This is a genomic window from Pseudomonas koreensis (assembly GCF_012986595.1).
Taxonomy (GTDB): Bacteria; Pseudomonadota; Gammaproteobacteria; order Pseudomonadales; family Pseudomonadaceae; genus Aquipseudomonas; species Aquipseudomonas koreensis.
In genome coordinates this window covers 452924-567604 of sequence record NZ_JAAQYM010000002.1, presented here as the reverse complement: position 1 = coordinate 567604, position 114681 = coordinate 452924, and the positions used below count along the sequence as shown (strand labels likewise).

Annotated in this window: 105 protein-coding genes, 1 tRNA gene and 5 pseudogenes (2 of these 111 only partly in view); 64 read left to right on the top strand and 47 right to left on the bottom strand. The window is 60.2% G+C overall.

The features are described 5' to 3' along the window. Positions 1–106: the beginning of an RDD family protein gene (locus HBN98_RS07780; protein ID WP_083368084.1), read on the bottom strand. Its footprint begins 620 nt before the window's first position; the window shows 106 of its 726 coding nt (coding positions 1–106); its start codon is at positions 104–106; its stop codon lies beyond the left edge, outside the window. 181 nt (positions 107–287) lie between these two features. On the opposite strand from HBN98_RS07780, the gene sbcB reads away from it, so the two are divergent. After that, the gene (sbcB, locus tag HBN98_RS07775; protein ID WP_083368085.1) at positions 288–1718 is read left to right on the top strand and encodes an exodeoxyribonuclease I; all 1431 of its coding nucleotides are present in this window, start codon (positions 288–290) and stop codon (positions 1716–1718) included. A gap of 103 nt (positions 1719–1821) precedes the next feature. Here the strand turns inward: sbcB and mvaT are convergent, their stop codons facing one another. Then, positions 1822–2199, bottom strand: coding sequence for a histone-like nucleoid-structuring protein MvaT (mvaT, locus tag HBN98_RS07770; protein ID WP_003227581.1), 378 nt, complete (start codon positions 2197–2199; stop codon positions 1822–1824). A 340-nt stretch (positions 2200–2539) separates the two neighbouring features. Between mvaT and purU the strand changes: the two genes are divergently transcribed. Continuing rightward, on the top strand, positions 2540–3388 hold the full coding sequence (gene purU, locus HBN98_RS07765; RefSeq protein ID WP_025112763.1) for a formyltetrahydrofolate deformylase: 849 nt from the start codon (positions 2540–2542) through the stop codon (positions 3386–3388). Between the two features lie 87 nt (positions 3389–3475). Then, positions 3476–3643, top strand: a complete 168-nt coding sequence (locus HBN98_RS07760) for a hypothetical protein (protein ID WP_169842282.1) — start codon at positions 3476–3478, stop codon at positions 3641–3643. 71 nt (positions 3644–3714) lie between these two features. Here the strand turns inward: HBN98_RS07760 and HBN98_RS07755 are convergent, their stop codons facing one another. From HBN98_RS07755 to HBN98_RS28220, 5 genes and pseudogenes are all read right to left on the bottom strand, one after another. Continuing rightward, a complete protein-coding gene (locus HBN98_RS07755; protein WP_064588930.1) occupies positions 3715–4710 on the bottom strand; it encodes a glucosaminyl phosphatidylglycerol flippase in 996 nt (331 codons plus the stop codon). Next, positions 4707–5483, bottom strand: a complete 777-nt coding sequence (locus HBN98_RS07750; protein WP_083368086.1) for an N-acetylglucosaminyl phosphatidylglycerol deacetylase — start codon at positions 5481–5483, stop codon at positions 4707–4709. Before HBN98_RS07750 ends, HBN98_RS07755 begins: the two co-directional genes overlap by 4 nt. Next, a pseudogene (locus HBN98_RS07745) lies at positions 5476–6589 on the bottom strand (glycosyltransferase family 4 protein). Before HBN98_RS07745 ends, HBN98_RS07750 begins: the two are co-directional and overlap by 8 nt. Positions 6590–6763: 174 nt before the next feature. Further along, the gene (locus HBN98_RS28225; RefSeq protein WP_371917795.1) at positions 6764–7528 is read right to left on the bottom strand and encodes a methyl-accepting chemotaxis protein; all 765 of its coding nucleotides are present in this window, start codon (positions 7526–7528) and stop codon (positions 6764–6766) included. Between the two features lie 93 nt (positions 7529–7621). Then, positions 7622–8653 (bottom strand): annotated as a pseudogene (locus HBN98_RS28220) (cache domain-containing protein); the annotation flags it as partial. Positions 8654–8839: 186 nt separating this feature from the next. Between HBN98_RS28220 and HBN98_RS07735 the strand changes: the two are divergent. Next, entirely contained in the window at positions 8840–10327 is a 1488-nt protein-coding gene (locus HBN98_RS07735) for a helicase HerA-like domain-containing protein (RefSeq protein WP_083368088.1), read from the top strand. Positions 10328–10418: 91 nt separating this feature from the next. Here HBN98_RS07735 and HBN98_RS07730 read toward each other — a convergent pair whose 3' ends face one another. Beyond that, positions 10419–10874 carry a DUF721 domain-containing protein gene (locus HBN98_RS07730; RefSeq protein WP_064588926.1) on the bottom strand — a complete coding sequence of 152 codons (456 nt, stop codon included), beginning with the start codon at positions 10872–10874 and terminating at the stop codon, positions 10419–10421. Positions 10875–11181: 307 nt separating this feature from the next. Between HBN98_RS07730 and secA the strand changes: the two genes are divergently transcribed. The 4 genes from secA to HBN98_RS07710 all read left to right on the top strand — a co-directional run bounded on the left by secA (position 11182) and on the right by HBN98_RS07710 (position 17003). Beyond that, positions 11182–13917: a preprotein translocase subunit SecA gene (secA, locus tag HBN98_RS07725; protein ID WP_064588925.1), complete on the top strand. Its 2736-nt coding sequence runs from the start codon at positions 11182–11184 to the stop codon at positions 13915–13917. Between the two features lie 122 nt (positions 13918–14039). Further along, positions 14040–15257, top strand: coding sequence for a bifunctional glutamate N-acetyltransferase/amino-acid acetyltransferase ArgJ (gene argJ, locus HBN98_RS07720; RefSeq protein ID WP_047296069.1), 1218 nt, complete (start codon positions 14040–14042; stop codon positions 15255–15257). Between the two features lie 172 nt (positions 15258–15429). Beyond that, positions 15430–16062, top strand: coding sequence for a glutathione S-transferase family protein (locus tag HBN98_RS07715; RefSeq protein WP_064588924.1), 633 nt, complete (start codon positions 15430–15432; stop codon positions 16060–16062). Beyond that, positions 16059–17003, top strand: a complete 945-nt coding sequence (locus HBN98_RS07710; protein WP_064588923.1) for a Nudix family hydrolase — start codon at positions 16059–16061, stop codon at positions 17001–17003. Before HBN98_RS07715 ends, HBN98_RS07710 begins: the two co-directional genes overlap by 4 nt. Positions 17004–17126: 123 nt before the next feature. Here HBN98_RS07710 and HBN98_RS07705 read toward each other — a convergent pair whose 3' ends face one another. Genes HBN98_RS07705 through HBN98_RS07695 form a run of 3 tightly spaced genes read right to left on the bottom strand, consistent with a single transcriptional unit; the run spans position 17127 to position 20714 of the window. Then, positions 17127–17711: a cob(I)yrinic acid a,c-diamide adenosyltransferase gene (locus HBN98_RS07705; protein WP_064588922.1), complete on the bottom strand. Its 585-nt coding sequence runs from the start codon at positions 17709–17711 to the stop codon at positions 17127–17129. 3 nt (positions 17712–17714) lie between these two features. Further along, positions 17715–19751, bottom strand: a complete 2037-nt coding sequence (locus HBN98_RS07700) for a sensor histidine kinase (protein ID WP_064588921.1) — start codon at positions 19749–19751, stop codon at positions 17715–17717. A gap of 45 nt (positions 19752–19796) precedes the next feature. After that, a complete protein-coding gene (locus tag HBN98_RS07695) occupies positions 19797–20714 on the bottom strand; it encodes a putative 2-dehydropantoate 2-reductase (protein ID WP_064588920.1) in 918 nt (305 codons plus the stop codon). Positions 20715–20853: 139 nt separating this feature from the next. Between HBN98_RS07695 and HBN98_RS07690 the strand changes: the two genes are divergently transcribed. Together HBN98_RS07690 and HBN98_RS07685 are read left to right on the top strand one after the other, a co-directional pair. Further along, complete coding sequence (locus HBN98_RS07690) at positions 20854–21339, top strand: YajQ family cyclic di-GMP-binding protein (RefSeq protein WP_003227548.1); 486 nt, start codon at positions 20854–20856, stop codon at positions 21337–21339. A 139-nt stretch (positions 21340–21478) separates the two neighbouring features. Further along, positions 21479–22321, top strand: a complete 843-nt coding sequence (locus tag HBN98_RS07685; protein ID WP_064588919.1) for a mechanosensitive ion channel family protein — start codon at positions 21479–21481, stop codon at positions 22319–22321. Between the two features lie 244 nt (positions 22322–22565). On the opposite strand, the gene HBN98_RS07680 is transcribed toward HBN98_RS07685, so the two are convergent. Next, positions 22566–23924 carry an OprD family porin gene (locus tag HBN98_RS07680; protein WP_083368089.1) on the bottom strand — a complete coding sequence of 453 codons (1359 nt, stop codon included), beginning with the start codon at positions 23922–23924 and terminating at the stop codon, positions 22566–22568. A gap of 896 nt (positions 23925–24820) precedes the next feature. On the opposite strand from HBN98_RS07680, the gene HBN98_RS07675 reads away from it, so the two are divergent. Together HBN98_RS07675 and HBN98_RS07670 are read left to right on the top strand one after the other, a co-directional pair. Next, positions 24821–25246, top strand: a complete 426-nt coding sequence (locus HBN98_RS07675; protein WP_064588917.1) for an HIT domain-containing protein — start codon at positions 24821–24823, stop codon at positions 25244–25246. A gap of 3 nt (positions 25247–25249) precedes the next feature. Then, positions 25250–25456 carry a SlyX family protein gene (locus HBN98_RS07670; RefSeq protein WP_064588916.1) on the top strand — a complete coding sequence of 69 codons (207 nt, stop codon included), beginning with the start codon at positions 25250–25252 and terminating at the stop codon, positions 25454–25456. A 72-nt stretch (positions 25457–25528) separates the two neighbouring features. Here the strand turns inward: HBN98_RS07670 and HBN98_RS28055 are convergent, their stop codons facing one another. After that, on the bottom strand, positions 25529–26131 hold the full coding sequence (locus tag HBN98_RS28055) for a cold-shock protein (RefSeq protein ID WP_064588915.1): 603 nt from the start codon (positions 26129–26131) through the stop codon (positions 25529–25531). A gap of 311 nt (positions 26132–26442) precedes the next feature. Between HBN98_RS28055 and HBN98_RS07660 the strand changes: the two genes are divergently transcribed. The 19 genes from HBN98_RS07660 (at position 26443) to nadA (ending at position 41506) form a co-directional block, all read left to right on the top strand. After that, a complete protein-coding gene (locus HBN98_RS07660; RefSeq protein WP_064588914.1) occupies positions 26443–26913 on the top strand; it encodes a Dps family protein in 471 nt (156 codons plus the stop codon). A 182-nt stretch (positions 26914–27095) separates the two neighbouring features. Continuing rightward, entirely contained in the window at positions 27096–27431 is a 336-nt protein-coding gene (locus tag HBN98_RS07655) for a ribbon-helix-helix domain-containing protein (RefSeq protein ID WP_083368090.1), read from the top strand. Between the two features lie 133 nt (positions 27432–27564). Then, positions 27565–27786 carry an FmdB family zinc ribbon protein gene (locus HBN98_RS07650; RefSeq protein WP_003227532.1) on the top strand — a complete coding sequence of 74 codons (222 nt, stop codon included), beginning with the start codon at positions 27565–27567 and terminating at the stop codon, positions 27784–27786. A gap of 100 nt (positions 27787–27886) precedes the next feature. Continuing rightward, positions 27887–29662 (top strand): aspartate--tRNA ligase, encoded by a 1776-nt coding sequence (gene aspS, locus HBN98_RS07645; RefSeq protein ID WP_064588912.1) that lies wholly within the window; start codon positions 27887–27889, stop codon positions 29660–29662. Positions 29663–29790: 128 nt separating this feature from the next. Further along, on the top strand, positions 29791–30537 hold the full coding sequence (locus tag HBN98_RS07640) for a YebC/PmpR family DNA-binding transcriptional regulator (RefSeq protein ID WP_064588911.1): 747 nt from the start codon (positions 29791–29793) through the stop codon (positions 30535–30537). 156 nt (positions 30538–30693) lie between these two features. Continuing rightward, positions 30694–31221: a crossover junction endodeoxyribonuclease RuvC gene (gene ruvC, locus HBN98_RS07635; RefSeq protein WP_025112787.1), complete on the top strand. Its 528-nt coding sequence runs from the start codon at positions 30694–30696 to the stop codon at positions 31219–31221. Between the two features lie 114 nt (positions 31222–31335). Continuing rightward, complete coding sequence (gene ruvA / locus HBN98_RS07630) at positions 31336–31944, top strand: Holliday junction branch migration protein RuvA (protein WP_025112788.1); 609 nt, start codon at positions 31336–31338, stop codon at positions 31942–31944. Beyond that, positions 31945–33006: a Holliday junction branch migration DNA helicase RuvB gene (ruvB, locus tag HBN98_RS07625; protein ID WP_064588910.1), complete on the top strand. Its 1062-nt coding sequence runs from the start codon at positions 31945–31947 to the stop codon at positions 33004–33006. A 127-nt stretch (positions 33007–33133) separates the two neighbouring features. After that, on the top strand, positions 33134–33601 hold the full coding sequence (gene ybgC, locus HBN98_RS07620; protein WP_047599520.1) for a tol-pal system-associated acyl-CoA thioesterase: 468 nt from the start codon (positions 33134–33136) through the stop codon (positions 33599–33601). Then, entirely contained in the window at positions 33591–34286 is a 696-nt protein-coding gene (gene tolQ, locus HBN98_RS07615) for a protein TolQ (RefSeq protein ID WP_003227517.1), read from the top strand. Before ybgC ends, tolQ begins: the two co-directional genes overlap by 11 nt. 23 nt (positions 34287–34309) lie before the next feature. Then, the gene (gene tolR, locus HBN98_RS07610) at positions 34310–34762 is read left to right on the top strand and encodes a protein TolR (RefSeq protein WP_162276309.1); all 453 of its coding nucleotides are present in this window, start codon (positions 34310–34312) and stop codon (positions 34760–34762) included. Then, positions 34762–35838 (top strand): cell envelope integrity protein TolA, encoded by a 1077-nt coding sequence (gene tolA, locus HBN98_RS07605; RefSeq protein WP_064588908.1) that lies wholly within the window; start codon positions 34762–34764, stop codon positions 35836–35838. Before tolR ends, tolA begins: the two co-directional genes overlap by 1 nt. Positions 35839–35855: 17 nt before the next feature. Then, positions 35856–37136, top strand: a complete 1281-nt coding sequence (gene tolB / locus HBN98_RS07600) for a Tol-Pal system beta propeller repeat protein TolB (protein ID WP_164747834.1) — start codon at positions 35856–35858, stop codon at positions 37134–37136. Between the two features lie 52 nt (positions 37137–37188). Next, positions 37189–37686 (top strand): peptidoglycan-associated lipoprotein Pal, encoded by a 498-nt coding sequence (gene pal, locus HBN98_RS07595; protein ID WP_003178634.1) that lies wholly within the window; start codon positions 37189–37191, stop codon positions 37684–37686. Between the two features lie 6 nt (positions 37687–37692). Then, complete coding sequence (gene ybgF / locus HBN98_RS07590) at positions 37693–38529, top strand: tol-pal system protein YbgF (RefSeq protein ID WP_083368091.1); 837 nt, start codon at positions 37693–37695, stop codon at positions 38527–38529. A 167-nt stretch (positions 38530–38696) separates the two neighbouring features. Next, positions 38697–39344, top strand: coding sequence for a 7-carboxy-7-deazaguanine synthase QueE (gene queE, locus HBN98_RS07585; protein ID WP_064588906.1), 648 nt, complete (start codon positions 38697–38699; stop codon positions 39342–39344). Between the two features lies 1 nt (position 39345). Further along, entirely contained in the window at positions 39346–40038 is a 693-nt protein-coding gene (gene queC / locus HBN98_RS07580; protein WP_083368092.1) for a 7-cyano-7-deazaguanine synthase QueC, read from the top strand. A 62-nt stretch (positions 40039–40100) separates the two neighbouring features. Beyond that, positions 40101–40176 (top strand) — tRNA-Lys (locus tag HBN98_RS07575). A gap of 271 nt (positions 40177–40447) precedes the next feature. Then, on the top strand, positions 40448–41506 hold the full coding sequence (nadA, locus tag HBN98_RS07570) for a quinolinate synthase NadA (protein WP_025112797.1): 1059 nt from the start codon (positions 40448–40450) through the stop codon (positions 41504–41506). Between the two features lie 122 nt (positions 41507–41628). Here nadA and HBN98_RS07565 read toward each other — a convergent pair whose 3' ends face one another. From HBN98_RS07565 to arcD (HBN98_RS07510), 12 genes are all read right to left on the bottom strand, one after another. Continuing rightward, entirely contained in the window at positions 41629–42117 is a 489-nt protein-coding gene (locus tag HBN98_RS07565; RefSeq protein ID WP_083368093.1) for an RDD family protein, read from the bottom strand. Positions 42118–42214: 97 nt separating this feature from the next. Then, positions 42215–42427: a cold-shock protein gene (locus HBN98_RS07560; protein ID WP_003175786.1), complete on the bottom strand. Its 213-nt coding sequence runs from the start codon at positions 42425–42427 to the stop codon at positions 42215–42217. Between the two features lie 404 nt (positions 42428–42831). Continuing rightward, complete coding sequence (gcvT, locus tag HBN98_RS07555) at positions 42832–43956, bottom strand: glycine cleavage system aminomethyltransferase GcvT (protein WP_083368094.1); 1125 nt, start codon at positions 43954–43956, stop codon at positions 42832–42834. 131 nt (positions 43957–44087) lie between these two features. Next, positions 44088–45464 carry an L-serine ammonia-lyase gene (locus HBN98_RS07550; RefSeq protein ID WP_083368095.1) on the bottom strand — a complete coding sequence of 459 codons (1377 nt, stop codon included), beginning with the start codon at positions 45462–45464 and terminating at the stop codon, positions 44088–44090. A gap of 207 nt (positions 45465–45671) precedes the next feature. Next, positions 45672–48524: an aminomethyl-transferring glycine dehydrogenase gene (gene gcvP, locus HBN98_RS07545; protein WP_083368096.1), complete on the bottom strand. Its 2853-nt coding sequence runs from the start codon at positions 48522–48524 to the stop codon at positions 45672–45674. An 11-nt stretch (positions 48525–48535) separates the two neighbouring features. Continuing rightward, positions 48536–48919 carry a glycine cleavage system protein GcvH gene (gene gcvH / locus HBN98_RS07540; protein ID WP_007962059.1) on the bottom strand — a complete coding sequence of 128 codons (384 nt, stop codon included), beginning with the start codon at positions 48917–48919 and terminating at the stop codon, positions 48536–48538. A gap of 451 nt (positions 48920–49370) precedes the next feature. Then, positions 49371–50879 carry a sigma-54-dependent transcriptional regulator gene (locus HBN98_RS07535; protein WP_083368097.1) on the bottom strand — a complete coding sequence of 503 codons (1509 nt, stop codon included), beginning with the start codon at positions 50877–50879 and terminating at the stop codon, positions 49371–49373. 158 nt (positions 50880–51037) lie between these two features. Then, on the bottom strand, positions 51038–51400 hold the full coding sequence (locus tag HBN98_RS07530) for a DUF5064 family protein (RefSeq protein ID WP_083368098.1): 363 nt from the start codon (positions 51398–51400) through the stop codon (positions 51038–51040). A gap of 62 nt (positions 51401–51462) precedes the next feature. Next, on the bottom strand, positions 51463–52392 hold the full coding sequence (gene arcC / locus HBN98_RS07525) for a carbamate kinase (RefSeq protein ID WP_064588897.1): 930 nt from the start codon (positions 52390–52392) through the stop codon (positions 51463–51465). A gap of 149 nt (positions 52393–52541) precedes the next feature. Further along, entirely contained in the window at positions 52542–53552 is a 1011-nt protein-coding gene (locus tag HBN98_RS07520; protein ID WP_064588896.1) for an ornithine carbamoyltransferase, read from the bottom strand. 173 nt (positions 53553–53725) lie between these two features. After that, positions 53726–54982 carry an arginine deiminase gene (gene arcA / locus HBN98_RS07515; protein WP_064588895.1) on the bottom strand — a complete coding sequence of 419 codons (1257 nt, stop codon included), beginning with the start codon at positions 54980–54982 and terminating at the stop codon, positions 53726–53728. Positions 54983–55015: 33 nt separating this feature from the next. After that, positions 55016–56443, bottom strand: a complete 1428-nt coding sequence (gene arcD, locus HBN98_RS07510) for an arginine-ornithine antiporter (RefSeq protein ID WP_064588894.1) — start codon at positions 56441–56443, stop codon at positions 55016–55018. 422 nt (positions 56444–56865) lie between these two features. On the opposite strand from arcD (HBN98_RS07510), the gene arcD (HBN98_RS07505) reads away from it, so the two are divergent. Continuing rightward, positions 56866–58293: an arginine-ornithine antiporter gene (arcD, locus tag HBN98_RS07505; protein WP_083368099.1), complete on the top strand. Its 1428-nt coding sequence runs from the start codon at positions 56866–56868 to the stop codon at positions 58291–58293. Between the two features lie 118 nt (positions 58294–58411). Here arcD (HBN98_RS07505) and HBN98_RS07500 read toward each other — a convergent pair whose 3' ends face one another. From HBN98_RS07500 to gap, 9 genes and pseudogenes are all read right to left on the bottom strand, one after another. Then, positions 58412–59758 carry a CoA transferase gene (locus HBN98_RS07500; RefSeq protein WP_083368100.1) on the bottom strand — a complete coding sequence of 449 codons (1347 nt, stop codon included), beginning with the start codon at positions 59756–59758 and terminating at the stop codon, positions 58412–58414. 191 nt (positions 59759–59949) lie between these two features. Further along, a pseudogene (locus tag HBN98_RS28215) lies at positions 59950–60477 on the bottom strand (methyl-accepting chemotaxis protein); the annotation flags it as partial. 330 nt (positions 60478–60807) lie between these two features. Beyond that, positions 60808–61815, bottom strand: a pseudogene (locus HBN98_RS28210) (methyl-accepting chemotaxis protein); the annotation flags it as partial. A gap of 639 nt (positions 61816–62454) precedes the next feature. Next, on the bottom strand, positions 62455–62850 hold the full coding sequence (locus HBN98_RS07490) for a YbaN family protein (protein ID WP_064588890.1): 396 nt from the start codon (positions 62848–62850) through the stop codon (positions 62455–62457). Positions 62851–63015: 165 nt separating this feature from the next. Beyond that, on the bottom strand, positions 63016–63612 hold the full coding sequence (locus HBN98_RS07485; protein WP_083368102.1) for a biliverdin-producing heme oxygenase: 597 nt from the start codon (positions 63610–63612) through the stop codon (positions 63016–63018). A gap of 113 nt (positions 63613–63725) precedes the next feature. Then, entirely contained in the window at positions 63726–66284 is a 2559-nt protein-coding gene (locus tag HBN98_RS07480) for a TonB-dependent receptor (protein ID WP_083368103.1), read from the bottom strand. Positions 66285–66406: 122 nt separating this feature from the next. Next, a complete protein-coding gene (locus tag HBN98_RS07475) occupies positions 66407–67372 on the bottom strand; it encodes a FecR family protein (RefSeq protein WP_083368104.1) in 966 nt (321 codons plus the stop codon). 101 nt (positions 67373–67473) lie between these two features. Further along, positions 67474–68001, bottom strand: a complete 528-nt coding sequence (locus tag HBN98_RS07470; protein WP_064588886.1) for an RNA polymerase sigma factor — start codon at positions 67999–68001, stop codon at positions 67474–67476. A gap of 203 nt (positions 68002–68204) precedes the next feature. Further along, positions 68205–69206, bottom strand: a complete 1002-nt coding sequence (gene gap, locus HBN98_RS07465) for a type I glyceraldehyde-3-phosphate dehydrogenase (RefSeq protein WP_083368105.1) — start codon at positions 69204–69206, stop codon at positions 68205–68207. 220 nt (positions 69207–69426) lie between these two features. Between gap and edd the strand changes: the two genes are divergently transcribed. The 11 genes from edd (at position 69427) to HBN98_RS07410 (ending at position 83073) form a co-directional block, all read left to right on the top strand. Next, positions 69427–71253, top strand: coding sequence for a phosphogluconate dehydratase (edd, locus tag HBN98_RS07460; protein WP_047599558.1), 1827 nt, complete (start codon positions 69427–69429; stop codon positions 71251–71253). Next, positions 71250–72215 (top strand): glucokinase, encoded by a 966-nt coding sequence (locus tag HBN98_RS07455; RefSeq protein WP_083368106.1) that lies wholly within the window; start codon positions 71250–71252, stop codon positions 72213–72215. The genes edd and HBN98_RS07455 overlap by 4 nt, the downstream gene beginning before the upstream one ends. A gap of 197 nt (positions 72216–72412) precedes the next feature. Beyond that, on the top strand, positions 72413–73144 hold the full coding sequence (locus tag HBN98_RS07450) for a response regulator (RefSeq protein WP_025112821.1): 732 nt from the start codon (positions 72413–72415) through the stop codon (positions 73142–73144). Continuing rightward, positions 73134–74603: an ATP-binding protein gene (locus tag HBN98_RS07445; RefSeq protein WP_083368108.1), complete on the top strand. Its 1470-nt coding sequence runs from the start codon at positions 73134–73136 to the stop codon at positions 74601–74603. Before HBN98_RS07450 ends, HBN98_RS07445 begins: the two co-directional genes overlap by 11 nt. A 219-nt stretch (positions 74604–74822) precedes the next feature. Then, the gene (locus HBN98_RS07440) at positions 74823–76082 is read left to right on the top strand and encodes a D-mannose isomerase (protein ID WP_064588881.1); all 1260 of its coding nucleotides are present in this window, start codon (positions 74823–74825) and stop codon (positions 76080–76082) included. 118 nt (positions 76083–76200) lie between these two features. Next, a complete protein-coding gene (locus HBN98_RS07435) occupies positions 76201–77502 on the top strand; it encodes an ABC transporter substrate-binding protein (protein ID WP_064588880.1) in 1302 nt (433 codons plus the stop codon). A gap of 150 nt (positions 77503–77652) precedes the next feature. Then, positions 77653–78561: a carbohydrate ABC transporter permease gene (locus HBN98_RS07430; RefSeq protein WP_003227452.1), complete on the top strand. Its 909-nt coding sequence runs from the start codon at positions 77653–77655 to the stop codon at positions 78559–78561. Further along, a complete protein-coding gene (locus tag HBN98_RS07425) occupies positions 78554–79399 on the top strand; it encodes a carbohydrate ABC transporter permease (protein WP_047599569.1) in 846 nt (281 codons plus the stop codon). Before HBN98_RS07430 ends, HBN98_RS07425 begins: the two co-directional genes overlap by 8 nt. A gap of 2 nt (positions 79400–79401) precedes the next feature. Continuing rightward, positions 79402–80562 carry an ABC transporter ATP-binding protein gene (locus tag HBN98_RS07420; RefSeq protein WP_064588879.1) on the top strand — a complete coding sequence of 387 codons (1161 nt, stop codon included), beginning with the start codon at positions 79402–79404 and terminating at the stop codon, positions 80560–80562. Positions 80563–80754: 192 nt separating this feature from the next. Continuing rightward, a complete protein-coding gene (locus HBN98_RS07415; RefSeq protein WP_083368109.1) occupies positions 80755–82104 on the top strand; it encodes a carbohydrate porin in 1350 nt (449 codons plus the stop codon). A gap of 114 nt (positions 82105–82218) precedes the next feature. Then, positions 82219–83073 carry a D-hexose-6-phosphate mutarotase gene (locus HBN98_RS07410; protein WP_064588877.1) on the top strand — a complete coding sequence of 285 codons (855 nt, stop codon included), beginning with the start codon at positions 82219–82221 and terminating at the stop codon, positions 83071–83073. 118 nt (positions 83074–83191) lie between these two features. On the opposite strand, the gene HBN98_RS07405 is transcribed toward HBN98_RS07410, so the two are convergent. Beyond that, positions 83192–84052 (bottom strand): MurR/RpiR family transcriptional regulator, encoded by an 861-nt coding sequence (locus HBN98_RS07405; protein ID WP_169842436.1) that lies wholly within the window; start codon positions 84050–84052, stop codon positions 83192–83194. A gap of 226 nt (positions 84053–84278) precedes the next feature. Here HBN98_RS07405 and zwf point away from each other — a divergent pair, with 226 nt between their 5' ends. From zwf to HBN98_RS07385, 4 genes are all read left to right on the top strand, one after another. After that, positions 84279–85745, top strand: coding sequence for a glucose-6-phosphate dehydrogenase (gene zwf / locus HBN98_RS07400; protein ID WP_007969322.1), 1467 nt, complete (start codon positions 84279–84281; stop codon positions 85743–85745). Continuing rightward, on the top strand, positions 85732–86445 hold the full coding sequence (gene pgl, locus HBN98_RS07395; RefSeq protein ID WP_083368110.1) for a 6-phosphogluconolactonase: 714 nt from the start codon (positions 85732–85734) through the stop codon (positions 86443–86445). The genes zwf and pgl overlap by 14 nt, the downstream gene beginning before the upstream one ends. Before the next feature lie 17 nt (positions 86446–86462). Further along, positions 86463–87128 carry a bifunctional 4-hydroxy-2-oxoglutarate aldolase/2-dehydro-3-deoxy-phosphogluconate aldolase gene (locus HBN98_RS07390; protein ID WP_007969324.1) on the top strand — a complete coding sequence of 222 codons (666 nt, stop codon included), beginning with the start codon at positions 86463–86465 and terminating at the stop codon, positions 87126–87128. Positions 87129–87301: 173 nt separating this feature from the next. After that, positions 87302–88027 carry an intradiol ring-cleavage dioxygenase gene (locus tag HBN98_RS07385; RefSeq protein WP_064588875.1) on the top strand — a complete coding sequence of 242 codons (726 nt, stop codon included), beginning with the start codon at positions 87302–87304 and terminating at the stop codon, positions 88025–88027. Positions 88028–88032: 5 nt separating this feature from the next. On the opposite strand, the gene HBN98_RS07380 is transcribed toward HBN98_RS07385, so the two are convergent. Together HBN98_RS07380 and HBN98_RS07375 are read right to left on the bottom strand one after the other, a co-directional pair. Further along, the gene (locus tag HBN98_RS07380; protein WP_064588874.1) at positions 88033–89214 is read right to left on the bottom strand and encodes an aminotransferase class V-fold PLP-dependent enzyme; all 1182 of its coding nucleotides are present in this window, start codon (positions 89212–89214) and stop codon (positions 88033–88035) included. A 30-nt stretch (positions 89215–89244) separates the two neighbouring features. After that, complete coding sequence (locus HBN98_RS07375) at positions 89245–89481, bottom strand: DUF3820 family protein (protein ID WP_003227425.1); 237 nt, start codon at positions 89479–89481, stop codon at positions 89245–89247. A 2-nt stretch (positions 89482–89483) separates the two neighbouring features. Between HBN98_RS07375 and HBN98_RS07370 the strand changes: the two genes are divergently transcribed. Further along, complete coding sequence (locus HBN98_RS07370; RefSeq protein ID WP_156792141.1) at positions 89484–89651, top strand: hypothetical protein; 168 nt, start codon at positions 89484–89486, stop codon at positions 89649–89651. Positions 89652–89687: 36 nt separating this feature from the next. Next, positions 89688–90155, top strand: a complete 468-nt coding sequence (locus HBN98_RS07365; RefSeq protein ID WP_083368111.1) for a ferritin-like domain-containing protein — start codon at positions 89688–89690, stop codon at positions 90153–90155. A 129-nt stretch (positions 90156–90284) separates the two neighbouring features. Here HBN98_RS07365 and HBN98_RS07360 read toward each other — a convergent pair whose 3' ends face one another. After that, positions 90285–90755 (bottom strand): MaoC family dehydratase, encoded by a 471-nt coding sequence (locus HBN98_RS07360; protein WP_003227420.1) that lies wholly within the window; start codon positions 90753–90755, stop codon positions 90285–90287. Positions 90756–90798: 43 nt separating this feature from the next. Beyond that, a complete protein-coding gene (locus HBN98_RS07355) occupies positions 90799–91743 on the bottom strand; it encodes an alpha/beta hydrolase (RefSeq protein WP_083368112.1) in 945 nt (314 codons plus the stop codon). Between the two features lie 217 nt (positions 91744–91960). Here HBN98_RS07355 and fadD2 point away from each other — a divergent pair, with 217 nt between their 5' ends. Together fadD2 and fadD1 are read left to right on the top strand one after the other, a co-directional pair. Next, a complete protein-coding gene (gene fadD2 / locus HBN98_RS07350) occupies positions 91961–93649 on the top strand; it encodes a long-chain-fatty-acid--CoA ligase FadD2 (RefSeq protein WP_083368113.1) in 1689 nt (562 codons plus the stop codon). Positions 93650–93998: 349 nt separating this feature from the next. Beyond that, positions 93999–95696, top strand: coding sequence for a long-chain-fatty-acid--CoA ligase FadD1 (gene fadD1 / locus HBN98_RS07345; RefSeq protein ID WP_083368114.1), 1698 nt, complete (start codon positions 93999–94001; stop codon positions 95694–95696). 277 nt (positions 95697–95973) lie between these two features. On the opposite strand, the gene HBN98_RS07340 is transcribed toward fadD1, so the two are convergent. After that, positions 95974–96351: a hypothetical protein gene (locus tag HBN98_RS07340; protein WP_041068691.1), complete on the bottom strand. Its 378-nt coding sequence runs from the start codon at positions 96349–96351 to the stop codon at positions 95974–95976. 196 nt (positions 96352–96547) lie between these two features. Between HBN98_RS07340 and HBN98_RS07335 the strand changes: the two genes are divergently transcribed. The 3 genes from HBN98_RS07335 to def all read left to right on the top strand — a co-directional run bounded on the left by HBN98_RS07335 (position 96548) and on the right by def (position 98395). After that, positions 96548–96739, top strand: a complete 192-nt coding sequence (locus HBN98_RS07335; protein ID WP_064588869.1) for a CsbD family protein — start codon at positions 96548–96550, stop codon at positions 96737–96739. A gap of 163 nt (positions 96740–96902) precedes the next feature. After that, the gene (locus HBN98_RS07330; RefSeq protein ID WP_083368115.1) at positions 96903–97853 is read left to right on the top strand and encodes a YihY/virulence factor BrkB family protein; all 951 of its coding nucleotides are present in this window, start codon (positions 96903–96905) and stop codon (positions 97851–97853) included. Positions 97854–97855: 2 nt separating this feature from the next. Continuing rightward, positions 97856–98395, top strand: a complete 540-nt coding sequence (gene def, locus HBN98_RS07325) for a peptide deformylase (protein ID WP_003227403.1) — start codon at positions 97856–97858, stop codon at positions 98393–98395. Between the two features lie 81 nt (positions 98396–98476). Here the strand turns inward: def and HBN98_RS07320 are convergent, their stop codons facing one another. Then, a complete protein-coding gene (locus tag HBN98_RS07320; protein ID WP_064588867.1) occupies positions 98477–98884 on the bottom strand; it encodes a GNAT family N-acetyltransferase in 408 nt (135 codons plus the stop codon). Positions 98885–99207: 323 nt separating this feature from the next. Here HBN98_RS07320 and HBN98_RS07315 point away from each other — a divergent pair, with 323 nt between their 5' ends. The 4 genes from HBN98_RS07315 to HBN98_RS07300 all read left to right on the top strand — a co-directional run bounded on the left by HBN98_RS07315 (position 99208) and on the right by HBN98_RS07300 (position 102730). Continuing rightward, positions 99208–100149 (top strand): fatty acid desaturase, encoded by a 942-nt coding sequence (locus tag HBN98_RS07315; protein WP_083368116.1) that lies wholly within the window; start codon positions 99208–99210, stop codon positions 100147–100149. A 53-nt stretch (positions 100150–100202) separates the two neighbouring features. After that, positions 100203–100994 carry a phosphate/phosphite/phosphonate ABC transporter substrate-binding protein gene (locus tag HBN98_RS07310; protein ID WP_083368117.1) on the top strand — a complete coding sequence of 264 codons (792 nt, stop codon included), beginning with the start codon at positions 100203–100205 and terminating at the stop codon, positions 100992–100994. A 198-nt stretch (positions 100995–101192) separates the two neighbouring features. Continuing rightward, positions 101193–101720: a sigma-70 family RNA polymerase sigma factor gene (locus HBN98_RS07305; protein ID WP_083368118.1), complete on the top strand. Its 528-nt coding sequence runs from the start codon at positions 101193–101195 to the stop codon at positions 101718–101720. Then, positions 101717–102730 carry an ABC transporter substrate-binding protein gene (locus HBN98_RS07300; RefSeq protein ID WP_083368119.1) on the top strand — a complete coding sequence of 338 codons (1014 nt, stop codon included), beginning with the start codon at positions 101717–101719 and terminating at the stop codon, positions 102728–102730. The genes HBN98_RS07305 and HBN98_RS07300 overlap by 4 nt, the downstream gene beginning before the upstream one ends. A 124-nt stretch (positions 102731–102854) precedes the next feature. On the opposite strand, the gene gstA is transcribed toward HBN98_RS07300, so the two are convergent. Next, positions 102855–103448 carry a glutathione transferase GstA gene (gene gstA, locus HBN98_RS07295; protein ID WP_083368120.1) on the bottom strand — a complete coding sequence of 198 codons (594 nt, stop codon included), beginning with the start codon at positions 103446–103448 and terminating at the stop codon, positions 102855–102857. 99 nt (positions 103449–103547) lie between these two features. Between gstA and HBN98_RS07290 the strand changes: the two genes are divergently transcribed. The 3 genes and pseudogenes from HBN98_RS07290 to HBN98_RS28200 all read left to right on the top strand — a co-directional run bounded on the left by HBN98_RS07290 (position 103548) and on the right by HBN98_RS28200 (position 106164). After that, the gene (locus HBN98_RS07290; RefSeq protein WP_083368121.1) at positions 103548–104438 is read left to right on the top strand and encodes a LysR family transcriptional regulator; all 891 of its coding nucleotides are present in this window, start codon (positions 103548–103550) and stop codon (positions 104436–104438) included. Between the two features lie 406 nt (positions 104439–104844). After that, positions 104845–105621: pseudogene (locus HBN98_RS28205) on the top strand (PAS domain-containing protein); the annotation flags it as partial. A gap of 3 nt (positions 105622–105624) precedes the next feature. Then, positions 105625–106164 carry a methyl-accepting chemotaxis protein gene (locus HBN98_RS28200; RefSeq protein ID WP_256214240.1) on the top strand — a complete coding sequence of 180 codons (540 nt, stop codon included), beginning with the start codon at positions 105625–105627 and terminating at the stop codon, positions 106162–106164. A gap of 129 nt (positions 106165–106293) precedes the next feature. Here HBN98_RS28200 and HBN98_RS07280 read toward each other — a convergent pair whose 3' ends face one another. From HBN98_RS07280 to HBN98_RS07270, 3 genes are all read right to left on the bottom strand, one after another. Beyond that, a complete protein-coding gene (locus HBN98_RS07280; protein WP_064590067.1) occupies positions 106294–106854 on the bottom strand; it encodes a hypothetical protein in 561 nt (186 codons plus the stop codon). Positions 106855–107011: 157 nt separating this feature from the next. Next, entirely contained in the window at positions 107012–108436 is a 1425-nt protein-coding gene (locus HBN98_RS07275; protein WP_064588859.1) for an MFS transporter, read from the bottom strand. A gap of 126 nt (positions 108437–108562) precedes the next feature. Then, the gene (locus tag HBN98_RS07270; RefSeq protein ID WP_064588858.1) at positions 108563–109003 is read right to left on the bottom strand and encodes a PACE efflux transporter; all 441 of its coding nucleotides are present in this window, start codon (positions 109001–109003) and stop codon (positions 108563–108565) included. 119 nt (positions 109004–109122) lie between these two features. On the opposite strand from HBN98_RS07270, the gene HBN98_RS07265 reads away from it, so the two are divergent. Further along, a complete protein-coding gene (locus HBN98_RS07265) occupies positions 109123–109995 on the top strand; it encodes a LysR family transcriptional regulator (protein ID WP_083368123.1) in 873 nt (290 codons plus the stop codon). Positions 109996–110135: 140 nt separating this feature from the next. Here the strand turns inward: HBN98_RS07265 and gntR are convergent, their stop codons facing one another. After that, positions 110136–111167, bottom strand: a complete 1032-nt coding sequence (gene gntR / locus HBN98_RS07260; RefSeq protein ID WP_083368124.1) for an HTH-type transcriptional regulator GntR — start codon at positions 111165–111167, stop codon at positions 110136–110138. Positions 111168–111383: 216 nt separating this feature from the next. On the opposite strand from gntR, the gene HBN98_RS07255 reads away from it, so the two are divergent. Then, positions 111384–111917, top strand: a complete 534-nt coding sequence (locus HBN98_RS07255; protein ID WP_083368125.1) for a gluconokinase — start codon at positions 111384–111386, stop codon at positions 111915–111917. An 82-nt stretch (positions 111918–111999) separates the two neighbouring features. Further along, positions 112000–113352 (top strand): GntP family permease, encoded by a 1353-nt coding sequence (locus tag HBN98_RS07250; RefSeq protein ID WP_064588852.1) that lies wholly within the window; start codon positions 112000–112002, stop codon positions 113350–113352. A 224-nt stretch (positions 113353–113576) separates the two neighbouring features. Here the strand turns inward: HBN98_RS07250 and alaC are convergent, their stop codons facing one another. Next, positions 113577–114681: the 3' portion of an alanine transaminase gene (gene alaC / locus HBN98_RS07245; RefSeq protein ID WP_064588850.1), read on the bottom strand. Its footprint extends 113 nt past the window's final position; 1105 of the gene's 1218 nt are visible here — the last part of the coding sequence; the start codon falls outside the window, past its right edge; its stop codon occupies positions 113577–113579.

Here is a 114681-nt window from a genome sequence, read left to right as displayed (position 1 = left end):
CCGGGCGCAACGGCAGGTCGATGCCCTCCGGGGTTTCCACTTGATGGCGGGTATCGAGTGGCGGGTTCAGCGGTGCTTTCCGTGGCGGTGCTGTGTTCTCGAGCATGGGCTACCTGATGGGGCCGGATCGGGAGGCGAGGTCTGTCCGATGCTAGCAGCCTCTTGGGGGAAAACGACATAACTATGTATTGCACATCGTGTGGCGCGCGGTGGTTGAATGACACAGCGCTGGCCGCAATGCCGGTTCAACGCCTAGACTTCGCCGATCTTCAGTTCAGGAACCGCCCGTGACTTCAATTTTTTGGTACGACTACGAAACCACCGGCATCAATCCCCGCAACGATCGTCCGCTGCAGGTTGCCGGGATTCGCACCGACCATGACCTCAATGAAATCGACGAACCGGTCAACCTCTACTGCCAGCCCAGCGAAGACATCCTGCCGCACCCGGCAGCGTGTGCGATCACTGGCATCACCCCGAGCCGGCTTACCGAACAGGGTTTGAGCGAAGCCGATTTCATGACCCGAGTGCACGCGCAACTGGCCGCGCCTGGCACCTGCGGCGCGGGCTACAACACCCTGCGTTTCGACGACGAGATGACCCGTTACAGCCTCTATCGCAACTTCTTCGACCCGTACGCCCGCGAGTGGCAGGGCGGCAACAGTCGCTGGGACTTGATCGATGTGGTGCGCGCCGCCTATGCGTTGCGCCCCGATGGTCTGGTGTGGCCGACCGATGCCGAAGGCAAGGTCACCCTCAAGCTCGAACGCCTGACCGCCGCCAACAACATCGACCATGGGCATGCCCACGAAGCGCTGTCGGACGTGCGCGCAACCATCGCTCTGGCGCGGCTGATCCGGGAAAAACAGCCGAAGTTGTATGACTGGCTGTTTCAACTGCGCAGCAAGCAGAAGGTCATGGATCAGATTCGCCTGTTGCAGCCGCTGGTGCATATCTCCGGACGCTTTTCCGCAGCGCGGCACTATGTGGGGGTGGTGTTGCCATTAGCCTGGCATCCGCGCAATCGCAATGCGTTGATCGTCTGCGACCTGCACCTTGATCCGCAAGGCTTGCTGGATCTGGACGCGCAAACCCTGCGTCAGCGTCTTTACACCCGTCGCGATGAGTTGGCCGAGGGTGAATTGCCGGTGCCGCTCAAACTGATTCACATCAATCGCTGCCCGGTGGTGGCGCCGTTGTCGGTATTGCGTGCCGACGATCAGCAACGCCTGGGTCTGGACATGGCGCTCTATCAGGCGCGTGCACTGCGGCTAAGTGACGCACAACAAGTTTGGAAAGATAAAGTTGCGGCGATTTATGCCAGCGAAGATTTCACCCCGAGTGAAGACCCGGAACAGCAGTTGTACGATGGATTTATCGGTGATCGCGATCGGCGTCTATGCGAGCAAGTGAGAGCGGCGGATCCGGCGCAATTAGCGCAAGAGCAATGGCCGTTCGATGATGAACGTTTGCCTGAATTACTCTTTCGATATCGCGCACGCAACTTTCCCGATACGTTGAATTCTGCAGAGCAAGAACGCTGGAGAATATTCTGCCAGCAGCGTTTGTCCGAGCCGCAAATGGGCGCGCCTAATACCTTGGAATCTTTTGCCGAGGCCGCGCAGCAATGGGCGCTTAGTGCTACGCCGATACAGAATCAAGTGCTCAATGAGTGGCAAAATTATGTCGAGGCATTGCGCAAACGTTTGAATCTTTGAAATCGAACATAGTGCGTCCATGAAAGGCCGGGCATAAAAAAACGCCAGCGTATGCTGGCGTTTTTCATGGGCCGCAGAATCAGTCGGCGACCGGCGTTGCGGCTTAGCCCAGCAGGGTAGCCCAGCCTTCAACCACGTCACCGCCCCACTTGGCTTTCCACTCTTTCAGAGTCTTGTGGTTGCCACCTTTGGTTTCGATGACTTCGCCGTTGTGCGGGTTTTTGTATTGTTTAACTTTGCGTGCGCGCTTGGTGCCGGTAGTTTTTACAGCGGCGCCACGGGTGCCCTTGGTTTTCGATTCTGGATCCAGCAGGGCAATGATGTCGCGCAGGGACTTGGAGTATTCGCCCATCAGGGTGCGCAGTTTGCCTTCGAATTCCAGCTCGGCTTGCAATTTGTCGTCTTGCGACAGGTTCTTCAAACGGGCTTGCAGCTCTTTGATGGCTTCTTCAGTGGCACGATATTCGTTGATCAACGACATGATAACTACCTTATGTGGAGGTGTTGAATGGCAGGGGACAGTGCCGCAATAATAGTCAGGCTGTTTCATCAAGTAAACATTTAACCGGTTTTTTTATTTGAGTTAGTTACGAGAATTAACCGGTAAATTGAATGCGCTGTTAAATAATGTGATGCAGTCATCACGATTATTCACAATTATCGGCCTGAGACAGTGGCATTGGCGCGCCGTCACTTGAGTACGCAGGGCACCGATTACCCGTGAATCGCGCCATCTCGGCGAGACACGGTCATCAATACTGCAGTTTCCGCGCACAATCGCTAGAATGGCCGCCTTTGCGAAGTTCTGGAGTTTTCCCCCCATGCGCACCTTTCGGTTGGTGATTTCCTGCCCTGACCGCGTTGGCATCGTTGCCAAAGTCAGTAACTTTCTGGCATCCCACAACGGCTGGATTACCGAAGCGAGCCACCATTCGGACAATCAGAACGGCTGGTTCTTCATGCGTCACGAGATTCGTGCCGATTCGCTGCCGTTCGGTATTGAAGTGTTGCGCGAGAAGTTTGCGCCGATCGCCGAAGAGTTCTCGATGGACTGGCGCATCACCGACACCGAGCAGAAAAAACGCGTGGTGCTGATGGCCAGCCGCGAATCCCACTGCCTGGCGGACTTGTTGCACCGCTGGCACAGTGATGAGCTCGACTGCGAAATCTCCTGTGTGATTTCCAACCACAATGACCTGCGCAGCATGGTCGAGTGGCACGGCATTCCTTATTACCATGTCCCGGTCAATCCGCAGGACAAGGAGCCGGCATTCGCCGAGGTGTCGCGTCTGGTCAAGCAGCACGACGCCGAAGTGGTGGTGCTGGCGCGCTACATGCAGATCCTGCCGCCGTCGCTGTGCCGCGAGTACGCACACAAGGTGATCAACATTCACCACAGCTTCCTGCCGTCGTTCGTTGGCGCCAAGCCGTACCATCAAGCGTCGCTGCGCGGCGTGAAGCTGATCGGCGCGACCTGCCACTACGTCACCGAAGAGCTGGACGCCGGTCCGATCATCGAGCAGGACGTGGTGCGTGTCAGCCACAGCGACAGCATCGAAGACATGGTGCGTTTCGGCCGTGACGTCGAGAAGATGGTGTTGGCCCGTGGCCTGCGTTATCACCTCGAAGACCGCGTGCTGGTGCACGGCAACAAGACCGTGGTGTTCTGATCGAACTTACACGTACTTGAATAAAGAAGGGCCTGGGCGTTCAATCGTCCCAGGCCCTTTTTCGTTTCCGCCCTTGAGGAACTGCCCGTGACTGACCCACTGGACAAAGCCACTTCGAAAGCGCCGGCCACCCTGGGGGAGGGCTGCCTGAGTCGTTATGACCCGGATGACCTTAGCCCGGACGACGGCACCGAGTTTCCCGGGGCTGCCGAGTTGTGGAAACAGGTGAAACCTGAGCCGGAGGGAGAAGCCTGAAAAGATCGCAGCCTTCGGCAGCTTCTACAGGGATCGTATTTCTATGCAGGAGCTGCCGAAGTCTGCGATCTTTACGCTTGTCGAATCTTCAGCAGCTTCTTGAGCAGCGGCCGTCCCAGCATCAACAGAAAAATCGGCCCGCCCACCAGCAGATAGAAGTAGAACGTCACCACGCGCCAGATCAGAATCGCCGCAGCAGCGGTGGATTTGCCGACCATCGGCGCCAGCAACGCCGCCGACGTCAGTTCCGCCGCGCCTGCGCCACCGGGCAGCAGGCTCATCTGCCCGGCGCCCAACGACAGCATCTGCACCAGAAAGCTCCATGCCCATTGCAGGTCCGCGCCCAGCCCGCGCAAGGCCAGGTACAGCACGCTGTAGCGCAGCAGCCAATGCATGCAGGTCAGGACGAACACCTTGACCAGGGTTTGCCACGGCAACTTGAGCGTGTCGATAAACGCGTCGAGAAAGTGCAACAGCTTGCGCGCCCAGCGCCGGCGCGTGGCGGGTTGCACGTTCAGGCGGGCGAGCAGGCGCCCGCTCAGCAGAATCAGCCGACGGTGATAGCGCGCCAGCAGCACACAACTGAACAAACCGCCGAACAGCGACACCGCGCTGACCATCAGCAGCCACTCCAGGCGGTCGCTGAGGTGCTGAAACAACGCGTAGATCAGAATCCCGCTCAGGGCGCAGAGGAAGAACAGCAGATCACTCAACTGATCCATGGCAAACACCGCGCTGCCCCGGGCCGGGCGCACGCCGCAGCGCGCCAGCAACGCCATGATCGTCAGCGGCCCGCCACTGCCGCCGGGGGTGGCGCAGTAGGCGAACTCGGCGGCCATGACCACGCCCAGGCTTTTCAGCGGCGTTACCCGCTCGCGTTGATCGCCCAGCAACAACCGCAGGCGCAGGGTATTGATGCCCCAGCAGAGCAGGATCATGCCGAACATGATCAGCAGCCAATGCAGCGGAAAGTTCTGCAACCGCGCGCCGATCTCTCCGCCGCCGAGCAGCACCGGGATCAGCACGGCGGCGAGCAGACCGATCAACAGAACAATGCCGCGACTCATGCCGCGCGTCCCATTCGCTCACGTTGTTGGATCAGCCAGTCGATTTTGTTCATGGGCTTGCGTCCTTCCGCCAGCAGCCGTTCAAGGGTGTGTAGCCAGTATTCACGCGAAAATGCGTGGCGCATGTCTACCGGGTGCAAGCCTAGACGAATCACCGGGGCGTCGCGCCATTGCTGTTCGCGTTGATCGCTGACGATTTTTGACAAGCCTCGGCGCCAGGCACTGCGCGCGCTCCAGACCAGACCCGGGGCGTCGATGGCGGTGAAATCCGGTAATGGATAGAGGTGTTGTGGATCGCTGGTGTAGCGCAATGGCAATTCGCGAAGGGCCTGGCGCGTGCCCTCACCCATTAGCCAGGCCGGGGCGACGAAGCCGTGCAACGGCCAGTCATTGCGCTGGAACAGATCGATGCCGGCGCGCAGGCGAGCCAGCGCGGCGTCGCGGGACAAACGATAAAACTCGCCTTCATGGGTGTAGATCCGACGCATGAACCAGTCGCGGGGCGTGGTCGGGGCTGGCTCGCGGTCGTCATGGTAATAGCCGTGCAAGGCCAGTTCATCGCCACGGGAAAGCCGCTCGTCGAGCATCCGGCAAAACGCTGGATGGTCTTCCAGTGCGTCGTGTCTGTGGAAATCCGGCACCACCAGCCAGGTGATCGGTACGCCGCCGATGGCGTCGACCGCTTCGACAAACGGCCGATAGTCCGCCCACGTCGACGGCGCTACATCGTGCAGCACCAGCAATACGGCGCGGCCATTGGAGGAGTCAGCCATTGACCACCCTCGGCAGCGAGTGACCGAGCACCGCGTGATAATGACCGAGCAGGCTGTCGACACACCGTGTCCCAGGCGTAATACTGTTCGACATGTTGCCGGGCTTGTTGGCCGAGCTTTACGCAGCCGCGACTGAACAGCTCGCGGACCGCGTTGGCCATGGCCTGCGGGTTGTTCGGCAGACACAGCAAGCCGCAGGCTTCGTTGACGATTTCCTCGAACGCCCCAGCGGCCACCGCGACGACCGGAATCCCGCAGGCCATGGCCTCAAGGATCACCAGGCCAAAGGTCTCCTGATCACCGGCATGCAGCAAGGCATCGGCGCTGGCCATCAACCGGGCGACGGTGGGTGCCGGGCAGAATGAGTCGATCACGCTGACATTGTCCGGGACCACGGCGGGCATCGACGAGCCGACCAACAACAAGTGGTAGCGCGGGCCGAGGCGTTGCATGCACTTGAGCAGAATGGGCAGGTTTTTCTCTTTGGAACCGCGTCCGGCGAAGATCAGCAGGCGCGTGTCCTCGGCAATTCCCAGTTCGGCGCGCAGGCCGTTATCGCGGGCTTGCGGGTGAAAGGTCTGCAGGTCGACCCCCAGCGGCTGCACGAAGACGTTGCGCACGCCCAGCCCCGTGAGTTTGTCGGCCATCACTTGGCTGGGCGCCAGTACCCGGTCGAAATTGCCGTAGAGTCTGGTCACGTATGCCTCGACATTCGGTGTGACCCAATGGCCCATGCGATTGCCGACCAGCAGCGGCAGGTCGGAGTGGTAAAAGCCGATCACCGGTACGTCCAGTTGCCGCCGTGCGTCGAGCGCCGCCCACGCGGTGAGGTACGGGTCGCCGACTTCGATCAGGTCCGGCTGCAAATCCTGCAGGACATTGCGCCACGGCGCGAGGCGCAGCGGGAAACGATAGCCTTTGCCGAAGGGCAGGGCCGGGGCGGGCACGGTGTAGACGCCGTCGTGTTCACCGAAATGGGCGCCGGGGATCAGCAGGCTGTGGCGAATGGCCGATTTGACGCCCAACCGGCGATGCTTGGCATCCAGGTACGTGCGCACGCCACCGCTGGCCGGGGCGTAGAACATGGTGATGTCGGCGATATGCACGGTAATCAACCCTCCGCTGCGTTGCACTCCCTTGGTTGACCTTTATCCAGAATAGATGTTCGGTCGGGAATCGGCGGTGGGTTTCAAGGGCAAAAAGATCGCAGCCTGCGGCAGCGCCTACACGGGATTTCTATTCACCCTGTAGGCGCTGCCGCAGGCTGCGATCTTTGGATCTTAGATGCGGAAGCTGCCTACCAACTGCTTCAGCCGCGCAGCCTGCTGTTCCAGATCCGAGCAGGCGCGCAAGGTCGCCTGCAGGTTCTCGACGCCTTCCTGGTTCAGCGTGTTGATCTCGGTGATGTCGACGTTGATCGATTCAACCACGGCGGTTTGTTCCTCGGTCGCCGTCGCCACCGACTGGTTCATCCCGTCGATCTCGCCGATGCGTTGGGTCACGCTGTTGAGGCGTTCGCCGGCGAGGTTGGCGATTTCCACGCTGTCCTGACTGTGGCGCTGGCTGTCGCTCATGGTGCTCACCGATTCCCGGGCGCCGACTTGCAGTTCCTCGATCATGGTCTGCACTTGCTGCGCCGATTCCTGGGTGCGGTGCGCGAGATTGCGCACTTCATCGGCCACCACGGCGAAACCACGGCCCGCCTCACCGGCCCGCGCCGCTTCGATGGCGGCGTTGAGCGCCAGCAGGTTGGTCTGCTGAGAGATGCTGGTGATCACTTCGAGGATTTGCCCGATGTTCACGGTTTTGCTGTTCAGCGACTCGATGTTGCTGCTGGAGGCGCTGAGCATGCTCGACAGTTGATTCATCGCCTTGATGCTGCGATCCACCACTTGCTGGCCGTCTTCGGCGAGGCCGCGGGCATCACTGGCCTGGTTCGAGGCTTGCGCGGCGTTGCGGGCGATTTCCTGAGCGGCGGCGCCCAGCTGATTGATCGCGGCGGCGACGCTGCTGGTGCGCGAGGCTTGCTGGTCGGAGTTGTACATCGACGAATTGGAAGCCGCGACCACACGCAGGGCGACCTCGTTGACTTGCCCGGTGGCCGACGACACTTCGCGGATCGAACCGTGAATCCGCTCGACGAACCGGTTGAACGCGGTACCCAGCACACCAAATTCATCGTTGTTGACGATGGTCAGGCGCTTGGTCAGGTCGCCTTCGCCGTCGGCGATGTCCTCCATGGCGCGGGTCATGACGTGCAGTGGCTGGATCAGCAGGCGAATCAGCATGCTCAGCAACGCGATGATGATCACCACTGCGATCACGGTAGCGATCACCGCTGAGGTGCGGAACTCACTGAGCATCGAGAAGGCTTTGTCCTTGTCCACCGACAGCCCGATGTACCAGTTCACCGAAGGCAGGCCCTTGATCGGGGTGAAGCTGACGATGCGGGTCTTGCCGTCGACGGTGATTTCACTGAAGTCGCTGCTGATGCGCGGGGTGTCCTGCGGATAGGCGTCTTTCAGCGTCTTCATCACCAGCGTCTTGTCCGGGTGCACCAGGATCTTGCCGTCGGCGCTGACCAGGAAGGCGTAGCCCATTCCGGAGAAGTCCCGGGCGGTGAGGGTCTCGACCAGGGTTTGCAGGCTCAGGTCGCCGCCGACCACGCCAACGCGCTGACCGGCCTTTTTCGAGGCGGTGGCGATGGAGATGATCAACTGCCCGGTGGCAGCGTCGATGTACGGTTCGGTCAAGGTCGACGCGCTGCTGCTCTCGGCACCTTTGTACCAAGGGCGCACCCGTGGATCGAAACCGTCGGGCATCTTCACATCCGGGCGGATGGTGAAGTGCCCGGTGGCATCACCCAGGTAAGTGGCCATGAACGTCGAGGTCAGGGACTTCTGTTCCAGCAGGCTGGCGACGTTGGCGGGGTCTGGGTTGATGGCGATGTTCTGGGCGGCGTTTTCGACCAGCAGGATGCGGCCGTTGAGCCAGGTCTGAATGTTGTCGGCCGTGACCTCGCCCATCTCGTTGAGATAGTTGTTCAGGTCATCGCGAATCGCGTTGCGTTGCAGCCAGTCGTTGTACAGCGTGAACGAGGCGAAAGCGGCGATGACGATGAGGGCGGCGGCAAGCAAAATTTTATGGCTGAAGCGCAGATTTTTGTTCATGGCTTGGGGTTCCGCTAAGGTCTTAATGTCCTGGGCGTGCTTTTATAAAGACGCGCAATATGGGCAAGGGTGAAACAAACTGATATTTCCGACTCTCCTTAGGGAAATGTCCGACCGACTTTTCAGTCGGGTTCTCGCCTTTATCTATCGGCCATAGCGAATTAAAGATTAACAATAGGTGACAAAATGCCTGACACATCGCAACTCGTTATCGGTGCCGATCTGGCGGGGCAACCGATTGCTCAGGCCATGCGCCTGGCGAACCGACACGGGCTGATCGCCGGGGCGACCGGGACTGGCAAGACCGTGACCTTGCAGCGCCTCGCCGAGGCGTTCAGTGACGCCGGCGTCGCGGTTTTTGCCGCTGATATCAAGGGTGACCTGTGCGGCCTCGGCGCCGCCGGCAATCCTCAGGGCAAGGTCGCCGAGCGCATCGCCGGGATGCCCTGGCTCGACTACAAGCCGCAGGCGTATCCGGTGACGCTGTGGGACATTCACGGTGAATCCGGTCATCCCTTGCGCACCACCTTGAGTGAAATGGGCCCGCTGTTGATCGGCAGCCTGCTGGAACTGACCGACAGCCAGCAGTCGGCGCTGTACGCAGCGTTTAAAGTGGCGGACCGCGAAGGCCTGCTGCTGCTCGATCTGAAAGACCTCAAGGCGCTGCTCAATCACCTCAAGGACAACCCACAGCTGCTCGGCGAAGACGCCGCGCTGATGACCACCGGTTCCAGCCAGGCGCTGTTGCGTCGGCTGGCGACCCTGGAACAGCAGGGCGCTGAAGCATTGTTCGGCGAACCGGCGCTGCAACTGGAAGACATTCTGCAACCGGCGGCGGACGGCCGCGGGCGCATTCATCTGCTCGATGCCAGTCGTCTGGTGCACGAGGCACCGAAGGTCTACGCGACGTTCCTGCTGTGGCTGCTGGCCGAGCTGTTCGAGCAGTTGCCGGAGCGCGGCGATGCCGACAAGCCGCTGCTGGCGCTGTTTTTCGATGAAGCGCATTTGCTGTTCGGCGATACGCCCAAGGCCTTGCAGGAGCGGCTGGAGCAAGTGGTACGGCTGATTCGCTCGAAAGGCGTGGGGGTGTATTTCGTCACCCAGTCGCCGGGCGATCTGCCGGACAATGTGCTGGCGCAGCTGGGTCTGCGGATCCAGCACGGCTTGCGCGCGTTCACTGCTAAGGAACAGAAATCCCTGCGGGCGGTGGCGGATGGCTTCCGGCCGAATCCGGCGTTCGACACGTTGTCGGTGCTGACCGAGCTTGGCATCGGCGAAGCATTGGTCGGTACGCTGCAGGAAAAGGGCACACCGGAGATGGTCCAGCGCGTGCTGGTGGCGCCGCCGCAATCGCGAATCGGGCCGCTGAGCGAGACAGAGCGTACGGTGTTGATCGCCGGCTCGCCGTTCAAGGGGCGGTATGACAAGCCGATCGATCGTGAGTCGGCGTATGAAATCCTCATGGGCCGCAAGGATCTGGCACCGCAGGCCGATGCGCCCGTGGGCAAGCCTGCGCCTGAAGAGCCAAGCCTGGCCGACAGAGCGGGGGAGTTCCTGGGCACGGCAGCAGGGCAGGCGTTGAAGTCAGCCATGCGCCAGGCGGCCAATAATCTCGGCAAACAACTGGTGCGCGGGCTGATGGGCTCGTTGCTCGGCGGCAGTAAACGCCGCTAAAAGCAAAGATCGCAGCCTGCGGCAGCTCCTACAGGGGAAACCCGTTCCAACTGTAGGAGCTGGCGCATCGCTGCGATCTTTTGCTCTCGCTTCAGGCCTTGTCTTTAGCGTGCGCCGCCAGACGCTCCAGCGCCGCACGCAGCCCCGGATCACTGATCCCGTCCGCCGTCGACTGAATGGTCGCCGCCGCATCGCTCGACAGATCCATCGTGTGCCCGACAGCCCCTTGCTGCACGATGGGGGGGCGCACGGTGAATTTGATCCGCGTCAGGTTGGCGAACTCTTCGAACAGCTGCAGTTGCCGTTGCAGGCGTTTTTGCTGGTAGCGCAGACGCGTGGCCCAATGGCCGTCGGTGACCACCAGCGAAAGTTCGCCTTCACGCCATTTGGCCACGTGGCAATGCGCGCGGGCGGCAGGTTGCAGCTGGCTTTCGAGCAGGCGTTGCAGATGAGCGAGTCGTTGGGCATGGCCGAGAATGGCTTTGAGCGGCTTGGCTTCGCGTAGCAGAGCGGCGGGCGCTCTGGCTGCAAGAGGGCGAAATGCCATGATCGAACACCTGAAGTAACAGAAACGCCATGGTAGCAGAAAGCAGCGGAACCACTCGCCCATTGCTTTTGTCCCTGCTTTACCCATTAAATCAACGACTAACTTCTTTCCCGTATGGGTTGAAGTTGAGCAAAACGCCCTTATTTTAAGTGAGCCCCGTCAAAGCGCAGTGCCAGCATCGTGGAATATCGCCACTTTCCTCACCACCGTTTCCGGGTAGAATGCTCGTTCGCATGCGGCCATGAGGGCTGCACGGGCGACTCACGGGGCCGCCCTCCATCCCTTTAGTGTGGAAGATCCTGCCGATATGTTTGCGCCTTTGTTAAAGAAACTTTTTGGAAGCAAGAACGAGCGTGAAGTCAAACGCATGCTCAAGACGGTGCAGCTCGTCAATGCCTTCGAAGAGCAAATGGTGGCCCTTTCGGACGATCAATTGCGTGCCAAGACCAACGAGTTCAAGGCCCGTATCGCCAAAGGGGAATCCCTCGACAAGCTGTTGCCTGAAGCCTTCGCGGTCGCCCGTGAAGCGGGCAAGCGCGTCATGGGCATGCGCCACTTCGACGTTCAGTTGATCGGTGGCATGACCCTGCATGAAGGCATGATTGCCGAAATGCGTACCGGCGAGGGTAAAACCCTCGTGGCAACCCTGGGCGTTTACCTCAACGCGCTGTCCGGCAAGGGCGTGCACGTTGTAACCGTGAACGACTACCTGGCCCGCCGTGACGCCAACTGGATGCGCCCGCTGTATGAATTCCTCGGCCTGACCGTCGGCGTCGTGACGCCGTTCCAGCCGCCGGAAGAGAAGCGCGCCGCTTATGCTGCCGACATCACCTACGGCACCAACAACGAATTCGGTTTCGACTACCTGCGCGACAACATGGCGTTCAGCATGGAAGAAAAATTCCAGCGCGAACTCAATTTTGCCGTGATCGACGAAGTCGACTCCATCCTCATCGACGAAGCCCGTACCCCGCTGATCATTTCCGGTCAGGCCGAGGACAGTTCCAAGCTGTACATGGAGATCAACAAACTGATCCCGCAGCTCGAACTGCACGTCGAGGAAGTCGAAGGTCAGGTCACCAAGGCCGGTCACTACACCATCGACGAGAAGACCCGTCAGGTCGAACTCAACGAAGCCGGTCACCAGTTCATCGAAGAAATGCTCACCGGCGTCGGCCTGCTGGCCGAAGGCGAGAGCCTGTATTCGGCGCATAACCTGGGCCTGCTGACCCACGTCTATTCGGGCCTGCGTGCGCACAAGCTGTTCCACCGTAACGTCGAATACATCGTGCAGGACGGCCAGGTCGTGCTGGTCGACGAGCACACCGGTCGCACCATGCCGGGCCGCCGTCTGTCCGAAGGCCTGCACCAGGCCATCGAAGCCAAGGAAGGCCTGAACATCCAGGCCGAGAGCCAGACCCTGGCCTCGACCACGTTCCAGAATTACTTCCGTCTGTACACCAAGCTGTCCGGCATGACCGGTACCGCAGACACCGAAGCGTTCGAATTCCACCAGATCTACGGCCTGCAGGTCATGGTCATTCCGCCGAACAAGCCGTTGGCGCGTAAAGACTACAACGACCTGGTGTTCCTGACCGCCGAAGAGAAGTACGCGGCGATCATCAACGACATCAAGGAAGGCATGGCCCAGGGCCGTCCGATCCTGGTGGGTACCGCGACCATCGAGACTTCCGAGCACGTTTCCAACCTGCTCAACAAGGAAGGCATCGAGCACAAGGTCCTGAACGCCAAGTTCCACGAAAAAGAAGCGGAAATCATTGCGCAGGCCGGTCGTCCGGGCGCCCTGACCATCGCCACCAACATGGCCGGTCGTGGTACCGACATCCTGCTGGGCGGCAACTGGGAAGTGGAAGTCGCGGCGCTGGAAAACCCGAGCCCCGAGCAGATCGCCCAGATCAAGGCCGACTGGCAGAAGCGTCACCAGCAAGTGCTGGAGTCCGGCGGTCTGCAGGTGATCGCCTCCGAGCGTCACGAATCCCGGCGTATCGACAACCAGCTGCGTGGCCGTGCCGGTCGTCAGGGCGATGCCGGTTCGAGCCGCTTCTACCTGTCGCTGGAAGACAGCCTGATGCGCATCTTCGCCTCTGACCGGGTGAAGAACTTCATGAAAGCGCTGGGCATGCAGCCGGGCGAAGCGATCGAGCACCGCATGGTGACCAACGCGATCGAGAAGGCGCAGCGCAAGGTTGAAGGTCGCAACTTCGACATCCGTAAGCAACTGCTCGAGTTCGACGACGTCAACAACGAACAGCGTAAAGTGATCTATCACATGCGTAACACGTTGCTGGCCGCCGACAACATCGGTGAAACCATCGCCGATTTCCGTCAGGACGTGCTCAACGCGACGGTCAGCGCCCACATTCCGCCGCAATCGCTGCCTGAGCAGTGGGACGTCGCCGGTCTGGAAGCGTCGATTGCCAGCGATTTCGGGGTGAAACTGCCGATCCAGCAATGGCTCGACGAAGACGATCACCTGTACGAAGAGACCCTGCGCGAGAAGCTGATGGTCGAGCTGATGGCGGCGTACAACGAGAAAGAAGACCAGGCCGGTGCCGAAGCGCTGCGCTCCTTCGAGAAGCAAATCGTTCTGCGCGTACTCGACGACCTGTGGAAAGACCACCTGTCGACCATGGATCACCTGCGTCACGGTATCCACTTGCGTGGCTACGCCCAGAAGAACCCGAAGCAGGAATACAAGCGCGAGTCGTTCACGCTGTTCTCCGAGCTGCTGGACTCGATCAAGCGCGACTCGATCCGTGTGCTGTCGCACGTTCAGGTCCGTCGCGAAGATCCGGAAGCCGAAGAGCAACGTCTGCGTGAGGAAGCCGAAGCACTGGCCGCCCGCATGCAGTTCGAACACGCCGAGGCCCCGGGTCTGGATCAGCCGGAAGTGCTGGGTGAAGAGGTCGATGTGGCCCTCGCCACCGCGCCGGTACGCAACGAGCAGAAGCTGGGCCGCAACGAACTGTGCTACTGCGGTTCGGGCAAGAAATTCAAGCATTGCCACGGGCAGATCCAGTAAACCCCGTTTCAATCGCTGATATACCCGCGCCGCGACCGGCTCCTGCCGTCGCGGCGTTTTGCCATTTAAACCACCGCCATCACTGTGAGCGGTGCTGACATCATTGAGTAAGGAGCGCATTCATGGCTGTTGGTCTTGGTCCTTTGCCAACGTTGCACCCGGTTGCCGGTTTTGAACTCGGTATCGCCTCGGCCGGCATCAAGCGCCCCGGGCGCAAGGATGTGGTAGTGATGCGCTGCGCCGAAGGTTCGACCGTGGCCGGCGTGTTCACGTTGAACGCCTTCTGCGCCGCGCCAGTGATCCTGGCGAAAAAACGCGTGCAGAACGCCGTGCGTTACCTGCTGACCAACACTGGTAATGCCAACGCCGGTACCGGCGAGCCGGGACTGGCCGCCGCCGAGCGCACCACTGCGAAGCTGGCCGAACTGACGGGCGTCGATGCCAGCCAGATCCTGCCGTACTCGACCGGGGTGATCGGCGAGCCACTGCCGGTCGAGAAGATCGAAGGCGCACTGCAGGCCGCACTGGACGATTTGTCGGAAAACAACTGGGAAGCTGCCGCCACCGGCATCATGACCACCGACACCCTGCCCAAGGGCGCCAGCCGCCAGTTCCAGCATGACGGCGTGACCATCACCGTTACCGGCATCAGCAAAGGTGCGGGCATGATTCGTCCGAACATGGCGACCATGCTCGGTTACATCGCCACCGACGCCAAAGTCTCCCGCGACGTGCTGCACAATCTGATGCTCGACGGCGCGAACAAGTCGTTCAACCGCATCACCATCGACGGCGACACCTCGACCAACGATTGCTGCATGCTGATTGCCACCGGCAAGGCTGCACTGCCGGAAATCACCCGCGCTGAAGGCGAGCTGTTCGCCAAACTCAAGCAAGCGGTGTTCGAAGTGTGCATGGACGTGGCCCAGGCCATCGTGCGTGACGGCGAAGGCGCGACCAAGTTCGTCACGGTTGAAGTCAATGGCGGCGGCAACCATCAGGAATGCCTGGACGTCGGCTACACCGTGGCGCACTCGCCGCTGATCAAGACCGCGCTGTTCGCCTCCGACCCGAACTGGGGCCGTATCCTGGCCGCTGTCGGCCGTGCCGGCGTGCCGAACCTGGACGTGAGCAAGATCGACGTGTTCCTCGGCGACGTGTGCATTGCCAGCCGTGGCGCCCGTGCCGAGACCTACACTGAAGCTCAGGGCTCGGCGGTGATGCAGCAGGAAGAGATCACCATCCGTATCGAGCTGGGTCGTGGCGATTGCAGCGAAACCATCTGGACCACCGACCTGTCGCATGAATACGTGAAGATCAACGCCGAGTACCGCACCTGATCCAAGACCGAGTCGTGGCTTTCGCGAGCAGGCTCGCTCCCACACGGTGTTCTGCCGTACACACAATTTGTGTGCACTGAAGATCTAATGTGGGAGCGAGCCTGCTCGCGAAGACGGTGGTCCAGACACCGCAAGTCCCAACGCTTTTCCACTGACGAAAAGGCGCCACACCATGTCCCTGCACCTGATCATCGGCGACAAACTGCTTTCCTCCTGGTCGCTGCGTGCCGCACTGGCCGTCGAGCTGACCGGCGCACCCTACACCGAAGAACTGATCAAGCTCGGCAAGCCCGACACCCGCGAGCGGCTGCTCAAGCATTCGCCGACCGCCAAGGTGCCGCTGCTGCAAACCTCCCGTGGCACCGTTGCCGATTCTCTGGCGATTGCCGAATACCTGGCGGAGCAGTTCCCGTCCGAACAGCTTTGGCCTAGCGACCTTTTTGCGCGTGCCCAGGCCCGTTCGGCCTGCGCGCAGATGCACAGCGGCTTTTTTGCCATGCGCAATCACATGCCGTTCAACCTGAGCCACGACGCACCGCTCAACCCGGTGCCGCCGGAAGTGAAGGTCGATATCGAGCGCATGCTCGCGCTATGGGCCGAATGCCGTGCCGCTGCCACCGAGCCTGGGCCGTATCTGTTTGGCCGGGTGAGCCTGGCCGACGCGTTCTTCGCGCCGATTGCCGTGCGTCTGCGTACTTATCAAGTGCAACTGCCGGCCATCGATCAAGCTTATGTTGAAACCGTCTACCAATGGCCCGCCTTCAAGGCGTGGCAAAAGGCTGGACTGGAGGAGTTGAACCCGTGAAACGCGTACACGTCGCCGCCGCCGTCATTCGTGACGAGAGTGGCAAGATCCTGATCGCCCGCCGTGCCGACACCCAGCATCAGGGTGGCCTGTGGGAATTCCCCGGCGGCAAGGTCGAGGCTGACGAATCCGTCGAAAGCGCGCTGGCTCGTGAGTTGCACGAAGAGCTGGGCATCGTCGTTGGCGCTGCGCGTCCGCTGATCAAGGTCCGCCACGATTACCCGGACAAGCAGGTGTTGTTGGATGTCTGGGAAGTCTCGAGCTTCAGCGGCGAACCGCACGGTGCCGAAGGCCAGCCATTGGCTTGGGTCACCGCGAAGGAACTGGTGGACTACGAGTTCCCGGCTGCCAACCAGCCGATCGTTGCAGCAGCGCGCCTGCCAAGCGAATACCTGATCACTCCGGAAGACCTGGAAGCACCGGCCCTGCTGCGTGGGATCCAGAAGGCGATTGCCGGCGGGATCAAGTTGATCCAGCTGCGCGCGCCGAACGGCTATGACCCTAAATACCGCGATCTGGCGGTGGATGCGGTCGGCCTGTGTGCCGGCAAGGCGCAACTGATGATCAAGGGGCCGTTCGAATGGCTGGGCGATTTCCCGTCTGCCGGTTGGCACATCACGTCCGCGCAGCTGCGCAAATACGCCGAAGCGGGGCGACCATTGCCGGCGGAGCGCTGGCTGGCGGCGTCGTGCCATAACGCTGAAGAACTGGCACTGGCCGAACAAATGGGCGTGGATTTCGTCACCCTGTCGCCGGTGCAGCCGACGCTGACTCACCCGGATGCGCAGCCGCTGGGCTGGGAGCAGGCGTCGACGTTGATCGAGGGCTTCAACAAGCCGGTGTTTCTGCTGGGTGGGGTTGGCCCGGCGGAGCGCGAGAAGGCCTGGCGTGTCGGGGCGCAGGGTGTGGCGGGGATTCGGGCATTCTGGCCTGAGGCTTGATTATGTATTGAGGCTGATGGCCTCTTCGCGAGCAGGCTCGCTCCCACATTTGATTGCATTCCAACTGAAGGAATGCATTTCCCTGTGGGAGCGAGCCTGCTCGCGAAGACGTCCTGTCAGGCGCTACTGCTCTTCAGGCTTCGCCGCCGGCTGCCAAAGAATCTCCGCCACCCCCTGGCGCCGCGTAATCAACCGCGCCGCCACAAACAGCAAATCCGACAACCGATTGATATACGCCAGGCCCACCCCGGCCAACGGCTCAATCGCATTCAAATGCTGACAACGCCGCTCGGCACTGCGCGCCAGACTGCGGCACACATGGGCCTGGGCGATCAGCGTTGAGCCACCGGGCAGGATGAAATTCTCCAGTGGCCCCAATTCTTCGTTCCACACATCGATCGCCGCTTCCAGGCGTTCGATTTCCGCCGCGTTCAGCGCCTGATATTCCGGCATCGCCAGCTCACCGCCCAAATCGAACAAACGATGCTGGCAGGGGGCGAGCACTTCGATCAGTTCATCCAAGCCGGGAAACGCTTCACGCTCGGCGATCAACCCGGCCAGCAGCACACCGACCTGACTGTTCAGTGTGTCGACTTCGCCAATGGCTTCGATGCGCGGGTGGTCCTTGGGGACGCGACGGCCATCGCCCAGGCCGGTTTCGCCTGTGTCGCCGGTGCGGGTGTAAATCTTCGACAAGCGAAAGCCCATGGGTTACCTCGGTAGTTGATTGGTTTCGGCAGCGACGGCCGCCGGTTGGGTCAGTGGCAGGCGCAAGGTGAAGCAGGTGCCCTGGCCCGGCGCGGACTGCACTTCCATCTGCCCTTTATGGTTGTTGGTGATGATGAAGTACGACACCGACAGCCCCAGGCCTGTGCCCTGACCGATTTCCTTGGTGGTGAAGAACGGTTCGAAGGTGCGCTTGCGCACGTTCTCGCTCATGCCGATGCCGTTGTCTTCGACCTGTATCTCGGCCCATGGCGGGTTCAGTCGGGTACGCAGAATGATCCGCCCCGGCTCGCTGTCGTCTTCGCGCTGGTGAATGGCTTGCGCGGCGTTTTTCAGCAGATTGAGCAGCACTTGTTCCAGTTCGTTGGCGGTGCCCGGCACCGGCCCGAGCGCCGGGTCGAACTGACGGATGATCGCCTGGCCCTTGAAGTCGAAACCGATCGCCAGATCGAAGTCGTTGCCGGCAATTTCCACCGCCTGGTCGATCAGCGCCGGCAGATCGCACGGGGCCATTTGCCGGGTGCTGCGTCGGCTGAAGCTGAGCATATGGGTGACGATTTTTGCCGCGCGGGCACCGGCCTGCTGGATGCCGTCGAGCAGTTTTGGCACTTCGCGGTTCTGCAGGTAAAGGTTGACCGCGTCCAGCTCGATGCCCAGTTGTTCGGCGGTTTCGAGGTTTTTCGGCAGGTCTGTCGACAGCCGTCGGCGAATGTTCTGCACGTTGTGCAGGATCGCGCCGAGCGGGTTGTTGATCTCATGCGCCATGCCGGCGGCAAGGCCGCCCACCGAGAGCATCTTTTCCGATTGCACCATCATTTCTTCCAGCGACAGGCGCTGGGTGATGTCGTCGATGCGGATCACCACACCGCGCCCGGCGCCGCCCATCAGCGGGTAAAAGGTCAGCGCGTAATGCTTGGGTTCATCATCCTTGAACCAGGTCACCCGCTCGATCTTCGCCACCGTGTGTTCTTCCACGGTCTGCTTGAGTTGCGGCAGGAATGGCTTGAGCGGCTCGAAGGCGAGGAAGATCGGCTGGTTCAGTGCTTCATCCAGGCGCGTCCCGGAGAGCGCGCTGGCCTCCTGGTTCCACTGGGTCACGTAGAGCTGTTCGTCGAGAGCGATCAGCGCCGAGGGCATGGAGTCGATGATGCTGTTGAGGTAGTTCTGGAATCCGGTGAGCTTCTTCTCGATCTTGCTGCGCACCTGGACTTCCAGCTCCAGCTTGCGGTTGGTGTGGCGGGTTTCTTCGGCCAGACCCTGCGCCTGATCGTAGGCGGCTTGCGAGTCATCGCGGGCGCGCTTGAGCTGCTGCTCGCGGGCTTCGATGCGCGAGAGCATGGTGTTGAACGCCTCGGCGAGGCTGCCGATTTCGTCGTGGTTACCGCGCGAGGCGCGCAGGGCGTAGTTCTCTTCACGGGTGACCTGCCGCGAGAGTTCTTCCAGCTCATGAATCGGGCGGGTGATCAGGCGTTTGATCTGCCGGGCAATCACCAGCCACAGCAGCACACTGAAAATCAGGATGCCGAGGCTGGCAGTCAGGGTGCCGGTATAGAACGCCATCGGCAGTTCACTGCTGGCGACCAGCAGCAAATGCCCTGGCGCGGTGCCGGGGCGGGGCAGGGTGATCAGTTGGTTGCTGCGAAACTCGGTGAGTTGCCAGGCTTCGATGTGCCGATAGCGTTCCGGCAGATTGAGCTTGTCGCCACGCTGCACCTGGGCGATTCGATCACCCTTGCCGTCATACAGCGCCGCGGCACGCAACGGCGAATAGCTGTCGAGTTCCTTGAGCAGGCGTTCGGCGCTTTGCGGCGATTCCAGGGCTTGTGAGACCAGGCTCGGGTTGGAAATCAGTCGGCCGATTGTCTGCAGGGCCTGCGGCGCCATGCTTTCCTGGGAGATGTAGTAGGCGGCGCTGATAAAGGTCAGGTTGGCGACCAGCAGAACAGTAGTCATCAACACTAGCAGGGCGGCCAGCAGTTTCTGGCCGACCGGCAGGTTTTCAAGGCGCTGGCGCAATGGCATCAGGTTTATCGCAGCAGAGGAACAAGTGGGCAGCGTAGCCGCTGCTCAGTCGCTGGGCAATCCAAGGCTGCGCAGATGGCCGACCAGGCGCTGCTGCAATTGATTGAGGTGCGGCAGATTCAGTTGATGGCGCGTGGCGACTTTGCAGGCGTGGCCCAACAGATAGCTGATTTCGGTGCGGCGCTGGTTCGCCACATCCTGATACATCGAGGAGTAATTGGCCGCCGTGGCGTGAATCACCCGTTCGACTTCCTGTTGCAGATTGACCGCCGCCGCGGGTTGACCACAACGCTCCAGCAACTCGGCCAGTTCCGCGCACAGCGTGGCGACCTCACATTGATGCTGCTCAAGCCCGCCATTACGGCAATCGTGGAGCACGGTCAGCGGATTGATCGCGCAATTGAGCGCCAGTTTGCGCCACAAACGGGTGAGGATGTCGGTGCTCCACTCGTGGGGAATGTTCGCCGCGTCGAGATCGTCCAGCCAGATCGGTGCTACCGGATGGCCAGCATCGCCCAGCCAGGTGAAACCGTGGCCGGCAAACACCACACGCCAGTCGCCGTCGCGGAAGGCGCCTTCAGTGCTGGACGCGCTGATGCAACGGGCATGGGGAACCAGCGCCGCAACCGCGTCCTGACTGCCAAGGCCATTCTGCAACAGGATCAACTCGGCATCTGCAGTCAGGCGCGGCAGCAGACGGGCGACGGCGCTTTCGGCGTCATAGGCTTTGCAGGCGACCAGCAGGCGGCGGATCGGCTGCGGATCGTCTGCCGTCTGTGCAGGGACGGGGTAGGTGTGGGCTGCGCCATGTTCGACCAGGGTCAGGCCGCCGGCCGCCTGATAGCCGCGCAAACGCTCGGCATCGCGTACGATCAGCCGCACCGGCAGACCGGCCCGGGCCAGGCGCGTGGCCCACAGGGTGCCGAGGCTGCCGGCGCCGAGAACGTGCCAGGGGGTGGACATCAGTTTTTCACTCGGTAAGGTACTGGCATGCAAGGCTCGCCGTATCGGTGGGAAAAGACCCGTTATAATGGGCCGGATTTTAACCGCAAGCCAAGCGCGCTCCATCCTGATCGAGCGCGCCTTTTATTGGAGAGATTACATGCCGTCGTTCGACGTGGTATCCGAACTGGACAAACACGAGCTGACCAACGCGGTCGAGAACGCCGTGAAGGAACTCGATCGTCGCTATGACCTGAAAGGCAAAGGCAGCTTCGAGTTCAAGGAAAAGGACCTGACCGTCAACCTGACCGCTGAAGCCGGGTTCCAGCTGGAAGCGATGATCGAGATCCTGAAGCTGGCCCTGACCAAGCGCAAGATCGATGTGCAGTGCCTTGAAGTAAAAGACGCATACGCCTCGGGCAAACTGATGAAGCAGGACGCCATTCTCAAGGAAGGCATCGACAAGGAGCTGGCGAAGAAGATCGTCGCTCACATCAAGGACGCCAAGCTCAAGGTGCAGGCCGCCATTCAGGGCGAGCAGGTGCGGGTCACCGGCAAGAAGCGCGATGACCTGCAGGAAGCCATTGCAGCGCTGCGTGCCAAGGAATTCGGCATGCCACTGCAGTTCAACAATTTCCGCGACTAAGCTTTCCGGTCGGGGAACCTCTCGGCGTTTTCAACGTCCGAGGGCCAAGCAGCGGCAGAAACGATTGAGCCCCAACAGGTTCAGTCTTTCTGCCGTTGATTTTTTACAGGCCGGGTAGCCGGAAATCAGGAGTTAGAAGATGGATTTGAATGCTGAGGTGGACAACCTGGTCAAGGCATCCCAAGCGTGGATTCCGATGATCATGGAATACGGCAGCCGCGTGTTGCTGGCGGTGATTACCCTGGCGATCGGCTGGTGGCTGATCAACAAGGTCACGCAAAAACTCGGTGGTCTGCTGGCCCTGCGCAATGCCGACTTGGCGCTGCAAGGCTTCATTAGCAGCCTGGCGAACATCATTCTCAAGGTGCTGCTGATCGTCAGCGTGGCCTCGATGATCGGCGTGGAAACCACTTCGTTCGTGGCGGCGATCGGTGCGGCCGGTCTGGCCATCGGTCTGGCGTTGCAGGGCAGCCTGGCGAACTTCGCCGGCGGCGTGCTGATTCTGCTGTTCCGTCCGTTCCGTATCGGTGACTGGATCGAGGCGCAAGGCGTGGCGGGTACGGTCGACAGCATCCAGATTTTCCACACCGTGCTGCGTACCGGTGACAACAAGACCATCATCGTCCCGAACGGCAATCTGTCGAACGGCATCATCACCAACACCAACCGTCAGCCAACCCGCAAAGTGGTGTTTGACGTGGGTGTGGATTACGAAGCGGATCTGCAAAAGGCGCGTCAGGTGCTGCTGGATCTGGCCAAGGACGATCGCATTCTGCAGGACCCTGCGCCGCAGGCGGTCATTTCGACACTGGGTGACAGCTCGATCACTGTTTCCCTGCGTGTGTGGGTTAAAACTGCAGACTATTGGGATGTGATGTTCATGTTTAACGAACAGTCGCGAGATCGTTTAAAGACGGCCGGTATTGATATTCCGTTTCCGCAGCGTGTGATTCGTGTGGTTCAGGAAAACGCTGTGCAGTAATAACGTTGATACCTGGCTTGGCGGTCAGTTAATTAATGTCAGACCCAAGAGGTGTTCGCCCTCTTGGGTTTTTTTATGTTTGATCTAGATGTTCGTTGGCTAATAAGTAGCTAGCTACTATTGTCTGTTATGTCGGTAATAGCAGGCAGGTGCAAACTTTAGCCATAAAAAAACCGCTCACCTGAGTCAGGTGAGCGGTTCTTGTTAGAGCAAAGCTCTACAGTACGTCAGCTGCATATCCCGATTAGAGGATGTTCAGTGGGTACTCAACGATCAGACGGGTGTCGTTGTTGTCAGACGCGTAGCCGCTGTACGCGCCGTTCGAACGGTACATGGCATAACGCAGACGGAACGACAGGTCTTTGGCCGGGCCTTCCTGGATCACGTACTTGGACTCGGCGTTCCACTCGTTCTCTTTACCTTCACCCAGACCGTTGGTCTTGATGTTGTCACCCTTAACGTAGCGGGTCATGAAGCTCAGGCCAGGAACACCATAGGTCTTCATGTTCAGGTCGTAACGAGCTTGCCAGGAGCGTTCTTCACGGCCCACGAAGTCGGAGATCTGAATGGAGTTGGCAACGAAGATGGTGCTGTTGCCGTCAACGCCATAGTAGTAGGCATTGTCGCCACTGGAGCGCTGGTGAGCGATGGTGAACTTGTGCGCGCCGAGGCTATAGGCAGCTGCCAGGGACCACAGTTTGTTGTCTACGCCACGGGTATCGTTGCCGGGAGTTTCGTCGCCGATGGCGCTGACCAGATCGCCGCGCTTCTCGCCTTCGGTTTTATAACCGTTGAAGTCGAAGTTCAGCGACTGGTCTTCGGCGATAGGCAGGGTGTAGTTCAGGTTGACGTATTGCTTTTTGAAGTACTGGTCGGCATCCGAAGCGGCAAATGCACCGGTGAAATTGTCGGTGAAGGCATAGCTAGCGCCGAAGATGTTGATGCTGGTCAGACCCTTGCCACCGTTGCCGTTCTCATCAGGCAAGCCGCCGATGCTGTCGCGGCCCATGCCGGTTTGCTTGCTCAGGGCGGTGAAGCGACCTGCGCTCAGTTCCAGGCCCTTGATCTCTTTGGAAGTGATCAGGGTACCGGTAGCAACTTCTGGCAACAGACGGCTGTCGTCAGTGGCGAAAACCGGGCTGGCAACAAATTGCTGACCGTATTTCAGCACAGTGTCGGAAACGCGGAATTTGACTGCGCCGCCGATCTTGCCTTGGGATTTCTCTTCGTTGCCGTCGCTATCAATCGCGAACAGGCCGTTACCACGACGACCCGAGCCACCGTCCAGTTTGACCGAACCCATGGCCATGGCGTCGAGACCGAAGCCTACGGTGCCTTGAGTGAAGCCCGATTCGTAGGTCAGCAGTTGGCTGACACCGGTGTCCTGGCGATAGCCGCTTTCAAAACCCGGGGTGCCGTCTTTCTTTGCAACGTTACCGGCACCATTTTTGTAATCGCGGTTCATGTATTCCATACGAGTCTTCAGCTTCAGACTCTGGTCTTCCAGGAAACCTTTGGAGTCATCCTGAGAGGACGCCATTGCGAACTGCGAGGTGCCTGCTGCAACAGCCAGGGCGATCATGCTCCACTTCATCACGCGCATCGTGATTTGCTCCTTTGGTTTTAGAAGAGTACTGCCGTCCCACCTGTTTTATTATCTGGGCGGCTCTTTCTTTTTGTGTCGGCGCAAACTTATATCACGCCGACAATGTTGGCGATACTTGCGTATTCAACCATTCATGTTCTTTACGACGCTGTCGCAAATGGCTTGGTCGATGTCGCAAATTCACAGTACCAATGCAGCCGGATTTACAACTTTATCGCTGTTTCTGGGGCTTCCAGCATCGGTAAAAAAGAGTCCCTGGCAAAACACTTGAATCTCCATTGGGCAACCCTGCCACTGTTCTTATGGGGCTTAAAGCTGCCACTTCCAGTGGTGCGCTTATAGTCCATATGGGTACGAATGCAACAAGCGTGCACAAACCGCTTTCTCTGTGCGGTTATTTTTCTGAACACTCGTCGGTCCCTGTAAAAACCTCATAAACACTGGGCTTCAAGCCGTTCTTTATCAGGGCTTGACGCCATCCCTCGCTTGATGTTGCCGTACCGGATCGTGCGCGAGACAACGAAAAACGTTACCGGTTCACCCCGTCGGTGAGTATTCGGCGGATACCCGACGCACTTAGCGTAGACGCGGTGTGCGGTTTTGGTGCAAAAAATTTTACAGCTGTTCCGGATTCATACAGTTAGAGCTGGAGCAGGGGATGAACGCCTTGGGCTTTTCTGGTCATTTCATTGTGCTGGATCGCGCTGTCGGTTCCGTTGTGGTGCGTGCTGGCCAAAAAAGTTGCATGCGGGAGCATTGAGCATCGCCTGTCCGGACACGGTCATCGTGAAGCTCGGCGCATTCGCAGGTATGCTGCCAGCCTGTCGCTTGGTGCGTTGCCCGTCGGGATGGCCGCTAAGCTGAATGATGTAGATCAGCCGGGAGTGCGCGCAGTGTTTGTTTTGGATTCACAACTTCGACAGGACACCCTGACCATCGGCGACTTCCCGCTGTGTCGGTTGCTGCTGTCCAACGATGCCAATTACCCATGGTTCATCCTGGTGCCTCGTCGCGACGATATCAGCGAGTTGTTTCAGTTGGATGTCGCCGACCAGCAGCAGTTATGGCAGGAAACGACCGCGCTGGCCGAGTTGCTCAAGGATCTGTTCGACGCTGACAAGATGAACGTCGCGACTCTGGGTAACGTCGTCAGCCAACTGCATATGCATGTGATCGTGCGCAAGCGTGACGATGCGGCATGGCCCGCGCCGGTCTGGGGCAAGCACCCGGCCAAACCCTACAGCGCCGAGCAGGTAGCGGCCATTCGTGAACGGCTGCGCCTGGTACTGACCGAGCATTTCACGTTTCTGGAGGGCTGAATCATGAGTCTTGAAGCGCGCGTTACCGATCTGGAAAGTCGTCTGGCTTTTCAGGATGACACCATCCAGGCCTTGAACGATGAACTGGTGGCGCAGCAGCGGGTGATTGAACGCCTGCAACTGCAAATGGCGGCGTTACTCAAGCGTCAGGAAGAGATGGTCGGGCAGTTCGACTCTTTCGAGGAAGAGGCGCCACCACCGCACTACTGATGCCGAGGCCTTGGCGCAGGCATAAAAAAACCGCGAACAGTCTGGCTGTTCGCGGTTTTTTGTTGCCTTGGATCAGCGACGCGGCAGAGCGGCGATCACGTCCTCGGCTTGCAGGCCTTTGTCCCGGTTCATCACCGAGAACTCCACGCGCTGGCCTTCGACCAGGACGCGGTGGCCTTCACCACGGATTGCACGAAAGTGCACGAAAATATCATCACCGGAATCCCGGGAAATAAAGCCGAAGCCCTTGGACGTGTTGAACCACTTGACGGTCCCGGTATCGCGGTTGCTCATGTCATAGGTGGTCGGTGCGGCAGCTGGCGACGATTTGTAGAAGCTGACGGCCAGGTGCAGAACCACGGCAACCAGGGCAATCACCAGGCTGAACAGAACAGCCGGTTGACCGGCGATGACGGGCATCGGTGCGATCAGGGTCAGGGTTTGCAGGACGACAGTCAGTACCAGAAGAGCGCTGACCAGATTTTGCAGATGCTGGCGCGGGCCTTTGTTCCAGTAAGGGATCACTGGAGCGATGACCAGGTTCAGCAGGCCGAGAAAGGCCAGGTAAAGTGCATCGGGTTGTTGCAGGTAAGGAACGGCTTCGGATTTCAAGCTAGGTATGAACGACAGCAGCAAAGCCGCTGCGCCCATTAGCAGGTGGACGATTTTTAACATTTTGATTGGCTCACGTTATGACGGCTCACAAGGAAGAGCTGAAGACGCACGGTTCGCTTCGGAACAATAAAGAGGCGTTGGACACGTACGCGATATCAGCCTATGCGCCATACCCCCGAAAAATGGGGCGTAGCGACACACTGCCTATTTAACAGCAAAGCCTGCGGGTTCTCAAATTACCCCGGCCAGCGGCACCCCGCCCGGTCGATTTGTCGCACGGTGCGAGACGATTGCAGGCTGCGAGGTGGCGGTGGCCTTGCTAGAGTGGGACTGCACCTGCTGGATGAATTCAATCGCCTTAGGGGGTAAACATGGCAATCGATATCGGTATCAGTGAAGAAGACCGCAAGTCCATCGTCGAGGGGCTGTCGCGGCTGCTGTCGGACACCTACGTGCTGTATCTGAAAACCCATAACTTCCACTGGAACGTCACAGGTCCGATGTTCAGGACCCTGCACCTGATGTTCGAAGAGCAGTACAACGAACTGGCGCTGGCCGTGGACCTGATCGCCGAGCGCATCCGCGCCCTGGGCTTTCCGGCGCCAGGAGCCTACGCCACTTATGCTCGTCTTTCCTCGATCAAGGAGGAGGAGGGCGTGCCCAGTGCTGAAAACATGATCAAGCAACTGGTCGAGGGGCAGGAAGCGGTAACACGCACCGCTCGAGGCATTTTCCCGTTGCTGGACAAAGTCAGTGACGAGCCGACGGCCGACCTGCTGACCCAGCGCATGCAGGTGCATGAAAAGACGGCCTGGATGCTGCGCGCGTTGCTGGAGACCTGATCGCCAGGTGCGCGGACGTCCGGGGGATGTCCGCGTACTGTTGCAAATCTTACCGATGATGTCGGCTTATCCTACGCAGATGGGCAACTAGTCGTCTGGCGCTAACTTTGCGGCTGCGTTTTTATGAGGGCACAGGATGTTGCCTTAATAAAAAGCACGGATGGCAAAGGAGTGTCAGCGATATGGTGGATGGAGACAGGCGAGGCGAGCGCGTCGGTTCGCAGCAGCAAATGAAGGTCGATCCGTTGGTCAGCGGTTTCGACTTCGAGTTGATCCGGCCGTTGTCCAGGTCGGTGCGTTTGAACGGCTTTGCGACCTGCTTGAGGCTCGAGCAGGTTTACTGGAACATTCTTGGCGCGATGGCCGAAGACAACGGCTGTTCGGTCAGTACGCTGCTGTCCCATGTGGACCGCCAAGTGCACCTGCGCCATGGCGGGGTGAAAAACTTCAGTGGCCTGGTGCGGGTGGTGTGCGTGATGAATGGTCTGCGGGATACCCCGTCGGCCGTCATGCCCTGAACGGGCAATACTTGAAATGACGTGGCGGGCTGTGCAGTCTTACGGCTGCACAGCCCGCATTTAATGGATATAATCCCGCTCTTTCGCCGCAAAGCCCTGCGCGCGGTGGCAATCTGATCGCCGAGACACCCCCATGCCGATGTACGATTATCAATGTGCTTCCTGTGGTCATCAGTTGGAAGCCATTCAAAAGATCAGCGAGGCACCGCTGGTCGACTGCCCTGCCTGTCAGGCGCCAGAGCTCAAGAAACAGCTGTCCATGCCGGGTTTTCGCCTCAGCGGCAGCGGTTGGTACGAAACCGATTTCAAGACCGGAGCCAAGAAGAATCTGGCCGGTGGCGACAAATCTGACTAGGGTTCAGGCCCAGGTCGAACGACACGCGTGAGATTCCGTAATGCTTGATGGCGACGGGATCTCCACCGAATTTCGAATTACGAGAAGCGAAACCACTACCATGATGCGCAGCCATTATTGCGGCCAACTGAACGAAAGCCTGGAAGGCCAGGAAATTACCCTTTGCGGATGGGTTCACCGTCGTCGCGACCACGGCGGGGTGATTTTCCTCGATATCCGTGATCGTGATGGTCTGGCTCAGGTGGTGTTCGACCCGGATCGCGCCGAGAGCTTCGCCGCTGCCGATCGCGTGCGCAGCGAATACGTAGTGAAGATCACCGGCAAGGTGCGTCTGCGTCCGGCCGGTGCCACCAACGCCAACATGGCGTCGGGCATGATCGAAGTGCTGGGCTACGAGCTGGAAGTGCTGAACGAGTCGGAAACCCCGCCGTTCCCGCTCAACGAATACTCCGACGTTGGCGAAGAAACCCGCCTGCGCTATCGCTTCCTGGACCTGCGTCGTCCGGAAATGGCCGAGAAGCTGCGCCTGCGTTCGCGCATGACCACCAGCATCCGTCGTTTCCTCGACGAGAACGGCTTCCTCGACGTTGAAACGCCGATCCTGACCCGTGCGACTCCAGAAGGCGCCCGTGACTACCTGGTGCCGAGCCGTACTCACGCCGGTTCGTTCTTCGCCCTGCCGCAATCGCCTCAGCTGTTCAAGCAGCTGCTGATGGTCGCCGGCTTCGACCGTTACTACCAGATCGCCAAGTGCTTCCGCGACGAAGACCTGCGTGCCGACCGTCAGCCTGAGTTCACTCAGATCGACATCGAGACCAGCTTCCTCGACGAAAAAGACATCATGGGCCTGACCGAAGGCATGATCCGCAACCTGTTCAAGGAAGTGCTGGATCTGGAATTCGGCGAATTCCCGCACATGACCTTCGAAGAGGCCATGCGTCGTTACGGTTCCGACAAGCCGGACCTGCGTAACCCGCTGGAACTGGTTGACGTTGCCGATCAACTGAAAGAAGTCGAATTCAAGGTGTTCAGCGGCCCGGCCAACGACCCGAAATGCCGTATCGCCGCGCTGCGCGTTCCAGGCGGGGCAAGCATGCCGCGCAAGCAGATCGACGACTACACCAAGTTCGTTGGCATCTACGGTGCCAAGGGCCTGGCGTACATCAAGGTCAACGAGCGTGCTGCCGGTGTTGAAGGCCTGCAGTCGCCGATCGTGAAAAACATCCCTGAAGACAAGCTGAACGTGATCCTTGACCGCGTTGGCGCTGTCGATGGCGACATCGTGTTCTTCGGTGCCGACAAGGCCAAGATCGTCAGCGAAGCCCTGGGCGCGCTGCGTATCAAGCTCGGTCACGACCTGAACTTGCTGACCTGCAAGTGGGCACCGATGTGGGTCGTCGACTTCCCGATGTTCGAAGAAAACGACGACGGCAGCTTCTCGGCGCTGCACCACCCGTTCACCGCACCAAAGTGCTCTCCTGAAGAGCTGGAAGCCAACCCGGCTGGCGCGCTGTCCCGTGCGTACGACATGGTGCTGAACGGCACCGAGCTGGGTGGCGGTTCGATCCGTATCCACCGCAAGGAAATGCAGCAAGCGGTGTTCCGTCTGCTGGGTATCAATGAAGCGGAACAGGAAGAGAAATTCGGCTTCCTGCTCGACGCGCTGAAGTACGGTGCACCGCCGCACGGTGGTCTGGCTTTCGGTCTGGACCGTCTGGTGATGCTGATGACCGGCGCCCAGTCGATCCGTGAAGTGATCGCCTTCCCGAAAACCCAGAGCGCTGCGGACGTCATGACGCAAGCCCCGGGTGTGGTAGATGCCAAGGCACTGCGCGAGCTGCACATTCGTTTGCGCGAAACGCCAAAGGCTGAGTAAGACGGGCCTGAAGGCGCATCTTCGGATGCGCCTTTTTTCTATCTATAGAGAGCAGGTCGAGATTTTTTGTTGGCTGGCCGCTGCATGAGCAGGGCGGGCCACGTTTCAAAGAGAATTCGGAGCGAGTTATGGCAGGTCATTCCAAGTGGGCGAACATCAAGCACCGCAAAGAACGTCAGGATGCCAAGAGAGGCAAGATCTTCACCAAGTGGATCCGTGAACTGACCGTTGCGGCCCGTCAGGGCGGCGGTGATCCGGGTTCCAACCCGCGCTTGCGCCTGGCCCTGGACAAGGCGCTCGGGGCCAACATGAGCCGCGACATCATCGACCGCGCCGTTGCGCGCGGCGCCGGCGCGACCGAAGCGGACAACGTTGAAGAGCTGACCTACGAAGGTTACGGCCCGGGCGGCGTGGCGGTGATGGTCGAGTGCATGACCGACAACCGCAACCGTACCGCTGCAGCCGTACGCCACGCGTTCAGCAAGTGCGGGGGCAATCTCGGCACCGACGGTTCGGTGGCCTACCTGTTCGAGCGCAAGGGCCAGATCAGCTTCGCCCCGGGCGTCGACGAAGATGCCTTGACCGAAGCGGCGCTGGAAGCCGATGCCGACGACGTGGTCACCCATGAAGACGGTTCGATCGACGTGTTCACCTCGTTCACCAGCTTCTATGCAGTGCGCAACGCGCTGGAAGCGGCGGGGTTCAAGGGCGATGATGCGGAGATCGTCATGCAGCCGACCACCAGCGCCGAGCTGGATCTGGACGGTGCGGAGAAGGTGCTCAAGCTGATCGACATGCTTGAGGACCTGGACGACGTGCAGAACGTCTACTCCAACGCGGATATTCCGGAAGACGTGGCTGCTCAGCTCGGTTGATGCAAATAGAAAGGTCGCAGTTTTTGCTGGCTCTACACTTCACCTGTAGCAGCTGCCGAAGGCTGCGATCTTTGTGTTTTTAAAAGATCAAAAGATCGCTGCCTTCGGCAGCTCCTACCTGTAACCTCAGCTTTCGCACCCATTTCTGCAGGCGTTATGACTTTAATTCTTGGTATCGACCCCGGCTCGCGCATCACCGGTTACGGGATTGTTCGCGATACCGGGCGCGGTGGCTGCATTTACGTGGCCTCAGGCTGCATCCGTACCGGCGCTGGCGAGCTGCATGAGCGCCTGCAAATCGTTTATCGCGGCGTGCGGGAAATCATTCAGACCTACGGCCCGGTGACCATGGGCATCGAAAAGGTGTTCATGGCGAAAAACGCCGATTCCGCGCTGAAGCTGGGACAGGCCCGCGGGGCTGCGATTGTGGCGGGGGCTGAAGAGTGCCTGGAGATTGCCGAGTACACCGCAACCCAGGTCAAGCAAGCCGTGGTCGGCACCGGAGCGGCCAACAAAGAGCAGGTGCAGATGATGGTCATGCACATGCTCAAGCTGACCGCCAAGCCGCAAATCGACGCCTCGGATGCCCTGGCGATCGCCATTTGTCACGCGCACACCCGCTCCAGTCTGCTGCCGCACGGCTTGGGAGCAGCACGCAGTCGTGGCGGGCGCCTGCGTCTCTGATAGCATCAGCAATCAATTTTCCGGTATATGGATTTTGTGCCTGGGTCGTCGGCCCGAATCCGTATTCTGTTTTGTCGCCAGCCCCCGGCTGGTCAACGCTCAAGGATCTGAAACGTGATTGGACGCTTGCGCGGCACCCTGGCTGAGAAACAGCCGCCGCACCTGATTCTGGATGTAAACGGCCTCGGGTATGAGCTGGAAGTGCCCATGACCACCCTTTATCGTCTGCCGTCGGTCGGTGAACCGCTGACGCTGCACACCCATTTGGTCGTACGTGAAGACGCGCAGTTACTCTATGGCTTCGCCGGCAAGCGTGAGCGAGACTTTTTTCGTGAGTTGATCCGTCTCAATGGTGTCGGGCCGAAACTGGCCCTGGCCCTGATGTCGAGTCTGGAAGTCGATGAGCTGATCCGCTGCGTACAATCCCAGGACACTTCGGCGCTGACCAAGGTCCCGGGTGTCGGCAAGAAAACCGCCGAGCGTCTGCTGGTTGAACTCAAAGACCGCTTCAAGGCCTGGGAAACCGTGCCGGCGATGTTCGCCCTGGTGCCGAACCAGCCGGACGGTCCGGCGCCGGTCAACACCGCCGAAAACGATGCGGTCAGCGCGCTGATTTCCCTCGGCTACAAGCCGCAGGAAGCGAGCAAGGCGATTTCCGCCATCAAGGACAAGAACCTGAGCAGTGAAGACATGATCCGCCGCGCCCTGAAGGGAATGATTTAAGTGATTGAAGCTGATCGTCTGATCGCCGCCGCGCACAGCCCGCGCGAGCGCGAAGAAGTCCAGGACCGGGCGATTCGTCCTGTCAGCCTGGCCGACTACATCGGCCAGCCGACGGTCCGCGAGCAGATGGAACTGTTCATTCAGGCCGCCCGTGGCCGTAACGAATCCCTCGATCACACGCTGATCTTCGGCCCGCCGGGGTTGGGTAAGACCACGCTGGCCAACATCATCGCCCAGGAAATGGGCGTGTCGATCAAGAGCACGTCCGGCCCGGTGCTTGAGCGTCCGGGCGATCTGGCGGCGTTGCTGACCAATCTTGAGCCGCACGACGTGCTGTTCATCGATGAAATCCATCGCCTGTCGCCGATCGTCGAAGAAGTGTTGTACCCGGCCATGGAAGACTTTCAGCTCGACATCATGATCGGCGAAGGGCCGGCGGCGCGGTCGATCAAGCTGGATCTGCCACCGTTCACCCTGGTCGGTGCCACCACTCGCGCCGGCATGCTGACCAACCCGTTGCGTGACCGCTTCGGTATCGTCCAGCGTCTTGAGTTCTACAACACCGCTGACCTGTCGACGATTGTCAGTCGTTCGGCGAACATTCTCGGCTTGCCGCTGGATCCGGAGGGCGCTTTCGAAGTGGCGCGCCGCGCCCGTGGCACGCCGCGGATTGCCAATCGTCTGCTGCGTCGGGTACGCGATTTCGCCGAAGTCCGGGCCAAGGGCCACATCACCAAGGCCGTGGCCGATCTGGCGTTGAACCTGCTGGATGTCGACGAACACGGTTTCGATCATCAGGACCGGCGCCTGCTGCTGACCATGATCGAGAAGTTCGACGGTGGCCCGGTGGGCATCGACAGCCTGGCAGCGGCGATCAGTGAAGAACGCCACACCATCGAAGACGTGCTGGAGCCGTACCTGATTCAACAGGGCTACATCATGCGCACGCCGCGGGGCAGGGTGGTAACGCGGCATGCGTACCTGCATTTCGGTTTAAACATTCCGTCACGAATGGGCGAAATGCCCGTGGTAGACGAGTTTCTCGATGCGGTAGACGATTAGTACACATTTATTGTCGATTTATTCAGCGTTTGTACTGTCACAGGACGGTACTTTTGCGGTAAAGCCTTTGAACAATGAAAAACAGTTGCCTGGCTGGATTGGCAACCCGAGGAGTAAGCACTAGAGTATGCGCGCGCAAAACGGGCTTGAGCCGTTCGCACATCGTTGTCGCGTTTATTACGAGGACACCGATGCCGGCGGCATCGTGTATTACGTTAATTACCTCAAGTTTATGGAACGGGCTCGAACCGAGCGGCTCCGGACGCTGGGCTTTGCCCAGTCGGAACTGGCAGGGGAGGACCTGTTGTTTGTCGTGCATTCCAGCGAAGCGCGCTATCACGCGCCGGCGCGACTGGACGACGAACTGCTGGTAAGCGCTGATGTAATCGAATTGAACCGTGCCAGCCTGCGCTTCAAACAGCAGGTCAGGCGGGCCACGGATAATGTGCTGCTCTGTGAAGGGCAGTTTCTGGTGGCCTGTGTGCGCACCGAAAGTTTGAAACCCCGGGCCATGCCCGAATCCTTGCGTGCGGCCTTTGCCGACGCGGGCGGCACGGGTACACACTCAAAGCAGGAGATAAAGCGTGGAAGCTAACGTCGTCGACCATTCCTCCATGTGGAGCCTGGTCAGCAATGCCAGCATCGTGGTGCAGTTGGTAATGTTGACCCTGGTGGCCGCATCGGTGACCTCATGGATCATGATCTTTCAGCGCAGCAATCTGCTGCGTGCCGGTCGACGCGCCCTGGAGAGCTTCGAAGAGCGCTTCTGGTCGGGTATCGATCTGTCCAAGCTGTACCGTCAGGCCGGCAGCAACCCGGATCCGGATTCGGGCGTGGAGCAGATCTTCCGTGCCGGCTTCAAGGAATTCTCCCGTCTGCGTCAGCAGCCGGGCGTCGATCCTGAGGCGGTGATGGAAGGTGTGGCCCGGGCCATGCGTGTTGCCATTTCCCGTGAGGAAGAAAAGCTCGAGCAGAGCCTGCCATTCCTTGCCACCGTCGGTTCGGTCAGCCCGTACATCGGTCTGTTCGGTACCGTATGGGGCATCATGAACTCCTTCCGTGGTCTGGCTCAGGCCCAGCAAGCGACCCTGGCCACCGTGGCCCCGGGTATCGCCGAAGCCCTGATCGCCACCGCGATCGGCCTGTTCGCCGCGATCCCGGCCGTTATCGCTTACAACCGTTTCTCTGCCCGCAGCGAAACCTTGCTGAGCCGCTACTACACCTTCGCCGATGAATTCCAGGCGATCCTGCACCGCAAAGTGCACACCAGCGAAGAATAAGCAGGTATTTCCCGATGGCTTTAATCGCTCGAGCCCGAAACAAGCGCAAGCCGGTCGCCGAGATGAACGTGGTGCCATACATCGACGTGATGCTGGTGCTGCTGGTTATCTTCATGGTGACCGCGCCGATGCTCAATCAGGGCGTGAAAGTGGATCTGCCCAAGGTTTCCAGTGAAGCCTTGCCGCAGGACAACAACACTCAGGTGCTGACCATTTCGATCAAGGCTGACAAGACCTACTACTGGAACCTTGGCAGCGAAGTCGATACTGAAAAGCAGCAGGACAGGGCCATGACGCTGCCGCAGATGACTGACGCGGTGACCAAGATCATTCGCTCCGGCAACGAAGGCGGCAAGCACACTCAAGTGTTCATCCGTGGCGACAAGTCGGTTGACTATGGCGCCGTCATGGGTGCCATGGGCGGGTTGCAGAAGGCCGGGGTCGGTAATGTTGGCTTGATTACCGAGGCCCCCTGATGCAGCAACAGCGAGAGCCGTCCGCCTCGGAAAGCTACTTCTGGCCTAGTGTCCTGGCAATCGGCTTGCACGTGCTGGTGTTCGGCATGCTGTTCGTCAGTTTTGCCCTGACACCGGAGCTGCCGCCGGCCAAGCCGATTGTCCAGGCGACCCTGTACCAGCTGAAATCGAAAAGTCAGGCAACCACCCAGACCAATCAGAAGATTGCGGGTGAGGCGAAGAAATCCGCCGCGCGCCAGACCGAAGTCGAGCAGATGGAACAGAAAAAGGTCGAGCAGGAAGCGGTGAAGGCTGCGGAACAAAAGAAAGAAGAAGCGGCTCAAAAGGCCGAGGAAGCCAAGAAGGCCGACGAGGCGAAGAAAGCGGACGAAGCGAAAAAGGCTGATGAAGCCAAGAAAGCCGACGACGCGAAGAAAGCCGAAGCCAAAAAGGCCGAAGAGAAACAATTGGCTGATATAGCCAAGAAGAAAGCTGAAGAAGAAGCCAAGAAGGCTGCTGAAGAAGAGGCCAAGAAAGCGGCCGCTGAAGAAGCGAAGAAAAAGATCGTCGAAGACGCGAAGAAGAAAGCCGCCGAAGACGCCAAGAAGAAAGCTGAAGCTGAAGAGGCGAAGAAGAAAGTCGCCGACGAAGCGAAGAAGAAAGCTGCTGCCGATGCTGCGAAGAAGAAATCGCAGGAAGCGGCACGTAAATCTGCTGAAGAGAAAAAGGCTCAGGCCCTGGCAGATTTGCTTTCCGACACGCCGCAGCGCCAGCAGGCCTTGGCCGATGAGCAGGGTGACGAAGTCGCGGGCAGTTTCGATGACCTGATTCGTGCGCGGGCAGCGGAAGGCTGGGCACGTCCTCCTTCGGCACGCAAAGGCATGACGGTCGTGCTGCAAATCGGCATGTTGCCGGACGGTACGGTGACCTCGGTCAGCGTGGCCAAGTCCAGCGGCGACGGTCCGTTCGATGCTTCGGCAGTCGCGGCGGTCAAGAATATTGGACGTTTGACGGAAATGCAGGGAATGAAGCCGAGCGATTTCGCTCCGTATCGTTCATTCAAGATGACATTCACACCTGAGGATCTAGCCTTGTGAGAAACCTTCTTCGAGGAATGCTGGTCGTGATCTGCTGCATGGCAGGGATCGCGATGGCTGATGAAAAGAACATTCTGGTCACCAGCGGCAGCGATCGGGCTACCCCGATCGCCGTTGTACCGTTCGGCATGCAGGGCGGTGCCGTGCTGCCGGACGATATGGCGGAAATCATTGGTAACGATTTGCGGAACTCGGGCTACTACTCGCCGATTCCAAAGCAAAACATGATCAGCCAGCCAAGCCAGCCGAGCGAAATCATCTTCCGTGACTGGAAGGCGGTGGGTGCTCAATACATGATGGTCGGCAGTATTGCTCCGGCGGGCGGTCGCCTGCAGGTGCAGTGGGCACTGTTCAACGTGGCCACCGAGCAGAAAGTGGCTGACGGCAGTGTTTCCGGTACCACCGAGCAGTTGCGCGACATGGCGCACTTCATCTCTGACCAGTCGTTCGAAAAACTCACCGGTATCAAAGGTGCGTTTTCGACCCGTCTGCTGTACGTGACAGCCGAGCGTTTCTCCGAGAAGAACACTCGCTACACCCTGCAGCGTTCGGACTACGACGGTGCCCGGGCCGTGACACTGCTGCAATCGCGCGAGCCGATCCTGTCGCCGCGTTTCGCACCGGATGGCAAGCGCATCGCCTACGTGTCGTTCGAGCAGAAGCGCCCACGTATCTTCATGCAGAACATCGACACCGGTCGCCGTGAGCAGATTACCAACTTCGAAGGCCTGAATGGCGCGCCAGCCTGGTCGCCGGATGGCAATCGCCTGGCTTTCGTCCTGTCGAAAGACGGCAACCCTGACATCTATGTGATGAACCTGGGTTCGCGTCAGATCACTCGCGTGACTGCAGGTCCTGGCATCAACACCGAACCGTACTGGGGCAAGGATGGCTCGACCATCTACTTCACCTCGGACCGTGGCGGCAAACCACAGATCTACAAAACCAGCGCCAGTGGCGGCGGTGCGGAGCGAGTGACCTTCATCGGTAACTACAACGCCAACCCGAAACTTTCGGCTGACGAAAAGACCCTGGTGATGATCCATCGCCAGGACGGTTTCACCAATTTCAAGGTGGCGGCTCAGGATTTGCAGCGCGGAAGTGTAAAAATCCTAACTGATAGCACTCTGGACGAGTCGCCTACTGTTGCGCCCAACGGCACCATGGTAATCTACGCCACCCGCCAGCAGGGCCGGGGAGTCTTGATGCTCGTGTCCATTAATGGACGCGTGAGGCTCCCGCTTCCTACCGCACAAGGCGAAGTCAGAGAACCGTCCTGGTCCCCTTACCTGAACTGACGCGGCGCTTTACGTTTTACTTAACACACTGGGGTTCATTAGGAGTTTCACGATGGAAATGCTGAAGTTTGGTAAATTTGCTGCGCTGGCTCTGGCCATGGCTGTAGCTGTAGGTTGCTCGTCCAAAGGCGGCGACAACGCCGGTGAAGGCGCTGTTGATCCAAACGCTGGTTACGGCGCAAACACTGGTGCCGTTGACGGTTCCCTGAGCGAAGAAGCTGCTCTGCGCGCAATCACCACCTTCTACTTCGAATACGACAGCTCGGACCTGAAGCCAGAAGCCATGCGCGCTCTGGACGTTCACGCCAAAGACCTGAAAGCAAACGGCGCTCGCGTTGTTCTGGAAGGCAACACCGACGAACGTGGTACTCGTGAGTACAACATGGCACTGGGCGAGCGTCGTGCGAAAGCCGTTCAACGCTACCTGGTACTGCAAGGTGTTTCCCCAGCTCAGCTGGAACTGGTTTCCTACGGCGAAGAGCGTCCAGTTGCTACCGGCAACGACGAGCAGTCCTGGGCTCAAAACCGTCGCGTCGAACTGCGTAAGTAATTCGATATGCGAACGTGCCGTCGTGCTGTAACTGTTCTGGCTCTCAGCTTCGCGCCGCTTGCGGCGTGGGCTGCGGTTCCTGTGGTCGATGACAACTCCGGTTATAACAATAGCGGGAGCAGTTATCCGCCTGCGGGTTACGGTACGAACGGCGCCTATGCCGGGGGAGCGGCTTCGGCCCCTGCCTCGGCACAGGGCATGCTGTTCAACCAACTGCAACAGATGCAGGATCAGATATCGCGCCAGCAAGGCGTGATCGAAGAACTGCAGAATCAGGTTGCGCGCATGAAACAGGAATCCCTGGAGCGATACCAGGATCTTGATCGGCGCATAGGATCCGGTGCTGCACCTGCCGCGACTCCTGAGAATTCTTCTGCCGGTGGCGATGCAAGTGCTGCTGCCGGTGCTGCTGCGGGTGCCGGGGCTGCTGCCGCCCAAGCGCCTGCTGCGAGCAGCGAACCGGGTGATCCGGCCAAGGAAAAGCTGTATTACGATGCGGCTTTCGACCTGATCAAGGCCAAGGATTTCGACAAGGCCAGCCAGGCTTTCTCGGCATTCCTGCGCAAGTACCCGAACAGCCAATACGCGGGCAACGCCCAGTACTGGTTGGGCGAAGTCAACCTGGCCAAGGGTGATCTGCAAGGTGCAGGTCAAGCGTTTGCCAAGGTTTCGCAACTGTATCCCAAGCATGCCAAGGTGCCGGATTCGCTGTACAAGCTGGCTGATGTAGAGCGCCGCCTCGGTCATACCGACAAGGTCAAAGGCATTCTGCAACAGGTGGTTTCCCAATACCCGGGGACCTCTGCCGCTCAGTTGGCCCAACGCGATCTGCAACGCATGTAACCCAGCTTCACCCCGTTTGGAAGAAACCCGCGCTTGTCGCGGGTTTTTTCGTTAGAATTCACGCCCTTTTTCTGAAACACGCTTCTGGTGATCTACGCGTTGGCGGGGTTGCTTGAAGTGCCTGACGGAGGCGGACAGCCTGTTTAGCTGTTACGCCCGTGGCGACTATGCAAGACACATTGAGAATTACCGAAGTTTTCTACTCGTTGCAGGGGGAAACGCGGACTGCCGGGCTGCCCACTGTTTTTGTGCGCCTGACCGGTTGCCCATTGCGTTGCCAATACTGCGACAGCGCTTATGCGTTCACTGGCGGTACGATCCGCACCCTCGACGACATCCTTGAGCAAGTGGCCGGGTTCCGACCGCGCTACGTGTGTGTCACTGGCGGTGAGCCGCTGGCGCAGCCCAATGCCATTCCTTTGCTCAAGCGGTTGTGTGATGCCGGCTATGAGGTCTCGCTGGAAACCAGCGGCGCCCTCGACGTTTCAGCCGTCGACCCACGGGTCAGTCGCGTCGTCGACCTGAAGACGCCGGGCTCGAAAGAAGCCCACCGCAACCGTTACGAAAATATCGAACTGCTGACGCCCAACGATCAGGTGAAATTTGTCATCTGCTCGCGGGAAGACTATGACTGGGCGGTTTCCAAACTGATCCAGTACGGGCTCGACCGGCGTGCCGGCGAAGTCCTGTTTTCTCCAAGTCACCATGACCTCAACGCAAGGGATCTGGCGGACTGGGTGGTGGCGGATAACCTGCCAGTGCGGTTGCAACTGCAGCTGCATAAATATCTATGGAATGATGAGCCGGGGCGCTGAGATGACTGAACAACTGAACACTAGCGAAAAACGTGCGGTAATCCTGTTGTCGGGTGGCCTGGACTCGGCCACCGTGGTGGCAATGGCCCGTGCCGAAGGCTACGCCTGCTACACCATGAGCTTTGATTACGGTCAGCGCTCCCATGCTGAACTGCACGCCGCTGCTCGCGTTGCCCGCGATCTGGGTGTGGTCGAGCACAAGGTCATTGGTCTGAACCTGAACGGCATGGGCGGTTCGGCCCTGACCGACACCAGCATCGATATCCCGGAAGAGCTGGGTGAAGGCATTCCGGTGACTTACGTGCCGGCGCGCAACACCGTGTTCCTGTCGCTGGCATTGGGTTGGGCAGAAGTGCTCGGCGCCCGTGACATCTTCATCGGCGTCAACGCGGTGGATTATTCCGGTTACCCGGATTGCCGCCCCGAGTTCATCGAGTCGTTCGAACGCATGGCCAATCTGGCGACCAAGGCGGGCGTGGAAGGCAATGGCTTCCGCATCCAGGCGCCACTGCAGAACCTGAGCAAGGCGCAGATCGTCCAGGCCGGCGTGAAGCTGGGCGTGGATTATGGCCTGACCGTTTCCTGCTATCAGGCCGACGATGACGGCCGTGCCTGCGGCAAATGCGACAGCTGCCGCCTGCGTGCAGAGGGCTTTGCGGCGGCCGGTGTGAGCGATCCAACACCTTATTTTTGATTTTTTTCAAAAAGGTGTTGAATAGTCCTTAAAAATCAGTATTATACGCGCCACCACACAGCGGGTCGTTAGCTCAGTTGGTAGAGCAGTTGGCTTTTAACCAATTGGTCGTAGGTTCGAATCCCACACGACCCACCATATTTGGCGGTTTAGAAAATCCGGAAGGCCCACGAAAGTGAGGATTTCCGGGTTTTTTTTTGCCTGCGATTCCGGTGAGCATTCGTTCAGTGCCGTCGGTGCTGACACAGATCAGAATCATCTTTTGTATCAACGGGATATTCTGTAGCCTTGCGCAGCTTCAACGCTGTCCGTGCCTGATAATACTCACTCTCCCGGCGGTACCCTCAAGCGGTCCGGAGCCGGGTGTATACTCGACTTTCGCGCGAAAGCGCCTGCAGGTCTTGCGAACATGACGCAGATTTCCGAACGCCTTCTGGTCCAAGCCCACCTCGACGCCAAACAGCCTAAACCGCTGAGTGCCGAGGAAGAGGCCTACTACCGTTCCGCCATCGCTGCCGAGCTCAAGGCTCAGGACGCGGTGCTGGTCGCCCACTTCTATTGCGATCCGGTGATTCAGGCCCTGGCCGAAGAAACCGGTGGCTGTGTTTCCGACTCCCTGGAGATGGCCCGCTTCGGCAACGCCCACCCGGCCAAGACCGTGGTGGTGGCTGGCGTGAAGTTCATGGGCGAAACCGCGAAGATCCTCAATCCGGAAAAACGCGTGCTGATGCCGACCCTGGACGCGACCTGTTCGCTGGATCTGGGTTGCCCGGTGGATGAGTTCTCGGCGTTCTGCGATCAGCACCCGGAGCGTACGGTGGTGGTGTATGCCAACACCTCTGCAGCGGTCAAAGCCCGGGCTGACTGGGTGGTGACGTCGAGCTGCGCGCTGGAGATCGTCGAAAGCCTGATGGACAACGGCGAGACCATCATCTGGGGGCCGGACAAGCACTTGGGCACTTATATCCAGCGCAAGACCGGTGCCGACATGTTGCTGTGGGACGGTGCCTGCATCGTTCACGAGGAGTTCAAGTCCAAGCAGCTCGAAGACATGAAGGCGCTGTACCCGGACGCCGCGATTCTGGTGCACCCCGAGTCGCCAACGTCGGTGATCGAGCTGGCCGACGCCGTCGGTTCCACCAGTCAGTTGATCGCTGCTGCGCAAAGCCTGCCGAACAAGACCCTGATCGTCGCCACCGACCGCGGCATCTTCTACAAGATGCAGCAGCTGTGCCCGGACAAGGTCTTCATCGAGGCGCCAACCGCCGGTAACGGCGCCGCATGCCGCAGTTGCGCACATTGCCCGTGGATGGCCATGAACACCCTTGAGCGCACGCTCAAGAGCCTGAAGGAAGGGACGAACGAGATCTTTGTCGATCCGGCGCTGATTCCACAGGCGATCCGGCCGTTGAAGCGCATGCTGGATTTCACCCAGGCGGCGCGGATGAAGCTGGCTGGTAACGCCTAAGCGCCAAAATCTGTAGGAGTGAGCCTGCTCGCGATAGCGGTGTATCAGTCGACTTAAACATTGACTGACATACCGCTATCGCGAGCAGGCTCACTCCTACAGTGGTATCTGGCGTCTGGAATTTACTTGGTCTTCTTCGGAATCCGCACCACGCGGGTGTCGGAATAGATGTCGTGCCACGTGCGCTTCTGCTTGTCGTACAGCGACCAGAAGAACCCAAGCCCCACGCACAGCCACGAAGCGATCGACACCATGAAGCGCAGCAACGCCTGCCACAGGCTGATCGCGCTGCCATCGGCGTTCTGCACGCGAATCCCCCACACCTGCATGCCCAGCGTCTGCCCGCCGTGGGTCCAGAACTTGGCGAAGAACGCGAACAGCACCAGCAGCAACACCGTGGAGTACAGCGGATCGCCATCCATTTTCCCGGCGTCGGTCAGCACCCGCAGGCGTTCTTCGCCGATGACTGCTGCCTGGATCAACTTGTAGACGAATCCAGTGACGATCAGCAGGGCGGTGCACAACAGGAAGTCATAGAACATCGCCGCCAGACGACGGCCAAGGCCAACGGCAGGAAAGTCGCCCTGGGGTGTGAGCAGGTTTTTCGACATGGCAGCCTCTGGACGCAAAATGAAGCGCCATTTTACGGATTCGCGCGCACAAAAAAGCCCCTGATATCAATATCAGGGGCTTTTTCGTAACAGAAGATCAGGCTTCAGCTTGTACTTCGTCAGCCTGCATGCCTTTCTGGCCTTGCACTGCAACGAAGGTCACTTTCTGGCCTTCTTTCAGGCTCTTGAAGCCGTTGCCCTGAATAGCGCGGAAATGCACGAACAGATCCGGACCGCTCTCTGGAGTGATAAAACCAAAACCTTTCTCGTCGTTAAACCACTTGACGGTACCGCTCTGACGTTGGGACATTTCTTATTTCCTTTGACGCAAAAATTGATGACAGTCTCTTTCTCATGAAAGAGTACTGGGGCTGGTTGCAGGAGAGTAAGAAGACGTCGAACGGGATGTAGCTAACTTTGTAGGCTACTGCCCAGGTCACGATTCAAAGCTGACCCATGCAAACACAGTAGACAAACTCTACGCCAACTACGGGAGAAAAAACAAGCCCCGCGAAGGCCCCGGTTTTCCTGCGCTTGCTGGCAGTTAGTCAATTCACTAGTGCGGCTTAGACGATTAGCTTGTTCAAGTGTTTTCGAATGTTATAAGCAAAGTTCATATTCGAATCAGATGTTAGAAAATGCACTTTTTTGTGGCGATTGCGTTACACATTAGTGCACGCATAACGCAATCGCGTTACTTATAGAAACAGTCAATCAACCGCGGTAGTAGCGTTGTGGAACAAATGGCATTTTGCTTACAAGCATTTGCACCTTTTTCCCACGAACGATGGCCCAGACTGGCGTATCGAGGGTGACATACGCGCTGTCGAGATAACCCATCGCCAACGGCCCGCCCAGGGTCGGTCCGAAGCCGCCGCTGCACACGCTGCCGATGATCTCGTCGGCCTCATTGACGATTTCTGCGCCTTCACGCACTGGCGTGCGCTCTTGTGGCAGCAGGCCGACGCGTTTGCGTGCGACACCGTTCTGCTGCTGGGCGAAAACCGTTTCCGCCCCCGGGAAACCGCCGGCCCGCGCGCCGTCGGCACGGCGTGGCTTGGAGATCGCCCACAACAGGCTGGCTTCGATCGGCGTGGTCTCGGTGTTCATGTCGTGGCCATAGAGGCACAGGCCGGCTTCCAGACGCAGCGAGTCGCGGGCGCCGAGGCCGATGGCCTGGACTTCCGGTTCAGCGAGCAGGGCGCGCGCGAGTTTTTCCGCATCAGCGGCGGGCACCGAGATTTCGAAACCGTCTTCACCGGTGTAACCCGAGCGGCTGACGAAGCAATCCACACCCAACAGTTGTACGCGGTTGAACTGCATGAAGGTCATTTTCGCGACCTCAGGCGCGAGGCGCGCCAGCACGGTAACCGCTGCTGGACCCTGCAGAGCGAGCAGGGCACGGGCTTCGAACAGCTCCGTAATGGTGCACTGATCGCCGATGTGTTTTTGCAGATGCGCCAGATCCTGATCCTTGCACGCGGCGTTGACCACCAGGAACAGTTCATCGTTACCAAGGTTGGCGACCATCAGGTCGTCGAGGATGCCGCCGTTATCGTTGGTGAACATCGCGTAACGCTGCATGCCCACCGGCAGGTCGATGATGTCCACCGGCACCAGGGTTTCCAGCGCCTTGGCGGCATTGGCGCCGGTCAGGCGGATCTGGCCCATGTGCGAGACATCGAACAGCCCGGCCTGCTCACGGGTGTGCTGGTGTTCTTTCATCACGCCCAGCGGGTATTGCACCGGCATGTCGTAGCCGGCGAACGGCACCATGCGGGCGCCCAGTTCGATGTGCAGAGCATGTAGCGGGGTTTTCGACAGTTGTTCGGTGGACATGCGTGGCTCCTTGAAAATGTGGTTCGGGATCGGGGGCAAGATCAAGATCAAAAGCCCCTCACCCCAGCCCTCTCCCTGAGGGAGAGGGGGCTAAATACGATCCTCTCCTCGAGGGAGAGGGAGTTAAATGATCAGCACTCGATAATGTTGACCGCCAGACCGCCACGGGCGGTCTCTTTGTATTTGCTTTTCATGTCGGCGCCGGTCTGGCGCATGGTGCGGATGACCTTGTCGAGGGAGACGAAGTGTTGCCCGTCCCCGCGCATGGCCATGCGCACCGCGTTGATGGCTTTCACCGAACCCATCGCGTTGCGCTCGATGCACGGCACCTGCACCAGCCCGCCAATCGGGTCGCAGGTCAGGCCGAGGTTGTGTTCCATGCCGATTTCCGCAGCGTTTTCCACTTGCTGCACGCTGCCGCCAAGGACTTCGCACAACGCACCCGCCGCCATCGAGCAGGCCACGCCGACCTCGCCCTGACAGCCGACTTCGGCACCGGAGATCGAAGCGTTCTCCTTGTACAGAATGCCGATCGCGGCGGCGGTCAGCAGAAAGCGCACCACGCCGTCATCGTTGGCCCCGGGGATAAAGCGCATGTAGTAATGCAGCACCGCCGGGATGATCCCGGCCGCGCCGTTGGTGGGCGCGGTGACCACGCGACCACCGTTGGCGTTTTCTTCGTTGACTGCCAGCGCATACAGGTTGACCCAGTCGAGCACCGACAACGGATCGCGCAGTGCCGATTCCGGGTTCTTGCACAGTTGCCGATGCAGCGCTGCCGCCCGGCGTTTGACCTTCAGCCCGCCCGGCAGAATGCCTTCGTTGCGGCACCCGGCGGCGACGCAGTCCTGCATCACTTGCCAGATGTTCAGCAGACCGGCGCGGGTTTCCGCCTCCGGGCGCCAGGCGCTTTCGTTGGTCAGCATCACCTGGCTGATCGACAGACCATAGGTGGCGCAATGACCGAGCAAGTCCTTGGCACTTTTGAACGGAAAGGTCAGCGGGGTGGCGTCTTCAACGATGCGGTCGGCGCCGGCGGCATCCTCGTCGACCACGAAACCGCCGCCCACCGAGTAGTACTCGCGGCTGCGAATCTGGATTCCCGCCGCATCGAACGCACGGAAGATCATGCCGTTGGGGTGATAGGCCAGCGGTTTGCGGATCATCGCCAGGTGTTCTTTCTCGTTGAACACAATGCTGTGTTCGCCGAGCAGGTTCAGTCGGCCGTTGCCGCGAATGGCTTGCAGGCGCGCAGCGACGGTTTCGGTATCGACGGTATCGGGATGTTCGCCTTCGAGGCCGAGCAGCACGGCTTTGTCGCTGCCGTGTCCTTTACCGGTGGCGCCAAGGGAGCCGTACAGTTCGACGCGCACGCTGGCGGTGGCGGTCAGCAGGTTTTCCCGGCGCAGGCCTTCGGCGAAGCGCGCAGCGGCACGCATCGGGCCGACGGTATGGGAACTGGAGGGGCCGATGCCAATCTTGAACAGGTCGAACACGCTTAACGACATGAGTGGTTCTCCGGTTTCTTGTTATAGGAATTGGCGAAATATCAGGCTGGTTTGATTGCCCTGTAGGAGCTGCCGAAGGCTGCGATCTTTTGATCTTGATCTTGTTTCTAAAAAACCAGGATCAAAAGATCGCAGCCTTCGGCAGCTCCTACAGGTAAAGCGATAAAGCGGTCGAGCGGTGGGGCGGACGAACCGCCCTCCGTTCTTTTAAGCGTAGCTTTCGATCGACGGGCAGGCGCAGACCAGGTTGCGGTCGCCGAACACGTTGTCGACGCGACCGACCGGCGGCCAGTATTTGCCTTCGATCAACGACGCCACCGGATACACCGCTTGCTCGCGGCTGTACGGGTGCGTCCATTCGCCAACCAGCTCTGCCGCAGTGTGCGGAGCGTTCTTGAGTGGGTTGTCGTCCTTGTCCAGCGTGCCGTTTTCCACCGCGCGGATTTCTTCGCGGATGCGGATCATGGCGTCGCAGAAGCGATCCAGCTCTTCCTTGGATTCGCTTTCGGTCGGCTCGATCATCAGCGTGCCCGCGACCGGGAACGACATGGTCGGGGCGTGGAAGCCGAAGTCGATCAGACGCTTGGCAACGTCATCGACGCTGATGCCGCTGCTGTCTTTCAGCGGACGCAGGTCGAGGATACATTCGTGCGCGACCAGGCCGTTGCTGCCGGTGTACAGCACCGGGTAGTGCTCTTCCAGACGACGGGAAATGTAGTTGGCGTTGAGGATCGCCAGTTGCGAAGCACGCTTGAGACCCGCGCCACCCATCATGCGAATGTACATCCAGGTGATCGGCAGAATGCTCGCGCTGCCGAACGGTGCAGCGCACACCGCGCCTTCTTTGCGTTCCATCTGGCCATGGCCCGGCAGGAACGGCGTCAGGTGCGATTTGACGCCGATCGGGCCGACGCCCGGGCCGCCACCGCCGTGCGGAATGCAGAACGTCTTGTGCAGGTTCAGGTGCGAAACGTCGCCGCCGAACTTGCCCGGTGCGCAGAGGCCGACCATCGCGTTCATGTTGGCGCCGTCGATGTACACCTGGCCGCCGTTGTCGTGAATGATCCCGCAGATTTCGCGGATACCTTCTTCGAACACACCGTGGGTCGACGGGTAGGTGATCATCAGCGCGGCGAGGTGTTCGCGGTGCTCGATGGCTTTGGCGCGCAGGTCTTCGATGTCGACGTTGCCGCGCGCATCGCACGCGGTCACGACTACGCGCATGCCGGCCATGTTGGCGGTGGCCGGGTTGGTGCCGTGGGCGGAAGACGGGATCAGGCAGATGTCGCGACGCTCATCGCCACGGCTCTGGTGGTAGGCGCGGATCGCCAGCAAGCCGGCGTATTCACCTTGCGAACCGGCGTTAGGTTGCAGCGAGATCGCGTCGTAACCGGTGGCGGCGCAGAGCATCGCTTCCAGCTCAAAGGTCAGTTGCTGGTAGCCGGCGCTTTGTGCGGCTGGAGCGAACGGGTGCAGGGCGCCGAATTCGGCCCAGGTCACCGGGATCATTTCGCTGGCGGCGTTGAGTTTCATGGTGCACGAGCCCAGCGGGATCATGGTGCGATCCAGCGCCAGGTCCTTGTCCGCCAGTTTGCGCAGGTAGCGCATCAGCTCGGTTTCCGAGTGATAACGGTTGAACACCGGGTGGCTGAGGATCGGCGACTGACGCACCAGCGCCGCCGGGATGGTGCTGTGCACCGAAGCGGCCAGCGCAGCGAAGTCCGGCAGGGTCTTGCCGTCGGCGAACAGGCCCCAGAGGATTTCGATGTCCGCCTGGGTGGTGGTTTCGTCCACCGACAGGCCCAGACGCTCGGCATCGATCACGCGCAGGTTGATCTGCTGAGCGTGCGCCTTGTCGTGCAGCGCGGCGGTGTGTGCGCCGGTGGCCACAGTCAGGGTGTCGAAGAAGCTTGCCTGCTCGACTTTCGCGCCCAGTGCGCTCAGGCCTTTGGCGAGAATCGCGGTGAGGTGATGTACGCGGTTGGCGATCTGGGTCAGGCCTTTCGGGCCGTGGTAGACGGCGTACATGCTGGCGATGTTGGCCAGCAGCACTTGCGCAGTGCAGATGTTCGAGGTGGCCTTCTCGCGGCGGATGTGTTGCTCGCGGGTCTGCATCGCCAGACGCAGGGCCGGCTTGCCGAAACGGTCAACCGAAACACCGACCAGACGGCCCGGCATGTCGCGCTTGAACGCATCCTTGGTAGAGAAGTAAGCCGCGTGCGGGCCACCAAAGCCCAGCGGCACGCCGAAGCGTTGTGCCGAACCGATGGCAACGTCCGCGCCGAACTCGCCCGGGGCGGTCAACAGGGTCAGGGCCAGCAGGTCGGCAGCCACAGCGACCAGCGCGTTGGCGGCGTGGAAGCGCTCGGTCAGTTCGCGATAGTCGAACAGGTCACCGTTGCTCGCCGGGTATTGCAGCAGCGCACCGAAGAACGGAGTGACGTCGGTCAGTTCGCGCTCATCGCCGACAACCACTTCAATGCCCAGCGGCTCGGCACGGGTGCGCAGCACGTCGAGGGTTTGCGGGTGGCTGTGGATCGAGGCGAAGAATTGATGGCTGCCCTTGTTCTTGCTCAGGCGTTTGCAGAAGGTCATGGCTTCGGCAGCGGCGGTGGCTTCGTCGAGCAAGGAGGCGTTGGCGATCGGCAGGCCGGTGAGGTCGCTGATCATCGTCTGGAAGTTCAGCAGCGCTTCGAGACGGCCCTGGGAGATTTCCGGCTGGTACGGGGTGTAAGCGGTGTACCAGGCCGGGTTTTCCAGCAGATTGCGCAGGATCGGCGACGGCGTGTGGCAGTTGTAGTAGCCCTGGCCGATGTAGGTCTTGAACAACTGGTTTTTGCCGGCGATGGATTTGATCATCGCCAGGGCGTCGGCTTCGCTGAGGCCGTCGTCCATGCCGAGCACGCTGGTGCCCTTGATGCTTTCCGGGATGACGCTGGCGCTCAGGGCTTCGAGCGAATCGAAACCGAGGCTGTTGAGCATGGCTTGCTCGTCACCGGCGCGCGGGCCGATGTGACGGGCGATGAATTCGTTGGCGGTGCCAAGGTTTACTTGAGTCATGTCGGTGTTCCTCAGGCTTCGGCTTGGGCTTTGATCAGACGGTCGTAGGCGTCCTGATCCAGCAGTTTGCCGACAGCGGCGGCGTCGCTTGGCTGGAAGCGGAAGAACCAGCCTTCGCCCAGCGGATCTTCGTTGACCAGTTCCGGGGCATCTTCCAGTGCCGGGTTCACTTCCAGCACGTCACCGTCCAGCGGCATGTACACGCCGCTGGCGGCTTTTACCGATTCCACGGTGGCGGCTTCAGCGCCTTTTTCATAAGCCTGCAGTTCAGGCAGTTGCACGAACACCACGTCGCCCAGGGCGTTCTGCGCGAAAGCGGTGATGCCGACCGTAACGCTGCCGTCAGCTTCAGTGCGCAGCCATTCGTGATCTTCAGTAAAACGCAACTCGCTCATGGAAACTCCTAAGGGGCCAGACTCGTCTGGTGGACGCGGTGGAAGGCTTGGGCGGGAAAGCCCTGATTTTATGAGCGGTTACTTAGCAAGAACGCGGCCATCTTGGATTTATCTATATAAATCATACGGTTAGCTATCTTGGGGAGTGTTGGGAATCGAGCCCCTGTAGCGAAATCGCTACAGCTTGGGGCAAAGAGAAAAGCTGAAGCGGATCAAAGCCTTGCACAGCGGTGATCGGAGGAGGGTGTAGCGATATCGTTCCGCTGTAGCGCTTTCAGTACAGATGGAGGTCGTTTTTGAACGGATTTCGAATCCGCCACATAACCTTGTGGGAGCGAGCCTGCTCGCGAAGAGGGTGTGTCAGTCGACAATGATTTTGCTGATATACCGCTTTCGCGAGCAGGCTCGCTCCCACAGGGGGTATTTCCCACACGGGGAATTTGCATTGTCTTCAGGGTTTGTTGGGAATGCCGTACTTGCGCAGGCGATGGGCAATCGCCGTGTGCGAGGTTTGCAGTCGGCTGGCCAGTTGGCGGGTGGAGGGGTAGCTGACGTAGAGCTTTTCCAGCAGCGACTTTTCGAACGACTCGACGGCTTGTTCGAGGCTGTCGACGTCGCTGTCGGTCTGGCGCGCCACGGAGGTGCCGGCGATGTCGAGATCACCGATATCGACCAGGCTGCTTTCGCAGATCGCGGCGGCGCGGAAGATCACGTTCTGCAGTTGCCGCACGTTGCCCGGCCAGCGATTGCCGAGCAGCGCCGGATAGGTACCGGGGGCGAGGCGGCAGACCGGACGCTGGATCTGCGCGCAGGCCTGCTGCATGAAATAGCGCGCCAGCAGCAGGATGTCCTGACCGCGTTCGCGCAGTGGCGGCACTTCGACGTTGAGCACATTGAGGCGATAGAACAGGTCTTCGCGGAACAGGCCTTCGCTGACCATTTTTTCCAGGTCGCGGTGGGTGGCGCTGAGGATCCGCACGTTGACCTTGACCTCGCGATCACCGCCGACCCGACGGAAACTGCCGTCATTCAGAAAACGCAATAACTTGGCCTGCAAGTACGGCGACATCTCGCCGATCTCGTCGAGGAACACCGTGCCCTGGTTGGCCAGTTCCATCAGCCCCGGTTTGCCGCCTCGTTGTGCGCCTGTGAAGGCACCGGGAGCGTAGCCGAACAGTTCGCTCTCGGCGAGGTTCTCCGGCAGCGCCGCGCAGTTCAAGGCCAGGAACGGCGCACTGTGCCGCGCACTGATGGCGTGGCAGGCACGGGCCACCAGCTCTTTACCGGTGCCGGTTTCGCCTTGAATCAGCAGCGGTGCATCAAGGGCCGCGACCCGTTGTGCGCGGGCCTTGAGGGTGCGGATCGCCGGGGATTCGCCGAGCAGCGCATCGAAACCTTCAGCATGGTCGTGGTGCAACGCCGAGAGTTGTTCGCCGATGCGGTTCGGTTGATACAAGGTGAGCAGGGCGCCAGCGTCAGTGATCGGCGTGGCGTCCAGCAGCAAAGTCTGGCCGTTGACGGTGATTTCCCGCAGCGGCAGGCGAAAGCCTTGTTCGAGCAGAGTGTCGAGCAGGCCGGGATCGTTGAACAGCTCAGACACGCTTTCGCCCGCCGGTTCGCGGCCGTACAACGCAATCAATGCCGGGTTGGCCAGCAGCACCTTGCCCGCGCTGTCGAGCGCCAGCACCGGATCGGTCATCGCCGCGAGCAGGGCATCGAGTTGCAAGTGCCGACGCTGACCGGGGAGGATGTCGACCACGGTGATCGCTTCTACACCGCGCACCCGAAACAACGCATCTTTGAGTTCTTCGAGCACTTGCGGGCTCAACGTCGGGGCGTCGATGTAGACGTTGGGCGGGATCATCTCCACGGCATCCAGATTGAGATTGCGCCCACCGAGGATAGCCAGGACTTCCTGGGTGATGCCGACGCGGTCGATGAAGCTGACGTGGATACGCATGGGGCGGTTCAGTGTTCTGCAGAGCGGAGGGTGGCAAGTATGCCTTGGGGCGGGGCAATGGTGAAATCAGATCAAAAGATCGCAGCCTTCGGCAGCTCCTACAGAGAAACGCGATAAATGCAGGCGCTGCCGAAGGCTGCGAGCTTTTGATTCCGGGGTTATTCGAAGTGCTCAAGATTGACCGGATCACCGGAATGCATATCCAACTGCTTGCGGATGTCTTCAAACATCATGTCGTAATGTTTGTGAACCGAGCTGATCTGGCTGTGGGTCTTGGGAATCCCGTATTTTTCGGCGATCCGGGTCACGTCGCGGGCGAAGTTGTAAACCTCTTCCTTGGGCAGGAAAAACGTTTCCTTCACGTCTTTGCCCTGCATTTTTCCATGCAGAGTGAACTGCATCCCTTTGCCTTTTTCCGGATCGGTGAACATTTCATAGTCGAGGCACACGTTGTAGTTGACGTCGTCGTCGGTCAACGCGTGCCGCTCGATATGCAAATGACCGGGTTCAAACTGGGCCATGGGTTTCTCCTTTCAAGGCATGGGAGAAGGGCAGACCCTGAGTCTGCCCCCGGAGTTTCTAATTATCGATAGCTGATGCCCGGCTTCGCGGTGCTGACGCGAGTACCGGCGGTGCCCTGGACGATGGCTTCGATGTCCGCCAGCGAGCCGATCACCGCAACCTTGCCAGTATGGCGCGCGAATTCGCAGGCTGCCTGAACCTTTGGTCCCATGGACCCCGCGGCAAAACCCAATCGTTCGAGTTCATCCGGATGCGCCTCGGCGATGGCTTTCTGGCTCGGTTTGCCGAAATCGATGAACGCCGCGTTGACGTCGGTGGCGATCACCAGCAAGTCGGCCTCCAGTTGCTCGGCGAGCAGCGAGGAGCACAGGTCCTTGTCGATCACCGCCTCGATGCCTTTTAGGTGGCGGTGCTCGTCGTACATGGTCGGGATGCCGCCGCCACCGGCGCAGATGACGATGCTGCCCTTGTCCAGCAGCCACTTGATCGGACGGATTTCGAAGATGCGTTTCGGCCGTGGACTGGCGACCACGCGGCGGAACTTGTCGCCGTCCGCCGCGATGGCCCAGCCTTTTTCGGCGGCGAGTTTTTCGGCTTCGGCCTTCTCGTAGACCGGGCCGATCGGTTTGGTCGGGTTTTTGAAGGCCGGATCGTTGGCGTCGACTTCGACCTGGGTCAGCAGGGTGGCGAACGGCACTTCGAAGTCCAGCAGGTTGCCCAGTTCCTGTTCGATGATGTAGCCGATCATGCCTTCGGTTTCGGCGCCGAGCACGTCCAGCGGGTAAGGGGTGACGGAGGTATAGGCCGCCGCTTGCAGCGACAGCAGGCCGACTTGCGGGCCATTGCCGTGGGCGATGACCAGTTGGTTGCCGGGATGGATCTTGGCGATTTGCTCGGTGGCGATGCGGATGTTGGCGCGCTGGTTGTCAGCGGTCATCGGTTCGCCACGGCGGAGCAGGGCGTTACCGCCCAGAGCTACGACGATACGCATGGTGCAATCCTTTCAGAGTTCGTTAACCCCTGTAGGAGCTGCCGAAGGCTGCGATCTTTTGACTTTGATTGTAGAAAAACAGATCAAAAGATCGCAGCCTTCGGCAGCTCCTACAGGTCAGTGGTCGATCAGGAAATCCCGATCAGCTTTTATAGATCAGCCAGGGTCGAGACCAGGATCGCCTTGATGGTGTGCATGCGGTTTTCCGCTTGCTCGAAGGCGATGCAGGCTGGCGACTCGAACACGTCGTCGGTCACTTCGATGCCGTTGGCCAAGTGCGGATACTGTTCGGCGATCTGTTTGCCGACCTTGGTGTCGCTGTTGTGGAACGCCGGCAGGCAGTGCATGAACTTGGTGCGTGGGTTGCCGGTGGCCTTCATCAGCTCTTTGTTGACCTGGTACGGCAGCAGTTGCTGGATACGCTCGGCCCACGCCTCCACCGGTTCGCCCATCGACACCCAGACATCGGTGTGGATGAAGTCGACGCCTTTGACCGCGGCTTTCGGATCCTCGGTCAGGGTGATGCGTGCGCCGCTTTCTTCCGCGTATTTGTGGCAGCGCTCGACCAGATCGTCATGCGGCCACAGCGCTTTCGGCGCGCAGATGCGCACGTCCATGCCGAGTTTGGCGCCGACCAGCAGCAGCGAATTACCCATGTTGTTACGCGCATCGCCGAGGTAGGCGTAGCTGATCTCGTGGATCGGCTTGTCGGCGTGCTCACGCATGGTCAGCACGTCGGCGATCATTTGGGTCGGGTGATATTCATCGGTCAGGCCGTTGAACACCGGCACGCCAGCGAACTTCGCCAGTTCTTCGACGATTTCCTGTTTGAAGCCACGGTACTCGATGGCGTCATACATGCGACCCAGCACGCGGGCCGTGTCTTTCATGCTTTCCTTGTGGCCGATCTGCGAGGAGTTCGGGTCGATGTAGGTGACGTTGGCGCCTTGGTCGTAGGCCGCCACTTCGAACGCGCAGCGGGTACGGGTCGAGGTTTTTTCGAAGATCAGGGCGATGTTGTTGCCCTTCAGGTGTTGCTGCTCTGTGCCGGTGTACTTGGCGCGTTTCAGGTCGCGGGACAGGTCGAGCAGGTAACGCAGCTCACGTGGAGTGTGGTGTTCCAGGCTGAGCAGGTTACGGTTGTGAATATTAAAAGCCATGATGGATCTCCTTGCCCGACACTGTGAAAGCTACTGCGCTCGGAAATACTGCGTTAAAAACAGGCTCGGAATGCTCATTTACAACCAGTAAACTCCGCTTCCTCGCCTGTTTTTGCCTTGTCTTTCCTTCGCTCGCTACGCTTTCACAGCGCCGGGTCGTGTTAAGAAAAAAGTTAGTAATCGATCGGGTCGCGGATGATCGGGCAGGTCATGCAGTGGCCGCCGCCACGGCCGCGGCCCAGTTCACCGGCGCTGATGGTGATGACCTCCACGCCGGCCTTGCGCAGCAGGGTGTTGGTGTAGGTGTTGCGGTCGTAGCCGATGACCACGCCCGGTTCCACGGCCACCACGTTGTTACCGTCGTCCCATTGTTCGCGTTCGGCGGCGAAGCTGTTGCCGCCGGTTTCCACCACGCGCAGCTTCGGCAGGTTGAGGGCTTTGGCGACGGTGTCGAGGAAGTTGGTTTCTTCGCGGCGAATGTCGATGCCGCCCTGTTTGCTTTCGTCAGGCCGCAGGGTGAAGGCGACGATCTGGTTCACCACTTCCGGGAAAATCGTCACGAGGTCGCGATCGCAGAAGCTGAACACGGTGTCCAGGTGCATCGCCGCGCGGGACTTCGGCAGGCCGGCGACGATGACTTTTTCCACGGCCTTGTTCTTGAACAGGTTCAGCGCCAGTTGGCCGATGGCCTGCCGGGATGAGCGTTCGCCCATACCGATCAACACCACGCCGTTGCCGATCGGCATCACGTCGCCGCCTTCCAGGGTCGAGCTGCCGTGGTCCTTGTCCGGGTCGCCGTACCAGATCTCGAAATCGGCGTTAGTGAACTGCGGGTGGAATTTGTAGATGGCGGTGGTCAGCAGGGTTTCCTGACGGCGCGCCGGCCAGTACATCGGGTTCAGGGTGACGCCGCCGTAGATCCAGCAGGTAGTGTCGCGGGTGAACTGGGTATTCGGCAGCGGCGGCAGGATGAAGCTCGAGTGGCCGAGAAAGTCGCGGAACATCTGGATGGTCTTGCCACCGAAGCTGTCCGGCAGATCATCGGCGGACACGCCACCAATCAGGTATTCGGCGATGTGCCGTGGCTCAAGGCTTTTCAGCCAGGATTTGACTTCGCTGATCAGGCCCAGGCCCACCGAATCGGCGGTGACCTTGCGATCAAGAATCCAGTCCAGCGCTTCCGGGATGGCGACGATGTCGGTCAGCAGGTTGTGCATTTCCAGCACGTCGATGCCGCGCTCACGCATTTTGGTCACGAAGTCGAAGTGGTCGCGTTTGGCCTGGGCGACCCACAGCACGTCGTCGAACAGCAGTTCATCGCAGTTGTTCGGGGTCAGCCGCTGGTGGGCCAAGCCTGGGGAGCAAACCATGACTTTGCGCAGTTTGCCGGCTTCGGAATGGACGCCGTACTTAACTTTTTCCGTGGTCATTTCAGATCCTCCAGATAACAAAACAATCAGGGGTTACAGAGTCAGGAAGCCGTCGTAGAGACCGTAGGCTGCCACCAGGGCACCGACGACCACCGCAGCGAAAATCAGCTTCTCGACGTTGGTGAAAACCGCTTGTTTGAGTTCGAGCTTGGCCTTGGCGAACAGGATCGCGCCGGGGGCGTACAGCAGGGCGGAGAGCAGCAGGTATTTCACCCCGCCGGCGTACAGCAGCCAGACCGCATAGATCAGGGCGATGCCGCCAATGATCAGGTCCTTGCGCCGCTCGGCCGCGAAGCCCTCATAGGTTTCGCCGCGCACCGCCAGCAGCAGGGCGTAGGCCGCCGACCACAGGTACGGCACCAGAATCATCGAGGTGGCGAGGTAGATCAGCGACAGGTAAGTGCTGGCCGAGAACAGGGTGATGATCAGGAACACCTGCACCATCGCGTTGGTCAGCCACAGGGCGTTGACCGGTACGTGGTTGGCGTTTTCCTTGCGCAGGAACTCCGGCATGGTGTGGTCTTTGGCGGCGGCGAACATGATCTCCGCGCACAGCAGCACCCACGACAGCAGAGCGCCCAGCAACGAGATGATCAGACCGACACTGATCAGCACCGCACCCCAGTGACCGACCACGTGCTCGAGCACGGCGGCCATCGACGGGTTCTGCAGTTTCGCCAGTTCCGGCTGAGTCATGATGCCCAGCGACAGCACGTTGACCAGCACCAGGAACAGCAGCACGGTGATGAAACCGATGACGGTGGCTTTACCCACGTCCGAGCGTTTTTCGGCGCGGGCCGAGAAGATGCTCGCGCCCTCGATGCCTATGAACACCCACACGGTGACCAGCATCATGTTGCGCACCTGGTTCATCACGCTGCCCAGATCAGGGTTTTTCACGCCCCAGATGTCGGCGGTGAAGATGTCCAGTTTGAACGCGAAGAGCGCGATCAATACGAACAGCAGCAGCGGCACGACCTTGGCGACGGTGGTCACCAGGTTGATGAAGGCCGCCTCCTTGATCCCGCGCAGCACCAGAAAGTGCACGGCCCACAGCAGCACGGATGCGCCGATGACCGCCGCCACCGTGTTGCCTTCGCCGAACACCGGAAAGAAATAACCGAGGGTGCTGAACAACAGAACAAAGTAACCGACGTTGCCCAGCCAGGCGCTGATCCAGTAACCCCAGGCGGACGAGAAACCCATGTAATCGCCGAATCCGGCCTTGGCATAGGCGTAGACACCGCCGTCCAGATCGGGCTTGCGATTGGCGAGGGTCTGAAAAACAAAAGCGAGGGTGAGCATGCCGACAGCGGTGATGGCCCAACCAATCAGCACCGCGCCGACGTCGGCGCTGGCGGCCATGTTTTGTGGCAAAGAAAATATCCCGCCACCGATCATTGAGCCGACTACCAAGGCAACCAGTGCACCTAGTCGTAGTTTTCCGGGAGCTTCAGACATTGCATGACTCCATTGCAGGAGAGAAGAGTTCACAGCGTAGATCTGTTGTCTGTTCAATCAGCTGACGTAGATCAGTGCATGGCCACATTCCATTGTTAATGAATGACTTATGAAACAACTGGAGGCATAACGCTATTGCCTGGAAAGCCCGTCCTAGAGGGTTTTGCCTGATGTGGTTGGGAATTGGTCTTATTACTATGGAATTAACACGCTAGTTCTTTTTCAGCTTTTGGCAAATTTCGGCGTCTGTTTTCAGTACAGAATTGATTTATCAGGATTCGCCAACAAAACTGTCTAGGCGTGATAGCCGTTAGCATCAGTCGCTATATATAAGAGGGTGTTTCTCGGCATTACTTGATAAACGTGATTCGGTATTAGCCGTTTAGTTAATAGTTGTTACAAATAAATTAAGGGAGACAAGAATGTCGCAACCGACGCAAAAGCTGCGACTGGGTGCGTTGATCGCCCTGGTGGTGGGTTCGATGATTGGAGGAGGGATTTTTTCCCTGCCACAAAATATGGCCGCCCGCGCCGATGCCGGGGCGATCCTGATCGGTTGGGGCATCACCGCCATCGGCATGCTGACCCTGGCCTTCGTGTTCCAGACCCTGGCCAACCGCAAGCCCGAACTGGACTCCGGCGTCTACGCCTACGCCAAGGCCGGATTCGGCGACTACATGGGTTTCTCGTCCGCCTGGGGTTACTGGATCAGCGCCTGGCTGGGCAACGTCGGTTATTTCGTATTGCTGTTCAGCACCCTCGGTTATTTCTTCCCGGTGTTCGGCCAGGGCAACACGCCGGTCGCCATCGGTTGCGCGTCGGTGCTGCTGTGGGCCGTGCATTTTCTGGTGATGCGCGGGATCAAGGAGGCGGCGTTCATCAATCAGGTGACCACGGTCGCCAAGATCGTGCCGCTGATCATGTTCATCGTCATTGCGGCGGTGGCGTTCAAGGCCGACATCTTCACCCGCGACATCTGGGGCCGCAGCAACCCGAGCTTCGGCGGGGTGATGGATCAGGTGCGCAACATGATGCTGGTAACGGTGTTCGTGTTCATCGGCATCGAGGGCGCCAGCGTGTACTCGGCGCGGGCGCAGAAACGCAGCGATGTCGGCCGTGCCACGGTGATCGGTTTTATCGGCGTGCTGGCGCTGCTGGTGCTGGTCAATGTGTTGTCGCTGGGGATCATGAGCCAGCCGGAACTGGCGAAACTGCAGAATCCATCGCTGGCGGCGGTGCTGGAACACATCGTCGGGCCATGGGGCGCGCTGCTGATCAGCCTCGGCCTGGCGGTGTCGCTGCTCGGCGCGTTGCTGTCGTGGGCGCTGCTGTGCGCCGAGATCCTGTTTGCCACGGCCAAGGACAAGACCATGCCGGCGTTTCTGAAAAAGGAAAACGCCAACCATGTGCCGGTCAATGCGCTGTGGCTGACCAACGTGATGATTCAGATTTTCCTGCTGATCACGCTGTTCTCCGCCGGCACCTACACCAGCCTGATTTACCTTGCCTCTTCGATGATTCTGGTGCCGTACCTGTGGTCGGCAGCTTACGCGGTGTTGCTCAGCGGACGCGGCGAAACCTATGAACACGCCTCGGCCGAACGCACCAAGGACCTGCTGATCGGCGGCATCGCCCTGTGTTATGCGGTGTGGTTGTTGTATGCCGGCGGAGTCAAGTATTTGCTGCTGTCGGCGCTGCTGTATGCGCCAGGGGTGGTGCTGTTTGCCAAGGCCAAACATGAGCAGGGCGAGCCGTTGTTCACCCCTGTCGAGAAAGGGATTTTTACTGCCGTGGTCATTGGGGCAGGGTTGGCGGCATACGGTTTGTACAGCGGGGTGCTGTCGTTGTGAGTCAGGTTGATCCTGACTCGTTGGTGTCAGTGCGAACCTCTTCGCGAGCAGGCTCGCTCCCACAGGGGAATACATTGCAAATGTGGGCGTGAGCCTGCTCGCGATAGCGGTTTCAAATTCACCACTGCGGGCGATGTGAACCCAATTCAGTGGCCGGCAGCGCCCAGTGCAGCGGCGTCCCGCTGATCGTCACGGGTGCCAGCAAGCGGTGCGCCGGCCCCCACGGGGTCTGTTCCACCCGAGGGTTTTGATCCTGCTCATCCTCGGCGCGCAGGGCTTCGTTGGGCCCCGGTCCCTGTTCGATCAACAGCTTGGCAGTTCGCGCCAATGACAAACGCGCCGAACCGCCCCGGCCGGTCTTTAAACGTTCCGTCAGAAGACGGATCACACTCGCCGCCATCAGATACCCGGTCGCATGATCCAGTGCCTGCACCGGCAGCGGCGTGGGTTTGTCAGCGTGCTTCCAGCGCTGTCCGGCCTCGGCGATGCCGCTGCTCATCTGCACCAGGCTGTCGAAGCCACGGCGGTTCTGCCATGGGCCACTCCAGCCGTAGGCGTTGAGGCAGACATCGATCAGCCCCGGCGCCAGTTGCCGGCGGCGCTCGGCACCGAAGCCAAGGCGTTCCAGGGCGTCGGCGCGGTAGCCGTGCAGCAGAATGTCGGCGCCCTTCAACAGGTTTTCAAACAGCGCGCGATCCGCCGGAGCATGCAGATCAAGCCGTGCGCAGCGTTTGCCGAGGGTGACTTCCGGCACCACGCCCGGTTCGTTCCAGCTCGGCGGATCGATGCGCAGCACATTGGCACCGAGGCCGGCGAGAAAACGGCTGGCGGTGGGGCCGGCGAGCACCCGGGTCAAGTCCAGCACCTTGAGGCCGGCCAGCGGTTGCGTCTGCGAACCGGACCACGATGACGCGATTTCGTCGTGATCAGCAGTGAAGTGCACCAGCGGTTCGGCATTCACCGCCAGCCCCTGCGGGTGCTGCTGCCACTGTGCCCAACTGCGCATTTGGGCGGCGCAGCCCTTGGCCTCGACCACCGCTTGCTCCAGCTCGGCACTGCTCCATTGCGCGACTTTCGCCGCCATCGCGGCACGGTCGGCGCAGGCACCCAGCACACTTTCAGCAGCGGCGCGGTGGTGCGGGGCGTTGGTGTGCAGGCGGATCCAGCCGTCCCGGGTCGCGTAATCGCCGGCGACCGGATCCCACAGCGGCGGGACTTCCCAGCCAATCGGGCGCAGTGAGGTGGCGAACCAGAACGAAGCCAGCCTTCGGTCGACTTCGACAGCGGGCACGTGCCCGGTCTGCTGTCGGAGCAGCTCGGCGACGGCCTGCCCGGCAGCGCCAATGCTGGCGCAGGCCAGGTCGGTGACGGCGAACGCCGAGGGCAGCGCGCCGCTGCCGGTGAACGGAATCGGCGTGTGGGGCAAGCCGAGTGCGGCTTGAATGGACGTGAGTAAATCAGTCATCGACGGCCCTCCGGGAGAGAGGGCGATGATAGTGCAAAAGAATGTCGGGCCAGATGAAAACGCTAGTGGGTGAACACTTACCTCTGTGGGAGCGAGCCTGCTCGCGAATGCGGTGGATCAGTCACATTAATGTTGTATGTGCTGCCGTCTTCGCGAGCAGGCTCGCTCCCACAGGTTTTTTTGCAGGTTTGCTAGACGCGGAACTGATCCATCAGCTTCATCTGCTGGCTCGCCAGGGCATTGAGCTGACTGCTGATCGCCGCCGATTCAGTGGCTTGCTCGGTCAATGTTTCGGTGACGGTGCGAATCGCCGAGACGTTGCGGTTGACCTCTTCCGCCACGGCGCTTTGCTGTTCGGCGGCGCTGGCGATCTGCAGGTTCATGTCGCTGATCACCGTCACCGCATCGCTGATCTTGCCCAGCGCATCCACCGCCTGACGGATCTGCCCGGCGTTGTTGTGGGCCTGGGTCTGGCTCGAATGCATGGTCGCGACCACGCCTCGGGTGCCGGTCTGGATGCGCTCGATGACGATGCGGATTTCTTCCACCGAATCCTGGGTGCGCTTGGCGAGGTTGCGCACTTCATCGGCGACCACCGCGAAACCACGCCCGCTCTCACCGGCGCGGGCCGCTTCGATGGCGGCGTTGAGGGCCAGCAGGTTGGTCTGTTCGGCGATGCTGCGGATCACTTCCAGCACCGAGCCGATCTGCTCGCTGTTGACTGCCAGCGCTTCGACTTCGGTCACCGCTTTGCTGACTTCGTCGGCCAGTTGATTGATGTCGCGGGTGCTGCGTTCGATGATCGACATGCCGTCCTTGGCCGACTGATCGGCGCCCTTGGCGGCGTTGGCCGCGTTCGAGGCACTGTTGGCGACGTCGTGGGCGGTGGCGCTCATTTCGTTGGACGCGGTGGCGACCTGGTCGATTTCGCGGAACTGCACCTGCATGCCCTCGCTGGTCTGGCGGGCGATTTCCGAAGACTGGTCGGCGGTGCCACGGGCCTCGGTGATGCTCTGCTTGATCTGGGCGATGGTCGGTTGCAGCTTGTCGAGGAAGCGGTTGAACCAGTTCACCAGTTCGCCCAGTTCATCTTGCTTGCTGTAGTTCAGGCGCTGGGTCAGATCGCCTTCACCGCTGGCAATGTTTTTCAGCATCTCGGCAACGCTGTTGATCGGGCGCGTGACGCCGGAAGCGGTGAGCCAGATCAGCAGCAGGCCAATCAGACCGGCCACCACTGCCACTGCCAATGCGGTAAACACGCCGGTTTCCTGAGCATCGTCGAGCACCGCTTGCAGCTTGACCGAATCGGCCAGCAGCACCTGTTTCGGCAGGTCGATGACCACGCCCCAGGCCCGTGAGTTGCCAATCGGATCGACCGGATACACGGCGCGAATCAAGTCGCCCTGTTCGAGAATCTTCGGCGTGCCGCTGCTGACCAGTTGCAGCAGGTCTTTGCCGTCGGCGCCAAGGGTGTCGCTGATCTTTTTGCCGACCTTGGTTGCATCGGAACTGTCGGCACCGAGCACGCCGCTGCCGGAGACGATCAGCATGTGCCCGGCGTTGTTGAACAGGTTGCGCTGGGACTCCACGGCCGCCGCTTGCAGGGCATCGAGGGCGATGTCGACACCGACCACGCCGATGGCCTTGCCGTCGACGATCAGCGGCACGGAAATGGTGGTCATCAACATTTCCTTGGTGCCCACGGTATCGGCATACGGGTCGAGCAGGCAGGTGCGCTTGTTGTCGCGAGGGCAGGTGTACCAGCTGTTGTACGGCGTGCCGCTGAGGCTGAGGGTGGTCTTGGTCATGTCTTCTTCGACCATGATCGTGTTCAGCGCAGAACCGGCAGCGCGGCTCCAATACGTCGCAAAGCGCCCGGCTTCGTTGGACTGGCGCGCGGCATCGTTGACGAATTCGCTGTCCTTGCCATCGAGGCCGTTGGGTTCGAAGGCGAGCCAGATACCGAGCACCTTGTCGTTGCGCTCGAACGCGGTTTTCAGGCTCAGGTTCAACTCTTCACGCAGGGCGCCAGCGTCCAGCGCACGCTTGGCGGCCATCACGCGCATGTCCTTGATCTGATCGGCCAGGGCGGTGATCACCGTCAGGCTTTCGCCAAACGTCTTCTGCACCCGCACCGCCTGCTCGGCCGCCTTGGCCTGCAACAGGTTCTGCACACTGGCGGTGAGCAGCTTGTTGCTCGAGTCGCTGACCAGTTCGTCGTTCTGGTTGGTCTGGTAAATGTTCATGCCGACGATCAGCGCAACCACACCGAGCAGACACAGACCGGAGAGCAGGACGATTTTCAGGCGAATGGAGAGAGAGTCGAACATGGGGCGATCTCGTGAATGAATGAGCAGGTGGCCCGGGCGGAGTAACCGGTTCGCCAAATCCATTCAGCGCCATTCAATGCTCATCGGCGCCGGGCGAGGGCGCATGAGGCCCTTGCCGACGAACGGTCAGCGCAAAACGTTTGCGCAGGGGATTGTGCTGAAAAGGCGATTAATTACAGGGAAGTTTCAGCCTGATGAATGACGGAGTGCTTGTGGGGTGATGAGGCTTTTGTGGCGAGGGAGCTTGCTCCCGCTGGAGTGCGAAGCGCTCCGCTGCATTCTTGTCGAGTCACCCTGTGCAAAGGTTTTGCGACGGTTTTGCCGCCGAGCGGGAGCAAGCTCCCTCGCCACAGAGGGGCTGTGAAGTCAGGAGGAGGAGGTGATGGCTTCCGGGCGCGACCAGATCCACAGGTTGCCCAGGGTCATGCCGGCAATCGCCAGGTACACCGGCCAGCCGTGATCAAGCATCACCAGCATCAGCGTCGCACACAGCAGCATGCTGATCGTGGCGCTGACCTTGGCCTTGCGCGCGATGATCTTGCCGTTGCGCCAGTTGCTCAGGATCGGCCCGAACAGCCGATGGTTTTCCAGCCAGGCGCTCAGGCGTGGCGAGCTGCGCGTGGCGGCCCAGGCGGCAAGCAGGATGAACTCGGTGGTCGGCAAGCCTGGCACGACGATGGCAATCAGGCCGATGCCGAGGCTGACGTAGGCCAGCAGGCCGAACAGCAGACGGGCGAGTTTGGAGGAGGCGGGTTGCGGCATGGGCTCAGCGGTGGCTTCTGAAGCGGAATCGGGATCTTACAGGCTTACACAGTTCCCCTGTAGGAGTGAGCCTGCTCGCGATGGCGTCCGGTCATGCAACATCAATGTCGACTGATACACCGCCATCGCGAGCAGGCTCACTCCTACAAGGGGATTTGTGCTGGATCAGGCCGGCTCGGCTTCGGTTGCGTAAGCCTGTTCCAGCAGCACGGTGAAGCGGTTGAATGCATCCAGCGCGCCTTGCTCGACTTCGGCTTCCTCTTCGGCCGTGAATTGCAGCGAGTCGAGGGTGCGCACGAAGCTTTTCCAGCCTTCGGCACGACCGCCCTCGGGCTCGCCCAAGTGCCGGGCGCCGAAGGTTTCGCTCAGCTCCAGCGCCACGGCGCGCTTGATCAGGAACGCTGCGCCAAGCTTCGAACCTTCGGAGACGAACAGCCAGCCCAAAGCCCGGGCCTTGCCCGGATTTTTCACGGCGCCAGCCACGGGGGCCGGGACTTCAGTGTCCAGGTCCGCCAGGTCAGCCTTGGCCGCTGCAGCGCGGCAACGGGCCGGCAGATCCGGGACGATGGCCGTCAGTTCGGCGTTGTTATAGAGGTCGACCAGTTCCGACTGAAACAGATATTGCGCGACGACGAAGCGCGCAAAACTGGCGCGGGTTTCGAACGGCGCGTGAGCCTTGACCAGGGCGTCGAGCTTGCTGTGCGGCTCGTGAGTGATCTGGTTCAGGCGTTGTGAACGCAGGGCTTTTTCCGAAGTGGTCATGAGAGGTCCTTGATAAAAGAGGCGCTTGATAACGAGACGAACGGGCAGGTGCCGAACCGTAAAAAAAACCCCGCGACGCGCTGATCAATGCGCGCGTCGCAGGGCCGTGCGGATCAGATGTCCCAGACCAGATTGATCGCGAAGTTGCGGCCCGGCTGGGTCAGGCGATCAAGGTTGGCCGGTTGCGTCACCGAGGCTTCGCCGACGCTGTCGTAACCGCGCACGTCATCCCACTGCCAGTACTTCTTGTCGGTCAGGTTGTAGAGGCCGGCATTGACGGTCACGTCGTCGGTGACTTTGTAGAAGCCGGCCAGGTCGAGCACGCCATATCCCGGGGTCTTGAACTGGGTGCTGGTGCCGTCCGGTGTCTTGAACTGAGTGCTGTCGACACGATCCTTGCGCTTGACCAGCGTCCAGCTCAGCAGCGCACCGTAGTTGTCCTGGTCATAACCGAGACCGAACACGCCGGTCAGCGGATTGACGCTGTTCAGTGGCTGGCCGCTGTCGTCGTTGCGCCCGTACAGGTACGCCATTGAGCCTTGGGTGTAGAGGCCGGTCGGCGCGCCAAAGGTGTCGAGGTTCAGGCGACCTTTGAGCTCAACACCTTTGATGGTGGCGTGTTTGATGTTGTTGCTCTGGAACGTGGTCTCGGTATAGCCGGGGGTGATGGCGTTCTCATCGATGAAATCACGGTACTTGTTGTAGAACACCGCGACGTCGAACGTGCCCGCTGCAAATTGGCCACGCAGACCGGTTTCATAGCTTTTGCTTTTTTCCGGTTCAAGGTCCGGGTTCGGCGCGACCTGATAGCCGCCCGCGAGGTTTTCAAATCGACCGTACAAGGCCTTGGCGGTCGGCGTGCGGAAGCCTTCGGCGTACTGGCCGTACCAGGTGTAGTGATCGTTAAAGCTGTAGGTGGTGCCGAACTTCGGCGACAGACGATGCCAGGTTTTCTTCTTGTCGCTGACCTCACCGTTACCACTTTGGTCGGCAGTGGCGAGGAACTCATCGGTGATGTGCGGCTTGAGTTCGGTGTAGTCGTAACGTGCGCCCGGCAGGAACGTCCAGTTACCCCAGCTGATCTGATCCTGAGCGAACAGGCTGTAGCTGTTGATGGTCGGGTCCGGGAAGTCGCTGGCCGGTTTCAAGGTGTCGGCGGCGCTTGGCGCACCGATCACGCGGCATGCGCCGCTGACGGTCAGGCAGGTGCCGTTGCCGGTGCGCAATCCGGTGACTTTGTCCTGCTTGATGGTCGTGCCGTAGGTAACGGTGTGATCGGTGTCGGCGATGGCAAACGACTTGTCAGCCTGCGCATCGAACACCCATTGGCGATCTTTGTAATTGGTGTCGCGGTTGCGCAGTACGGTACGCGACGGTGCGTAGATTTCCTGGGTGCTCTGGTCGGTCTTGGCGATCTGGTAGTTGAGCGACCACTTGATGTTGTCGGCCAGCGCAGTGTCCAGTGCGAAGCGGTGCTCCAGGCCAAAACGCTCGCGCGTGACGGTGTCGTTGCCGGTGCGCGCCTTGTAGAAACCAAACCCGCGTCCAGCGTTGAACGGGCCACCGACGGCGCTCAACTGGTTGGTGTCGCGATCGTCTTTGTAGTGTTCGTAGGTCAGGCCGAAGCGCGCGTCGTCAGCGTAGTTCCAGCCGAGTTTGGCCAGCACGTTGGTGGTGCGCACATCTTCCGGGTTGGCCTCGGTGCGGTTCAGGCCGGTGCCACCGGTTTCGCCGTAGGACTCGGTTTCATGGCCGTTGCGCTGGCTCAGGTGCAGCAAACCATCGAAGTCGCCGGTGCGCCCGGCAACGGTGCCGGAGGTCAGCCAGCTGTCGTCGGCCGAGCTGTAACCGGTTTTCAGACGTGCGCCGACGTCCTGGCCAGGCTTGATGATGTCGTCCGGGTCGAGGGTGTAGTAGCTGACGGCGCCGCCAATTGCATTGCTGCCGTACAGCACCGACGCCGGGCCACGGAGAATTTCCACGCGTTTGACGATTTCCGGGTCGACGTAATTGCGGTTGGTCTGTGCGTAAGGGCCGTTGAAAAAGCTGTCCGGCACTTGCACGCCGTCGACTTGAGTCAGGACGCGGTCACCGTCAATGCCACGGATGTTGTAGCCGGTCAGGCCGGCACGTTGACCGGCACCGCCCACCGAAACACCCGGCTCGTAACGCACCAGATCCTTGATCGAGTTGACGTTGTTGCGATCCAGATCCTCGCGGGTCTGCACGCTGACGGTGGCCGGCACGCTGTTGACCGACTGTTCCTGGCGGGTGGCGCTGATGGTCACCTGATCCAGATTCAGTGCGCCGCTGCTGCTGCGTTTTTCCAGCACGACGTTGTTGTTGCTCAGTTTGCGGAAGCTCAGGTTGGTCCCCACCAACAAGCGCTCAAGGGCTTTTTCCGGTGGCAGCGAACCACGCACGCCCGGCGACGACACGCCCTGACCCAGTTCTGCCGGCAAGCCGACCTGCCAGCCGGTCACGCCGGTGAAGGCGTTGAGCGCCGAGACCAGCGGTTGCTGGGCGATCGAGAACGAATAATCACCCATGTTGCGCGCCGGTTGTTCGGTGGCAGCCATCAGCGGTGCGGTGCCGGCCATGAGGATGGCGGCGGTCAGCAATGACAATACGCGGGAAGGGGAAGCAGTCTGGCGGGTAAGGCGAGAGGACATCGATAGCGCTCCGTGTCGCACGAATCTTTATAGGTGCTGATTCACGTCCGAAGATGCGAATCAATTGCATTGGCTATAACGAGACGAACGGGCTTTCGCTATCGAGTAAAAATAATTCTCATTTAGTTCAGGATCACCAGCGCCGGGAATTCTTGCAGGCGCGCGGAAGTGATGTGGGCGAGGGAGCGCACCACGTCGAGCGGTTGGTCCAGGCGGTAATTGCCGGTGACATTGACGTCGGCCAATTGCTCGTTGGTGTTGATGATCCAGCCCGGGTAGTAGCGGCGCAGTTCGGCCAGCACCTGATTCAGTGGGCAGTTCTCGAACACCAGGCGGCCCTGAACCCAGGCCAGATCGGTATTCGCGTCGAGCTTGGCCGGGCGGTCGAAGCCGTTGGGGCCGATGCGGATGCTTTCCCCGGCGGACAGGCGCACCCGCGCATCGTCATGGGTGGCGCGCAGATCGACGTCGCCGCGCTGCACGTTGACCTGCGCCACGCCGTCCAGGTAACGCACGGCAAATGCAGTGTCATGCACACTGGCCTTGACCGGCCCGGCATCGATTTCCAGCGGCTGGTTGCGGCTGCCGGCAATCTCGAAAAACGCCTCCCCCTGATACAAGCGCGCGACGCGTTGTTGATCATTGATGGTGCTGGAAAACGCCGAATTGGTATTGAGCAGGACTTTCGAGCCGTCCTCCAGTTGCAGGCGCTGGCGCTCGCCGACCACGGTGAGGTGATCGGCCTGCAAGCGCATCGGCAGATTGCTGAAACTGAACAGGCCGAGAATCAGCACCGCAGCGGTGGCCAGCGGTTTCCAGTGCGGGCGCAGACGTTGGAGGACAGTGACTTTTGCAGGTTTCGCCGCGAGGTTTTGTGCGCACTGGGCAATCTGCGGGCCATCCCAGATCGCCTGGGCCTTGGCGAACGCCTCGGCATTCAACGGATCAGCCGCCAGCCACGCGTGAAATTGCCGGGTCTGCTCTTCGTCCGGAGTGCCGAGCACGATGAGCCAGTCCAAGGCCTGGTCCATTGCACTTGCAGCATCCTGCGCCGTTTCGGGCGAAGGCGAGCGGTGGGTGTCCGTCACGGTGTTTCCTCGGGCTTCTGGCGAAGCAGTTTCTAGCGTCAAGCTGCAAGCTGCAAGCCAGATGCGTGTACTGCTTTTCGTTTTTACTTGGAGCTTGAAGCTTACAGCTTGCCGCTGCTGTCGTGTCTTTCGGCAACGCCGATGCAAATGCTCATAATCAGTTTCAGTTCTTTCTGCACGGTGCTGAGGGAGACATTCAGCTCGTCGGCGATTTCCTGGTAGCTGTGTCCGTGCAGGCGGCTGAGGATGAATATCTGCTGTTGCCGCGGGCTGAGTTGACTGAGGCTCACGTTCAGGCGCTCCAGCAATTGTTCGGCGTGGGCGGCGTCTTCGGCGCTGCTGGCGGGGGCGGCGACGCTGTGCACCACGTCCTGCGGCACGTCATCAACCATGGTCCGCGAATGAATCTTGCGCGCGCGCAAATGATCCAGCGCCAGGTTGCGCGCAGTCTGGAACACAAAGGGTTCAAGGTGATCGATGGCACGCTCGCTCAGCGCCCGTGTGACGCGCAGGTAGGTTTCCTGCAGCAGGTCTTCGGCGGTGCTGTGGTTGTTGACCATCCGTTCCAGCGTACGCAGCAGCGAAGTGCGCTGGGTGAGGAAGACGTGGTTGAAGCGCGATTGACTCACGGGGGAACCTGATCCATTTCGAGCGAATGATAATGCTTATCATCTAGCTGAATGGTCAAGCCTTGATTTGTCAAAGAAGGGTAAAGGTCTTGTGCGGATCGAAATGTAGGAGCTGCCGAAGGCTGCGATCTTTTGATGTTGATCTTAAAAACCACATCAAAAGATCGCAGCTTTCGGCAGCTCCTACAGGGGGCGGAAAAACCTTACTCGGCGTTACACAGCGCCAGGCAGTTATCCAGCATACGGTTGGAGAAGCCCCACTCGTTGTCGTACCAGGCCAGTACTTTCAGCAGTTTGCCGCTGGCTTTGGTGTGGTTGGCGTCGAAGATCGACGACAGCGGGTTGTGGTTGAAGTCGCTGGAAACCAGCGGCAACGTGTTGTAACCGAGAATTTTCGAGTGCTGGCTTGCAGCCTTCATCAGCGCGTTGACTTCCTCGGCAGTGGCTTCTTTCTTCAACTGTACGGTCAGGTCCACCAGCGACACATTGATCACCGGTACGCGCACGGCCATGCCGGTCAGTTTGCCCGCCAGTTCCGGCAGCACCAGGCCTACCGCTTCAGCGGCGCCGGTCTTGCTCGGGATCATGTTCTGCGTGGCCGAACGCGCACGGTACGGGTCGGTGTGGTAGACGTCGGTGAGGTTCTGGTCGTTGGTGTAGGCGTGGATGGTGGTCATCAGCCCGCTTTCGATGCCCAGCTCGCGGTGCAGCACTTGCGCGACAGGCGCCAGGCAATTGGTGGTGCACGAGGCGTTGGAGATGATCTGGTGCGACTGGCGCAGAATGTCGTGGTTCACACCATAAACCACGGTGGCGTCGGCACCTTTGGCCGGGGCCGAGATGATCACTTTGCGCGCGCCGGCAGTAAGATGCGCAGCGGCTTTGGCACGGTCGGTGAACAGACCGGTGCACTCGAACACCACATCGATTTTTTCCGCAGCCCACGGCAGGTCGGCCGGATTGCGAATGGCGCTGACCGAAATGCGGTCGCCGTTGACCGTCAGGCTTTCATTGTCATGGGCCACTTCGGCGTCGAATGTGCCGTGAACGGTGTCGTATTTGAGCAGATGGGCGTTGATGGCGCTGTCGCCCAGATCGTTGATGGCGACGATCTGCAAATCCTGTCGATAGCCTTGGGTATACAGTGCACGCAGGACATTACGGCCGATGCGGCCAAAACCATTGATTGCGATTCGAAGAGTCATTGAACAGCGCCGCCGTCGTTTTGTTGTTGGAATTACAAGATTATTCGCATAAAAATAGAAAACAAGCCTTTTTAGTGGCAATATTTTGTTTTATCTACAACGAGTGACCTGAATCAACTGGTCCGAATGGTCAAAAAAGCCGTCTGTCATTCCAACAACAACGGCGTTTGATCAGCATAGACAATCAGGTCGCCACATCCGTTAGCCTGGAGTTCTACACATGCATCCCCGCGTTCTTGAGGTCACCGAACGGCTTATCGCCCGCAGCCGCGCCACGCGTCAGGCTTACCTTGCACTGATTCGCGGGGCCGCAACCGACGGGCCGATGCGCGGCAAGCTGCAATGCGCCAACTTCGCCCACGGCGTGGCCGGGTGTGGCAGCGAAGACAAGCACAGCCTGCGGATGATGAACTCGGCGAACATCGCCATTGTTTCTTCGTATAACGACATGCTCTCGGCGCACCAGCCGTACGAAGTGTTCCCGCAACAGATCAAGAACGCTCTGCGCGAAATCGGCTCGGTCGGCCAGTTCGCCGGTGGTACGCCGGCGATGTGCGATGGCGTGACCCAGGGCGAGCCGGGCATGGAGCTGAGCCTGCCGAGCCGCGAAGTGATCGCCATGTCCACGGCGGTGGCGCTGTCGCACAACATGTTCGACGGCGCGCTGATGCTCGGCATCTGCGACAAGATCGTGCCGGGCCTGATGATGGGGTCGCTGCGCTTCGGCCATCTGCCGACGATCTTCGTCCCGGGCGGACCGATGGTTTCGGGGATTTCCAACAAGGAAAAAGCCGACGTGCGGCAGAAATACGCCGAAGGCAAGGCGACCCGCGAAGAGCTGCTGGAATCGGAGATGAAGTCCTACCACAGCCCGGGCACCTGCACCTTCTACGGCACCGCCAACACCAACCAGTTGCTGATGGAAGTCATGGGCCTGCACTTGCCGGGCGCGTCTTTCGTCAACCCGAACACGCCGCTGCGCGATGCCCTGACCCGCGAAGCCGCGCATCAGGTCACGCGCCTGACCAAACAGAACGGCAACTTCATGCCGATCGGCGAAATCGTCGACGAGAAGGCGCTGGTCAACTCGATCGTCGCGCTGCACGCCACCGGCGGCTCGACCAACCACACCCTGCACATGCCGGCGATTGCCATGGCCGCAGGCATCCAGTTGACCTGGCAGGACATGGCCGACCTCTCCGAAGTCGTGCCGACCCTGAGCCACGTCTACCCGAACGGCAAAGCCGACATCAACCACTTCCAGGCGGCGGGCGGCATGTCGTTCCTGATCCGCGAACTGCTCGAAGCCGGTCTGCTGCACGAAGACGTCAACACCGTGCTCGGCCATGGTCTGAGCCGCTACACCAAAGAGCCGTTCCTCGATAACGGCGAGCTGGTGTGGCGCGAAGGCCCGATCGAAAGCCTCGACGAAAACATCCTGCGTCCTGTGGCTCGTGCGTTCTCGGCCGAGGGCGGCTTGCGAGTGATGGAAGGCAACCTCGGGCGCGGCGTGATGAAAGTTTCCGCCGTAGCGCTGGAGAACCAGATCGTCGAAGCACCGGCCATGGTGTTCCAGGATCAGCAGGACCTGGCCGATGCGTTCAAGGCCGGTTTGCTGGAAAAAGATTTTGTCGCAGTCATGCGCTTCCAGGGCCCGCGCTCCAACGGCATGCCCGAGCTGCACAAGATGACGCCGTTCCTCGGCGTGCTGCAGGATCGCGGCTTCAAAGTCGCGCTGGTCACCGACGGGCGCATGTCCGGCGCGTCGGGGAAAATCCCGGCGGCGATCCACGTCAGCCCTGAAGCTTATGTCGGTGGTGCTTTGGCGCGGGTGCAAGAGGGCGATATCATCCGCGTCGATGGCGTCAAAGGCACTTTGGAACTCAAGGTCGACGCCGCCGAATTTGCAGCGCGCGAACCCGCCAAAGGCCTGTTGGGCAACAACATCGGCAGCGGCCGCGAACTGTTTGGCTTCATGCGTTTGGCCTTCAGCTCGGCGGAGCAGGGCGCCAGCGCCTTCACTTCTGCCCTGGAGACGCTTAATTGAAACTGGCTTTGGTCGGTGACATCGGAGGCACCAACGCGCGGTTCGCGTTGTGGAAAGATCAGCAACTGGAATCGGTTCAAGTGCTGGCCACGGCCGACCATGCCGGCCCGGAGGAGGCGATCAGCCTCTATCTGAGCGGCCTCGGTCTGGCGCCGGGTTCGATCGGTTCGGTGTGCCTGTCGGTGGCCGGCCCCGTGAGTGGTGATGAATTCAAGTTCACCAACAACCACTGGCGCCTGAGCCGCACGGCGTTCTGCCAGACCTTGCAGGTCGAGCAACTGCTGCTGATCAACGACTTCTCGGCGATGGCGCTGGGCATGACCCGTTTGCAGCCCGACGAATTCCGCGTGGTCTGCGAAGGCACGCCGGAGCCGTTGCGTCCGGCGGTGGTGATCGGCCCGGGCACCGGCCTTGGCGTCGGCACCCTGCTTGATCTTGGCGAGGGCCGTTTCGCGGCATTGCCGGGGGAGGGCGGTCATGTCGATCTGCCGCTGAGCAGCCCGCGTGAAACGCAGCTGTGGCAGCACATCCACAACGAAATCGGCCATGTCAGCGCGGAAACTGCGTTGAGTGGCGGTGGTTTGCCCCGGGTTTACCGGGCGATCTGCGCGGTGGACGGGCATGTGCCGACGCTGGATACCCCGGAATCGATCACCGCTGCAGGATTGGCGGGTGACCCGATTGCCCTGGAAGTGCTGGAGCAGTTCTGCTGCTGGCTCGGCCGTGTGGCGGGCAACAACGTGCTGACCACCGGTGGACGCGGCGGGGTGTATATCGTTGGCGGGGTGATTCCGCGCTTTGCCGACTTCTTCCTCGAAAGCGGTTTTGCTCGCAGCTTCGCTGACAAGGGCTGCATGAGCGATTACTTCAAGGGCATTCCGGTGTGGCTGGTAACGGCGCCGTATTCCGGGCTTGTCGGTGCCGGCGTGGCACTGGAGCAATCCACTCTTGTGGTGAAATAAGTCACCTGTGGCGAGGGAGCTTGCTCCCGCTCGACTGCGCAGCAGTCGTAACTTCGGCAAGCTCGATGTCATTGAAAGAACATCGGGCCGCTTCGCAGCCCAGCTGGAGCAAGCTCCCTCGCCACAAAAGCTCGTACGCCATCTGTTTTTGCTCAGGCATAATCCGCCCCAATTCCAACAACAAGGATGCCTTCGAAGTGAGCTCAGTCAACAAGTCGATATTGTTGGTCGATGACGACCAGGAAATACGCGAGTTGCTGGAAACCTACCTGACCCGCGCCGGGTTTCAGGTGCGGGCCACGGCCGATGGCGCCAGTTTCCGCCAGGCCCTCAACGAGGCGCCCAGCGATCTGGTGATCCTCGATGTGATGCTGCCCGACGAGGACGGTTTCAGCCTGTGTCGTTGGGTGCGCCAGCATCCGCGTCAGGCGCAAGTGCCAATCATCATGCTCACCGCCAGTTCCGACGAAGCCGACCGGGTGATCGGTCTGGAGCTTGGCGCTGACGACTACCTCGGCAAACCCTTCAGCCCGCGCGAACTGCAAGCGCGGATCAAGGCGTTGCTGCGTCGTGCGCAGTTCGGTCAGGAGCGCAGTGGCAGTGAAGTGCTGGCCTTCGACGAGTGGCGACTGGACATGGTCAGCCATCGGCTGTTCCACACCGACGGCGAGGAAGTGATTCTCTCCGGCGCCGACTTCGCGCTGCTGAAGCTGTTCCTCGACCATCCCCAGGAAATCCTCGACCGCGACACCATCGGCAACGCCACCCGTGGCCGTGACCTGATGCCGCTCGACCGCATCGTCGACATGGCCGTCAGTCGCTTGCGCCAGCGCCTGCGCGACACCGAAAAACCGCCACGCCTGATCCGCACCGTGCGCGGCAGTGGCTACCAACTGGCAGCCAATGTGGTTGCCGGCAATGGTCACTGAGTCGCTGCGCCGGCTCGCCAGCAAAGTGCCGGTGCCGCGTTCGCTGCTGGGGCGGATGCTCCTGCTGACCTTGTTGGCGGTGCTGTTCGCGCAGACCTTGTCGAGCGTGATCTGGGTCTCGCAATTGCGCGCGACTCAGCTCGAAGGTCTGGTCACCAGCGCCCGCAGCCTCGCCCATTCGATGACCGCCAGCGTCAGCTATTTCCGTTCACTGCCGGTGGCGTACCGGCCGCTGGTGCTCGATCAGTTGCGCAGCATGGGCGGCACCCGTTTCGTGGTCACGCTCAACGACAAGCCGCTGGGCATGGACGTGCTGCCGATTACTCCGCGCAAGGCCGCGGTGATTCAAGCGGTGGACGAGGTGCTGCGTCAGTCGCTGGGCCATGACGCCGATATCTCGGTGACCTTCGTCAGCCCCGAAGACCTGCGGATCTTCAACGCCGGACTGAAACTCGACGAACTGCCACGTTCCTGGGCGCATTACGCGCTGACCCTGGAACCGGTGAACCCGCCGGTGCTGGTCACCCAGATTCAAATGGCCCCGGGCGAATGGCTGTACATCGCATCGCTGTTGCCCGAGCCCTACACCAGCCTTGAAGAGCAAGGCCTGCCGGCGCAGCAGGTGTGGTTCATTGTCCTCACCAGCGGCTTTCTGCTGTTGTTCATCGGCCTGCTGGTGCACTGGCAGAGTCGGCCGCTCAAGCGTCTGGCGCGGGCGGCGCGGGATCTGTCGCTGGGTGCCGACGTCGAACCGGTGGCCGAGGGCGGCGGCAGTGAAGTGGTGGAAGTGGGCCGTGCGTTCAACACCATGCGCGAGCGCATCAGCCGTTACCTGACCGAGCGCAGCCAGTTGTTCAGCGCGATTTCCCATGACCTGCGCACGCCGATCACTCGCCTGCGTTTGCGCGTCGAGCTGCTCGAAGACGAGAAGCTGCAAGCCAAGTTCGGCCGCGATCTGGATGAGCTGGAGCTGCTGGTCAAAGGCGCGCTGCAGTGCGTGAAAGACACCGACATCCACGAGAACATCGAGCCGGTGGACCTGAACCATGTGCTCGACTGTCTGGTAGAGCCGTATCTGGCGCCCAACGGCAATGGCCGCGTGACCCAGCAAGGCAAGGCACTGGCGGCGTATCCGGGCAAGCCTTTGGCGTTGAAACGCTGCATCGGCAACCTGATCGACAACGCGTTGAAGTACGGACAAAACGCGCATCTGTACATCGACGACGATGAGCGCGCGTTTGTCCTGCACGTCGACGATGAAGGCCCGGGTGTGCCGGAGCAACGGTTGGAGCAGGTGTTCGAGCCGCACTTTCGCTTGGCGGGGCAGCAGCAGGGTTACGGGCTCGGCCTCGGGATTGCACGCAACATTGCCCACAGCCATGGCGGTGAGGTGACGTTGCAGAATTTGCGTGAGGGTGGGTTGCGGGTGACGTTGCAATTGCCGCGCAGTGTTGACTGATACCACCCCTGTGGCGAGGGAGCTTGCTCCCGCTGGACTGCGCAGCAGGCCGTCTTTTGGGTGCCGCGTCGCGCCACAGCGGGAGCAAGCTCCCTCGCCACAGTTTCACTTCTGACCTATGTCACTGGCTGGTGACAAAACCCGCCCCCTTCGTTACAAGACCACCCCGGCCCGTTGTTTAGACTGCCCGCAGTCATAACAACAAAAAAGGGCCACTCCATGGACACCTTTCACCCAGGCTTCAGCAGTTGGCTGAACGCCCCTGCCCACCAGCAATGGCTCGCCGACGAAGGTCTGCGCCTGCTGGCATTCGCCAAGGCTTCAAAGCTGCCCGAAGGTTTCGGCAACCTCGACGAGCGCGGCCGTCTGCCGGCGCACGCGCAAGCCGAAACCATGAACACCGCACGCATGACCCACAGCTTCGCCATGGCCCACATTCAGGGCCTGCCGGGGTTTGCCGAACTGGTCGATCACGGCATCGCAGCCCTGCGCGGGCCATTGCGCGATGCCCTGCACGGCGGCTGGTTTGCGGTCGCTGAGCATCGCGATGGCAACACCGGCAAGAATGCCTATCTGCATGCTTTTGTCGCGCTCGCGGCCAGCTCTGCGGTGGTCGCGCAACGTCCCGGTGCCCAGGCATTGCTGGATGACGCCATCGACATCATCGACACGTATTTCTGGAGCGAAGAAGAGGGCGCCATGCGCGAATTCTTCAATCGCGACTGGCGTGAAGAAGAAGCCTATCGCGGCGCCAACAGCAACATGCACGCCACCGAAGCGTTCCTCGCGCTGGCCGATGTCACCGAAGACCCGCGCTGGCTGGTGCGTGCGCAACGCATCGTCGAGCGGGTGATTCACGGCCACGCCGCCGCCAATGGTTACCTGGTCATCGAACACTTCGACCGCGACTGGCAACCGCAGCGCGAGTACAACCACGACAACCCGGCCGACGGCTTCCGCCCTTACGGCACCACCCCAGGCCACGGTTTCGAGTGGGCGCGGCTGTTGCTGCACCTCGAAGCGGCTCGGGTTCAGGCCGGGATGCTCACGCCTGGCTGGCTGGCGACCGATGCGCAAAAACTCTTCGAGCAGAACTGCCGTCACGGCTGGGACGTCGATGGCGCGCCGGGGATCGTCTACACCCTCGACTGGGACAACAAAGCCGTGGTGCGCCATCGCTTGCACTGGACCCATGCCGAGGCCAGCGCCGCTGCCAGTGCCTTGCTCAAGCGTACCGGCGATGCGCAATACGAAACCTGGTACCGGCGGTTCTGGGAGTTCTGCGAAAACCATTTCATCGATCGCTGCGATGGCAGTTGGCACCACGAACTCGATCCGCAAAACCGTCCGAGCGCCGATATCTGGCCGGGCAAACCCGACCTGTACCATGCCTGGCAGGCGGTGCTGATTCCTCGTCTACCCTTGTCACCCAGTATGGCAACGGCTCTGGCGCAATGGTCGCGGAGCGTTCCTGTGTAACCATGTGGTGACATTTGCGCATCCCTTCGTTACCTGCGGGGGGAAACGTCCTGTTTAAACTCCTATGCAGCGCAAGCACCAGACTTGCATGCATAACAACAAGAAAGGTACATCTCAGATGAATGCGATTTCTCGCCTCGCTACTGTCATTTCTGTCGCCTCCCTGTTCCCGCTCGCAATTCTGCCTCTCAGTGTTTCTGCTGCCGAATCCAAAGGTTCGGTCGAAGTCGTGCACTGGTGGACGTCCGGTGGCGAAAAAGCTGCCGTTGATGTGCTCAAGGCGCAAGTCGAAAAAGACGGTTTCACCTGGAAAGACGGCGCTGTCGCCGGCGGTGGCGGTGCCACGGCCATGACTGTGCTGAAAAGCCGTGCCGTTGCCGGCAACCCGCCGGGCGTTGCCCAGATCAAAGGCCCGGACATCCAGGAATGGGCGTCGACCGGTCTGCTCGACACCGACGTTCTGAAAGACGTTGCCAAAGAAGAGAAGTGGGACAGCCTGCTCGACAAGAAAGTCTCCGATACCGTGAAGTACGACGGTGATTACGTGGCCGTGCCGGTGAACATTCACCGTGTGAACTGGCTGTGGATCAACCCGGAAGTCTTCAAGAAAGCCGGCATCACCAAGAACCCGACCACCCTCGAAGAATTCTACGCAGCTGGCGACAAGCTCAAGGCCGCGGGCTTCATCCCGCTGGCCCACGGTGGTCAGCCTTGGCAGGACAGCACCGTGTTCGAAGCCGTGGTGCTTTCGGTCATGGGCGTTGATGGCTACAAGAAAGCCCTGGTCGAGCTGGACAACAAAGCGCTGACCGGTCCGGAAATGGTCAAGGCGCTGACCGAGCTGAAGAAAGTCGCGACCTACATGGACGCCGACGGCAAGGGCCAGGACTGGAACCTGGAAGCGGCCAAGGTCATCAACGGCAAGGCCGGCATGCAGATCATGGGTGACTGGGCCAAGTCCGAATGGACCGCTGCCAAGAAAGTCGCCGGCAAGGACTACGAGTGCGTAGCGTTCCCGGGCACCGACAAGGCATTCACCTACAACATCGACTCGCTGGCGGTGTTCAAGCAGAAAGACAAAGGCACTGCTGCCGGTCAGCAGGACATCGCCAAAGTCGTGCTGGGTGAAAACTTCCAGAAAGTCTTCAGCATCAACAAGGGCTCGATTCCGGTTCGCAACGACATGTTGAACGACATGGAAAAGCTCGGCTTTGACTCCTGCGCGCAAACCGCTGCCAAGGACTTCCTGGCTGACGCCAAGTCCGGCGGTCTGCAACCGAGCATGGCGCACAACATGGCGACCACGCTGGCAGTGCAGGGCGCGTTCTTTGATGTCGTGACCAACTACATCAACGACCCGAAAGCCGACCCGGCCGATGCGGCCAAGAAACTCGGCGCGGCGGTTCAGTCGGCCAAGTAATCCTTGGCCCCTGTAGGAGTGAGCCTGCTCGCGATAGCAGTTTGTCAGGTAACAGATTCATCGACTGACACACCACAATCGCGAGCAGGCTCACTCCTACAAGGGGACGAGTTGCCCAAGTAGTCCTTTTCTCTCGTACTGGATTTCCCCATGAGTTCTGTTGCTGTGTTCAGCAAAGCCTCGCCGTTCGATGCACTGCAGCGCTGGCTACCGAAACTGGTGCTGGCGCCGAGCATGTTCATCGTGCTGGTGGGCTTCTATGGCTACATCCTGTGGACGTTCGTGCTGTCGTTCACCACCTCGACGTTCCTGCCCAACTACAAGTGGGCCGGCCTGGCGCAATACGCACGGCTGTTCGACAACGATCGCTGGTGGGTGGCGAGCAAGAACCTGGCGGTGTTCGGTGGCATGTTCATCGGCATCACCCTGGTGATCGGCGTGCTGCTGGCGGTGTTCCTCGACCAGCGCATTCGTCGTGAAGGCTTTATCCGCACCATTTACCTGTACCCGATGGCGCTCTCGATGATCGTTACCGGTACCGCGTGGAAATGGCTGCTCAACCCCGGCATGGGCCTGGACAAATTGTTGCGTGACTGGGGCTGGGAAGGCTTCCGTCTGGACTGGCTGATTGACCCTGATCGCGTGGTCTATTGCCTGGTGATCGCCGCTGTCTGGCAAGCCTCGGGCTTCATCATGGCGATGTTCCTCGCCGGCCTGCGTGGCGTTGATCAATCGATCATCCGTGCTGCGCAGATCGACGGCGCGAGCATGCCGACCATCTACTGGAAAGTGGTGCTGCCAAGCCTGCGCCCGGTGTTCTTCAGTGCGGTGATGATCCTCGCGCACATCGCGATCAAGAGCTTCGACCTGGTCGCGGCGATGACGGCCGGTGGCCCGGGTTATTCCTCTGATCTGCCGGCGATGTTCATGTACTCCTTCACCTTCAGTCGCGGCCAGATGGGCATGGGCTCGGCCAGTGCGATTCTGATGCTCGGTGCGATTCTCGCGATCATCGTGCCTTACCTGTACTCCGAGCTGAGAACCAAGCGTCATGACTAGTCTCGCTGCCAAACCCGCCTTCAGCCTCAGTCGCGTGGCGATCTACGCGGTGCTGATCCTCGCGGTCCTGCTGTACCTGATTCCACTGGTGGTGATGCTGCTGACCAGCTTCAAGACCCCGGAAGACATCAGCACCGGCAACCTGCTGAGCTGGCCGACGGTGGTCAGCGGCATCGGCTGGGTCAAGGCCTGGGCCACCGTTGACGGTTACTTCTGGAACTCGATCAAGATCACCGTGCCGGCCGTGGTCATCTCCACTGCCATTGGCGCGTTGAACGGTTACGTATTGTCGATGTGGCGCTTCCGCGGTTCGCAGTTGTTCTTCGGTCTGCTGCTGTTCGGCTGCTTCCTGCCGTTCCAGACCGTGCTGCTGCCGGCCTCGTTCACCCTCGGCAAGATGGGCCTGGCGAGCACCACCACCGGCCTGGTGTTTGTCCACGTGGTCTACGGTCTGGCGTTCACCACGCTGTTCTTCCGTAATTACTACGTGAGCATTCCTGACGCGCTGGTGAAGGCTGCACGTCTGGATGGTGCGGGTTTCTTCACGATTTTCCGGCGGATCATTCTGCCGATGTCGACCCCGATCATCATGGTCTGCCTGATCTGGCAGTTCACCCAGATCTGGAACGACTTCCTGTTCGGTGTGGTGTTCTCCAGCGGTGATTCGCAACCGATCACGGTGGCGCTGAACAACCTGGTCAACACCAGCACCGGGGCCAAGGAATACAACGTTGATATGGCAGCGGCGATGATCGCCGGGCTGCCGACCCTGCTGGTCTATGTGGTCGCAGGCAAGTATTTCGTGCGCGGGCTGACGGCCGGCGCAGTCAAGGGGTAATCATGGCAACGCTCGAACTTCGCAACGTCAACAAGACCTACGGTGCCGGCCTGCCGGACACCCTGAAGAACATCGAACTGTCGATCAAGGACGGTGAGTTCCTGATCCTCGTCGGCCCGTCGGGCTGCGGCAAGTCGACCCTGATGAACTGCATCGCCGGCCTCGAGACTATCACCGGTGGCGCGATCATGATCGGCGACCAGGACGTCAGCGGCATGAGCCCGAAGGATCGCGACATCGCCATGGTGTTCCAGTCCTACGCGCTGTACCCGACCATGAGCGTGCGCGAGAACATCGAGTTCGGCCTGAAGATCCGCAAGATGCCGCAGTCGGCGATCGACGAAGAAGTCGCGCGCGTGGCCAAGCTGCTGCAGATCGAACACCTGCTCAACCGCAAGCCGGGCCAGCTCTCCGGTGGTCAGCAACAGCGTGTGGCGATGGGCCGGGCCCTGGCGCGGCGGCCGAAGATCTACCTGTTCGACGAACCGCTGTCCAACCTCGACGCCAAGCTGCGCGTCGAGATGCGCACCGAAATGAAACTGATGCACCAGCGCCTGAAAACCACCACGGTCTACGTGACCCACGACCAGATCGAAGCGATGACCCTGGGCGACAAAGTGGCGGTGATGAAGGACGGGATCATCCAGCAGTTCGGCACGCCGAAAGAGATCTACAACGATCCGGCCAACCTGTTCGTGGCGAGCTTCATCGGTTCGCCGCCGATGAACTTCATCCCGCTGCGTCTGCAACGCAAGGACGGTCGTCTGCTGGCACTGCTCGACAGCGGTCAGGCTCGCTGCGAGCTGCCGATGAGCATGCAGGACGCCGGGCTGGAAGATCGCGAAGTGATCCTCGGCCTGCGCCCTGAACAGATTGTTCTGGCGAGCGGCGAGGGCAATGGTCTGCCGAGCATCAAGGCCGAAGTGCAGGTCACCGAGCCGACCGGTCCGGACACGCTGGTGTTCGTCAACCTGAATGACACCAAGGTCTGCTGCCGCCTGGCACCGGACGTGGCGCCGCAGGTGGGCGAGACCCTGACCCTGCAATTCGATCCGTCAAAAGTGTTGTTGTTCGATGCCAAGACTGGCGAGCGTCTGGGCGTTGCCGGGCAACCACAGACCGATGCGCGGTCTGCGAACGTGGCGCAGTTCAAAGGCCGCTGAATATCAACATGTGTGAGCAAACTTTTGTGGTGAGGGGATTTATCCCCGATGGGGCGCGAAGCGGCCCCAGAAGCCGGGTCTGCTGCGCAGAACATCGGGGATAAATCCCCTCGCCACAGGGTTCGATGCTGCAATTTATGTAAACCACGTTGGAAAAAAACAGTTAATAACAATAAAGACGAGGATGTAGGGATGAAAAAGAAACACGTCAATGCCCGGTTGATCTGCCAAGTGTCAGCTGCGGCGGCATTGGTGCTGGCCGGCAATGCAATGGCTGCCGATGCATTCAGCTCCGATTCGAAATGGATGACCGGCGACTGGGGTGGCGAGCGGACCAAGCTGATCGAGCAAGGTATCGACATCAAGGCTGACTACGTTGGGGAAGTCGGTGGCAACCTGCATGGCGGCTACAACGACGACAAGACTGCGCGTTACGCTGACCAGTTCGGTCTGGGCGTGGCACTGGATCTGCAAAAACTGTGGGGCTGGGACAACACTCAGGCCAAGATCCAGTTGACCAACCGTAACGGTTACAACATCTCCAACGATCGCGTGGGCGATCCGCGTGCCGGCACCCTGTCGTCCTCGCAGGAAGTCTACGGCCGTGGCCACATGGTGCGTCTGACCCAGTTGTGGATTCAGCACCAGTTCTTCGACAACAAGCTCGACGTCAAGGCCGGTTACTTCGGCGAAGGCGAAGACTTCAACACCTTCCCGTGCGACTTCCAGAACCTGGCGTTCTGCGGCTCGCAAGTGGGTAACTGGGCGACCAACATCTGGTACAACTGGCCCGTCAGCCAGGCCGCGATCCGCGTCAAGTACAACATCAACGACGAGCTCTACGCGCAGATCGGCGCGTACAACCAGAACCCGTCGCAGCTGGAACACGGCAACGGCTTCAAGCTCAGTGGCAGCGGCACCGCCGGTACTGTTCTGCCGGTTGAATTGGTCTGGTCGCCGAAGGTCAACAGCCTGCCGGGCGAATACCGCGTCGGTTACTACAAGAGCACCGCTGATGCCAGCGACGTCCGTGAAGACGTCAACGGTCTCGACGCTGCAACCACTCGCGATGCGTACAAGACCCACAGCAGCAAACACGGCTACTGGTTCGTCGCGCAGCAGCAACTCACCAGCCACAACGGTGATGCGTCTCGTGGTCTGAACATTGCGGCCAACGCCACGTTCCACGACAAGGACACCAACTTCATCGACAACTACCAGTCGGTGATGTTTGTCTACAAAGGCCCGTTCGATGCCCGTCCGAAGGATGACGTCGGCATTGGCGCGGCGCGCATCCACGTCAACGATGACGTGAAGAAAAACGCCGAACTGCTGAATGCTTCCAACGGTGTTTCGGACTACGACAACCCGGTGTTCTCGCCGATTCGTGAAACCGAATACAACTACGAGATCAACTACGGCTTCCACGTCACCAACTGGCTGACGGTGCGTCCTAACCTGCAATACATCACTCACCCGGGTGGCGTTGACGCAGTGGACAACGCTTTGGTCGCCGGCCTGAAAATTCAGTCGGTGTTCTAACGCTGTTGCGATAAGCTCCTCTCTATGTGCGCATATTTGCGGACAGCCCAGGCTGTCCGCTTTTTTTTGGAGGGTGGGCGCAACCCATGACAGTCGAATTCGGAACCGTGGCCAATGCATGAGCATCCGCTGCAACGCTTCTTCAAATCCCTGCGCGAACGACCGGTGTTCGCCTGGGAGCGCTATCAGATGCGCGATGTGCTGGTGATCGACCATCCGCTGTGTCAGGCGGTGTTCAGTCGACAGGGCGCGCAGTTGCTGCACTTTCAGCCGCGCGGGCAGAAACCGTGGTTGTGGTGCGCGGCGAAGTGGCCGCACGTTGGCGCCATTCGCGGTGGCGTGCCGGTGTGCTGGCCGTGGTATGGCCGTCATCCGAGTGAAAACGCCTGGCCGTCCCATGGTTGGGCGCGGCTGCTCGACTGGAAATTGATCGACAGCAGCAGTGCCGACGACGGCGTGCGCCTGCATTGGCAGTTGCAGTTGTGCGACTGGCAGGCGGACCTGCATGCGCACCTGGGTGAACGCATGGAATTGCGCCTGAGCACCGAGCATCAGGACGATATGCCGTGCCAGTTGAGCCAGGCTTTGCACGCTTACTGGCGTATTGGCGATGTCGGTGAGATAGCGCTGTCTGGGCTAGAAGGTGCGCAGGGTTACGACCAGTTGAGCCGCCAGTCCTGCCAGCAGGAAGGCGAGTTGCGTGTCGATGGCGGTTGTCAGCGGGTGTTCCAGCACGACGGCGAATTGCAGCTCAAGGATCACGCCTGGCAGCGTGAGCTGTGCATCGATACCGGCGACAGTGCCGACACCGTGGTCTGGCACCCGGGTTCACGGCCGTTGCTGGGCGTGAGCTGGGATGAAGTGACCGAGTTTGTCTGTGTCGAAGCGGCGGCGGGCGGGACGGACAGCCTGCATCTGGCGCCGGGGGAAAAGGCGCATTTGAGTTTGCAGGCGTGGGCGGCGGCTTAGTTATGTGTTGTCGCTGCTGGCCCTATCGCGAGCAGGCTCAATCCTACATTTGAAATGCGTTCCCCTGTAGGAGTGAGCCTGCTCGCGATGGCGGTTGATCAGTCGCCGAGATCCTGGATCAGTTGAATTCATCCCCAACCGGATACCGACTGGCATTCAAGCTCTCTTTGATCTTACGCAGATGCGGCTGGAAATCCACTCCGCGACGCAGGGTCATCCCGGTCGCCAGCACATCCAGCACCGTCAACTGAATGATCCGCGAGGTCATCGGCATATAGATGTCGGTGTCTTCCGGCAGCGGAATGTTCAGGCTCAAGGTACTGGCCTTGGCCAGCGGCGAGTTCTCGGCGGTCAGGCCCAGCACCGAAGCGCCGTTCTCCCGGGCGATGCGCGCCACTTCCACCAGCTCGCGGGTGCGGCCGGTGTAGGAAATGATCACGAACAGCTCGCCGGTGTGCGCCACCGACGCAATCATCCGCTGCATCAGCACATCGGCATGCGCAGTGACCGCCAGGTTGAAACGGAAGAACTTGTGCTGCGCATCCAGCGCCACCGGTGCCGAAGCGCCGAGGCCGAAGAAGTGGATCTGCCGCGCCTGAATCAACAGGTCGACGGCGCGGCTGATCAGGTTCGGATCGAGTGCCTGGCAAGCGCTGTCCAGCGAGGCGATGGCGCTGCCGAAAATCTTCTGCGTGTACGCCTCGGGGTTGTCGTCGGCCTCCACCGCGCGGCTGACATACGCCGCGCCACTGGCCAGGCTCTGCGCCAGCTGCAACTTGAGTTCAGGGTAGCCGCTGACACCGAACGAGCGGCAGAAACGGTTGACCGTCGGCTCGCTCACCGACGCCGCCTGGGCGAGGGCGGCGATGCTGAAGCGGGTGGCCTGCTGTGGGTTGAGCAGGATCACCTCGGCGACTTTGCGTTCGGCCTTGTTCAGCTCTTCAAGGCGACTCTGGATCTGTTCCAGTAAATTTCGCACGCGGTCCATATGGAATTCCTAATTCACCTGCGCAAAGGTGCGCCGGGCTATGCAAATTGGGCCTTTGATATGGCCCGTGACGGTGGCCTATCCTACTGATGGCTCCGACCGACCACCACTCGGAATCTGTATTTTGCGAAAATGTTGTAGTTATTACTACATTTTCCCTTGAGTGATGCCTTGAAAAAAGGTATTTGTAGCTTAACTTGATAAAAGAACAAACATCATGCCTTCGATTACGGTTGAACCGTGCACCTTTGCCTTGTTCGGCGCTCTCGGCGATCTGGCCCTGCGCAAGCTGTTTCCTGCCCTGTATCACCTCGATGGCGCCGACCTGTTGCACGAAGACACGCGCATCATCGCGCTGGCCCGTGAACCCGGCTCCGAGCAGCAGCACCTGGCGTTCATCGCCGCCGAATTGCGCCGTTACGTCGGCAAAGAGCTGGACGAAGCCGTGGCCGAGCGCTTTCTCGCGCGCCTGAGCTACCTGCACGTCGACTTCCTCAAGGCTGAAGATTATGTAGCGCTGGCCGAAGCTGCCGGCACTGCGCAACGCATGATTGCCTACTTCGCCACCCCGGCGGCGGTGTACGGCGCGATCTGCGAAAACCTGGCGAAAGTCGGCCTGGCAGAAAACACCCGCGTAGTCCTGGAAAAGCCGATCGGTTCCGATCTGGAATCCTCGCGCAAAGTGAACGACGCCGTGGCACAGTTCTTCCCGGAGAACCGCACCTACCGCATCGACCACTACCTGGGCAAAGAGACTGTCCAGAACCTGATCGCCCTGCGTTTCGCCAACAGCCTGTTCGAAACCCAGTGGAACCAGAATTACATCTCCCACGTGGAAATCACCGTGGCCGAGAAGGTCGGCATCGAAGGCCGTTGGGGCTACTTCGACAAGGCCGGCCAACTGCGTGACATGATCCAGAACCACCTGCTGCAGCTGCTGTGCCTGATCGCCATGGACCCGCCGGCCGACCTGTCCGCCGACAGCATCCGTGACGAAAAGGTGAAAGTGCTCAAGGCCCTGGCGCCGATCAGCCCGGAAGGTCTGACCACGCAAGTGGTGCGCGGCCAGTACATCGCCGGCCACAGCGAAGGCAAGTCCGTCCCGGGCTACCTGGAAGAACCGAATTCCAACACCCAGAGCGACACCGAAACCTTCGTCGCCCTGCGGGCCGATATCCGCAACTGGCGCTGGGCTGGTGTGCCGTTCTACTTGCGGACCGGCAAGCGCATGCCGCAGAAACTGTCGCAGATCGTCATCCACTTCAAGGAACCGTCGCACTACATCTTTGCGCCGGAGCAACGCCTGCAGATCAGCAACAAACTGATCATCCGCCTGCAACCGGACGAAGGCATTTCCTTGCGCGTGATGACCAAGGAACAAGGTCTGGACAAAGGCATGCAATTGCGCAGCGGTCCGCTGCAACTGAATTTCTCCGACACCTGGCGCAGCGCGCGGATCCCCGACGCCTACGAGCGGTTGTTGCTGGAAGTGATGAACGGCAATCAGAACCTGTTTGTCCGTAAAGATGAAATCGAAGCCGCGTGGAAGTGGTGTGACCAGCTGATCGCCGGGTGGAAAAAATCCGGTGACGCGCCCAAGCCTTATGCGGCCGGGTCGTGGGGGCCGATGAGCTCCATTGCATTGATCACGCGGGACGGGAGGTCGTGGTATGGCGATATCTGATGTGCAACTGCCTGCGGGCGTGAATGCCCACGAATTCAAGAGCCCGGTGCTGTTGGCCGAAGGTCTGGCACTGAACGTAGCCAAGCAACTGACCGATGCCATTGCGGCACGCGGCAACGCAGTGCTGGTGGTGTCCGGTGGTCGCAGCCCGGTGGCGTTTTTCCAGCATCTGGCCAAGCAGGCGCTGGACTGGTCGAAGGTCGTCGTGACCCTCGCCGACGAACGCTGGGTACCAGTTGAACACGCCGACAGCAACGCCGGCCTGCTCAAGCAACATCTGCTCAAGGGCCCGGCCGCCAAGGCGCAGTTCCTCAGCCTCTATAGCGCGGCGGCCAACGTCGAGCAGGCTGCCGAGCAAGCCGACCGTTTGCTGGCCGAATTGCCGCCGATTGATGTGCTGGTGCTGGGCATGGGCGATGACGGTCACACCGCTTCGCTGTTCCCCGACAGCCCGAACCTGACTGAAGCCTTGCAGGCGGACGGCAGCCGTCGCTGCTGGCCGATGCTGGCGCCAAGTGTGCCGCGTCAGCGCCTGACCATGAGCCGTGCGCTGCTGGCGTCGGCGAAGCACAAGATTCTGTCGATTTCCGGTCAATCGAAACTGACCACCCTGAATGCCGCACTGGCATCCGACGACGTCGCGGCCATGCCGGTTCGCGCGTTTCTGCAACCTACGTTAGAGATTTACTGGTGCCCATGAGCCAAGGAACAGCCGCTATGACAACCCCATCCCCGACCGTTTCCATGGCGGACAAAGTTGCCCTGATCGACAGCCTCTGCGCCAAGGCGCGGATCCTGCCAGTGATCACCATCGCCCGTGAACAGGACGTGCTGCCGCTGGCCGACGCTCTGGCTGCCGGTGGCCTGACAGCGCTGGAAGTGACCCTGCGTTCGCAGTTCGGTCTCAAGGCGATCCAGATCCTGCGCGAGCAGCGTCCGGAACTGGTGACCGGTGCCGGCACCGTGCTCGATCGCAACATGCTCGCGGCGGCCGAAGCGGCGGGTTCGCAATTCATCGTCACCCCGGGCATCACCCGTGACCTGCTCGAAGCCAGTGTCGACAGCCCGATTCCGCTGTTGCCGGGCATCAGCAACGCCTCCGGGATCATGGAAGGCTATGGCCTGGGTTATCGCCGCTTCAAGCTGTTCCCGGCGGAAGTCAGCGGCGGCGTGGCGGCGATCAAGGCCCTCGGCGGCCCGTTCGGCGAAGTGAAATTCTGCCCGACCGGCGGCGTCGGCCCGGCCAACATCAAGAGCTACATGGCGCTGAAAAACGTCATGTGCGTGGGCGGCAGCTGGATGCTCGATCCTGAATGGATCAAGAACGGCGACTGGGCGCGCATTCAGGAATGCACCGCCGAGGCCCTGGCACTGTTGGACTAAACGTTTTACCTGACACTTCGTTGTGTGTTCTACGGCTTTACGGTGCGCTTGGTCGGTGCACCGTTTTTTTTTGCCTGGAAAAAGCCGTGGGAAATGGCGCGATACATAGTTACCGCACCGAAGCGCTCGCGCGTCGTTAATCTGCGTTCATCTTATGGAAGAGAGAACGTGTCATGGAACGAGAGACTTCAGCCGCATCACCCAAGCCGGTGTATCAACTGGCCCCGGAGCAGATCGCCGGGCCGTATTTTCGCAATCCCAAGCTGCTCAGGCGCAACATCAGCGAAGGTGCCGAAGGGCTGCCCTTGCTGTTGCGCCTGACCATCGTCGACGCCATGACCGGCGAGCCGGTGAACGGGGCGCTGGTGGATATCTGGCACTGCAACGCACGGGGCGCCTATTCGGGTTGGAGCCGGGTCAACCCGGATCTCGAAGTCGACGCCGAGGCCATCGGCTCGATCCCTCGCACCGACGACGACACCTATCTGCGCGGCAGCCAGTTCTGCGATCAGCAGGGGCGGGCACGATTCACCACGATCTATCCGGGGTTCTACGCCGGTCGAGCGCTGCACATTCATGTCGCGGTGCGCATCGTTGCCGGCAGTGAGTATCTGGAGGAGCGCAACGTGGCCTGGGTCGGCCAGTTGTATTTCCCTGAAGTCGTTTCGCGCTCGGTACTCAGCGCCCGGGACTACCGCGGGCGGGCTTCGACGCCACTGAACAACGCCGAAGACAGCTATTTCACGAACATGGGCGGCGATGGCTCGACGCTGACCGTGTGGCCGATCGGCCGTGAATCTCACGAGGACGGTTATTTCGGCCACCTGACCATCGGCATCGACACCTTCGCGGCCTCATCGCAGATCAAGCCCGAGGACTTCGACAAATACACCGTGTGAACGGATCAGCGCAGCTCGTTGAGCGCGCGGGTCAGCGTCTGCATGTCGGCGGCGGTGGTGGTCAGCCCCGGCGTGATACGGATGCTCGGCCCGCTCGCCGCACCGTTGCGCACCACCGTAAACAGGTTGTAGTCGTTGAGCAGGCGCTCGACCATCGCCTGTTGATCGGCGTGGCGGGTAAAGCGCATCGAGGTGATGCCGCAATACAGGCGTGGATCGTCCGGGGTCATGACTTCGATCCCCGGCAGGTGCCGCACCGCGCTGACCCACAGGTTACGCAAATAATTGAGCCGTGCGCCTTTGGCCGCAGCGCCGCCGAGCGAGCGGTGCTCCTCGAACACCAGCGGCAGGGACATCAGGGCTGGAATGTTCGGCGTGCTGTACGGCGTGCGTGCGCGGATATCGTTGGCAGGGAAGTGCATTTCGCCCATGTCCGGATCGATGTCGGCCAGACGCTGCGGCGCGATGTACAGAAAGCCCAGGGTCAGCGGCGCGCCGATCCACTTGTGCAGGTTGAAGCCGGCGAAGGCGATGCCCATTGCTTCGAGGTTGAACTCGATCTGGCCGAGGGCGTGGGCGCCGTCGAGAATAATGTCTACACCATGTTGCTTCGCCAGCGCGGCAATCGCCTGTACCGGCATCACCAGCCCGCTGCGGTGGGTGACATGGGTCAGGGCCATCAGCTTGATTTTCGGGTAGCGGATGAAGGTTTCGCGGTAAGTGTCCAGCAGGCTGTCGAAGCTCGCCGGATGAGTGTGGTTGATCTCGATCACGTCCACGCCGCGATGCCGCGACAGCCAGCGCATGGCGCCTTTGACCGTGTCGTATTCCAGATCACTGATCAGCACCTGGTCGTTGGGCAGCAGGCGATTGTAGTTGCGAATCAGCGACTGCAGGGCATCCGTGGCATTGCGGGTGAAGGCCACGCTCTGTGCGCGCACGCCGATCATCTCGGCCAGTTGCGCACGAATCTCCAGGCTGTCGTGCTGTTCGAATCGCTGGCGCACATACACCGAGTTGCTGGTGTTGATCAGCTCGATGTTGCGCTGGTAGTCCTCGATCACCGTGCGCGACATGCGCCCGAAGTAACCGTTCTCCAGGTTCAGCGGGCCGGTCTGGGCTTCGTAGCGATCGGCGAAGGTTTGCCAGAACGCTTCGTCACGGGCACGGCGGGTGTTGTCAGGCATGGTCGATTCGGCTCAGGGAGGAGGGCGCTTTCAGTGGCGCGGGGCAGGTTTGCCGTGTTTGGCGCGTAGCGGTTCGAGCAAGTCCGACAGGCCGTTATGGTCGATTTCCTGCATCAGCGCCAGCAGTCCGCCGAGTTCGCCGTGAGGGAAACCTTCGCGGGCGAACCAGTTCAGGTATGGCCCCGGCAGATCGGCAATGATCCGGCCCTTGTACTTGCCGAAGGGCATTTCACGGGTGATCAGCAGTTCGAGTTTTTCAGGATTCATCAGTGGCAATCATCTGGATTCAAAACACGCTGGAAAATACAGGCATTCTGCATGCAGGCCAAATGACAGATCATGCAAATAACCGTGATACAGATGGTTCATTTATTTTTAAGTTATTGAAAAATAAAGAAAATAATCTTTTTGAAAAGCTGGCACGCACACTGCAATAACCCTTGCATCTTCAACCAACCGCAAGGAATTGAAAAATGACTGATATCAATAAAGAAGCCATCTCTGTACTCAACGACCTGATCGAAACCTGCAAGGACGGCCAGGAAGGGTTCAAGACTTGCGCTGAAGACATCAAGCATCCAGAACTCAAAACCCTGTTTGTGACCCGTTCTGCCGATTGCGCGACCGCCGCCGCTGAACTGCAGGCTGAAGTGCGTAAACTGGGCGGTGATCCGGAAACCTCGACCAGCGTCAGCGGTGACCTGCACCGTCGCTGGGTCGACGTCAAAGCCATGTTCACCGGCAAAGACGAAGAGGCTGTGCTGAACGAAGCCGAGCGCGGTGAAGACCACGCACTGAAGGCCTACAAAGAAGCTCTCGAGAAAATCGCCAAGCACCAACTGGTGGGTATTCGTGATCTGGTTGAACGCCAATACCACGGCGTACAACGCAATCACGACCAAGTGAAAGCCCTGCGTAACCAGGCTCGTGCAAACTCGTAAGCGTTCGCCGGTTACGAAAAACGCCAGCTAGTCTGGCGTTTTTTTGTGTCTGTAAAAAGCAGAAGCCCCTCACCCAAGCCCTCTCCCGGAGGGAGAGGTGAAAGCTCTCACTGACACACTACAAAACAATCAGCCAATGCTGATCGCCGGCAGTGTCGGCAGGGTCACGGTCTGCTGTTTACGCGGTGCCAGAATCTCAGCCTCGCCATCCACGACCAATTCATCACGCTGGTTGAACACGCGAGTGGCGATGCGTACGCGAAACTTTGGCAACTTCTCAAGAATTTCCAGGCGCACGGTCAAGGTGTCGCCAATCTTCACCGGCTTCTGAAAGCTCATCTGCTGGCCGATGTAGATGGTGCCCGGGCCAGGCAGCTCGCAGGCAACCGCAGCGCTGATCAGGGCACCGCTGAACATGCCGTGGGCGATGCGTTCCTTGAACATGCTGGCGGCCGCGAACTCGGCGTCCAGGTGCACCGGGTTATGGTCGCCCGACATCGCGGCGAACAGCTGAATGTCGCGCTCTTCGACAGTTTTGCTGTAGCTGGCGGTCTGGCCGACTTCGAGGGCTTCGTAAGGGATGTTGGTAACCTGGGTCATCGGTCTTGATTCCTGTGACGGATTAAAGTGAATCCACAAAACATTATTCGCTGCGATGAGGGCGACGATGGCTCAGCGCCTGGTCGATCCAGGTCAGCACATCGGCAATCACTTCATCGCGATTGGTTTCATTGAACAATTCGTGCCGCGCCTGCGGGTAGATCTTCAGTTGCAGGTTCTGGCTGCCGGCCGCGCGCAACGCATTGGCCAGATCTGTCAGACGCTTGCCTTCGCTCACCGGATCACATTCACCGCCGATCACCAGCAGCGGCAGGCCCGGGTCGATCTGCGCGAGATTGGACGCTTTACTGATCTGCTGCAAGCCGCCGAGCAGATCGATCCACAATTGATTGGTACAGCGAAAGCCGCAGAGCGGGTCGCTGGCGTACCGGTCGACCTCGACCGGGTCGCGGCTCAGCCAGTCGAACGCTGTCCGTACCGGTTTGAATTTGTTGTTGAACGAGCCGAACGACAGCCATTCGATCAACGCACTGCGGCCCTTGCCACCCTGGCGCAGTTTCTCGAAACGGGCGATCTGCCGCGCCGCGCCGTAAAGCGCCACGGGCTGAAAATTCGAACCGCTGAGAATCGCCCCGTGCAGGCTGGCGCTGTGATGCAGCAGGTAGCTCTGGGCGAGGTAGCTGCCCATGCTGTGCCCGAGCAGGATGATCGGCACGCCGGGATGCTGCTGGCCGATGCGTTGATTGAGGCTGGCCAGATCGCCCACCACCTTGCACCAGCCATCGTCATCGGCGAAATGCCCCTGGGTCCCGTGTTCGGCGGTTTTGCCATGGCCGCGCAGGTCCGGGGCGTACACGCCATAACCGTGTGCGCACAACGCTTGCGCCAGCCGCTCGTAACGCGCGCTGTGTTCGGCCATGCCGTGGGCCAGCAGGATCAGCGCTTTCAAGGGCGCGACGGGCAGCCACTGGTTGACGAACAGGCGGCTGCGGTCACTCGCGTCCAGCCAGAAGGTGTGGTGGATCATGGCGGTTCCTTTTCATTGAGCGGCATTTGCTCCGAATCGTTGCATTGTATAGCGCGTCCTATTCGCCCACGCCACGGCAGGAAGATTCATGTAATCAATTACAACATTGTGTGTATTTGCCTGATTGGGCATAGCTGCTAGTGTCCGTGAAGCTCCGCTATTCAGAAATGACAGAAAAGCGGCTCCCGGATCGATTCAGGTAAAGAGGACAAGAACAATGCAACCTGATTTCTGGAATGACAAACGCCCCGCCGGCGTACCGCTGGACATCGACATGGGCGAGTTCAAGTCGGTGATCGAGGTGTTTGAGCGTTCCTGCAAGAAGTTCGCGGACCGTCCGGCGTTCAGCAACATGGGCGTGACCCTGACCTACGCCGAACTGGAGCGCTACAGCGCGGCGTTCGCCGGTTACCTGCAAGCCCACACCGATCTGGTGCCGGGGGATCGCATCGCGGTGCAGATGCCCAATGTCCTGCAATATCCGATTGCCGTGTTCGGCGCCTTGCGCGCCGGGCTGATCGTGGTCAACACCAACCCGCTGTACACCGCGCGCGAGATGCGCCACCAGTTCAAGGATTCCGGTGCCCGGGCGCTGGTGTACCTGAACATGTTCGGGCAGAAGGTCCAGGAAGTGCTGCCCGACACGGACCTGCAATACGTGATCGAAGCGAAGATGGGCGACCTGATGCCCACCGCCAAGGGCTGGCTGGTCAACACTGTGGTCAGCAAAGTGAAGAAAATGGTCCCGGCGTACTCGCTGCCCCAGGCGATCTCGTTCAAGACTGCGCTGCGCATGGGCCGCGGCCTGGGCATCAAGCCGCTGAAGGTCGGCCTCGACGACATCGCCGTGTTGCAATACACCGGCGGCACCACAGGGTTGGCCAAGGGCGCGATGCTGACCCACGGCAACCTCGTGGCGAACATGCAGCAGGTGCGCGCGTGTCTCGCGCAGTTGGGGCCTGACGGTCAGCCACTGTTGCGCGAAGGGCAGGAAGTGATGGTGGCGCCGCTGCCGCTGTACCACATCTATGCCTTCACCGCGAACTGCATGTGCATGATGGTCTCAGGCAACCACAACGTGCTGATCACCAACCCGCGGGACATCGCAGGCTTCATCAAGGAACTGAAGAACTGGCGCTTCTCGGCGCTGCTCGGGCTCAACACCCTGTTCGTCGCACTGATGGATCACCCGGACTTAAAGACCCTGGATTTCTCCAGCCTCAAGCTGACCAACTCCGGTGGTACTGCGTTGGTCAAGGCCACCGCCGAGCGCTGGGAGCAGCTCACCGGTTGCCGCATCACCGAAGGTTATGGCCTGACCGAAACCTCTCCAGTGGCTTGCACCAACCCGTATGGCGACCAGTCGCGCCTGGGCACGGTCGGCCTGCCGGTGCCGGGTACGCTGCTCAAAGTCATCGATGACGAGGGCGTCGAGCAGCCGATGGGCGAGCGCGGTGAACTGTGCATCAAAGGCCCGCAGATCATGAAAGGCTACTGGCAAAAGCCCGAAGCCACCGCCGAAGTGCTGGATGCCGAGGGCTGGTTCAAGTCCGGTGACATCGCCGTGATCGACCCGGACGGTTTCGTGCGCATCGTCGATCGCAAGAAGGACATGATCATCGTCTCCGGTTTCAACGTGTACCCCAACGAGATCGAGGACGTGGTCATGGCCCACCCGAAAGTCGCCAACTGCGCGGTGATCGGCGTGCCGGACGAGCGCTCGGGCGAGGCGGTGAAGCTGTTCGTCGTGGCGCGGGAAACCGGGGTCAGCCTTGAAGAGCTCAAGGCGTACTGCAAAGAGAATTTCACCGCCTATAAAGTGCCGAAGCACATTGTGCTGCGCGAGTCGTTGCCGATGACGCCGGTCGGGAAGATTCTGCGGCGCGAGTTGCGGGACATCGCGTAGAAACCCGGAAGCGAAAAGATCGCAGCCTGCGGTAGCTCCTACAGGAAATGAGTTCCAATGTAGGAGCTGCCGAAGGCTGCGATCTTTTGCGTTCAAGGCCCGGTAAATCAAGGCTTTCAGGGTGGTATAGGATTTTTGCTCTAAAATGACTGCTGGAAAGTCTTGAGTCACTAAAGTGACCATGGAGGCCGCTTTTGGCTCTAGTCGGCCCTTGGCAAAGCTGCTACTCTCGGCGCGCTTTGTGACTTCTCGGCCTGTATAAAAGCCAGATTCACCAATACAAAACACACACCAATAATAATCGCATCAAATGCGGTGAAGAATTCGCGTTGCTGAGGAGTGGGCTTCCATGATCGAAGACTTTTGGAAGGATAAATACCCGGCTGGAATTGCTGCCGACATCAATCCAGACGAGTACCCGAATATTCAGGCAGTGTTGAAGCAATCTTGCCAACGCTTCGCCAACAAACCGGCTTTCAGCAACCTGGGCAAGACAATCACCTACGGTGAACTGTACGAATTGTCCGGTGCGTTTGCCGCGTATCTGCAACAGCATACCGACTTGCAGCCCGGTGATCGAATCGCCGTGCAACTGCCCAACGTCCTGCAGTACCCGGTCGCCGTCTTCGGTGCGATCCGCGCCGGGCTGATCGTGGTCAACACCAACCCGCTGTACACCGCGCGGGAAATGGAACACCAATTCAACGACTCCGGCGCCAAAGCCCTGGTTTGCCTGGCCAACATGGCGCACCTGGCGGAAGCCGTGGTGCCGAAAACCGGGGTCAAGCACGTCATCGTCACCGAAGTGGCCGACCTGCTGCCACCGCTCAAGCGCTTGCTGATCAACAGCGTGATCAAGTACGTGAAAAAGATGGTGCCGGCTTATCACCTGCCCAAAGCCGTCAAGTTCAACGACGTGCTGAGCAAGGGCCAGGGCCAGCCTGTGGCCGAAGCCAATCCGCACAGCAGTGATGTCGCGGTGCTGCAATACACCGGCGGCACCACCGGCGTGGCCAAGGGCGCGATGCTCACCCATCGCAACCTCGTCGCCAATATGCTGCAGTGCAAGGCGCTGATGGGCTCCAACCTCAACGAAGGCTGCGAGATCCTGATCACGCCGCTGCCGCTGTACCACATCTATGCGTTCACCTTTCATTGCATGGCGATGATGCTGATCGGCAACCACAACATCCTGATCAGCAACCCGCGCGACCTGCCGGCGATGGTCAAGGAACTGTCGAAGTGGAAGTTCAGCGGTTTCGTCGGCCTGAACACGCTGTTCGTGGCGCTGTGCAACAACGAAGGTTTCCGCAAGCTGGATTTCTCCAACCTGAAAGTCACCCTGTCCGGCGGTATGGCCCTGCAACTGGCCGCTGCCGAGCGCTGGAAAGCGGTGACCGGTTGCTCGATCTGCGAAGGTTACGGCATGACCGAAACCAGTCCGGTGGCGACGGTCAATCCGATCCAGAACATCCAGATCGGCACCATCGGCATTCCGGTGCCATCGACCCTGTGCAAAGTCATCGACGATGCCGGTGTCGAGCAGCCGATGGGCGAAATCGGCGAACTGTGCGTCAAGGGCCCGCAAGTGATGAAGGGTTACTGGCAGCGTCAGGAAGCCACCGACGAGATCCTCGACAGCGAAGGCTGGCTGAAGACCGGTGACATCGCGCTGATCCAGCCCGATGGCTACATGCGCATTGTCGATCGCAAGAAAGACATGATTCTGGTCTCCGGTTTCAACGTCTATCCGAACGAACTGGAAGACGTGCTGGCGACGCTACCGGGCGTGTTGCAGTGCGCGGCCATCGGCGTGCCGGACGAGAAATCGGGCGAGGCGATCAAGATTTTCATCGTCGCCAAGCCAGGCGTGACCCTGACCAAGGAAACCGTCATGGAGCACATGCGCGCCAACGTCACCGGTTACAAGGTGCCGCGTTCGGTGGAGTTCCGCGACGCGCTGCCGACCACCAACGTCGGCAAGATCCTGCGCCGCGAGTTGCGTGACGAAGAGCTGAAGAAGATCAAGGCGAAGAACGCCGCGTAAAACAAAAAGCCCCGCAGATGCGTAATGCTGTTCACTTAAGTCCGACACTGTGACTGTGGCGAGGGAGCTTGCTCCCGCTGGACTGCGTAGCAGTCCCTCTTTTGGGGGCCGCTTCGCGACCCAGCGGGAGCAAGCTCCCTCGCCACGGGTTTCAATTGAACGGAAAATTTCTTAAGTGAGCAGCATTACCGCAGATGCGGGGCTTTTTGTTAGTGAGGTGGGGCTTTCTTGATTAATCGTTCCCACGCTCTGCGTGGTAACGATTAGCGTACAAATCCTACTGACGGAACGGCGCAAAATTCACGTTGGTCCCCGCCGGACGCATGTCCTGCAGGTACGAATCCTTGTCCGCACTCAGCTCCAGGCTCAACGCCGCCTTGCGCTTGCCTTCGTTGCGAATCACCAGGCCTTCGAGTTTTTCCCGCAGGAACACCGTCGGCACTTTCAGGTGCAGCAGTTCGTCGGTGGCCGGGGTGTGCATCAGCAGGTGAATCCACTCGTACTGACCGACGGCCAGGCGCGACACCGGCAGGTCGAACCACCAGATGTTGCGGTTGCGGTTCAGTTCGGCGAAGTGGCAGTTGTTGGTGCCGAGCACAGCGCCGCCCAGTTCCTGGTTGCGACGGGCAATGGCCTGCTTTTTATCGAGTTTCATAACATTCCTGCGGGATCTGATCGTTGGCGCACGGCGCCCATAGGTGCGCATTCTCGGGGCTTGCGGGGCAAACATAAAGCCCAACCTGCATTGCACGACGAAATGAACGGCAAAAATAAATGAAACTCGTGGCAAACCCGCCCGGTCAATCTTTACGTAATGACTTTTCCTCTTCAATGCACCAAGGAGAAACACCATGAGTAGCACTGGCGATAAAGTAAAAGGCATGGCCAACGAAGCCGTCGGCAACATCAAGCAAGGCGTCGGTAAAGCCACCGACAACACCAAGCTGCAGACCGAAGGCAAGGTTCAAGAGAAAAAAGGCGAAGCCCAGCAAGCTGTCGGCAAAGCCAAAGACGCAGTGAAGAAGACCATCGACAAGGCGTAAATCCAGCCTTGAACGAAACACAGGAACGGCCATCCAAGGATGGCCGTTTTTGTGTCAAAACCCGACGCTCATCCACGAAGGTCGCCAAGTAGGCTACCGTGATGTAAAAACGGCCCCTGAGTCGCCACGACTTCAACCTGTATTGCGGCGAAAGGAGACGCGAATGATTTTTCCAGACATGAAAGGTCTGCCCCTGCACCGGGTCATGGTGCGCACGGTCACTGAGTTCGTCGACGACGAGATGTCGACCTACGCCTCGGCGCTGGCCTACCAGATGCTGTTCTCGCTATTTCCGTTCATTCTGTTTCTGATCGCCCTGATCGGTTTCCTGCACCTGCCGGACTTCTTCACCTGGCTGCGCCTGCAATCGGAACTGGTGTTGCCGCCGCAGGCGCTGGAGCAGGTCAACCCGGTGATCGACCAGTTGCAGCAGTCCAAGGGTGGTCTGCTCTCGGTCGGTATCGTCATCGCCCTGTACACCGCGTCTGCCGGCGTGCGCCTGATGATGAGCGCGATGAACGCCGCTTACGATGTGGTCGAAGGCCGGCCGATCTGGAAGCGCTTTCCGTTGTCGGTGTTCTACACCATCGGCATTGCCGGCATGTTGCTGGTGGCCGCGGCGCTGATGGTGCTCGGGCCGCAGGTGATGGGCTGGATTGCTGCGCAGGTAGGGCTCGAAGACTTTATTGTCACCGTCTGGACGATTGCCCGTTGGCCGGTGATCGTGATTCTGATGATGGTCGCCGTGGCACTGATCTACTACGTGATGCCCGACGTCAAACAGGAATTCCGTTTCATCACCCCCGGCTCGGTGCTGGCCGTGGTGGTGTGGATCGTCGCTTCGTTGGGTTTTGCGTTTTACGTCAAGACGTTCGCCAACTACAACGCGATGTATGGCAGCATCGGAGCGATCATCGTGCTGTTGCTGTATTTCTACATTTCGTCGGCGGTGCTGCTGCTCGGTGCCGAGATGAATGCGGTGATCGAACACATGTCCAGCGAGGGCAAGGACGAGGGCGAGAAAGTCCCCGGCGAACTCGATGAGCATCCCAAACAACATGTCTCTGGCCTGGGGCGTGACCACTCGCTCAAGCCGGACACTGACGAAGTCTGACCATGATCCGTGAAATCCTCAAAATGGGCGACGAACGCCTGCTGCGCATCGCCCCGCCGGTACCGCCGGAAATGTTCGACAGCCCCGAGCTGTGGCAACTGATCGATGACATGTTCCAGACCATGGAAAGCGTCGGTGGCGTCGGCCTGGCTGCGCCGCAGATCGGGGTTGACCTGCAATTGGTGATCTTCGGTTTCGAGCACAGCGAACGCTACCCCGACGCCGAAGCGGTGCCGCAGACCATCCTGATCAATCCGCTGATCACCCCGCTGAGTCCGCTGACCGAAGAGGGTTTCGAAGGCTGTCTGTCGGTGCCCGGCCTGCGTGGCGCGGTGGATCGTTATCAGCAGATTCGCTACGAAGGCTTCGATCCCAAGGGCGAGCCGATCGTGCGCGTGGCGTCGGGCTTTCATGCACGGGTGGTGCAGCACGAGTGCGATCACCTGATCGGCCGTCTGTATCCGTCGCGCATTACTGATTTCAGCAAGTTCGGCTTTACCGAAGTGATGTTCCCGGATCTCGATCCCACAGCCGACGATTAAGCAAAATCAAAAGATCGCAGCCTGCAGCAGCGCCTACAGAGATCGGTGCAGGGGCTGCCGCAGGCTGCGATTTTTTGATCTTCAAACAAGCCCCATCGCAATCATCGGCTTGCTCCGCGCATACCGGCTCAACCGCTCGGCCAGCGCGTAGGGCAGGGCAGGGTCGAAGCTGAAACCGCGCCGCTCATAGAATCCGCGCAAATCCGGATGGCAGAACAGCCACACCGGTTCTTGCAAATCCTGCACCGCCGCCGTGATCAACTGCCCGGCAATCCCTTGCTCACGGCAACCCGGATCGACAAACAACCCGGTCAGCCAATACCCGCCCGCCACCGGCCGCAAGCACAACGCGGCGACGATCTCTTCGCGCCGTGCCACCCACAGTTGCGCATCGCGCACCGCCTTCATCGACGATTGGTGGCAGCGGTAAAACTTGTTCATCAACGGCCATAGAGACGCGTCGAGCTGGCTGTACTGGGTATCGGGCATGGGATCGGACTGGCGGCGGGCAAAGCGCCGATTATAAAAGAACGGGCGACGCAGGATAGGTGTATACCTGAACCTACATCCCTGTGAGTGGAGTACGCATCATGTCCAAAGGTATGGATTCAAAGAAAGCCGCGAAGAAGAAACCGGCCAAGACCGCTATTGAAAAACGTGCAGAGAAGAAGGCCAAGAAGGTCGATATTTTCGGTCATTGATCACGTCCCTCGGGAGCCCGGTTCTCGGGCTCCCGCCTCAGCGAAAAATAATCTGCAAGATTGCGCGGGCTCGTTGCACAGAAGGGGAAGATTCCCGTTCCGAGCGACGCCATGTCCCATTACTTCGACGCCGATCATCGGCAACAGATCGAAACCCTGCGCCAACGTTTCACTGCCCGTACCGAATGGCCGACCTGGTTGCTGTTGATCGGCGTCTACGCCGGCTGGTTCGCCATCCTGCTCAACAGCCAGTGGCTCGGCCGTGGCGTGAGCACATTGGTGCTGATTCCGCTTCTGGTGTTGTGGCTGTCGGTGCAGCATGAGTTGCTGCACGGTCATCCGACGCGCTGGACAGGGGTCAACAAACTGCTCGGCTACGCGCCCTTTGCGGTGTGGTATCCGTACACGCTTTACCGTGACAGCCATCTGTTGCATCACCGCGATGAAGACCTGACCGTGCCCGGTGTCGATCCGGAAAGCCGTTACCTGACCGCGTCGCGCTGGCAGGGCAGTTCGCTGTTCGAGCGCAGCCTGCACTGGCTGAACAAAACCGTGCTCGGCCGTTTCGCGATTGGCGCGCCGCTGGCGTTACTGGCGCTGGCCGCCGAAGCGTGGCGACGCTTGAAGAACGGCGAGCGCCAAGCCTGGCGGATGTGGCTGACCCACGGCGCATTCACCCTGTTGATGCTGTGGTTCATCGCGCGCTTCAGCGTGTTGCCGGTCTGGCACTACCTGCTGCTGATCAGTGTGCCGGCGCTGTCGATTGCGATGATTCGCTCCTACTATGAACACCGCCCGCATGCACAACCGGAGCAGCGCACCGTGCTCAATGAGGCCGGCTGGCCGTGGCGCTGGCTGTTTCTGAACCTGAATTTTCATCTGGTGCATCACGACTTGCCGGGGCTGGCGTGGTACGACTTGCCCAAGGCCTACCGGATGCGCCGCGCGCAATGGGTGGCGCGCAGCGGCGGGTTTCTGGTGCAGGGCTATGGGCAGTTGTGGCGGCAGAACGTGTTCAAACCGATCGACAGTCCGCAGCACCCCTTTCACTAATCTCAAGAACACCGCCGCACCCACAGGGTTATTGATTTGCAGGGATACCGGGTATGCCCCAACACCTCACCGAACTGCTGATGTACACCGCCCCCGAGCCCATCCACGCGGCCAACGAGCAGTGGATCGCGCGCATCCTCGAACACCTCGGCCATTCGCGGCTGAATGCCGAAGGCCTGTCGCTGCCCGAACTCTGGTTATCCCCCGATCTACTTATCACGCAAACCTGCGGCTATCCGCTGATGACCTTGCTGCGCGGTCAGGTGCGGATCGTCGGGCGGCCCCGCTACGAACTGCCTGACGCCAGTGCCGGCAATCACTGCAGCCTGATCCTCAGTCGTGCAGACGATGCACGCCGAACCCTGGCGGACTTTCGCGGCAGCCGTGGGGTGATCAACAGTGACGACTCCAACAGTGGCATGAATCTGTTGCGTCAGCGTCTGGCGCCGTTGCAGCACGACGGGCAGTTCTTCGCCACGCTCGGCCTCAGCGGGGCGCACCGTGAGAGTCTGCGCTGGCTGCGTGAAGATCGCGCCGATCTCGCAGCCATCGACAGCGTGACCTATGCGTACCTTGCGCAATATGCCCCTCAGGAGGTCAGTGGATTGCGGGTTGTGGCGCGCAGCGCGTTCAGCCCGACCTTGCCTTTTATCACCGTCGCTACTGCCACTGATGAGCAGATCGAAAAATTGCGCCGGGTGATGAATCAGGCGTTGCGTGAGCTGCCGGATGTTGCACAGACGTTGGGATTGCCTGAGGTGCTGGTCGCCAGCGAAAGCGATTATCAGATTGTGCTCGACTATCAACATGAGGCGGAAGAGTCGGGCTATGGTCGCTTGCGCTAAAAGATCGCAGCCTTCGGCAGCTCCTACAGGTTGACCGCATTCCAATGCAGGAGCAGCCGAAGGCTGCGATCTTTGGCTCTTATATCTCCAAAAAGAATATAAAAATGAAATATAAATATTATTAATGCATAAGGCGCCTTGCTAGGATCGCGCCACCGGATCACCGGACATTCAGCGACCCCTTACCCAGGAGCCCCTATGTCCGGCGCCGATTCCTCCCATCGCCACACCGTTGACGGCCTGTTCCGCGCCCACTACCACTGGCTGCGCAATTACCTGCGGCGCCAACTGCAAGACACGCCAAGTGCTGAAGACCTGACCTGCGAAACCTTCGCCCAACTGCTCGAAGCGCCCGCACTGACCGCCATCCGCGAGCCCCGCGCCTTGCTCACCACCATCGCCCAGCGCCTGCTTTATCAGCATTGGCGGCGTGCCGATCTGGCGCGGCGCTATGCGCAGCAGTTCGAGGCCGAGTGTGCCGCGTCGCCGGAAGAACTCACGCAGCAGAGACAGACCCTGAGCCGCCTCGACCGCAGCCTGCAGCGCCTGCCCGGCAAGGTCCGCTCGACCTTTTTGCTGGCGCGGATCGATGGCCTGACCTACCCGCAAATCGCCGCCGAACTGGGCATCTCGCAACGGTCGGTCAGCGTTTACATGAGCCGTTCCCAGGCCCTGTGCGATCGCCACAGCGCCAATCAAATCCTGACAGACAAGAGGTCCGCATGAGATCGATCAAAATCCTGCTCGGCAGTTCGCTGCTGGCGCTGAGCCTGAGCGTCGGCGCTGTTTCGGCGGCGGAGAAAACCGCGCCGATCCACTTTGGTGACATCACCTGGGAGAGCGGCAGTTTCATCACCGAAGTGCTGCGCCTGATCGTCGAAAAAGGCTACGGCTACCCGACCGATACGCTGCCGGGCAGCACCGTCAGCCTGGAAGCGGCGCTGGCGAAAAACGATATCCAGGTGATCGGCGAGGAATGGGCCGGGCGCAGTCCGGCGTGGGTCAAGGCCGCGGCTGAAGGCAAGGTGTTCGGCCTCGGCGATACGGTCAAAGGCGCGACCGAAGGCTGGTGGGTGCCGGAATACGTGATCAAGGGCGACCCCGAACGCGGGATCAAACCGTTGGCCCCGGAGCTGAAATCGGTGGCCGACCTGCCGCGCTACAAAGATGTGTTCCGCGACCCGGAAGACCCGAGCCGCGGACGCTTCCTCAACAGCCCGACCGGCTGGACCTCGGAGATCGTCAACAGCCAGAAGCTCAAGGCCTACGCGCTGAACGACAGCTACGTCAACTTCCGCACCGGCTCCGGCGCAGCCCTGGATGCCGAGGTCGCGTCGTCGATCAAGCGTGGCAAACCGGTGCTGTTCTACTACTGGTCGCCGACGCCGCTGCTCGGTCGATTCAAACTGGTGAAGCTCGAAGAACCGCCGTTCGATGCCGAAGCCTGGAAGACCCTGGCCGATGCCAACAACCCCAATCCCAAGGGCACCCGCTCGATGCCGGCGAGTCTGGCGATCGGGGTGTCGGCGCCGTTCAAGGCGCAATACCCGGAGCTGGTGACGTTCTTTGAAAAGGTCGATTTGCCGATTGATCTGCTGAACCGCACGCTGGCCGGAATGAGCGAAAAACGCCAGCCACCGCGGCAGGTCGCCGAAGCGTTTTTGCGCGAACAGCCGCAGGTGTGGCAGGCGTGGGTGCCGGGGGAGGTGGCGAGCAAGGTGACGGCGGGGCTTTGAGTTTCAACTGTTTGATCTGCGTTGTTTGAACGGACGCCTTCGCGAGCAGGCTCGCTCCCACACTGGATTTTTGACGTGCACAAATCCCTGTGGGAGCGAGCCTGCTCGCGAATGATTTGCCGACTTACGCCGCTTCCGCCGCCAACGCCGCCATCACGCTCGGCCGCTGCTCAATCCGCGCTTGAAACCGCGCCAACGCCGGCCACTGCGCCAGTTCGATGCCAAACAACCCGGCCCAGCGCAGCACCACAAACAGCAACGCATCGGCCACGCTGAAGCCGCTTGGCAGCAGATAGTCGTGCTGCTCCAGCGCCGTCACCAGCACGGCAAAACGCCTGAACAACTTTTCCTTGATCACCTCGGCCGGCAGGCGCTCGTCGAACAGCGCGCCGAGTCCGCCGTGAATCTCGCTCGAGATGAAATTCAACCACTCCTGCAGACGCAGCCGTTCGAAACTGCCGGGTGCTGGAGCCAGCCCCGATAGCGGTTGCAGATCCGCCAGATACTGCAGGATCACCGGGCCTTCGGTCAGCACCGCGCCGTTGTCCAGTTGCAGGGCGGCGACGTAGCCCTTGGGGTTGATTGCGAGGAAGTCTTCGCCGCTGGCGGTGCGTTTGCTGCGGTTGTCGACGCGAATCAGTACGAAGGGCAACTTCAGTTCGCGCAGGACAATGTGCGGCGCCAGCGAACAGGCTTGCGGGGCGTAATACAGCTTCATCGGCAGCTCTCTGGTGGGGATTTGGCGCCAGTGTCATAGTGCGAAGCACCCTCGGTAAAATTAATCTTTCAGAAAGCAGCCATAAGGACAGCTACTGGCATGATGAACCTGATGCATTGGCGGCTGGTGGTCGCCGTGGCTGATCACGGCAACATCACCCGCGCGGCCGAACGGGTCGGCATGACGCAGTCCGGCGCCAGTCAGGCGCTGGCGCTGATGGAGGAAACCCTCGGCGTGCAACTGTTCAGTCGCGAGAGCCGGCAGACCCTGCCCACCGCCATCGGCCTGCCAGTGATCGAACAGGCGCGGGTCATGCTCGGTGCGCTTCAAACCATTCGCCAGACTGTCGATAGCGTGCGTCCAATGCTGCGCGGGACGATCCGGCTGGCGAGTTTCCCCATGGTGCTGGCGAGTTTTCTGCCGCCGCTGCTGCGCCAGTTCAATCGGCTGTACCCAGGCATCGAAGTGGTGGCGCTGGAGGTCAGCGACGACGAGGTCGAAACCCTGTTGGCTGCCGGTCTGGTGGACATTGGCGTGGTGCTCAACCCGGCCCCCGAGCGCAATGCCGGGCCGTTGGGGCGCGATGCCTGGGTGGCGGTGGTGCCGGCGGGGCACCCGCTCGCGCTGCGAGGAACCGAGCAGGGCGTCAGCCTGCGAGAGCTGGCGGCATTGCCGTTTGTGCTGGCGACCGGCGGTTGCTCGACCCACGCCCGCAGTCTCGCCGCTGAAGCCGGATTGCCGTTGCAGGATGTGCGGGTCGAGGTGCGCGAATGGAGCAGCGCGTTCACCCTGGTTCGGGAAAATCTCGGCGTGACCCTGGTGCCGGAAATGACCTTGCCGGCCGACAGACAGGGACTGCGCGTGATCGCCCTGTCGCCACCCATCGAACGGGTGTTTTCGCTGGTGCTGCCAGCGGGGCAGGCGGCTTCACCGGCGGTGCAGGCGCTGTTGGATCTGGTGGCGGATACGGCTCGCGCAACGATCCGCTGAACCGATTCTTGTGCGAAAAGTGCCAGATACTGGCCGACTAGTGGCCTTGCACTAGGCTTTGCGCTGGCTATGCTGAGCTGTACTAACCATGTCGATCGTCATCGGTTAGCCGTGATTCAACGCTGCCAGAGTGCGCATTCAAAGGCACCGGACACTGAACCAACAAGGAGCTGTTTTGACATGGAAGTTCTTCTACGCGTTAGGGCTGGCCCGTTCGCGGGCTATCAAGAGAAGGATGTCTTGATTAGAGCGTCGTTACATGGACTCTCGGATTAAACATCATTTATCACCTGACAACTTCCTCCTGTGGAGGAATGCGTGTGCCTGTTCTGTGGAACGTAGTGGTGGATTCTGAAAGACCTGAACTTTCATCAAATCAAAAGACCGCGCGGAAGGTGATACAACCATGTTCAACCTACATCACAAGGCTGACCTGCAGGAAATCGAGCGTTTCAGCTGCGCCTTGACCGAAGCCAACGCCAAGCTCGAAGCGATCAGCCGCTCGATGGCAATGATCGAGTTCACCCCCGAAGGCATTGTTCTGGATGCCAATGAAAACTTTTGCAGGACCATGGGTTACAGCGCCGAAGAAGTGCGCGGCAAACATCACCGGGTGTTTTGTGAGGAGGCGTATTACCGCAGTGAGGAATACGCCAGGTTATGGCGCGACCTGGCCCGGGGAGAGCCGATCAGCGGCACGTTTCTGCGCTTGAACAAAAGCGGCAAGGAGATCTGGCTCGAAGCCAGTTACATGCCGGTGTATGGCGCCGACAAACAAGTCAAAAGTGTGATCAAGGTGGCGTCGGACATCACCGCACGGGTCAACAAGGAACACGAAGAAGAAAGCATGCTGGCGGCGATCAGTCGCTCGATGGCGGTGATCGAGTTCACCCCGGAAGGTAACGTGATTACCGCCAACGACAACTTTCTGAAAACGATGCAGTACTCGCTCAACGAAATCGTTGGCCATCACCACAGTATGTTCTGTCACCGTTCCGAATCCGAATCGGCGCAGTACAAGGCATTTTGGGCGTCACTTAATCGCGGCGAATATCACTCGCACCGTTTCGAGCGCAAGAACAAGTCCGGGCAAATGGTTTATCTCGAAGCCTCGTACAACCCGCTGTTCGATACCAAGGGCCGCTTGTACAAGGTCGTGAAGTTCGCCAGCGACATCACACAGCAGATGACTACGCTGCAGAACGCTGCGGAATCGGCTCACAGCACCTCGGTGCAAAACGACGCCTGCGCGCAAAAAGGTTCGCAGGTCGTGCAGCAAACGGTGCAGATCATTCAGGACATTTCCCGCGACCTCAACGAAGCGGCGCTGAGCATCGATGCGGTGAGCAAACAGTCGGACATCATCGGCACCATCGTCCAGACCATTCGCGGCATCGCCGACCAGACCAACCTGCTGGCGCTCAACGCGGCCATCGAGGCCGCCAGGGCCGGCGAGCACGGGCGCGGGTTTGCGGTGGTGGCGGATGAAGTGCGCAGCCTTGCCGCGCGTACCAGTCAGGCGACGCTGGAGATTGTCGAAGTGGTGCGCAAAAACCATGACCTGTCACTGAGTGCGGTGTCGAGCATGCAGTCCAGTCTGAGCCGCACCGGGCTGGGGGTGGAGCTGGCGAACGAGGCGGGTGAGGTGATCCTGGAAATTCAGCAAGGATCACGGCATGTGGTGGATGCGATCGGGCAGTTCAATGCGACGCTGCAACTGAACTAGCGACTACGTCAAACAACTGCAGGAGTGAGCCTGCTCGCGATTGCGGTGCGTCAGTCACTGGATAAGTAACTGATGTATCGCTATCGCGAGCAGGCTCACTGCTGCATTGGGTTTCATGCAGCCTTCAGATCAAAGCGCCGCGAGAAACTTGTCCGCCAGCTTGTCGCTGTCCTTGACGTCATTGACGTTGGCTTTCTCCGACTGCGCCAGCTGCATCTTGTCCTGCAAACGCTCGGCGATCTCTTTGCCGATGGCCAGTTGTTTCTCCGGCGGCATGGCTTTGATGTCGTCTTCGGTGATGCCCATGCTCTGAAGGATGCTGTCGCGCAGGCGTTGCTCCGGCGACTTGCTCATGTAGTCCTTGAACGCATCGGTGGCCGAGGTGCCGGTGGTGCTGCCGGCGGCCGTGGCATCGGTGGTTTGCAGACCGACCCGGGTCTTGGCGAAGGCTTCGTCGACGTTATCGCTGATACGCGCGGCGGCAGCCACCTGTTGGGTGGCGATCTGCGTGGCCGAATCCTGGACCGTGGAGGTCGCATCGGTGGCTTGCGACTGGGCCTGATTCTGCAGCGATTGCAGCATGGCGCCGTGCAGGCCGCTCTGCAGACCGGCAGCGGCGGTCGTGGTCGCGTCGTCCGCCAGCCGCTTGGGCAGGTGGATGAGTTGCTGCTGTTTGGCACTGACCAACATCATGATGGGGACCTATGAATAATTGCTGACGGGCATATCGGAGCAATTACCGTGCCTTTGTAGAAAGTCTTTTATTTTCAATGGGTTGATGATTTCGCCTGCCGGGCGTAGCGGTCATCCCTTGCCGTCCAGCGGCAGAGGATGACCGTGGCAGACGTCAGCGATGGGCAATGTTTTCCAGCGCCAGGTTGCGCGTGCGCGGGCCGAAATAACCGATGGTCAGCATCACGATCAGCATGCTGCTGACGATAAACGCCAGCACCCCGGGCGTGCCGAAGTTATCCAGAAACAGCCCGATCAGCAGGCTGCTGAACACCGTCGACAAACGGCTGAACGAATAGCAGAAGCCCACCGCCCGGGCGCGGATGTTGGTCGGGAACAGTTCGCTCTGGTACGAGTGATAACTGAAGCTCAGCCAGGCATTGCAGAAGGTGATCATCACCCCGCAGAAGATCAGGCCGAAGGCGCTGGTCTGTAGGGCGAACAAGGTGCCGAAAGTCATGGCGCCGAGGGCCGAGCCGACGATCTGCCATTTGTTCTCGAAACGGTTGGCGAACTTGACGAACAGCAACGGCCCGAGCGGGTAGGCAAGGGTGATGATGAACGCGTACATCAGGCTGTGGGTGACGCTCACGCCCTGGCCGGACAGCAGCGCCGGCAGCCAGTTGCCAAAGCCGAAAAACCCAATCGCCTGGAACACGTGAAACACGATTAGCATCAACGCCCGACGCCGATACGGCGGTTGCCAGATATCGGCGAAGCGGCCCTTGCCCTCGACATCCACGGGCACCGCTTCCGGAGCGTCCAGCGGTTGACGGTGATCCTTCTCGCAGCGGACTTCGATGTCGTCGAGAATCCTGTTCGCTTCATCGAACCGCCCATGCTGCGCCAGCCAGCGCGGCGACTCCGGCAGGCGCTTGCGCAGCCACCAGATAAACAGCGCAAACACCGCACTCGCCAGCACCACCCAACGCCAGCCGGAGACACCGAACGGCGCCTGTGGCACCAGCCACCACGACATCAACGCCACCGCCGGCACTGACAGAAACTGCACGAAAAACGCAAAGGCAAACGCCGAACTGCGCATGCGCTTGGGCACCAGTTCCGAGAGGTAGGCGTCGATGGTCACCAGTTCGATACCGAGGCCGATGCCCACCAGAAAGCGCATGCAGATGATCCCCAGTGCCGAGCTTTGAATGCCCATCAGCACCGTGGCCACCGTGTACCAGACCAGGGCAAAGGTGAAGATCGCGCGCCGACCGAAACGATCGGCCAACGGGCTCAGCAGGCTGGCGCCGAGGAACAGGCCCAGGAAGGTCGCCGAAGCAAACGCCGCCTGATCGGAGAAACCGAACACGCCCTGATTGCCGGTGGCAAAGATCCCGTCGCGGATCAGCCCGGGGCTGATGTAGGCAGTCTGGAACAAATCGTAGAGCTCGAAGAAGCCGCCGATCGACAACAGCGCCACCAGCCGCCAGATCGTGGCGACGGCAGGGAGGCGGTCGATGCGGGCGGAAATCTCGGCGGCGCGTATCGGGTCAATGCCATCGCGTTGCGCGGCGGCAGGGGCGTGAGCAGTCATGGGGCGGGTCCATTTTTTATTGATGGAAAAGCTTAGCCTGCTATCGGAGTTAACGGGTTGTGAATATCGGCGGTTTGCCCGGAAAAACCGCCGATTTCTTGCAATAACTGCTTACATGTTAACGATTTATGCCGCAGCGGCCGAATCTGGCAGCGCCGAGGCCGGCAAGCCGAAGACGCGATCGAACAGCCAGTTGAAGGCGAACGTGTAGCACGGGATGAAAATGATCAGCGCCAGATCCAGCAGAAACGCCTGCACCAGGCTGATGTTCATCCACCACGCGATCAACGGGATCAGGAACACGATCAGCGTCAGTTGAAAGCCGACCGCGTGGGCAATGCGCCGTTTGACCGTACGCGTGCGCGACTGCTGGCGGCTTTCCCAGTGCTCGAACAGCGAGGTGTAGATGAAGTTCCAGGTCACGGCGATGGTGGTGATGATCACCGCCAATGGGCCGGTGCTGCCCGGCGAGGTGCCGGAGAGCAGCGCCAGACCGAGGGCGGAGAAGGTCATGCCGATCACTTCGTAGAGCGACACGTAGACCAGTTTGCGTTTGACGCCTTGCATGGGGATTTGCCTCTGTTTGCAATCGATGGCCAGCGGGACTGGCGGAGGCGGCGAAAGATAGCTTCAATAGCGGTGACAGAAAAAGTCAGTAGCTTTCAGTTTTGGTGATAGGTGGTGGTGTGAATTTCAACAGCGACAGCATCGAATTGTTTCTTGCGGTGATCGAACGCGGCTCGTTTTCCGCGGCAGCCCGGGCGCTGGGTCGGGTGCCGTCGGCGGTCAGCATGGGCATCGGCAACCTGGAAGCGGAGCTTGGATATCCGCTGTTCGACCGTAGCCATCGCGAACCACAGCCGACGGCCATGGCGCTGTCACTGGTGCCCCATGCACGGCTGATTGCCGAGCAGCTCAAGCAATTGCAAGTGCACGCGGTGGAGCTGTCGCTGGGACTGGAGAGCAAACTGTCGATTGGCGTGGTGGCGGATATCGACCGACGCCGCTTGCTCGCCGCGATCAAAGTCATCGCCGAGCGCCATCCGCTGCTCGACATCGAAGTGCTGACCGCACCGCAGGACGACGTGCTGGCGATGCTGCACAGTGGGCGCGTCAGCGTCTGTCTGGCGTTTGCCGGGTTGAGCATGAACGTGCTGGAGCGTTTTCAGTTTGTCGGCAGCGAACGGATGATCGCCACGCTGGCGGCGGACAGTCCGTTGTTGCAGGGGCAGGATCTGTTTCTTGAAGACCTGGTGCACGTGCGGCAGATTGTCGTCGCCAGCCGGGATTTGCCGATCAGCGAAACCCGGTCGCTGGTGGCCGAATCCCACTGGCGCACCGACACCCTGGAAGCGGCGCTGGAGATGGTCGAGGCCGGACTGGGCTGGGGCAATTTTCCGTTGTCAGTGGTGCAGCCGTGGCTGGACAGCGGACGCTTGAAACGGCTGAATTTCCGCAACATCGAGAATGGGTTGGTGTTGCCGGTGCATGCGGTGTGGCTGAAGAGCCAGCCACTGCAGAAGGGCGCGTTGGCCCTCGTCGAATTGCTCGGTCACTAAGCCCAACACAAACCCCCTGTAGGAGTGAGCCTGCTCGCGATAGCGTTGTGTCAGGCGATGCAGGTGTTGAATGACACACCGCTATCGCGAGCAGGCTCACTCCTACAGGGGGTGTGTTTCAACTCAGCATTTGGGAAGGATCAGGTACTCTCGCGAATCTTCAGTTCGAAACCCATGTCTTCCACCGGCCGCGCCACGCTGTTACCCGCCATCAACGTCAACATCTGTTCCGCCGCGCGCCGGCCGATCGCCTCGCGTGGGGTATTGATGCTGCTCAGGCGCGGCACCATGTGTTCGGACATCGGCAAGTCGTTGAAGCCGAGGATCGCCACCTGCTCGGGAATCCTGATGCCGTTGCGCAGCGCTTCAAGCAGGGCACCCTGCGCCAGGTCGTCGTTACCGAAGAAGATCGCATCAACGTCCGGATGTGCCGCCAGCAGTTGCAGGAACAACTCGCCGCCCAGGCCTACCGATGACGCACGCGGGGTCAACACTTCCAGGCCCGGGTCATAACGACCGGCCTTCTGCAGGGCTTTGCGGAAACCTTCGCCGCGCAACAAGGTGCGCTGATCGAGTTGCGCGCCGATGTAGGCCAGGCGCTTGCGCCCACGAGAGAGCAAATGCTCGGCCGCTGTTTCGCCGGCGCTGAGTTGGGAGAACCCCACGCAGTTCACTCCGGCGGCGCTGTCCAGTTCCATCATGTAAACGCAGGGAATGTTGCTGGCCTCGATCATCCGCCGCGAACTTTCCGTGCGATCAAACCCGGTCAGCAGAAAACCACGGGGCTGATAGGCCATGTAGTTGCGCAGCAGGTTTTCTTCTTCGTCGCGTGAGTAGTGGAAGTTGCCGATCAGCACTTCGAAGCCCTTGGGCGTCAAGACCCGATGGATGGCTTCCAGCGTATCGATGAACAGCAAGTTGGATAGCGAAGGCACCAGGACCACCACCGAATGGCTCTGCGCCGAGGCCAAAGCGCGGGCGGCAGGGTTGACCACGTAGTTGAGTTCGAGCGCGGCTTTGCGGACTTTTTCCACCAGTTCGGTGGCCACGGTGCTGACCCCGCGCAAGGCGCGGGACGCGGTAATCGGGCTCACGCCAGCGAGGCGGGCAACTTCATTAAGGGTGGGACGGCCGGTGGTGCGAGTGTTTTTATCGTTTTTAGGGGTGGTCATCGGGCGGCTTGCCAAACAAAAATCAAGGCACTAAGGTAGCGCTGTCCTGATGCAGCTGCAAATGCGTAAGCGAGGTCCTGCCTGATCCTCGCTTTTTGGCGTTGGGCGCAAACCTGCTGCAACCCAAAAAAACGACAAGAAGGCGTCGGCAACTTCTGCCTGTGCACTAGAGTCATAGCTAGCAAAGGTAGCGCTGTCTGCGCGCTGAGGTGTTATATGAGTCATCCCATCACCGCCCTGGTCATCATGGGCGTTGCCGGTTGCGGCAAGACGTGCGTCAGCGAGGCCCTGTGCCGATTGAGCGGCGCCACTGCCATTGAAGGCGATACTTTTCATCCGGCCGCCAACATCGAAAAGATGAGCGCGGGGATCCCCCTGAACGACGAAGACCGTGCCGGCTGGCTCGACAGCCTGTGCGTCGAATTGCGTCGTGTCGATGCACTGGGCGAACGACCGGTGCTGACCTGCTCGGCCCTCAAACACAGTTATCGCGAAGTGCTGCGCAGTGCCTTGCCGGGCCTGGGCTTCGTGTTCCTTGAGCTGACCCCTGAAGTGGCCGCCGACCGCGTGTCCCACCGCCCGGGCCACTTCATGCCGGCGACGTTGATCGAAAGCCAGTTCGCCACCCTCGAATCGCCGGTCGGCGAGCCGTTGACCCTGGCCCTGAATGCTTCGATCCACAGCGTTGAAGAACTGGCGTCCCAGGCTCACGTCTGGTGGCAGGCCCACGGTCTGAAACAGGCGGTATGAGTGTGTTGAAAGAGCTAGCGCTGTCCTCACGAATTCTGTTTAACCCGCTTTAATAACAACAACAAGCCAGGAGACACCCCCAATGTTTGGCATGTCCCACGACGCCTACCTGCTGCTCGATGCAGTGGTCACGGTAATCGGCCTGATTATCCTGATCACCAAATTCAAGATTCACCCCTTTATCTCCCTGACCATTGCGGCCGCGTTCCTCGGCCTGACGTCCGGCATGCCGATCGGCACCATCATCAAGGCGTTCCAGGACGGCTTCGGTGGCGTGCTCGGTTTCGTCGGAATCATCCTCGCGCTGGGCACCATGCTCGGCAAAATGATGGCCGAGTCCGGTGGTGCCGATCAGATCGCCCAGACCCTGATCCGCGCCTTCGGCAAGGACAAGGTGCAGTGGGCGATGATGTTCGCCGCGTTCCTGGTGGGCATTCCGCTGTTCTTCGAAATCGGCTTCGTGCTGCTGATTCCGCTGGTGTTCATCGTCGCCCGGCGTACCGGCGTGTCGATCATCAAGATCGGTATCCCGCTGCTCGCCGGCCTGTCCGCGGTACACGGTCTGGTGCCGCCGCACCCGGGCCCGTTGCTGGCGATCGGTGTGTTCGGTGCCGACATCGGCAAGACCATTCTCTACGGTCTGATCGTTGCACTGCCGACCGCGATTATTGCCGGTCCGATCTTCGGTACCTTCATCGCCAAGCACATTCCGGGTCACCCGAATCAGGAACTGGTCGATCAACTGGCCCGTGAAACCGACTCGCAGAACCTGCCGAGCTTCAGCATCACCCTGATCACCGTGCTGCTGCCGGTGTTCCTGATGCTGCTGAAAACCTTCGCTGACGTGGCGCTGCCGGACGGTCATTTCTTCCGCACGTGGATGGACATGATCGGTCACCCGATCTCGGCATTGTTGCTGGCCTTGCTGCTGTCGCTGTACACCTTCGGTCACAAGCAGGGCATCGGTTCGCAGCAGATGCTCAAGTGGCTGGACGCAAGCCTGGCGCCGACCGCCGCGATCATCCTGATCATCGGCGCCGGCGGTGGCTTCAAGCAGATGCTGGTGACCAGCGGCGTGGGCGACGTGATCGGCCACATGGCGGTCAGCGCGCAGATCTCGCCGATCCTGCTGGCGTGGCTGGTGGCGGCGGTGATCCGTATCGCCACCGGTTCGGCGACGGTGGCAACCATTACTGGCGCGGGCATCGTGGTGCCGGTGGTCGGGATGATCCCGGGCGTCAACCGTGAGCTGCTGGTGCTGGCCACCGGTGCCGGTTCGTTGATCCTGTCCCATGTGAACGACGCCGGTTTCTGGCTGGTGAAGCAGTATTTCAACATGACCGTGGCCGAGACCTTCAAGACCTGGACGGCGATGGAAACCATCCTGTCGGTGGTTGCGTTGGGCTTTATCCTGTTGTTGTCGCTGTTCGTTTAAGCAGCTTCTTGCAGGCACAAAAAAACCGCAGCGATGCGGTTTTTTTGTGGGTAAGCCTTTTGCGGTAATGCGCTTTTTTGTGGCGAGGGAGCTTGCTCCCGCTCGGCTGCGCAGCAGTCGTATCAGTGAGTCAGACAGACCGTGATTGCAGGATTGGGGCCTGCTGCGCAGTCCAGCGGGAGCAAGCTCCCTCGCCACATAAGTGTCCTTGCGCAGAAATTGCGTTAGCCGGTGGTTTTCGGGGCCAGGCCATCCGCCCGGAACATCCCGCGAATCCCGCGCACGGCCTGACGGATCCGGTCCTGGTTCTCGATCAGCGCAAAGCGCACATGGTCGTCACCGTACTCACCAAAACCAACCCCCGGCGAGACGCAGACCTTGGCCTCGGCCAGCAGCTTCTTGGCGAATTCCAGCGAGCCGAGGTGCGCGTACGCCTCGGGAATCTTCGCCCAGACATACATCGAAGCCTTCGGATTCTCGACCATCCAGCCCAGCTCATGCAGGCCTTTGACCAGCACGTTGCGGCGCTGGCGATACTGCTCGGCGATGTCGCGCACGCATTGCTGATCGCCTTCGAGCGCGGCAATCGCCGCCACTTGCAGCGGGGTGAAGGTGCCGTAGTCGTGGTAGCTCTTGATCCGCGCCAGGGCGTTGACCAGCTCCGGATTGCCGACCATGAAACCGATGCGCCAGCCGGCCATGTTGTAGCTCTTGGACAGGGTGAAAAACTCCACCGCGATGTCCTTGGCGCCCGGCACCTGCATGATCGACGGGGCTTTCCAGCCGTCGTAGACGATGTCGGCGTACGCCAGATCATGAATCACCAGCACGTCGTACTGCTTGGCGAGGGCGATCACTCGTTCGAAGAAATCCAGCTCCACGCACTGCGCGGTGGGGTTGGACGGGAAGCCGAGGATCATCATTTTCGGCTTCGGGATCGAGCCGCGAATAGCACGCTCAAGCTCGGCGAAGAAGTCCACGCCCGGCACCAGCGGCACCGAACGCACCTGGGCGCCGGCAATCACCGCCCCGTAGATGTGAATCGGGTAGCTCGGGTTTGGCACCAGCACCGTGTCGCCCTGGTCCAGGGTCGCCAGCATCAAGTGCGCCAGGCCTTCCTTGGAACCGATGGTGACGATGGCTTCGCTTTCCGGGTCGATATCGACCGCGTAGCGTTCCTTGTACCAGTTGGAAATCGCCCGGCGCAGGCGCGGAATGCCCTTGGACGTGGAGTAACCGTGGGTGTCTTCGCGCTGCGCAACCTGCACGAGTTTTTCGACAATGTGCGGCGGCGTGGCCCCATCGGGGTTGCCCATGCTCAAGTCGATG

Bases quoted from the DNA above. Each gene is read 5' to 3' on its own strand.
- gcvH (WP_007962059.1), bottom strand. From the start codon at position 48,919: ATGAGCGAGTTGCGTTTTACTGAAGATCACGAATGGCTGCGCACTGAA.
- zwf (WP_007969322.1), top strand. From the start codon at position 84,279: ATGCCTTCGATTACGGTTGAACCGTGCACCTTTGCCTTGTTCGGCGCT.
- ybgF (WP_083368091.1), top strand. From the start codon at position 37,693: ATGCGAACGTGCCGTCGTGCTGTAACTGTTCTGGCTCTCAGCTTCGCG.
- gap (WP_083368105.1), bottom strand. From the start codon at position 69,206: ATGACTCTTCGAATCGCAATCAATGGTTTTGGCCGCATCGGCCGTAAT.
- arcC (WP_064588897.1), bottom strand. From the start codon at position 52,392: ATGCGTATCGTCGTAGCTCTGGGCGGTAACGCCCTGCTCCGCCGTGGC.
- HBN98_RS07275 (WP_064588859.1), bottom strand. From the start codon at position 108,436: ATGACTGCTCACGCCCCTGCCGCCGCGCAACGCGATGGCATTGACCCG.
- HBN98_RS07335 (WP_064588869.1), top strand. From the start codon at position 96,548: ATGAGTAGCACTGGCGATAAAGTAAAAGGCATGGCCAACGAAGCCGTC.
- ybgC (WP_047599520.1), top strand. From the start codon at position 33,134: ATGCGCGCGCAAAACGGGCTTGAGCCGTTCGCACATCGTTGTCGCGTT.
- HBN98_RS07375 (WP_003227425.1), bottom strand. From the start codon at position 89,481: ATGAATCCTGAAAAACTCGAACTGCTGATCACCCGTGAAATGCCCTTC.
- HBN98_RS07680 (WP_083368089.1), bottom strand. From the start codon at position 23,924: ATGCGCGTGATGAAGTGGAGCATGATCGCCCTGGCTGTTGCAGCAGGC.
- HBN98_RS07655 (WP_083368090.1), top strand. From the start codon at position 27,096: ATGGTGGATGGAGACAGGCGAGGCGAGCGCGTCGGTTCGCAGCAGCAA.
- HBN98_RS07715 (WP_064588924.1), top strand. From the start codon at position 15,430: ATGTCCCTGCACCTGATCATCGGCGACAAACTGCTTTCCTCCTGGTCG.
- pgl (WP_083368110.1), top strand. From the start codon at position 85,732: ATGGCGATATCTGATGTGCAACTGCCTGCGGGCGTGAATGCCCACGAA.
- HBN98_RS28200 (WP_256214240.1), top strand. From the start codon at position 105,625: ATGACTACGCTGCAGAACGCTGCGGAATCGGCTCACAGCACCTCGGTG.
- HBN98_RS07440 (WP_064588881.1), top strand. From the start codon at position 74,823: ATGGACACCTTTCACCCAGGCTTCAGCAGTTGGCTGAACGCCCCTGCC.
- HBN98_RS07700 (WP_064588921.1), bottom strand. From the start codon at position 19,751: ATGCCATTGCGCCAGCGCCTTGAAAACCTGCCGGTCGGCCAGAAACTG.
- arcD (WP_083368099.1), top strand. From the start codon at position 56,866: ATGTCGCAACCGACGCAAAAGCTGCGACTGGGTGCGTTGATCGCCCTG.
- HBN98_RS07340 (WP_041068691.1), bottom strand. From the start codon at position 96,351: ATGAAACTCGATAAAAAGCAGGCCATTGCCCGTCGCAACCAGGAACTG.
- HBN98_RS07480 (WP_083368103.1), bottom strand. From the start codon at position 66,284: ATGTCCTCTCGCCTTACCCGCCAGACTGCTTCCCCTTCCCGCGTATTG.
- tolB (WP_164747834.1), top strand. From the start codon at position 35,856: ATGCTGGTCGTGATCTGCTGCATGGCAGGGATCGCGATGGCTGATGAA.
- HBN98_RS07750 (WP_083368086.1), bottom strand. From the start codon at position 5,483: ATGGCTGACTCCTCCAATGGCCGCGCCGTATTGCTGGTGCTGCACGAT.
- HBN98_RS07550 (WP_083368095.1), bottom strand. From the start codon at position 45,464: ATGTCGTTAAGCGTGTTCGACCTGTTCAAGATTGGCATCGGCCCCTCC.
- HBN98_RS07315 (WP_083368116.1), top strand. From the start codon at position 99,208: ATGTCCCATTACTTCGACGCCGATCATCGGCAACAGATCGAAACCCTG.
- argJ (WP_047296069.1), top strand. From the start codon at position 14,040: ATGGCTGTTGGTCTTGGTCCTTTGCCAACGTTGCACCCGGTTGCCGGT.
- fadD1 (WP_083368114.1), top strand. From the start codon at position 93,999: ATGATCGAAGACTTTTGGAAGGATAAATACCCGGCTGGAATTGCTGCC.
- HBN98_RS07705 (WP_064588922.1), bottom strand. From the start codon at position 17,711: ATGGGCTTTCGCTTGTCGAAGATTTACACCCGCACCGGCGACACAGGC.
- HBN98_RS07425 (WP_047599569.1), top strand. From the start codon at position 78,554: ATGACTAGTCTCGCTGCCAAACCCGCCTTCAGCCTCAGTCGCGTGGCG.
- gcvP (WP_083368096.1), bottom strand. From the start codon at position 48,524: ATGACTCAAGTAAACCTTGGCACCGCCAACGAATTCATCGCCCGTCAC.
- HBN98_RS07390 (WP_007969324.1), top strand. From the start codon at position 86,463: ATGACAACCCCATCCCCGACCGTTTCCATGGCGGACAAAGTTGCCCTG.
- HBN98_RS07530 (WP_083368098.1), bottom strand. From the start codon at position 51,400: ATGGCCCAGTTTGAACCCGGTCATTTGCATATCGAGCGGCACGCGTTG.
- fadD2 (WP_083368113.1), top strand. From the start codon at position 91,961: ATGCAACCTGATTTCTGGAATGACAAACGCCCCGCCGGCGTACCGCTG.
- HBN98_RS07690 (WP_003227548.1), top strand. From the start codon at position 20,854: ATGCCGTCGTTCGACGTGGTATCCGAACTGGACAAACACGAGCTGACC.
- pal (WP_003178634.1), top strand. From the start codon at position 37,189: ATGGAAATGCTGAAGTTTGGTAAATTTGCTGCGCTGGCTCTGGCCATG.
- secA (WP_064588925.1), top strand. From the start codon at position 11,182: ATGTTTGCGCCTTTGTTAAAGAAACTTTTTGGAAGCAAGAACGAGCGT.
- gstA (WP_083368120.1), bottom strand. From the start codon at position 103,448: ATGAAGCTGTATTACGCCCCGCAAGCCTGTTCGCTGGCGCCGCACATT.
- HBN98_RS07670 (WP_064588916.1), top strand. From the start codon at position 25,250: ATGAGTCTTGAAGCGCGCGTTACCGATCTGGAAAGTCGTCTGGCTTTT.
- HBN98_RS07355 (WP_083368112.1), bottom strand. From the start codon at position 91,743: ATGATCCACCACACCTTCTGGCTGGACGCGAGTGACCGCAGCCGCCTG.
- HBN98_RS07640 (WP_064588911.1), top strand. From the start codon at position 29,791: ATGGCAGGTCATTCCAAGTGGGCGAACATCAAGCACCGCAAAGAACGT.
- HBN98_RS07500 (WP_083368100.1), bottom strand. From the start codon at position 59,758: ATGACTGATTTACTCACGTCCATTCAAGCCGCACTCGGCTTGCCCCAC.
- HBN98_RS07685 (WP_064588919.1), top strand. From the start codon at position 21,479: ATGGATTTGAATGCTGAGGTGGACAACCTGGTCAAGGCATCCCAAGCG.
- HBN98_RS07535 (WP_083368097.1), bottom strand. From the start codon at position 50,879: ATGCGTATCCACGTCAGCTTCATCGACCGCGTCGGCATCACCCAGGAA.
- def (WP_003227403.1), top strand. From the start codon at position 97,856: ATGATCCGTGAAATCCTCAAAATGGGCGACGAACGCCTGCTGCGCATC.
- HBN98_RS07695 (WP_064588920.1), bottom strand. From the start codon at position 20,714: ATGTCCACCCCCTGGCACGTTCTCGGCGCCGGCAGCCTCGGCACCCTG.
- HBN98_RS07380 (WP_064588874.1), bottom strand. From the start codon at position 89,214: ATGCCTGACAACACCCGCCGTGCCCGTGACGAAGCGTTCTGGCAAACC.
- HBN98_RS07560 (WP_003175786.1), bottom strand. From the start codon at position 42,427: ATGTCCCAACGTCAGAGCGGTACCGTCAAGTGGTTTAACGACGAGAAA.
- queC (WP_083368092.1), top strand. From the start codon at position 39,346: ATGACTGAACAACTGAACACTAGCGAAAAACGTGCGGTAATCCTGTTG.
- HBN98_RS07435 (WP_064588880.1), top strand. From the start codon at position 76,201: ATGAATGCGATTTCTCGCCTCGCTACTGTCATTTCTGTCGCCTCCCTG.
- gntR (WP_083368124.1), bottom strand. From the start codon at position 111,167: ATGACCACCCCTAAAAACGATAAAAACACTCGCACCACCGGCCGTCCC.
- tolA (WP_064588908.1), top strand. From the start codon at position 34,762: ATGCAGCAACAGCGAGAGCCGTCCGCCTCGGAAAGCTACTTCTGGCCT.
- HBN98_RS07305 (WP_083368118.1), top strand. From the start codon at position 101,193: ATGTCCGGCGCCGATTCCTCCCATCGCCACACCGTTGACGGCCTGTTC.
- HBN98_RS28055 (WP_064588915.1), bottom strand. From the start codon at position 26,131: ATGTTAAAAATCGTCCACCTGCTAATGGGCGCAGCGGCTTTGCTGCTG.
- edd (WP_047599558.1), top strand. From the start codon at position 69,427: ATGCATCCCCGCGTTCTTGAGGTCACCGAACGGCTTATCGCCCGCAGC.
- HBN98_RS07385 (WP_064588875.1), top strand. From the start codon at position 87,302: ATGGAACGAGAGACTTCAGCCGCATCACCCAAGCCGGTGTATCAACTG.
- HBN98_RS07430 (WP_003227452.1), top strand. From the start codon at position 77,653: ATGAGTTCTGTTGCTGTGTTCAGCAAAGCCTCGCCGTTCGATGCACTG.
- HBN98_RS07650 (WP_003227532.1), top strand. From the start codon at position 27,565: ATGCCGATGTACGATTATCAATGTGCTTCCTGTGGTCATCAGTTGGAA.
- HBN98_RS07300 (WP_083368119.1), top strand. From the start codon at position 101,717: ATGAGATCGATCAAAATCCTGCTCGGCAGTTCGCTGCTGGCGCTGAGC.
- HBN98_RS07250 (WP_064588852.1), top strand. From the start codon at position 112,000: ATGTTTGGCATGTCCCACGACGCCTACCTGCTGCTCGATGCAGTGGTC.
- HBN98_RS07735 (WP_083368088.1), top strand. From the start codon at position 8,840: ATGCCTGACACATCGCAACTCGTTATCGGTGCCGATCTGGCGGGGCAA.
- arcD (WP_064588894.1), bottom strand. From the start codon at position 56,443: ATGTCTGAAGCTCCCGGAAAACTACGACTAGGTGCACTGGTTGCCTTG.
- HBN98_RS07660 (WP_064588914.1), top strand. From the start codon at position 26,443: ATGGCAATCGATATCGGTATCAGTGAAGAAGACCGCAAGTCCATCGTC.
- aspS (WP_064588912.1), top strand. From the start codon at position 27,887: ATGATGCGCAGCCATTATTGCGGCCAACTGAACGAAAGCCTGGAAGGC.
- nadA (WP_025112797.1), top strand. From the start codon at position 40,448: ATGACGCAGATTTCCGAACGCCTTCTGGTCCAAGCCCACCTCGACGCC.
- HBN98_RS07565 (WP_083368093.1), bottom strand. From the start codon at position 42,117: ATGTCGAAAAACCTGCTCACACCCCAGGGCGACTTTCCTGCCGTTGGC.
- HBN98_RS07755 (WP_064588930.1), bottom strand. From the start codon at position 4,710: ATGAGTCGCGGCATTGTTCTGTTGATCGGTCTGCTCGCCGCCGTGCTG.
- HBN98_RS07445 (WP_083368108.1), top strand. From the start codon at position 73,134: ATGGTCACTGAGTCGCTGCGCCGGCTCGCCAGCAAAGTGCCGGTGCCG.
- mvaT (WP_003227581.1), bottom strand. From the start codon at position 2,199: ATGTCGTTGATCAACGAATATCGTGCCACTGAAGAAGCCATCAAAGAG.
- HBN98_RS07420 (WP_064588879.1), top strand. From the start codon at position 79,402: ATGGCAACGCTCGAACTTCGCAACGTCAACAAGACCTACGGTGCCGGC.
- HBN98_RS07415 (WP_083368109.1), top strand. From the start codon at position 80,755: ATGAAAAAGAAACACGTCAATGCCCGGTTGATCTGCCAAGTGTCAGCT.
- HBN98_RS07255 (WP_083368125.1), top strand. From the start codon at position 111,384: ATGAGTCATCCCATCACCGCCCTGGTCATCATGGGCGTTGCCGGTTGC.
- HBN98_RS07410 (WP_064588877.1), top strand. From the start codon at position 82,219: ATGCATGAGCATCCGCTGCAACGCTTCTTCAAATCCCTGCGCGAACGA.
- HBN98_RS07485 (WP_083368102.1), bottom strand. From the start codon at position 63,612: ATGACCACTTCGGAAAAAGCCCTGCGTTCACAACGCCTGAACCAGATC.
- HBN98_RS28225 (WP_371917795.1), bottom strand. From the start codon at position 7,528: ATGTACAACTCCGACCAGCAAGCCTCGCGCACCAGCAGCGTCGCCGCC.
- arcA (WP_064588895.1), bottom strand. From the start codon at position 54,982: ATGACCACGGAAAAAGTTAAGTACGGCGTCCATTCCGAAGCCGGCAAA.
- HBN98_RS07320 (WP_064588867.1), bottom strand. From the start codon at position 98,884: ATGCCCGATACCCAGTACAGCCAGCTCGACGCGTCTCTATGGCCGTTG.
- HBN98_RS07290 (WP_083368121.1), top strand. From the start codon at position 103,548: ATGATGAACCTGATGCATTGGCGGCTGGTGGTCGCCGTGGCTGATCAC.
- HBN98_RS07270 (WP_064588858.1), bottom strand. From the start codon at position 109,003: ATGCAAGGCGTCAAACGCAAACTGGTCTACGTGTCGCTCTACGAAGTG.
- gcvT (WP_083368094.1), bottom strand. From the start codon at position 43,956: ATGTCCACCGAACAACTGTCGAAAACCCCGCTACATGCTCTGCACATC.
- purU (WP_025112763.1), top strand. From the start codon at position 2,540: ATGCGCACCTTTCGGTTGGTGATTTCCTGCCCTGACCGCGTTGGCATC.
- HBN98_RS07520 (WP_064588896.1), bottom strand. From the start codon at position 53,552: ATGGCTTTTAATATTCACAACCGTAACCTGCTCAGCCTGGAACACCAC.
- HBN98_RS07280 (WP_064590067.1), bottom strand. From the start codon at position 106,854: ATGTTGGTCAGTGCCAAACAGCAGCAACTCATCCACCTGCCCAAGCGG.
- queE (WP_064588906.1), top strand. From the start codon at position 38,697: ATGCAAGACACATTGAGAATTACCGAAGTTTTCTACTCGTTGCAGGGG.
- HBN98_RS07360 (WP_003227420.1), bottom strand. From the start codon at position 90,755: ATGACCCAGGTTACCAACATCCCTTACGAAGCCCTCGAAGTCGGCCAG.
- HBN98_RS07330 (WP_083368115.1), top strand. From the start codon at position 96,903: ATGATTTTTCCAGACATGAAAGGTCTGCCCCTGCACCGGGTCATGGTG.
- HBN98_RS07490 (WP_064588890.1), bottom strand. From the start codon at position 62,850: ATGCCGCAACCCGCCTCCTCCAAACTCGCCCGTCTGCTGTTCGGCCTG.
- HBN98_RS07310 (WP_083368117.1), top strand. From the start codon at position 100,203: ATGCCCCAACACCTCACCGAACTGCTGATGTACACCGCCCCCGAGCCC.
- HBN98_RS07365 (WP_083368111.1), top strand. From the start codon at position 89,688: ATGACTGATATCAATAAAGAAGCCATCTCTGTACTCAACGACCTGATC.
- HBN98_RS07730 (WP_064588926.1), bottom strand. From the start codon at position 10,874: ATGGCATTTCGCCCTCTTGCAGCCAGAGCGCCCGCCGCTCTGCTACGC.
- ruvC (WP_025112787.1), top strand. From the start codon at position 30,694: ATGACTTTAATTCTTGGTATCGACCCCGGCTCGCGCATCACCGGTTAC.